Source organism: Saccharopolyspora aridisoli (genome assembly GCF_004348445.1).
Classification (GTDB): domain Bacteria; phylum Actinomycetota; class Actinomycetes; order Mycobacteriales; family Pseudonocardiaceae; genus Saccharopolyspora; species Saccharopolyspora aridisoli.
Genome location: NZ_SMKV01000025.1, coordinates 1 through 82,040, shown reverse-complemented (window position 1 = coordinate 82,040; position 82,040 = coordinate 1). Strand labels below are relative to the sequence as shown.

Annotated in this window: 74 protein-coding genes, 3 tRNA genes and 1 other RNA gene; 57 read left to right on the top strand and 21 right to left on the bottom strand. The window is 69.2% G+C overall.

Annotated features, from left to right (window positions below; genetic code table 11):
* Positions 1–319, top strand: a 319-nt coding sequence (locus E1161_RS19205; protein ID WP_207920300.1) for a hypothetical protein, incomplete at its 5' end; no start/stop codon positions are given.
* Positions 320–381: 62 nt separating this feature from the next.
* Here the strand turns inward: E1161_RS19205 and E1161_RS19200 are convergent.
* Together E1161_RS19200 and E1161_RS19195 are read right to left on the bottom strand one after the other, a co-directional pair.
* Complete coding sequence (locus E1161_RS19200; protein WP_132625209.1) at positions 382–1,584, bottom strand: Rv3212 family protein; 1,203 nt, start codon at positions 1,582–1,584, stop codon at positions 382–384.
* A 121-nt stretch (positions 1,585–1,705) separates the two neighbouring features.
* Positions 1,706–3,430, bottom strand: a complete 1,725-nt coding sequence (locus tag E1161_RS19195) for a DEAD/DEAH box helicase (RefSeq protein WP_408011999.1) — start codon at positions 3,428–3,430, stop codon at positions 1,706–1,708.
* A gap of 357 nt (positions 3,431–3,787) precedes the next feature.
* On the opposite strand from E1161_RS19195, the gene E1161_RS19190 reads away from it, so the two are divergent.
* Positions 3,788–4,474 carry a ferritin-like fold-containing protein gene (locus tag E1161_RS19190; RefSeq protein ID WP_132625207.1) on the top strand — a complete coding sequence of 229 codons (687 nt, stop codon included), beginning with the start codon at positions 3,788–3,790 and terminating at the stop codon, positions 4,472–4,474.
* A 256-nt stretch (positions 4,475–4,730) separates the two neighbouring features.
* A complete protein-coding gene (locus E1161_RS19185) occupies positions 4,731–4,958 on the top strand; it encodes a DUF3107 domain-containing protein (protein WP_132625205.1) in 228 nt (75 codons plus the stop codon).
* A 59-nt stretch (positions 4,959–5,017) separates the two neighbouring features.
* Here the strand turns inward: E1161_RS19185 and E1161_RS19180 are convergent, their stop codons facing one another.
* Positions 5,018–5,761, bottom strand: a complete 744-nt coding sequence (locus E1161_RS19180) for a TetR/AcrR family transcriptional regulator (RefSeq protein WP_132625203.1) — start codon at positions 5,759–5,761, stop codon at positions 5,018–5,020.
* A gap of 54 nt (positions 5,762–5,815) precedes the next feature.
* Between E1161_RS19180 and E1161_RS19175 the strand changes: the two genes are divergently transcribed.
* On the top strand, positions 5,816–6,697 hold the full coding sequence (locus tag E1161_RS19175; RefSeq protein ID WP_235875154.1) for an alpha/beta fold hydrolase: 882 nt from the start codon (positions 5,816–5,818) through the stop codon (positions 6,695–6,697).
* 58 nt (positions 6,698–6,755) lie between these two features.
* Here E1161_RS19175 and E1161_RS19170 read toward each other — a convergent pair whose 3' ends face one another.
* Positions 6,756–7,376, bottom strand: coding sequence for a TetR/AcrR family transcriptional regulator (locus E1161_RS19170; RefSeq protein ID WP_132625199.1), 621 nt, complete (start codon positions 7,374–7,376; stop codon positions 6,756–6,758).
* 117 nt (positions 7,377–7,493) lie between these two features.
* On the opposite strand from E1161_RS19170, the gene E1161_RS19165 reads away from it, so the two are divergent.
* From E1161_RS19165 to E1161_RS19145, 5 genes are all read left to right on the top strand, one after another.
* Entirely contained in the window at positions 7,494–8,522 is a 1,029-nt protein-coding gene (locus E1161_RS19165) for an alpha/beta fold hydrolase (protein ID WP_132625197.1), read from the top strand.
* Between the two features lie 99 nt (positions 8,523–8,621).
* A complete protein-coding gene (locus E1161_RS19160) occupies positions 8,622–9,665 on the top strand; it encodes a DUF3152 domain-containing protein (protein WP_235875153.1) in 1,044 nt (347 codons plus the stop codon).
* A gap of 180 nt (positions 9,666–9,845) precedes the next feature.
* Positions 9,846–11,018, top strand: a complete 1,173-nt coding sequence (gene moeZ / locus E1161_RS19155) for an adenylyltransferase/sulfurtransferase MoeZ (protein WP_132625195.1) — start codon at positions 9,846–9,848, stop codon at positions 11,016–11,018.
* 110 nt (positions 11,019–11,128) lie between these two features.
* On the top strand, positions 11,129–11,926 hold the full coding sequence (locus tag E1161_RS19150; protein ID WP_132625193.1) for a TIGR02569 family protein: 798 nt from the start codon (positions 11,129–11,131) through the stop codon (positions 11,924–11,926).
* A 46-nt stretch (positions 11,927–11,972) separates the two neighbouring features.
* On the top strand, positions 11,973–12,776 hold the full coding sequence (locus E1161_RS19145) for a uroporphyrinogen-III synthase (RefSeq protein ID WP_132625191.1): 804 nt from the start codon (positions 11,973–11,975) through the stop codon (positions 12,774–12,776).
* A 6-nt stretch (positions 12,777–12,782) separates the two neighbouring features.
* Here E1161_RS19145 and E1161_RS19140 read toward each other — a convergent pair whose 3' ends face one another.
* Positions 12,783–13,070 (bottom strand): MGMT family protein, encoded by a 288-nt coding sequence (locus E1161_RS19140; protein ID WP_132625189.1) that lies wholly within the window; start codon positions 13,068–13,070, stop codon positions 12,783–12,785.
* A 162-nt stretch (positions 13,071–13,232) separates the two neighbouring features.
* The gene (locus E1161_RS19135; RefSeq protein WP_132625187.1) at positions 13,233–14,210 is read right to left on the bottom strand and encodes a chitinase; all 978 of its coding nucleotides are present in this window, start codon (positions 14,208–14,210) and stop codon (positions 13,233–13,235) included.
* A gap of 231 nt (positions 14,211–14,441) precedes the next feature.
* Here E1161_RS19135 and E1161_RS19130 point away from each other — a divergent pair, with 231 nt between their 5' ends.
* Genes E1161_RS19130 through E1161_RS19120 form a run of 3 tightly spaced genes read left to right on the top strand, consistent with a single transcriptional unit; the run spans position 14,442 to position 21,544 of the window.
* Positions 14,442–17,630 carry an ATP-dependent helicase gene (locus tag E1161_RS19130; protein WP_235875152.1) on the top strand — a complete coding sequence of 1,063 codons (3,189 nt, stop codon included), beginning with the start codon at positions 14,442–14,444 and terminating at the stop codon, positions 17,628–17,630.
* Positions 17,627–20,902, top strand: a complete 3,276-nt coding sequence (locus tag E1161_RS19125; protein ID WP_132625185.1) for an ATP-dependent helicase — start codon at positions 17,627–17,629, stop codon at positions 20,900–20,902. The genes E1161_RS19130 and E1161_RS19125 overlap by 4 nt, the downstream gene beginning before the upstream one ends.
* Positions 20,903–20,935: 33 nt before the next feature.
* Positions 20,936–21,544: a hypothetical protein gene (locus tag E1161_RS19120; protein WP_235875151.1), complete on the top strand. Its 609-nt coding sequence runs from the start codon at positions 20,936–20,938 to the stop codon at positions 21,542–21,544.
* A gap of 214 nt (positions 21,545–21,758) precedes the next feature.
* Here the strand turns inward: E1161_RS19120 and E1161_RS19115 are convergent, their stop codons facing one another.
* A complete protein-coding gene (locus E1161_RS19115; RefSeq protein ID WP_132625181.1) occupies positions 21,759–22,286 on the bottom strand; it encodes a hypothetical protein in 528 nt (175 codons plus the stop codon).
* Between the two features lie 144 nt (positions 22,287–22,430).
* On the opposite strand from E1161_RS19115, the gene E1161_RS19110 reads away from it, so the two are divergent.
* Positions 22,431–23,516: a potassium channel family protein gene (locus E1161_RS19110; protein ID WP_132625179.1), complete on the top strand. Its 1,086-nt coding sequence runs from the start codon at positions 22,431–22,433 to the stop codon at positions 23,514–23,516.
* 58 nt (positions 23,517–23,574) lie between these two features.
* Positions 23,575–24,003 (top strand): hypothetical protein, encoded by a 429-nt coding sequence (locus E1161_RS19105; RefSeq protein WP_132625177.1) that lies wholly within the window; start codon positions 23,575–23,577, stop codon positions 24,001–24,003.
* Positions 24,004–24,055: 52 nt separating this feature from the next.
* On the opposite strand, the gene E1161_RS19100 is transcribed toward E1161_RS19105, so the two are convergent.
* Positions 24,056–25,048: a neutral zinc metallopeptidase gene (locus E1161_RS19100; RefSeq protein WP_132625175.1), complete on the bottom strand. Its 993-nt coding sequence runs from the start codon at positions 25,046–25,048 to the stop codon at positions 24,056–24,058.
* Positions 25,049–25,498: 450 nt separating this feature from the next.
* Positions 25,499–25,765 (bottom strand): hypothetical protein, encoded by a 267-nt coding sequence (locus E1161_RS19095; RefSeq protein WP_235875150.1) that lies wholly within the window; start codon positions 25,763–25,765, stop codon positions 25,499–25,501.
* An 80-nt stretch (positions 25,766–25,845) separates the two neighbouring features.
* Here E1161_RS19095 and E1161_RS19090 point away from each other — a divergent pair, with 80 nt between their 5' ends.
* From E1161_RS19090 to E1161_RS19025, 14 genes are all read left to right on the top strand, one after another.
* Entirely contained in the window at positions 25,846–26,772 is a 927-nt protein-coding gene (locus E1161_RS19090; protein WP_165939867.1) for a helix-turn-helix domain-containing protein, read from the top strand.
* Positions 26,765–26,959: a DUF397 domain-containing protein gene (locus tag E1161_RS19085; RefSeq protein ID WP_132625171.1), complete on the top strand. Its 195-nt coding sequence runs from the start codon at positions 26,765–26,767 to the stop codon at positions 26,957–26,959. The genes E1161_RS19090 and E1161_RS19085 overlap by 8 nt, the downstream gene beginning before the upstream one ends.
* 140 nt (positions 26,960–27,099) lie before the next feature.
* Entirely contained in the window at positions 27,100–27,510 is a 411-nt protein-coding gene (locus E1161_RS19080; protein ID WP_132625169.1) for a hypothetical protein, read from the top strand.
* Positions 27,507–28,037: a DUF3558 domain-containing protein gene (locus E1161_RS19075; protein WP_132625167.1), complete on the top strand. Its 531-nt coding sequence runs from the start codon at positions 27,507–27,509 to the stop codon at positions 28,035–28,037. Before E1161_RS19080 ends, E1161_RS19075 begins: the two co-directional genes overlap by 4 nt.
* 13 nt (positions 28,038–28,050) lie before the next feature.
* A complete protein-coding gene (locus E1161_RS19070; RefSeq protein WP_132625165.1) occupies positions 28,051–29,418 on the top strand; it encodes a PPE domain-containing protein in 1,368 nt (455 codons plus the stop codon).
* Between the two features lie 101 nt (positions 29,419–29,519).
* The gene (locus tag E1161_RS19065; RefSeq protein WP_132625163.1) at positions 29,520–30,344 is read left to right on the top strand and encodes an ESX secretion-associated protein EspG; all 825 of its coding nucleotides are present in this window, start codon (positions 29,520–29,522) and stop codon (positions 30,342–30,344) included.
* Between the two features lie 160 nt (positions 30,345–30,504).
* Complete coding sequence (locus E1161_RS19060; RefSeq protein ID WP_132625161.1) at positions 30,505–31,827, top strand: M16 family metallopeptidase; 1,323 nt, start codon at positions 30,505–30,507, stop codon at positions 31,825–31,827.
* Positions 31,824–33,191, top strand: a complete 1,368-nt coding sequence (locus tag E1161_RS19055) for a M16 family metallopeptidase (protein ID WP_132625159.1) — start codon at positions 31,824–31,826, stop codon at positions 33,189–33,191. Before E1161_RS19060 ends, E1161_RS19055 begins: the two co-directional genes overlap by 4 nt.
* Before the next feature lie 25 nt (positions 33,192–33,216).
* Positions 33,217–34,143 (top strand): NAD(+) diphosphatase, encoded by a 927-nt coding sequence (nudC, locus tag E1161_RS19050; RefSeq protein ID WP_132625157.1) that lies wholly within the window; start codon positions 33,217–33,219, stop codon positions 34,141–34,143.
* A gap of 165 nt (positions 34,144–34,308) precedes the next feature.
* A complete protein-coding gene (locus tag E1161_RS19045) occupies positions 34,309–36,384 on the top strand; it encodes an ATP-dependent DNA helicase UvrD2 (RefSeq protein ID WP_132625155.1) in 2,076 nt (691 codons plus the stop codon).
* 119 nt (positions 36,385–36,503) lie between these two features.
* Complete coding sequence (locus E1161_RS19040) at positions 36,504–36,704, top strand: hypothetical protein (RefSeq protein ID WP_132625153.1); 201 nt, start codon at positions 36,504–36,506, stop codon at positions 36,702–36,704.
* A gap of 140 nt (positions 36,705–36,844) precedes the next feature.
* Positions 36,845–37,195, top strand: coding sequence for a WhiB family transcriptional regulator (locus E1161_RS19035; protein WP_132625151.1), 351 nt, complete (start codon positions 36,845–36,847; stop codon positions 37,193–37,195).
* Positions 37,192–37,395 carry a hypothetical protein gene (locus tag E1161_RS19030; protein ID WP_132625149.1) on the top strand — a complete coding sequence of 68 codons (204 nt, stop codon included), beginning with the start codon at positions 37,192–37,194 and terminating at the stop codon, positions 37,393–37,395. The genes E1161_RS19035 and E1161_RS19030 overlap by 4 nt, the downstream gene beginning before the upstream one ends.
* A gap of 124 nt (positions 37,396–37,519) precedes the next feature.
* Entirely contained in the window at positions 37,520–38,410 is an 891-nt protein-coding gene (locus E1161_RS19025; protein ID WP_132625147.1) for a class I SAM-dependent methyltransferase, read from the top strand.
* 102 nt (positions 38,411–38,512) lie between these two features.
* Here the strand turns inward: E1161_RS19025 and E1161_RS19020 are convergent, their stop codons facing one another.
* Both E1161_RS19020 and E1161_RS27295 read right to left on the bottom strand, forming a co-directional pair.
* Entirely contained in the window at positions 38,513–39,829 is a 1,317-nt protein-coding gene (locus E1161_RS19020; protein ID WP_132625145.1) for an ABC1 kinase family protein, read from the bottom strand.
* Between the two features lie 267 nt (positions 39,830–40,096).
* On the bottom strand, positions 40,097–40,246 hold the full coding sequence (locus E1161_RS27295; RefSeq protein WP_010693945.1) for a DUF5679 domain-containing protein: 150 nt from the start codon (positions 40,244–40,246) through the stop codon (positions 40,097–40,099).
* A gap of 225 nt (positions 40,247–40,471) precedes the next feature.
* Here E1161_RS27295 and E1161_RS19015 point away from each other — a divergent pair, with 225 nt between their 5' ends.
* A complete protein-coding gene (locus tag E1161_RS19015) occupies positions 40,472–41,029 on the top strand; it encodes a M48 family metallopeptidase (protein WP_132625143.1) in 558 nt (185 codons plus the stop codon).
* A 94-nt stretch (positions 41,030–41,123) separates the two neighbouring features.
* Here the strand turns inward: E1161_RS19015 and E1161_RS19010 are convergent, their stop codons facing one another.
* The gene (locus E1161_RS19010; protein ID WP_132625141.1) at positions 41,124–42,542 is read right to left on the bottom strand and encodes a zinc-dependent metalloprotease; all 1,419 of its coding nucleotides are present in this window, start codon (positions 42,540–42,542) and stop codon (positions 41,124–41,126) included.
* Between the two features lie 106 nt (positions 42,543–42,648).
* Here E1161_RS19010 and E1161_RS19005 point away from each other — a divergent pair, with 106 nt between their 5' ends.
* Positions 42,649–43,683, top strand: a complete 1,035-nt coding sequence (locus tag E1161_RS19005; RefSeq protein ID WP_235875149.1) for a YlbL family protein — start codon at positions 42,649–42,651, stop codon at positions 43,681–43,683.
* A gap of 203 nt (positions 43,684–43,886) precedes the next feature.
* Here E1161_RS19005 and E1161_RS19000 read toward each other — a convergent pair whose 3' ends face one another.
* Complete coding sequence (locus E1161_RS19000) at positions 43,887–44,402, bottom strand: PPA1309 family protein (RefSeq protein WP_132625137.1); 516 nt, start codon at positions 44,400–44,402, stop codon at positions 43,887–43,889.
* Positions 44,403–44,611: 209 nt separating this feature from the next.
* Here E1161_RS19000 and E1161_RS18995 point away from each other — a divergent pair, with 209 nt between their 5' ends.
* From E1161_RS18995 to E1161_RS18985, 3 genes are all read left to right on the top strand, one after another.
* Complete coding sequence (locus E1161_RS18995) at positions 44,612–47,494, top strand: UPF0182 family protein (RefSeq protein ID WP_132625135.1); 2,883 nt, start codon at positions 44,612–44,614, stop codon at positions 47,492–47,494.
* 180 nt (positions 47,495–47,674) lie between these two features.
* Positions 47,675–47,748 (top strand) — tRNA-Met (locus tag E1161_RS18990).
* Positions 47,749–47,988: 240 nt separating this feature from the next.
* Positions 47,989–48,062 (top strand) — tRNA-Met (locus tag E1161_RS18985).
* A 47-nt stretch (positions 48,063–48,109) separates the two neighbouring features.
* Here E1161_RS18985 and E1161_RS18980 read toward each other — a convergent pair.
* A complete protein-coding gene (locus E1161_RS18980; RefSeq protein WP_132625133.1) occupies positions 48,110–48,334 on the bottom strand; it encodes a hypothetical protein in 225 nt (74 codons plus the stop codon).
* A 357-nt stretch (positions 48,335–48,691) separates the two neighbouring features.
* Here E1161_RS18980 and E1161_RS18975 point away from each other — a divergent pair, with 357 nt between their 5' ends.
* The 11 genes from E1161_RS18975 (at position 48,692) to E1161_RS18925 (ending at position 59,425) form a co-directional block, all read left to right on the top strand.
* Complete coding sequence (locus tag E1161_RS18975; RefSeq protein ID WP_132625131.1) at positions 48,692–49,189, top strand: PadR family transcriptional regulator; 498 nt, start codon at positions 48,692–48,694, stop codon at positions 49,187–49,189.
* Between the two features lie 133 nt (positions 49,190–49,322).
* Positions 49,323–50,429, top strand: coding sequence for a peptide chain release factor 2 (gene prfB / locus E1161_RS18970; protein WP_132625129.1), 1,107 nt, complete (start codon positions 49,323–49,325; stop codon positions 50,427–50,429).
* Positions 50,430–50,531: 102 nt separating this feature from the next.
* Entirely contained in the window at positions 50,532–51,221 is a 690-nt protein-coding gene (gene ftsE / locus E1161_RS18965) for a cell division ATP-binding protein FtsE (RefSeq protein ID WP_132625127.1), read from the top strand.
* 75 nt (positions 51,222–51,296) lie between these two features.
* Entirely contained in the window at positions 51,297–52,199 is a 903-nt protein-coding gene (gene ftsX, locus E1161_RS18960) for a permease-like cell division protein FtsX (protein ID WP_132625125.1), read from the top strand.
* Between the two features lie 78 nt (positions 52,200–52,277).
* Positions 52,278–52,754, top strand: coding sequence for an SsrA-binding protein SmpB (gene smpB / locus E1161_RS18955; RefSeq protein WP_132625123.1), 477 nt, complete (start codon positions 52,278–52,280; stop codon positions 52,752–52,754).
* Between the two features lies 1 nt (position 52,755).
* Positions 52,756–53,658, top strand: a complete 903-nt coding sequence (locus tag E1161_RS18950) for an amidohydrolase family protein (protein WP_235875147.1) — start codon at positions 52,756–52,758, stop codon at positions 53,656–53,658.
* 85 nt (positions 53,659–53,743) lie between these two features.
* Positions 53,744–54,113, top strand: a transfer-messenger RNA (tmRNA) gene (gene ssrA, locus E1161_RS18945).
* Between the two features lie 352 nt (positions 54,114–54,465).
* Positions 54,466–54,672 (top strand): hypothetical protein, encoded by a 207-nt coding sequence (locus E1161_RS18940; protein WP_132625119.1) that lies wholly within the window; start codon positions 54,466–54,468, stop codon positions 54,670–54,672.
* 132 nt (positions 54,673–54,804) lie between these two features.
* Complete coding sequence (locus E1161_RS18935; RefSeq protein ID WP_235875146.1) at positions 54,805–55,356, top strand: DUF7144 family membrane protein; 552 nt, start codon at positions 54,805–54,807, stop codon at positions 55,354–55,356.
* 225 nt (positions 55,357–55,581) lie between these two features.
* Positions 55,582–56,094, top strand: a complete 513-nt coding sequence (locus E1161_RS18930; RefSeq protein WP_165939864.1) for a GNAT family N-acetyltransferase — start codon at positions 55,582–55,584, stop codon at positions 56,092–56,094.
* Positions 56,095–56,434: 340 nt separating this feature from the next.
* Entirely contained in the window at positions 56,435–59,425 is a 2,991-nt protein-coding gene (locus E1161_RS18925; protein ID WP_235875145.1) for a glycine--tRNA ligase, read from the top strand.
* 166 nt (positions 59,426–59,591) lie between these two features.
* On the opposite strand, the gene E1161_RS27290 is transcribed toward E1161_RS18925, so the two are convergent.
* The 3 genes from E1161_RS27290 to E1161_RS18915 all read right to left on the bottom strand — a co-directional run bounded on the left by E1161_RS27290 (position 59,592) and on the right by E1161_RS18915 (position 61,550).
* Positions 59,592–59,735 carry a hypothetical protein gene (locus tag E1161_RS27290; RefSeq protein WP_165939863.1) on the bottom strand — a complete coding sequence of 48 codons (144 nt, stop codon included), beginning with the start codon at positions 59,733–59,735 and terminating at the stop codon, positions 59,592–59,594.
* A 115-nt stretch (positions 59,736–59,850) separates the two neighbouring features.
* A complete protein-coding gene (locus tag E1161_RS18920) occupies positions 59,851–60,363 on the bottom strand; it encodes a hypothetical protein (RefSeq protein WP_132625115.1) in 513 nt (170 codons plus the stop codon).
* Between the two features lie 131 nt (positions 60,364–60,494).
* Positions 60,495–61,550, bottom strand: a complete 1,056-nt coding sequence (locus tag E1161_RS18915) for a sodium:calcium antiporter (RefSeq protein ID WP_132625113.1) — start codon at positions 61,548–61,550, stop codon at positions 60,495–60,497.
* Between the two features lie 148 nt (positions 61,551–61,698).
* On the opposite strand from E1161_RS18915, the gene E1161_RS18910 reads away from it, so the two are divergent.
* From E1161_RS18910 to E1161_RS18895, 4 genes are all read left to right on the top strand, one after another.
* Complete coding sequence (locus E1161_RS18910; RefSeq protein WP_207920298.1) at positions 61,699–62,250, top strand: Chromate resistance protein ChrB; 552 nt, start codon at positions 61,699–61,701, stop codon at positions 62,248–62,250.
* Between the two features lie 60 nt (positions 62,251–62,310).
* A complete protein-coding gene (locus E1161_RS18905) occupies positions 62,311–62,727 on the top strand; it encodes a YkvA family protein (protein ID WP_132625111.1) in 417 nt (138 codons plus the stop codon).
* Positions 62,728–62,872: 145 nt separating this feature from the next.
* A complete protein-coding gene (locus E1161_RS18900) occupies positions 62,873–64,972 on the top strand; it encodes an AfsR/SARP family transcriptional regulator (protein ID WP_132625109.1) in 2,100 nt (699 codons plus the stop codon).
* A 98-nt stretch (positions 64,973–65,070) separates the two neighbouring features.
* A complete protein-coding gene (locus E1161_RS18895; RefSeq protein ID WP_132625107.1) occupies positions 65,071–66,630 on the top strand; it encodes a substrate-binding domain-containing protein in 1,560 nt (519 codons plus the stop codon).
* Positions 66,631–66,731: 101 nt separating this feature from the next.
* On the opposite strand, the gene E1161_RS18890 is transcribed toward E1161_RS18895, so the two are convergent.
* Positions 66,732–67,631, bottom strand: a complete 900-nt coding sequence (locus E1161_RS18890) for a LysR family transcriptional regulator (protein WP_132625105.1) — start codon at positions 67,629–67,631, stop codon at positions 66,732–66,734.
* Between the two features lie 91 nt (positions 67,632–67,722).
* On the opposite strand from E1161_RS18890, the gene E1161_RS18885 reads away from it, so the two are divergent.
* On the top strand, positions 67,723–68,079 hold the full coding sequence (locus E1161_RS18885) for a YybH family protein (RefSeq protein ID WP_132625103.1): 357 nt from the start codon (positions 67,723–67,725) through the stop codon (positions 68,077–68,079).
* A 32-nt stretch (positions 68,080–68,111) separates the two neighbouring features.
* Here E1161_RS18885 and E1161_RS18880 read toward each other — a convergent pair whose 3' ends face one another.
* Both E1161_RS18880 and E1161_RS18875 read right to left on the bottom strand, forming a co-directional pair.
* A complete protein-coding gene (locus E1161_RS18880) occupies positions 68,112–70,013 on the bottom strand; it encodes a UvrD-helicase domain-containing protein (protein WP_132625101.1) in 1,902 nt (633 codons plus the stop codon).
* A gap of 105 nt (positions 70,014–70,118) precedes the next feature.
* On the bottom strand, positions 70,119–71,777 hold the full coding sequence (locus E1161_RS18875) for a DUF885 domain-containing protein (RefSeq protein WP_132625099.1): 1,659 nt from the start codon (positions 71,775–71,777) through the stop codon (positions 70,119–70,121).
* A gap of 77 nt (positions 71,778–71,854) precedes the next feature.
* On the opposite strand from E1161_RS18875, the gene E1161_RS18870 reads away from it, so the two are divergent.
* From E1161_RS18870 to E1161_RS18850, 5 genes are all read left to right on the top strand, one after another.
* Entirely contained in the window at positions 71,855–72,676 is an 822-nt protein-coding gene (locus E1161_RS18870) for a GNAT family N-acetyltransferase (RefSeq protein ID WP_132625097.1), read from the top strand.
* Between the two features lie 331 nt (positions 72,677–73,007).
* On the top strand, positions 73,008–74,258 hold the full coding sequence (locus E1161_RS18865; protein ID WP_235875144.1) for an MFS transporter: 1,251 nt from the start codon (positions 73,008–73,010) through the stop codon (positions 74,256–74,258).
* 79 nt (positions 74,259–74,337) lie between these two features.
* On the top strand, positions 74,338–74,574 hold the full coding sequence (locus tag E1161_RS18860; RefSeq protein ID WP_132625095.1) for a DUF6158 family protein: 237 nt from the start codon (positions 74,338–74,340) through the stop codon (positions 74,572–74,574).
* On the top strand, positions 74,567–75,910 hold the full coding sequence (locus E1161_RS18855) for an NAD(P)/FAD-dependent oxidoreductase (RefSeq protein ID WP_132625093.1): 1,344 nt from the start codon (positions 74,567–74,569) through the stop codon (positions 75,908–75,910). The genes E1161_RS18860 and E1161_RS18855 overlap by 8 nt, the downstream gene beginning before the upstream one ends.
* A gap of 207 nt (positions 75,911–76,117) precedes the next feature.
* Positions 76,118–76,190: transfer RNA gene (locus tag E1161_RS18850), tRNA-Ala, on the top strand.
* Between the two features lie 186 nt (positions 76,191–76,376).
* Here the strand turns inward: E1161_RS18850 and E1161_RS18845 are convergent.
* Positions 76,377–77,804: a hypothetical protein gene (locus E1161_RS18845; protein ID WP_132625091.1), complete on the bottom strand. Its 1,428-nt coding sequence runs from the start codon at positions 77,802–77,804 to the stop codon at positions 76,377–76,379.
* A 497-nt stretch (positions 77,805–78,301) separates the two neighbouring features.
* Here E1161_RS18845 and E1161_RS18840 point away from each other — a divergent pair, with 497 nt between their 5' ends.
* The 3 genes from E1161_RS18840 to E1161_RS18830 all read left to right on the top strand — a co-directional run bounded on the left by E1161_RS18840 (position 78,302) and on the right by E1161_RS18830 (position 81,850).
* A complete protein-coding gene (locus tag E1161_RS18840) occupies positions 78,302–78,928 on the top strand; it encodes a maleylpyruvate isomerase family mycothiol-dependent enzyme (protein ID WP_132625089.1) in 627 nt (208 codons plus the stop codon).
* Positions 78,929–80,094: 1,166 nt separating this feature from the next.
* On the top strand, positions 80,095–81,468 hold the full coding sequence (locus tag E1161_RS18835) for an ATP-grasp domain-containing protein (protein WP_132625087.1): 1,374 nt from the start codon (positions 80,095–80,097) through the stop codon (positions 81,466–81,468).
* A 154-nt stretch (positions 81,469–81,622) separates the two neighbouring features.
* The gene (locus tag E1161_RS18830) at positions 81,623–81,850 is read left to right on the top strand and encodes a DUF2795 domain-containing protein (RefSeq protein WP_132625085.1); all 228 of its coding nucleotides are present in this window, start codon (positions 81,623–81,625) and stop codon (positions 81,848–81,850) included.
* Positions 81,851–82,040: the final 190 nt, after the last annotated feature.

The following is an 82,040-nucleotide window of genomic DNA, read 5'->3' as shown; positions in this document are numbered from 1 at the left end:
GCGCACCCGCCCGCGCCGCCACGAATTCGCCCGATCCCGCCAGGTGAGCACCGCGGGCACCACCTTGCGCAGCTTCACCGGTGCGCTGGCGATGGGGTTGTTGATGCTGGCGCTGGTCCTGATCGGCGTCCAGTTCTGGGCCACCTCGCACGGGCAGCAGGGGCCGGGTGTCGCCGCGGTGCTCTCGCAGGTCGTCGCGGGCCTCGTCGCCGTCGCGCTGCAGACCTACGCCGACCGCAACCGCGACCGCAACGGCGGTCTTGCCGTGGTCGGCGTGCTGGTCGTGGTGCTGGGATCGCTCTGGTTCTGGTGGTGGTGACGGTCTGAGGACCGCCCGCGCTTCGAAGAAGGGCCTTCCGCGCGGCGGCCCCACTTCCACGGTCAGCGCAGTGCGACCAGGGTGTCGCCGCGTTGTTCCAGCACGACCGGTCCGACCGAGTTGAGCCGGACCGGGCCGGTGTGGTCGCCGCGGTCGACGGGGATGACGCGTTCCCGGACACCGGTGGCCGGGTCGAGGACGGCCATGCCGCCTTGGACCGGCATCACCAGCCGGTTCGCCAACGAGGTCCCCGCTCCGAGCGTGTCCGGGACGGTCCACAGCGGGTCGAGCGTCTTCGGGTCCAGCGCGATCGTGTCCGCCCCGGTGTGCCAGTAGATGCGGCGACCGATGGCGGTGCTCTCCACCCGCACGTTGTCATCGCTCGCGAGGGGACCGGTGCGGACCGGGTGGGTGGCGACCACGCGGCCGGTGTTGTCGAACAGCACCAGCTGCTGGTCGTGGCGCATGACCACGGCGACGCGCTCGTCGGTCACCGCCACCACCGAGGCGTCCCGGCTGCCGAGGGAGACGCTGAAGACCTCCTCGGGCTTCTCGTCGTCCTCCGGGTGCGTCTTGATCGCGGTGACCCGGCCCGTCTCGCCGGGGCAGTTCTCGATCGCACCCGCTCGCTCGTGCCCGACCGCGATCGAGGTGTAGGTGCAATCCGGGCGCTCGATGTTGTTCTTCGGGTTCTTCAGCTGCGGCGGGATGCCGAACTGCTGGGTGCGCACCAAGTCGGAGCGCCAGGTCTCGAAGGAGCGCCGACCGGTGGCGGTCAGGTAGGTGCCGTCGCCGAGCAACCGGGTGCCGAACTCGGCGTCGGTGTTGCGCTGCGGGCCGCGCTCACCCGTCGCTCCGCGCAGCGAGGTCACCTCGCTGCAGTTCCGCGACTTGGCGAAGACAGCGACGGCCCGGTCCCACTCGGTGCCGATCGTGCACAGCGGGATGTCGCGCGCGTAGCGCCAGGCGACCCGGCCGGTCAGCGGGTCGTGGCCGATGACCTCGTTGCCGTTGCCGGTGACCACGGCCGGCGATGCGATCACCGGCACCGGGGTCGCCGCGCTGGGCGCCCTCCAGATCTCGTGCAGGGCGCCCGGAACCGACGTCGGCACGGGCGGTTTCGGCAACGGCTCGGCCGCGGTCTCCGAGATCGTCGCCCGCGCGTCGCTGTTGAACCACAGCACGCCCGAGCCGATGAGCACGGCCACCACGATCACCGCGACTGCGACCAGGTCACCCCGAGTGCGCCGCTCCGGCCGGACCAAAACAACTCCCCCAAAGACATCGACGGGCTCCCGGCCCGGAGCTTACCCGCGCTCGGAGAAGGGCCTGGCACGAAGAAATCTCGACTCCCTGAGGAGGTCGAGATTTCCGGGTGTTCGCAGGTCAGGCGTTGTCCGTGGACTCCGAGGAGCCCTCGCCGCCACGACGGCGACGACGACGGCGGCGCGGACGGTCGCCCGCGTCGGCCGAACCGGACTCGGCGGTGGCCGGGGCTTCCGACTGGTGCGCGGCGACCTCGGCGTTGACGTCGTCACCGCTGCGGGTGCGACGACGGTTGCGGCGCCGGGTCGGGCGGGTCTCGGCGTCGGAGTCCTGCCGGGCACCGCTGGTCGGCTCGCCACCGCCCTCGGACTTGCCGCCGCGGGTGCGGCGCCGGTTGCGGCGCGGGCGCTTGGCCTCGCCCGACTCGCCCGACTCACCCTCCGGCTCGGCGTCCAGCCCGGCACGCGTGCGCTTGGCCAGCGGCAGCCGCCCGGTGACGTCGGTCGGGATGCTGAGGTCGGTGAACAGGTGCGCCGAGGTGGAGTAGGTCTCCACCGGCTCCGGCTTGCCCAGGCCGAGGGTGTCGCTGATCATCTTCCAGCGCGGCTCATCGTCCCAGTCGACCAGCGTGATCGCCACGCCCTCGCGACCCGCGCGGCCGGTGCGGCCGATGCGGTGCACGTAGGTCTTCTCGTCGTCCGGGCACTGCAGGTTGATCACGTGCGTCACGCCGGCCACGTCGATGCCGCGAGCCGCGACGTCGGTGGCGACGAGGATGTCGACCTTGCCGGAGCGGAACGCGCGCAGCGCCTTCTCCCGGGCTCCCTGGCCCAGGTCGCCGTGCACGGCGCCGGCGGCGAAGCCGCGCTCGGTGAGCTCGTCGGCCAGCTTCTGCGCCTGTCGCTTGGTGCGGCTGAAGACCATCGCGAGACCGCGGTCCTCGGCCTGCAGGGCCTTGGCGATCAGCTCGGACTTGTCCATCGAGTGCGCGCGGTAGATGAACTGCCGGGTGCGCTCGTGCACCGCTCCCTCGTCGGCCTGCTCGGCGCGGATGTGCGTCGGGCGGGTCATGAAGGTGCGGGCCAGGGTCAGGATCGGTCCGGGCATGGTCGCCGAGAACAGCATGGTCTGCCGCTGCTCGGGAACCATCCGCAGGATCCGCTCGATGTCGGGCAGGAAGCCCAGGTCGAGCATCTCGTCGGCCTCGTCGAGCACGAGCGTGGAGACCTTGCCCAGCACCAGGTGGCGCTGCTCGGCCAGGTCCAGCAGGCGGCCCGGGGTGCCGATGACCACGTCGACGCCGTTGCGCAGCGCGGAGATCTGCTCCTCGTACGGGCGGCCGCCGTAGACGGCGAGGGTCCGCACGCCCAGGTGATTGCTCGCGTCGGTGAGGTCGCGGGTGACCTGCAAGCACAGCTCGCGGGTCGGGACCACGATCAGGGCCTGCGGGGTGCCGTCGCCGGCACCGCCCACGCGGTGCAGCAGCGGAACGCCGAAGCCCAGGGTCTTGCCGGTTCCGGTGCGGGCCTGACCGATGAGGTCTTCGCCGCGCATCGCCAGCGGGAGCGTCAGCTCCTGGATCGCGAAGGTCCGCTCGATGCCGCCGTCGTTGAGCGCCTTGACGATGTCCGGGTGGACGTCGAGCTCGGCGAACGTCGGCGGGAGGTGCTCTTCGGTGACCTCGTCCGCGGGACTGTCGGAGATGTCGGGGGCTCCGCCCCCGGTTTGATCTTCGAGGCCGCCAGGGGCCTGGGTGTTCGTGAACGTCAGAATGATCGCCTCTCTCGGTACCTGCGCGCGTTCCTCCCGGTTCGGGCCGATCCCGTGGCGACGTCCTCCCGGCACACGGCGGCCGCCGTTTCGCGGCTGCTCGGAGTGCTCGTGGTCACCGACGTAATGGTGCGCGCCTTCGTTTCGCTACAGCGGTGAGTACCCCGCTGGCTGGTTCGTTGTCTCATCGGCATCGCATGCGCGCCAAGGTCGTCGAGCCGTTCGCTCGAGCCGCGTCGCGCCGACATGTCCAGGGTCGTCTCGCTCGGGCGCCTGTCGCCCGGACCGTGACGTTTCGGGGAGCCGACCCCACGGTGTTCGACCGCGTCGTCTGGACGCCGATTGCTCCTCCGAGGTCGACGATACCTGTTCTTCAGCCAAAACTGACGTGGCGCGTATAACTCGGGCGTGCCGACGGTTACGCTCGCAGCCATGAACGAGGCTGACCAGCGGGCCACCATGCCGGGTGAAAGTGACGAACGTTACCAGGAAGGCGTCGTGGACCTGCTCGCGGCGCTGGCCTACGGCGAGCTCTCGGCGTTCGACCGCCTCGCCGAGGACGCGCGCACCGCGCCGACGCTGACCGGCCGAGCGGCCCTGTCGAGCATGGCGGCTGCCGAGATCGGCCACTACCGGATGCTGGAGCAGGCGCTGGCCGCGCGCGGGGTCGCGGTCGACGAGGCCATGCAGCCCTTCGCACAGCCCTTCGAGGCGTTCAACTCCTCCACGGCACCGCACTCCTGGCTGGAGTCGCTGGTCAAGGCCTACGTCGGTGACGGTCTGGCCGCGGACTTCTACCGCGAGGTCGCCGAGTGGCTGGAGGCCGACACGCGCGAGCTGGTGCTGACGGTGCTGGCCGACACCGGCCACTCCGCGTTCGCCGAGCGCGAGGTCCAGGCGGCCTGCGCCGACGACCGCTCGCTGCGCGACAAGCTGACGCTGTGGGGACGCCGCCTGCTGGGCGAGGCGATCACCCAGGCCCAGTACGTGGTCGCCGAGCGCGACGCGCTGGCCGAGTTGATCATCACGGGCTCGGGGGACCTCACCGGCATAGGGGCGATGTTCCGCCGCCTGCAGAGCAACCACACCAAGCGCATGGGCCAGCTCGGCCTGGGCTGATCATCAGTCGGTTGAGGAGTGCGGCACGGCCGCTGCTCCAGGTGTGGCACTCAGCTGGCACCGCCACGGGTCCCGCTCGACTCGGAACGCACCGCCTTCGAGTCAAGCGCCTCATCGTCGGCCGCGGACGGCGAGCGAGGTGATGGCCGTGGAGATCCGATTCGCTCTGAGCGAATGGGCAGATCCGGTGCCTTGCGGGGTGGCTGGGATAGCCTTGCGCAGTCACATCGTTTCTAGTGCCCTACGGAGGTTCGGCGTGGAGGTCAAGATCGGCGTCGTGGACAGTCCGCGCGAGCTGACGGTCGACAGCGGGCAGTCCCCGCAGGAGATCGAGTCGCTGGTCTCCGAAGCGCTGAAGAACGAGGCGAGCGTGCTGGCGCTGGACGACAGCAAGGGGCGGCGCATCATCATCCCGTCGACCAAGATCGCCTACATCGAGATCGGACCGGCGGACGTGCCGCGCGTGGGCTTCGGGGTCGGCTGACACCCGATTCGAGCTGGCCGAGGGGCATCCCGAGCTTCCGGGGGTGCCCCTCGTCGCTTTCAACCGAGCTCTTCGTCGGGAACGGCTTCCAGGTAGGTCTCGTCGAGGAGGTCGAGGTTCTCGTCCGGGTCCAGGACCAGGCCGGCCGAACGGAGCACGCCGTCGATGCCCGACCAGATGACCTGCGCCAGGTAGGTGGTGAGGTCTTCGCGGCTCATCGTCTGCCGGTCCAGCCACCAGTCACCGCTGGCCTGCACGAGACCGACCAGGCCGTGGCTCCACACCTCGACACCACCGGAATCCAGCCCCAGCGCGCGCAAGTACCGGCCGAGCAGTCTGGCCAGCGAGTTGGCGATGACGGTCTTCTCGTTGGACACCGGGTCGCTGGCGACGGGCCGGTCGGTGAAGTTGCGCTGCACGACGAACCGGTAGAGGTCCGGGTACTCCTCGATGAGACCCAGGTAGGCGTCGAGCAGCCGCCCGATGAGCTCGTTGGCGGAGCCGTTGATCTGGAACAGCGGCCGGAGCCGTTGCATCAGCAGGTCGGTGCCCCATTCGCCGACGGCGACGTAGAGGTCGCTCTTGTCGCTGAAGTGCCGGTAGAGCACGGGCTTGCTGACGCCGGCCTCGGCGGCGATGTCGTCCATGCCGACTTCCGCGCCGTGCTCACCGATCGCGCGAACGGCCGCCTCGACGAGCTCGGCGCGCCGCGCGCGCCGGTGCTCGCGCCACCGCTCCTTGCGGGCGTCGCCCTTGTGCTCGTCGTTTCGGGCAGCCTTGACATGCCGGGCACTGTGACTCACGCTACCTGAGGTTACTGTTACCGCCGGTAACGCGCAATCTTGATGGGAGCGGAATTGCAGACGGTTACTCCCGCCGAGTTCACCACCAGCGACGGCACCCGGCTGCGGCTGATCGATGAGGGCCCCTCGGACGCCCCGGTCACCGTGGTGTTCGTGCACGGCTGGACGCTGAGCAAGCACACCTGGGACCGCGTCGCCGCCGGGCTGCCCGCTGCGGCCGGACGCAACGCGCGCACGCTGCGCTACGACCTGCGCGGCCACGGCGATAGCCGCCCGGCCGAACCCGGTGACGCCACCATCCGCTGTTGCGCGGACGACCTCGCCGAGCTCATCGCCGACCGAGTGCCCGAGGGCGAGCTCGTGCTGGCCGGTCATTCGATGGGCGGCATGACGATCATGGCGCTCGCCGAGCAGCACCCGCAGGTGTTCGACCGCGTGCGCGGGGTCGCGCTCGTGGCGACCTCCTCGGGCGACCTCGCCGAGCCCAGCTTCGGCCTGCCCAAGCCCGGTGCGGACGTCTTCAACGCCGGTGAGCGGGCGCTGCGCCGCTTCCTGGCGGGTGCCAAGGGTGAGCGGGTCAGCGGTGCTTCGGGCTGGCTGCGACCGGGTGTCCGGTGGTTGCTGTTCGGCAAGCGGCCCCAGCCCGACGACGTGGCTGCCACGGCGTCCTGGCTGGCCGGGTGCCACCCGGTGAGCATGGCCGGCTATCGCGAGTCGCTCGCCGCCCACGAGCGGGCCGAGGCCCTGGCGCGGCTCGAGGACATCCCAACCCTGATCTTCGCGGGCCTCTCGGACCGCCTCACCCCGCGCGACCACGCGGAGAAGATCGCCGAGGCCCTGCCGAAGGCCGAGCTCTACCTCTACCCGGGAGCGGGTCACATGCTCCCGCTTGAGCGCACGGAGGAGCTCACCGCGCGCCTGGCCACACTGCTGTGACGTCGGGCCGCGCGAAGTTCGAGTCCGCGCTCAGGACGTCGGGCTTCGCGCGAAGCGGTCAGGACGTCTGGAGGGGGAAGCCCGCCAGGCCCTTCCAGGCGAGGGTGGACATCAGGTTGACGGCCTCGTCGCGGGGGATCTTCTGCTGCTCGTCGAGCCAGTCCCGGGCGGTGACCTGGGCGAGGCCCACGAGACCAACCGCGAGGAGGCGGGCTCGGGCGGCGTCGAGCCCGGCGTCGGCGGTGACGGCCTCGGTGATCGCGTCGATGCAGCCGGAGAGCGAGTTCTCGACGGCCTTCTCCACGGCGGGCTCACCGCGCAGATCAGATTCGAACACGAGCCGGAACGCCTGGTCCTCGCTGGCGACGAACTCGTAGAACGCGCCGATGGCCGCGCGCACCCGGAGCTTGTTGTCGGCAGTCGATCCTATCGCCGTGCGGACGCGGCGGACGAGCTCGTTGCCGTGGGTCTCCAGCAGCGCCAGGTACAGCTCCAGCTTGCCGGGGAAGTGCTGGTAGAGAACCGGTTTGCTGACTCCCGCGCGCTCGGCGATGTCGTCCATCGCCGCAGCGTGGTAACCGTTGTGCACGAACACGTGCTGCGCAGCTTCGAGCAGCTGCGCCCGGCGCGCGTCGCGCGGCAACCGGATGCCCTTGTTCGGCTGCGCGGTCCCGGTCATCCTCGCCTCTTCCTTCCGCCGCGATCGGTGGCCATGCAGCCCCCAAACTTCCCCGACTCTACTCGCCAGTAGAGGCGCTTACCGCAATCCGTCCGGTTCGGACTGCATCCTGTACCGATGACGACGCGTGCGACCGACGTGAACCTGTACCGGCCTGCGAGGCGGAACCGGCTGGATCGCGACGCCCTGACGAGGGTGCCGCTGGTCGACGGCCTCCCCGCGCTTGATCCCCACCTGCGTCCGCCGGAGGGCCGCAGGGTCGACCTGCCCGCGGCCGATGAGTCCGGCTCGGCCTGGTTGCACGTGCGCGAGACGGAGGGGCCGCCCGGCGCGGAGACCGCCGTTCACCTGCACGGACTCGCCGGGTCGTCGACGAACTGGACCGACCTGTCCGCTCAGATGTCAGGCCACCTGCGCAGCGTCGCGGTGGACCTGCCCGGTTTCGGCCGTTCGCAACCGCCGGCGGGCTTCGGCTACACGCGGCAGGAGAACGCCGACCTGATCATCCGGCTGTTGACCGAGCTGGGCGCCGGAGCGGTGCACCTGACCGGGAACTCCTTCGGCGCGGCCGTGGCCATCGAGGTCGCCGTGCGCCGTCCGGACCTGGTCAGCACGCTGACGGTGATCTCCCCGGCGATGCCGGACCTGCGGCCGAGCCCGAGCCGGATCTCCGATCCGCGGCTGGCCCTGGCGCTGCTGCCGGTCGTCGGCCCGCCCACTCGCCGCAGGCTCGCGGAGGTCACACCGAGGGAGCGCGCCGAGCAGCTGGTCCGGGTGTGCTTCGCCGAGCCGGACCGCATCCCGCCGCACCGCCTGGACGAGGCGGCGGAGGAGTTCGCCGAGCGCGCGAGCCTGCCGTGGGCCACCGCCGCGCTGGCCCGCACGACCGTGGAGCTGATGCGCTCCTGGTTCTCGCCGCCCCCGCGCTCGCTGTGGCGGTTGCTGCCCAGGGTCGACGCGCCCGCCCTGGTGATCTGGGGTGACAACGATCGGGTGGTTTCAGTGCGCAAGGCACCACGCACGGCGACGCTGCTCCCGCGTGGACGGCTGCTCGTGCTGCCGCGCACCGGTCACGTCGCCCAGTTGGAGCGCCCTGCGGTGGTGGCGCGCGCGATCTTGGGTCTCGCGCTGTCCGACACCTGGTGAAACGCGCTCTTACGCAACAAGGGTGATCTTTTCGGCGACGCTCACCCCCAGTGGTCGGTGTGACGGAGTTGGCTGGTCGGGCTGTGGCACGCTAATGGGGTGAACCGCCCGCCGCAGCCCTCCAGCGACTCCGTGGAAGACCGCCATCCGGCGGACCGTTCCGCGCGTCAGTCGCGTGGTCTGGCGGACCGGACGCGGCGGCGAGGCGAAGCACCCAGGGACGAGCCGCTGGCCGCTTCCTGGGCGCCCGAGCAGTCAGAGGGCCACTACCGCGCGACGCACCGCAAGAGCGTCCTGGGCCGCTACGGCTGGCGGGTCTACGCGCTGCCGCTGCTGGTGGTCATCACCGCGCTCGCCGTGCTGCAGACTGCGCGCCCCGGCGACGTCGACGCCGCGCTGACCGCTCCGCCGCCGATCGCCGAGCAGGGGCCGGGCGAGCCGATCGTCCGCGAGGCGCCGCCGAGCCAGACCTACCCGGTCAACATGTTCTCCGCCGACCTGCCTCCCGGCGGCCCGATCCCGGAGACCGGTGCCCGCACGTTCCAGGTGCTGCCCGGCACGTCGCCGGTCGTGGGCTCCGGCCAGCTCTACCGCTACAGCGTGGAGCTGGAGGTCGGCGTGCAGCTGCCCGACCCCAACGCCGAGTTCGGCAACCTGGTGCAGACGACCCTGTCGGACCCGCGCAGCTGGACGAACCCGGAGGCGGGTGGCATCTCGCTGCAGAGGGTCGACTCCAGCGGTCCGCGCCCGGACTTCCGGGTGATCCTGGTCAGCCAGCAGACGGCCCGCGAAGCCTGCGACTACACCGACGGCGTGCCCTACGACAGCTCGTGCCGAAAGGGCGACATGGTCTACCTCAACGCGGCCCGGTGGGTGCGCGGCGCGGTGTCCTTCGAAGGTGACATCGGCAACTACCGCCGCTACGCGATCAACCATGAGGTCGGCCACGTCTTCGCCAACAAGCACGTCGGTTGCCCGGGTCAGGGAGCGCTGGCGCCGGTGATGATGCAGCAGACCTTCAGCGTCGCCAACAACGAGCTGCACGACCTCAACCAGGTCGCCGACCAGGGCACGACGATCGACGCGAACGGTTTCGTCTGCCGCCCGAACGCCTGGCCGTTCCCGGTCGCGCCCGGCTTCTAGGTGAGGTTTCCCGCTAACGGGTCGCCGTCCCGGATGCTGGGAGTAGTTTGGGTTGGGGAATCGGATCGTTCAGGCTTGCGTTGCAGATTCCGTGTTGACTTCGAGCCAACACGTGGACGCTTTATGAGGCACCGGCCGCTGTCGCAGCGAGCGGTGCCGCCACCGGAGGAGGAGCTGGGAATGTCCGGCGCAACGTCGCTACCGCCGCTGGTCGAGCCGGCGTCGGAGCTGACCAAGGAAGAGGTCGCGCGCTACAGCCGCCACCTGATCATCCCGGACGTCGGGATGGAGGGGCAGAAGCGGCTGAAGAACGCCAAGGTCCTGGTGGTCGGCGCCGGCGGGCTCGGTAGCCCGGCGCTTCTGTACCTGGCCGCGGCCGGGGTCGGCACGCTCGGCATCGTCGAGTTCGACGAGGTCGACGAGTCGAACCTGCACCGCCAGGTCATCCACGGGCAGTCCGACCTGGGCCGCCCGAAGGCTGAGTCCGCGAAGGACTCCATCGCCGAGGTCAACCCCTACGTCCAGGTCAACCTGCACCAGACGCACCTGACCTCGGACAACGCCCTCGACATCTTCCGCGACTACGACCTGATCCTGGACGGCACGGACAACTTCGCCACCCGGTACCTGGTCAACGACGCCGCCGTGCTGCTGGGCAAGCCGTACGTGTGGGGTTCGATCTTCCGCTTCGAGGGCCAGGCCAGCGTGTTCTGGGCCGAGCACGGGCCGCAGTACCGCGACCTCTACCCCGAGCCGCCGCCGCCCGGCATGGTGCCGTCGTGCGCCGAGGGTGGCGTGCTGGGCGTCCTGTGCGCCTCCATCGGCTCGATCATGGTCAACGAGGCCATCAAGCTGATCACCGGCATCGGTGAGACGCTGCTGGGCCGGCTGATGATCTACGACGCGCTGGAGATGAGCTACCGCACCGTCAAGATCCGCAAGGACCCGAACGCCGACCCGATCAACGAGCTGATCGACTACGAGGCGTTCTGCGGCGTGGTCTCCGACGACGCCCAGCAGGCCGCGGCGAACAGCACCATCACGCCGCAGGAGCTCAAGGACATGTTCGATCGGGGCGAGAAGTTCGAGCTGATCGACGTCCGGGAGCCGCACGAGTACGAGATCGTCAAGATCGACGGCTCGAAGCTGATCCCCAAGGACCGCATCCTGTCCGGCGAGGTGCTGTCCGAGCTGCCGCAGGACCGCAAGATCGTCCTGCACTGCAAGTCCGGTGGCCGTTCCGCCGAGGCGCTGGCGGCGCTGCACAAGGCTGGCTTCGCCGATGCCGTGCACGTCGGCGGCGGTGTGTTGGGCTGGGCCAACCAGGTCGACAAGAGCTTGCCGACCTACTGATCGAAGTAGCGTCAGAGTGGTGCACCGCTTCTTCGGAACTGGTGCACCACTCTTGCGTTCTCCGGAGCGCCTGCTGCCCAACGCACGATCTCCGAGGTAGCGTCTGGCGCGTGAGTGCTACGCCGGAGCCGCCACCGCCGCACGTGTGCGCGGCGTTCGGGGCGCGAGTCGAAGAGCCCGAGGCGCTGGAGGGCGCGGTCGCGTGGCGTTGCGGCGAGATCGTGCTCAAGCCGGCCGCCAACACCGCCGAAGCCGCGTGGGTCGCGCAGACCCTCGACGTGCTGGAACCCGACGACGTCCGGATCTCGCGTCCGGTCCGCTCGACCGACGGCCGCTGGGTGGTGTCGGGCTGGTCCGCCAGCCGCGACGTCGGGGGCCGTCCCGAACCGCGGCACGACGAGGTCGTGGCCATGTCGCTGCGGCTGCACGCGGCGAGCAGGTTCCTGTCCCGGCCGCGGTTCCTGCAGCTGCGCCAGGACATCTACGCGCTGTCCGACCGGATGGCGTGGGGTGAGGTGGACTACGCGCTGCCGCAGGAGAAGGGCGGCAGGCTCTACGACGTGCTGGCCGGTTCGCGGCGCCCGGTGCAGCTGCAGGCGCAGGTCGTGCACGGTGACCTGTTCGGCAACGTGCTCTTCGCCGGCGACGCCTCGCCCGGAGTGATCGACTTCAACGCCTACTGGCGGCCCGCCGAGTGGGCCGCGGCCGTGGTGGTCGTGGACTCGCTGGCCTGGGGCGGAGCCGATCCGGCGATCGTGGAGCGCTGGTCGCACCTGACCGACTGGCCGCAGGCGTTGCTGCGCGGCCTGCTGTTCCGGCTCGCGGTGCACGCGCTGCACCCGCGCTCTTCCGCGAAGACGCTGACGGGCTTGGAGCGCGCGTCGAAGGTCGTGCTCGAAGTCCTGTGACGGGCTTCGCCTCGGTTCGCGCGGGTGGTTGTGTGACGATGGGCGCGTGCAGGACGTTCTGAGCGGTTTCACGGTCGGGATCACGGCGGAGCGCAAGGCCGAGGAGATCGGCAACTTGCTGGCCCGCCGGGGTGCTCGCGTGCTGTTCGGGGCCGCGATGCACACGGTTCCGCTGCCGGAGGACGGGGAGCTCGCCGCCGCCACCGAGCGGGTGCTCTCGGCTCCGGTGGACTTCGCCGTGGCGATCACCGGCATGGGTTTCCGGGGTTGGTCCGAGGCCTCGGGTGATGCACTGCTGGCGCACCTCGGCGATGCCCGGGTGGTGGCGCGGGGCGCGAAGGCCAAGGGCGCGGTGCGCGGGGCCGGACTGCGCGAGGAGTGGACCTCGCCGTCCGAGGAGTCCGCCGAGATCCTCGCCTACCTGCTGGAGCAGGGCGTTGCAGGCAAGCGGGTCGTGCTGCAGGTCCACGGCGACCCGATGCTCGAATTCCGCCGCGCACTCACCGAAGCGGGAGCCGAGGTCGTCCCGGTCGCGGTCTACCGCTGGACCGACCCCGTCGAGTTGGACCCGCTGGACCGCCTCATCGACGCGGTCATCGCGGGCGAGGTGGACGCCCTGCCGTTCACCAGCGCTCCCGCCGCGACCAACTTCCTGGCCCGCGCCGACCGCACCGACCGGGGCGAGGCGCTCCGAAAGGCGCTGCGCGAGAACGTCCTCATCGCCTGCGTCGGCCCGGTCACGGCAGCGCCCATCGCCGAAGCCGGCCTGCCCCATGCGATCCCGGACCGAGCCCGCACCGCGGCCCTGGTCCGCCTCGTCACCGAGGAGCTGCCCACCCGGGGTGCCTGACGTCGGTCAGCTGGTCCAGCGGTGTTGGCGCATGTCGACCCGCCCGTCTCGGGCCAGGACGCCTTCGGCTCGGAGGAGTTCGAGCTGCCGGTGGCGGATGTGGTCGGCGACGGTCCCGTTGGAGCGCAGCACGCGGTGCCAGGGCAGGTCGGCGGTGTCCTCGGACATGATCCGCCCGACGAGCCGCGCGGACCGGAGCCCTGCGAGCTCGGCGACGTCGCCGTAGGAGAGCACTCGCCCAGGGGGGATCGACGCGACCACGGCTCGGACCCGCTCGAACGTCTCCTCGTCCACGCACCGGAAACTACCGCACCGCTGAGCGCTCCCGGTCGCCTCGCGGGCAGTTCTGGTCGGAACCGTCCAGGATCGACGTCGCTCGTGTCGGGTCAGTTCGGACCAGGACGGGAACGGCCCGCCCCGGGTGGAGGGGGCGGGCCGTTGATGAGGGATCGAGCGTCAGCCCTGGAAGCCGGCGACGATCTTGGAGAAGTCCCAGTCCTGCTGGTCGATGCCGCTGCAGGAGTCCACGGCACCGCCGCTGCACGGGCGGTCGCGGTTGACCGACCAGAAGGTGAAGCGGCCGAGGCCCTTCTCCTTGGCGTAGTCCGCCATCTCCTGGAACGCTGCCTGGTCGACGAGCTCGCCCTCGACGTCGGTCTTGCCGTTCATCGACGAGATGCCGGAGTGCGCGTAGGCGTCGGCGTCGTCGTAGCCGAAGCTGGCCTTCAGCGCCTCCTTGAGGCCCTCGGTCGCGGAGATGGTGTCCGCGGCCATGTCGGAGCCGTTGAAGTCGAACGGCATCTGCGTCCACACGTCGATGTTCGCGCCGATCTCGGCGGCCTTGGCGAACATCGCCTTGCCGTTCTCGTTCGGGCCGGTGGTGGTGGTCGGGAAGGTGACCACGGTCAGCAGGCCGGGATTGGCCTCCTTGACGATCTTCAGCGCCTCGACGACCTTGTCCCGGGACGCCTGGCCCTCGAACTCGGTGGCCTCGATGTCGATGTCGATGGCCTTGAGGCCGTAGGCATCGATCAGCTTCTGGTAGGCCGCGGCCAGCTGCTGGGCGTCGGCGCACACCTCGCCGAGCTTGGTGCCGGAGTAGCCGCCGATGGACGGGATCACGTCACCGCCGGCGCCGCGGATCGCGTCGATGGTGGCCTTGTCCTGGCCGTCGAGCGGGCGCTGACCGTCCCAAGCGGGGTTGCACCCGCCGTCAGAGTTGATGAACGCGAGGGTGAAGTCCTTGATGCCGGTCGCGTTCATGACGTCGGCCGGCGCGGGCGGGCTTCCCCAGCCGTTGTACAGGTACGGCGAGGCGGCGACCGGGCTCGTGGCGGCGCTGGGCTCCTCGGCGCCGAGCGCCGGGGCCGCGCCGATGGCCAACGTGCCGAGAACGGCGGCGCCGGCGAGCAGGCTCGTGCGGATCTTGCTCACTCTTCCTCCTTCTTCGGGGTTGCGTCGCGCGGTCGGGGGTGCGCGAATCCGCAGGTCACGGGCGGGGGAGGCCCGCGATGGGAGGAAATTTGCCAGACCGCGAAATTGGTTTGCACCACCAAACGTCGGAGCGCGATCCCAGCATTCACAGTTGGAAATCCCGGAGAACTCGGGCACATTCCGGCGTGCCCGGAGCCGATCTTGTCGCTTCGACGTGGTTCCATTCGGTGCGTGCCTCCCGCGACCTCGCCCGTGCTCGTGCGCCGCGCCAGGACCGCGCGCCGCGCCACGACCTGGGACGAAGCGGGCCGCCGCGCGCTGGAGCACTCCTTCGGATTCCTCCGCGTGCTGGGCGGTCCGGGAACGGGGAAGTCGACGCTGATCGCTGAGGTCGCGGCCGACCGGATCCGAAACCGGGGCGTGTCACCGGAGAACGTCCTCGTGCTCACCTCCAGCCGCCGCGCGGCGTCGTGGATGCGCACCGAGATCACCCGCTTGCTCACCGGATCCGGCGAGGACGTGCGCACCGCCCCGGAGCCGCTGGTGCGCACCGTGCACTCCTACGCCTTCGCCGTCCTGCGGCTGCAGGCGGTGCGCGACGAGCTCCCGCCGCCGCAGCTGCTCAACGGCCCTGACCAGGACGCCCTGGTCCGCGAACTGCTGGAAGGCGACGTCGAGCAGGGCGCCCCCGACTGGCCGGAGCCGCTGCGACCGGCCCTGACCGTCCCCGGTTTCGCTGAAGAGCTGCGGGACCTGCTGCTGCGCGCGGCCGAACGCGGCGTCGACCCGGACCGGCTGATCGCCCTCGGGCGCGAGCACGGACGTCCGGAATGGGTTGCCGCAGGGCGGTTCGGCCGCCAGTACGAGCAGGTCACGCTGCTGCGCGGCGCCGGAGGCTCGCAGGCTCCGGCCCTCGACGCCGCCGAGCTCGTCGGCTCCGCGCGCCTGGCCTTCGCCACCGACTCCGGCCTGCTCATGGCCGAGCAGGACCGGGTCCGGTACGTGCTGGTCGACGACGCGCAGCACCTGGACCCCCAGCAGTACCGGCTGATCCGCACGCTCGGCGACACCGCCACCGAGTTCATCCTCGCCGGTGACCCGGACCAGTCCGTCTACACCTTCCGCGGCGCCGACCCGCGTTGCCTGCTCGACGCCGATCCCGGCGGCACCGACACCACCGTGCTCACGGTCGATCACCGCATGTCGAAGTCGGTGCGAGAAGCCGTGCAGCGCTTGGCTGCCCGGCTGCCCGGCCACGGGCCGCAGCGCCGCCTCGTCGAACCCGAGCCGGAGTCCGAGCAGGACGAGACGGCGAGCGGTGCGGTGCAGGTGCGGCTGCTGGCGACCGAGGCGCAGGAGGCGGCGTGGGTCGCCGACCAGCTCCGCCGCGCGCACCTGCTCGACGAGATCCCCTGGTCGAGGATGGGGGTGGTGGTGCGCTCGACGGGCCGGTCGCTGCCGGTGCTGCGGCGCGCGCTGCTGGCCGCCGGGGTACCGATCGCGCTGACGGTGGACGACGTGCCGCTGCCGCAGCGCGCCGCCGTCCGTCCACTGCTGACACTGCTGCGGTGCGCGGTTCGCCCGCACGAGCTCGACGCCGAGGCGGCGGCGGTGCTGCTGTCCTCGCAGCTCGGCGGCGCCGACCCGCTGGCGCTGCGCCGGTTGCGGCGGGGTCTGCTGCGCTTGGAATCGGCGTCGGGTGGCAGTCGTCCCAGCGGTGAGCTGCTGGTCGAGGTGCTGCGCGACGGCGACCGGCTGGCCGCGCTGGAGGACTCGGCCGCCGAACCCGCCCGCCGCGTCGCGGCCCTGCTGCGCACCGCGCAGGAGTCGGCGGACAAGGGGCAGAGCGTCGAAGAAACCCTGTGGCGGGTGTGGAAGGCCAGCGGCTTGGAGAAGCGCTGGGTCGCCCAGTCGGAGCGCCACGGCGTCACCGGCGCGCAGGCCGACCGCGACCTGGACGCGATCGTGGCGCTGTTCGACGCGGCGGCCCAGTTCGTCGACCGGTCGCCGGGCAACGACGCGGCCGGGTTCGCCGACTACCTCACCGACCAGCAGATCGCCGGGTCCTCGCTGGCGCCGACCGCGCCGCGCGACAACGCGGTCCAGATCCTCACCGCCCACGCCGCGTCCGGCCAGGAGTGGGACGTGGTGGCGGTTCCGGGCGTGCAGGAGGGCAGCTGGCCCGACCTGCGGCTCCGCGGATCGCTGCTGGGCGTGGAGCACCTGGTCGACGTGCTGTCCGGGATGACCGCCGAACGGGTGTCGGCGACGGCGCCGCTGCTGGCCGAGGAACGACGGCTGCTGCTGGTCGCCGCGAGCCGCGCCCGGCGCAGTCTGCTGGTCAGCGCGGTGCGCGGTGAGGACGAGCAGCCCTCCCGGTTCCTCGACGAGCTCGACGGCGTGGAGAGCGATCCGGATTCCGCGGAACGCCCGATCGCCCGTCCGGAGCGCGGTCTCACGCTGCCGGATCTGGTCGGCGAGCTGCGCCGGGTGGTCTGCGACTCCGAGGAGTCCGAGGAGCGCAGGCGCCGCGCGGCGGGGCAGCTCGCCCGACTCGCCGCCGACGGAGTGCCCGGCGCGGACCCCGCCGCCTGGTACGGCCTGCCCGCACCGTCCACCGACGCGCCGCTGGTCACCGGCGACGACCCGGTCAAGGTCTCGCCTTCCACAGTGGACATACTCGCGAAGTGCCCGCTGCGCTGGCTGGTCGAGCGCAACGGTGGTCAGGACACGGCCGAACTCGCCGCCGTCACGGGAACTCTCGTGCACGCGCTGGTGCAGGCCGCCGCCGAGGGCGCCGACACCGACCAGCTGCACCAGGCGCTCGACGAGGCCTGGCAGACCATCGATGCCGGGGCGCCGTGGTTCTCCCGCAAGGAGCGGGAGCGCGTCGAGGGGATGCTCAACGCCTTCGTCGTCTGGCTGGTGCAGTCCCGCGCCGAACTCACCCAGATCGGCGTGGAACGCGATCTCGACGTCACCGTGCAGGGCCGCGAGGGAGGCCCCTGGCTGCGGCTGCGCGGACGGGTCGACCGGCTCGAAGCCGACACCTCGGGACGCCCGGTCGTCGTCGACGTCAAAACGGCGAAAGCGCCGGTCAGCAAAGGGGATGCTGAGGAGCACCCGCAGCTGGCGGTGTACCAGCTGGCCGCCGCGCTCGGTGCCTTCGGCGACGAGCAGGAGCCCGGGGGAGCCCGGCTGCTCTACGTCGCCAAATCCGACCGCAAGGGCTCGGCCACCGAACGCGCGCAGGAACCGCTCGACCAGGAGAAGGTCGAGGTGTGGCTCGACGTCGTGCACAGCGCCGCCGAGTCCAGCCTCGGACCTGCCTACGTGGCCAGCGAGAACACCGACTGCCCGCGCTGCCCGGCGCGCACCAGCTGCCCGGTTCACCCCGCAGGTAGGCAGGTTTCGCAGTGATCAGTCCACAGCGGATCGCCCAGGCGCTGGGCTTGCACCAACCCACGCCCGAACAGGCCGAGGTCATCGCCGCACCACCCGAACCGGCGCTTGTCGTGGCCGGTGCCGGGGCGGGCAAGACCGAGACGATGGCCGCGCGCGTCGTCTGGCTGGTCGCCAACCAGCTGGTCACGCCCGAGCGGGTGCTGGGTCTGACGTTCACCCGCAAGGCCGCCCGCCAGCTCGCCGACCGGGTCCGGGCCCGGCTGCGCAGGCTCGCCGGGTCGGGACTGCTCGACGAGGTCGATCCGAGCGGGAAGCTGCGGTCGGCGGTGCTCACCGAGGAACCGACGGTGCTGACCTACCACGCCTACGCCGGGCGCATCGTCGGCGAGCACGGGCTGCGCGTGCCGGTGGAGCCGGGCGCACGGCTGCTCACCGCGACCGCCTCGTGGCAGCTCGCGCACCGCGTAGTGGCGAGCTGGACCGAAGACCTGGACACCGACAAGGTGCCCACCACGGTCACCAGCTACCTGCTGGCGCTGGCGGGTGAGCTCGCCGAGCACCTGGTGAGCCCGGACGAACTGCGGGTGCACGCGGAGAAGCTCTGCGAGGCGGTGGAGAACGCGCCGCGCGCCAAGGGCCAACGCGCCAACCTGCCGCAGGACCTGGTGAAGGTCGTGGCCGCCCAACGGCTCCGGATCGCGATGCTGCCGCTGGTCGAGGAGTACGCGCAGCGCAAGCGCCGCGAAGGCGCGATGGACTTCGCCGACCAGATGTCGCTGGCGGCCAACCTCGCCGCCGGGCACCCGGAGGTCGTCGAGGGTGAACGCGCCCGCTACGGCGCGGTGCTGCTCGACGAGTACCAGGACACCGGACACGCCCAGCGCGTGCTGCTGCGCTCGCTGTTCGGCGGTGACTCCGCCTCCTTGCCGGTGACCTCGGTGGGCGACCCGGCGCAGGCGATCTACGGCTGGCGCGGTGCGAGCGCGGCGAACCTGCCCCGGTTCACCACCGACTTCCCCCGCACGGAGGCCGACCACCTGGCTCCCGCGCACCGCTACGGACTGCTGACCAGCTTCCGCAATCCCGAAGAGGTGCTGCGGATCGCCAACTCGGTGTCCGAACCGCTGCGCAGGATCGGCCTGGAGGTCGACGAGCTCCGCGCTCGCGAAGGCGCCGAGGACGGCGACATCCGGGTGCTGCTGGCCGAGCACGTCCGCGCCGAGCGCGAGTGGGTGGCCGACCGGATCCACGCCCAGTGGCAGGCCGCGATCGACGAGACCGGCCGACCGCCGACCGCGGCCGTGCTGGTGCGTCGCCGCGCCGACATGGCCGACATCGCGGTCGCGCTGCGGGAACGCGGTCTTCCGGTGGAGGTCGTCGGCCTCGGCGGGCTGTTGGACGAGCCGGAGGTGCGTGACCTGGTCAGCGCGCTCCGGCTGCTCGTGGACCCGCTCGCGGGGACGGCCGCGGCCCGGTTGCTGACCGGTTCGCGCTGGCGGATCGGAGCCGCCGACCTGGCGGCGCTGTGGGAGCGGGCGCGGGAGCTCGGCGCGCAGTTCTTCGGCGAACCCGAGTCGGACGACGCCTCGGCGGTGGTCCAGGCCGCGCTGCCCGGGGAGAACGCCGAGCAGGCGGGCCTGGCAGACGCGCTCGACGACCCCGGCCGGCCGGAGCGCTACTCGGAGCAGGGCTACGACCGCATCCGCAGGCTCGGCGGCGAGCTGGCGGCCCTGCGACGGCGTCTGGACCAGCCGCTGCCGGAGCTGGTCGCCGACGCCGAGCGCACGCTGCTGCTGGACATCGAGAGCTTGGCCCGCCCCGGCGGTGTGGGCCGCATCCACCTCGACGCCTTCGCCGACGTGGTCACCTCGTTCGCCACGGCCAGTCCGTCGGCGACGTTGCCGTCGCTGCTGGACTACTTCGCCGCCGCCGAACGCGCCGAGGACGGTCTGGAGCCCGGTGAGGTCGAGGTCGCCGACGACCGCGTGCAGATCCTCACCGTGCACGCGGCCAAGGGCCTGGAGTGGCAGGTCGTGGCGGTTCCGCACCTGGTCAACGACGTCTTCCCCGGCAAGCGCAAGTCCTCGTCGTGGCTGCGGTCGGTGACCTCGCTGCCCGCCGAGCTGCGTGGCGACGCCCCCGACCTGCCCAAGCTCGACGTGGACCGGCTGGACGGGCTGGACCGCAAGGAGCTCAGCGAGGCGCTGGGCATCCACGACGAGGAGTTCGAGGCCCGGCGGCTGGCCGAGGAGCGCCGCCTGTTCTACGTCGCGGTGACCCGCTCGGAGCGCACGCTGCTCCTGTCCGGGCATTGGTGGGGTGGGAGCGGCGACCGGCCCAAGGGCCCGTCGGACTTCCTCACCGAGACCGCGGAGGTCGTGCACGGTGACCGCGTCGGAGTCATCGACGAGTGGTGCCCGACGCCGGACGAGGACGCCGAGAACCCGCTGGCCGACGAAGTCCGCTCCGCCGAGTGGCCGGTGGACCCGCTCGGGCCGCGTCGCGAAGCCGTCGCCGAAGGCGCGGAGCTGGTCCGCACCGCCCTGTCCGCCGTGAATTCGATCGAGGTGGACGAGGACCCCGACGGTTGGGCGCGCGACGTCGACGTCCTGCTGGCGGAGCGTGCTGCCGCCGCGCAGCGACGCGAGCAGGTGAGGCTGCCCGACCACCTGTCGGTCAGCCAGCTCGTCGAGCTCGCCGGTGACACCGACGCGCTGGCCCGCAGGCTGCGGCGGCCGCTGCCGTTCCCGCCGAACCCGATGACCCGTCGCGGAACCGCGTTCCACGCCTGGCTGGAGCACCGGTTCACCTCCTCGGCGCTGCTGGACGTCGACGAACTGCCCGGTGCTGCCGACGATTCCGCTCCGATGCACGAGGACCTCGCCGAGCTGCGGAAGGCGTTCCTCGAAGGCTCTTGGGCCGACAGGACCCCGCACCGCGTGGAGGTGCCGTTCGAGACGCAGGTGGAGGGCATCGTCCTGCGCGGCCGGATGGACGCGGTCTTCCCCGATCTTGACGGCGGCTGGACGGTCGTGGACTGGAAGACCGGCGGCGTCCCCACCGGCGACCAGGTCCGGTCGCTGTCGGTGCAGCTGGCCGCGTACCGGCTGGCGTGGGCGGAGCTGTCGAAGACCCCGCTGGAGAAGGTCAGGGCCGCCTTCCACTACGTCCGCCACGACTACACGCTGCGACCTGCGGACCTCCGGGATGCCCGAGGTCTTCGCGAGCTCATCACCGCGGTCCCGGAGAACCCGGAGATGAGTACACGTTCGGGTGGTGGAGCTTGAGTTCGGAGTGCGCGGCGGTCGACTATGCCCGCGATGAACACCGACTGGAAGCTCACCACTCCGCCTGAATCCGCAGTGCGCGTGGACGCCGAAGTTCTCGCCATGCGCGCCCCTCTGGTGCGGGTCCACCGCGACGATGAGGGCACCTGGTCCTTCGAGGGCCCGAGCGCCACGGGTCGGGAGTCCAAGCAGACCAAGCTGCAGGCCGTCGTCGGCGCGTGGCCGCACGTGGCGGCGCTGTCCGAACTCGACGCCGGGACCGCCGTCGTCTGGTCCTGGCGGCAGCACGGCTGGGCCGTGGAGTTCGTGTGCGAATGCGGCAACTGCGAGCAGCCGGTGGCCGGCGACATCGACCGCCAGAGCTGGCCATCGGAGCTCCAGCCGCACACGATCATCAGCGTCGAGCAGGTCGCGCTGTCCGGGCAGCACCCGCTCACCGACATCATCAGCACCCCGGGCGGCATCGCGATGCTCGGCCCCGGCGATCACCGCCGCACGGTCGACCTGATGACCCCGGTGGCGCTGGCCAACGTCATCCGCCGCTGGCCGCACACGGTCCAGGCGATGCGAGTTCTCCAAGAGGGCCGCGGAATGCGCTGGAACCCCGACGGCCTCAACTGGCACGAGTACGCCGTCGCCTGACGCTTCAAGCCCGCGACCGCGCTGTTGGAGGTGTGGGACTCAACCCGCACCGCCGCGTCGTCCCTTCGGGTCCGCGGTTCTCGGGGAGGACGCCGCGACGCCGACGTCCACCCCGGGGCAAGCGGAAGGCACCAGCAGAGCCGCCCGGACCCTGAGGACTGCTGCGCTGAGCCACTCGCACCGCCGAGCAAGCCGCGTGGGACGTCCGCTCGGTTCAGGCGTTCTCGGTGAGCTGCGGGTGGTCCAGGAGTCGCGAGTAGAGGACTTCCAGCAGCCAGCGCCCGAACATCGACGAGCCGAATTCGGCGGCGCGGTTCTCCGGCGGGATGACGAGCTTGCCCGAGTCGTCGGGACCGGTGGTGACGACACCGGCGCCGTAGTAGTCCAGCTCCAGCATGGACAGCGCGTCATACCGCTGCTGACCGGGCAGGACCACCGCGCACGGAGCGAGCGAGAGCAGCATCCCGCAGGCGCGCAGCGCGCGGGACGGCTTGGACACCGGCACGAGGATTCCGATCAGGTCGACCGCGGCCACCGGCAGCTGGTCGTGGTGCTCGGGTTCCGACCACGCCTTGAACCACGCCGGGTTGAGCTCGGGCTCCCAGCCGTGGTGCAGGCGCCATTCGTGGACGTCCGGCCGGATGCGGGCGACTGCGGTGAACCGGGTGCCGAGAACGTCCACATCCGGTACTAATCTACCGTCCCAACCGAGAGCGCGGGACGCGTGCTGGAGCTGCTGCACCGTCGCATGGTAAACGCCCGGACCCCGATTTCGGGATGGTGTTTCGCCATTGATTCGACACGATTCCGGGCGGTCATCTTCCGGATGTGCGGAGCGGTTACTGTTCAACGCCGTGAGTGGTCACAACGTCGGGGAGCACGACTCATGAATCGAGGTCCCAGCCAGCTGTTCGGCAAGCACAACGCCGAGGAAGAGCTGAGCGCCAGGCCCGATCACGCACTCGTCGGTGTCATCCGCATGCCGGGCACCGTGACGAGTCCTGTGCGCTCCATCATCCGCCGCATCCTCGGCGCCATGGTGGCGCTGGCCGCCACGGTCGCCATCGTTTACATCGGCCGGGACGGGTACAAGGATTCGGCGGGCGGCGAGCTCAGCGTGCTCGACGTCGTCTACTACGCCACGGTGTCGCTGTCGACGACCGGCTACGGCGACATCACCCCGGTCAGCGACCAGGCGCGGCTGGTGAACGTGCTCATCATCACTCCGCTTCGCGTGCTGTTCCTGATCGTCCTGGTCGGTACGACACTGGAAGTGCTCACCGAGCGCTCGCGGCAAGCTTTCAAGATCCAACGCTGGAGGTCCCAGGTGCGCGACCACGTGGTCGTCATCGGATACGGAACCAAGGGCCGTTCCGCGGTCACCGCACTGCTCGGCGAGGGTGCCGACCCGGGCCGCATCGTGGTGGTCGACACCGACCGCGCGTCGCTGGAGTCGGCGTCCGCGCAGGGCCTGGTGACGGTCAACGGTTCCGGCACCCGCTCGGACGTGCTGCGCGTGGCGGGCCTGACGCGCGCCCGCGCGATCGTGATCGCCCCCGCCCGCGACGACACGGCGGTGCTGGTGACCCTGACCGCCCGCGAGCTGGCCCCGAAGGCGCAGATCGTCGCTGCCGTGCGGGAAGCGGAGAACGTGCACCTGCTGCGCCAGTCGGGCGCGGATTCGGTGGTGGTCTCCAGCGAGACGGCGGGCCGCCTGCTGGGCATGGCGACGTCGACGCCGTCGGTGGTGGAGATGTTCGAGGACCTGCTCAGCCCCGAGGTGGGGCTGGCGATCGCCGAGCGCGAGGTGGAGCGCCAGGAGGTCGGCGGTTCGCCGCGGCACCTGACCGACATCGTGCTGGGCGTGGTCCGCGGCGGTGAGCTCTACCGGGTGGACGCTCCGGAAGCGGACGCGATCGAAGTCGGCGACCGGCTGCTCTACGTGCGGAAAGTGACGCCACCGCAAACGTGACCTTCTCACAACGGGTCTCGGGCACTTCCGGTTCTGGGTCTCTGGGACTATCGGTGTCGTGGGAAGCACGCGAGGTTCGGCCTCGGTGGCGTCGATCTTGCTCGTCCTGGGCGTTCTCGGCGTTGTGGTGGCCGGGGTGACGGTCTGGCCGCTCGTCGCGGCATCCGGGCAGCCGCAGGTCGCCGAGCGCCGGGCGACGGCGGTCGTCGTCGAGCCGCGCCCGTGCGGTCCGCGCGCGGCCGGTGACGTGGTCGAGGTGCAGATCGACGGCAAGACACGCCGCGCCACCTTCGACGGCTGCGGTCACACCCGGGGCCAGCGCCTGGAGGTGATGGTCCCGGCACGCGCATCGGGCGACCTGCGGGTCACTCCGGTGAAAACCCAGCAGTCCGAACTGGAAGCGCTCGCGTGGCGCACCAACATCGTGCTGATCACCCTGGCCGCAGTCGCAGGCGGAGGTTTCGGAATCCTGCTCGGACGCCGCTGAGGAATGCGGCGTAGCCGCTGTTCTCGGCCACCACTGCGCGAAGCTGTTGCTGCTAATCCACGTCGCTCGGCGGCGAGAGCCACGTGTTGCACTGGGTGATCTGGTTCTTGCTAAATCCCTGCTCGACCCAGGTGGCGTTGGTCTGGATGCTGCCGTGGTCGTCGACGTCGCTGTTCTCGTCGCCGCGTGCGGCGGAGTCGCGCAGCGCGGGGAAGATGAGGTCGTCGCTCACGCCGCCGTTCTGCAGCGCGGCGAGGGTCATCCCCTCGAAGCAGGTGGCTTGCAGCTCGGAGCGTCGGGTGAGTTCGAGGCCGGCCTCGGTTTCGGCTCCGGCGTTGGCCGACGCGCTGCCGTAGGCGGCGTTGATGCCGGAAAGCCGTTGCAGCGCATGGCCGAACTCGTGCGCGAACTGACCGAGGAACACGCCGGCCTCGCTCCTGCCCTCGATCTCGGAGTAGTAGCGCGCGGTCATGTAGATGGTGTTGTCCTGCGGGCAGTACAGCGCCGTCTGGTCCCAGGTCCGCAACCCGCAGGGCGTGTCGATGTCGTCTCCGGTGGTGACGACCTGCGGTGTGTCGGTGGGCAGGTCCGCCTCTTCCAACGCCGGTTCCCACGCTTGCACCAGGCAGGGCAGCGCTGCCTGGTAGAAGGCGTCCTGCGAGGCCACGTCGGTGGAGAACTCCGGCAGCGGGCACGGCGTGGTGACGGCCCCGTTCCCGTCGATGTTGATCGGGTTGTCCCCGAGCTTCGGCACGGGCTGCTCGGTCCCGAGGTCCTCTGAGGTCGAGGTCTTCTCGGAAGCGCTCGTCACCGTGGTGGTTTCGCTCGTGGTGGTCGTGGTCGCCGCGATGGGCGCGTCCACCGGCTCCTCGGCCCTGTCGGCGGACACGGAGGCGGCCACGGCCCCCACGGTCCTGATCCCGAACAACGCCACGGCCGCCAGCACGAGCCCGACGACGAGCCCGGTGTTGTTCCGCTGCGGCACCTGCTGCGCGAAGTCAGGAACCCGAGGAATCGGCCCGGTCGGCCGCTCCTCGTAGGGCACCCAAGGCGTTCGCCCGTGCGCGTAGCCGGCCGGGGGCGCTTGCCCAGGCGGGGAATCCGCCCAGGTCGGAAAGGCTGCTGCCACTGCGGAGGCACGGGAGGTGTCATGCCCGGAATCCCACCGACCACCGCCGAGAGCCCTCAGCCACCCCGCCCGACCACGAAGCTTTCATCCCACCGACTTCCACCCCGACCCACAACGGCCTCAAACCCTAACCCCACGAACACCCCACCAACCCAGGAACAACCAAACCCACACCCCGCCACCAGCGCCGAGGCAAGACCACGACGCAGGCGACGGCCACCAAGCGGCCTTTTTGGTCCGAACCGCCCACGAAGAGGTCCCTTTCGCCTGATCAACTCAGACCAAAATCGCCCGATGTCACCCGAGGCTGTTCCCCGGGGCCGGTGTTCGCCCCGGTCCACCGGCCTTGCTGCTTCAAACTCCTTTTCAGTAGTCCCACGTGTGTTCGTGGTGGTCTTGGTGGTGTGCGATGGTTGTGCATTCGGGGCAGCGTTCGGTGATGGTTCTGCTCAGGGGTTCTCGGGGCCACGGGGTGGCCGTGGGAATGAGGATCCACGTTTCGCAGAGAGCGGGAACCCAAGCGCCGGTATATACCGAACCGGGAAGTGTCGTCATCGCGTGACGAATCTTGAAACCTGAGCCGACGATCCAGAACACATCTGCGCGCTCGCGGCGGAACATGTCGAAAACCATCCCTTTGAGTCCTTTGCTTCCCAAGCCGTGGAACCGGAATGGGATGGGAAGTTAAGTTCGTTTCGATAGTTCATCCACCCGTGAAGCGTTTCCCCGAGAACCGAAGCAGTGAAACGGAATGCGAAACAGGGGAGCCGGTCACGAAGTACCCGGAGGTCAGGGTGTCGGCGAGGTCCCGCCTGTTTCGCGTCAACCTGGGCGCGGAGCTTCGAACCCTTCGCGAGCGCACGAAGATGTCCACCCGAACGGTGGCCGCGCGATTGGGCACCAGCCCGGCGTGGGTGAGCAGAACTGAAACCGGCGCCCGCTTCCCGACACCGGACGAGGTCGGCGCGCTGTGCGAGCTCTACGGAGCGACGGGGGAGATGCGCGACCTGCTGGTCGCCAAGGCCGAGTCCAACGACGGCACGACGATCAACCTGCCGTCGGGCGACAAGTACACCGACCAGCTCGCGAACATCATGTTGCTGGAGACCGAGGCGCGGCGGGTGACTGGTTACGAGATAGCCCTCGTCCCAGGGCTTCTGCAGACTCCTGAGTACGCCCGGGAGATGATCTCCGCACTCGACCGGCCGCAAAGTGAGATCGAGCGTCGGGTGGCAACTCGTATCGGCCGTCAGGCCGTCCTTTCGCGTCCGAACGGCCCAGAGCTGAGGTTTCTGCTCGATGAGTTCGTGCTTCGCAGGCTGATCGGTGGATCAGCGGTGATGAGCAGGCAGCTTCGGAAGATCGTCGCGGAAGCTGCCTGGCCCAATGTTCATGTACGCGTGTTGCCGGCTTCGATTGGCGCGCACCAGGGCCTTGACGGGACGTTCGCCATCTACGAGTTCGCGGCGTTGGAGACCTACGTCTACCTGGAGAGCAGGAAGGGCGGAGCTTTCATTAATGACGCCGAGGTGACCCAACAGTATCTTGATACCAGAGATGCGCTTTGGGACGAGGCGCTGAATGAGGAAGAGTCGGTCGCGCTGATCGACACGTTGGCAGAGGGGCTTACCGGTGGCTGATCTGGTCTGGCGGAAGAGCAGCAGAAGCGGCACCTCGACGAACTGCGTCGAGGTTGCGCAAGCCGCTGACGAGGTTGCCGTCCGTGACTCCAAGAACCCGGACGGTGGTCATCTGCTCATCGCCGCAAGCCAGTGGGGGAGCTTCCTCGGTGGCCTCAAGGGCGGCCGTTTTCGCTCGGTTCAGTAGATGATCTTGACGCTGTGACCTGGGTCGGAGCGTTCCTCCGGCCAAGTTTGCCCAGATTCCTCGGAACCGTTACGCGCGCGGGCGCGTCAAGCTAGAGTAACCACGGTTCATGGGGGATCACAGGGTCCGGAGGATCTGGGATGACTAGCGCAGAGGGTGGGTTCGCCGCCGCCAAAGAGGGTCTGAAGGCCGTCAGCGGCCAGACGCAGTGGATCAACTCGCAGGTGGGCGCGGGCAAGCTCGCGCTGAACCCGGAGGCGGCGGAAAACGCCGCTAAGCACTGCGAAGAAGAAGTTCGCGAGCTCGCCAAGCTCCTGAGGAACGCGGCGGCGTTGAGGACCGTCAAGGGCCTGGGTGACTACGAGGATGGTCAGCAGCTCGCCAAGCGCTTTCAGGACAAGGCAACCGACCCCGACTCGGGCATTCTCAAGTTGATCCGTGACATGCAGGACGAGTTGACGAAGCAGGCGGAAGCATTTCGCGCTGCTGCTAAGGACTACCGTGCCGTCGACGAACAGAACGCTGACGACCTTAGGCGAGGGATGAAGTGAGCACGTTTTCCAGGTCCTTGTTCGCGACCGCAGCCGGCTTGGCGCTTTTCGGCCTGAGCGCTTGCGGCGGAACGAGCACTGGTGGTGGCCCCTCGGTGCAGCCACCCGCTCCGGGCGCGGCTCTTCAGAGCTTCGACCCGTGCACGTTCTTCACGCCTGAGGAGTTGACTTCGTTCGGCGTGGGGACCACCTCGCAAGACTTTACTCAGGTCAGCTTCCAACCGGGTTGCGAATGGGAAGGTGAGAAGCTGTCGATCGGACTGCAGAAGAACGCCAAGGACACCGTGCAAAGCCTTGGGCATGGCGGTGGCTTCGACAAGTTCGAGCCGACGAACATCGCAGGTCGTGAAGCCGCGGAGATCATCGTCGGTGGAGCGACTGACCAGGGCGTATGTAACTACGCGGTGTCCGCTGGCGGCGGTTTCGTGATGTACCAGCTTTCCGGATTCATGCGTGATTCCGTTCCGGATCCGTGCGGCGAGCTTGAGAAGGTCGTTAACCAGACTGCTTCGAGATTGCCTCAGTGACACAGGGGGAGTGATGGGGCTTTTCAGCGCACTGGACAATGCCGGTGGGCACGTTTTCGGTTGGGAAACCGAGGCTGACGAGAACCGCATCGAGCAAAGTGCCGAGGCCAAGCGGATTGCTCAGCAGCAGCAGGCGGAGCTCGCGAGGCAGAACTCGGGCTTGAACGTCGGTTCTTTTGATTCGCCTGCCATCACCCAGTGCATCAACTGGGGCGGGCGCAGCCACGCGGACATCTACAAGACCAACCAGGAGTCAATCGATCAGGCGGCTGTCGCCGAGGTGGCGCAAGCCTGGACGAAGCTTGCTGAAGGTCTTCGCGAGCGTGGCGAGCGGTTCGGTCCGGACCTGTCCAACATCGTTCGCGATGGTTGGCAGGGCGAGGCGGCTGACGCTGCGGCTGAAGTCGGAAAACCTGCATCCGAGTGGATGAAAGCCAGCGCCGATGCCGTCGAGATGACAGGCAACAACCTCAACACGGCTGGGGATGCTGCTGGTCAGTCGAGGAAGCTCGTCCCGGAGCCGGAGGGGTTCAGCTGGGGTGAGGCCGCGGCGTCCGCGATTCCATTCGGTCTCAGTGGTGGCGGTGTCAACGCGCTCTCCCAGATGGAGGAGCAGCAAGAGGCCGAGAAGGCTGCTCAGGAGACGATGGGTCGGGTGTACAGCCCGACGCTGACGCAGGTCGACGCGAAGATGCCGCAGTACACCGCGCCTGACGGCTCGACGGCGAACCCGCCGCCGGTTCCGCCGCCCGGCGGCACCGACTGGGGTGGCGGCATGGGCAACGGCGGCAACGTTCCCGGTGGCTCGGGTGCGGGCTCCGGCGCAGGTGGCGGCGGCTACTCCGGTAGCGGCGTGCCCGGCAGCGGGATTCCCGGTGGCGGTTACTCCGGCGGTGCTTACCCGGGTGGGAGCAGTCCTGCCGGAACCGGTGCTGCCTGGGCGAATCCGCCGGGTGGCGGTCTCCCCGGCGGAGGTCTGCCCGGTGGTGGCACGCCTGGTGGCGGAACTCCGGGCGGCGGGGCAGGTCTCGGGCTCGCGGCCGGTCTCGGTGCGGGTGCCGGAGCGGGCGCGGGCGGTCGCGCCGGTGGCGTCGGTGGTGCGGGTGCTGGCGCTCGTGGTGCCGGGGCCGGTATGGGCGCTGGTGGCCGGGCCGGGGCCGGTGGTCTCGGTGCCGGTGCTGGTGCGGGCGCTGGAGCCGCGGGTGCCGGTGGTCGTGGTGCCGCTGGTCGCGGTGGCATGGGTGGCATGGGTGCCGGAGCCGGCCGACGTGGCGAGGGCTCCGAGGAGGACGAGCACGAGCGTCCTTCCTGGCTCGAAGAGCAGGACGACGTGTGGATGAACGACATGCCCAAGACGGCGCCGCCGGTTCTCGGCGAGTGAGCGGGCTTCCAACTACCTGAAGCGGTGACGCATTTCCCGTCGAAATCGCGTCAGCCCTTCACCATTCCTCTTTCTGCTTCCACGAGTGGGAGAAAGCTCAAGTGAGTGTGTTGGGTCGGTGGCAGTTGCCGCCGGTGCACCTGGACATCGTGCTCAAATACCTGCGGATCGACGGTCTCACGCTGCCGATCAGCACCCGGTCCTTCGGCCACACCGCCGATCAGTTCTCGGCCATCGGAAAAGCGGAACTGCCGATCATGGAGGCCAACGGGGTCGTCGCCGACGACGAGGTCGTGCCGCCGCTGGTCGACGCGCTGAGAACGCTCGCCACGCCTTACCTCTGGGTCGACTCGATGTGGTTCCCCGAGCCGGGGAGCGACCACTGCTGGCGTACGGTCGCGGTGTTCACCGAGGGCAACCGGATCGTGCTCGGCGTGCAGGCGCCCAGCGAAGATCCCCAGCGCGGCGGACTGCTGACCGTCGAGGTGCACCAGAACGCGCCGCTGCCCGCCGTCGTGCTCGGTACCCTGCCGCCCGCCAAGCCCGGTGGTCACGGCCCGATCCGCGTCCCGCACAGCTCGATGCAGGGCGATCAGGTCGAGGACTACGACCCGGCGAGCATGATGGAGACCGCCACGCGCAAGCGTGGCAGCAGCGGTGACCAGCAGGTCGAGCTCTACGAGAAGATCGGCAAGGCGCAGCACGTGCGCATCGGTCAGATCGCCGCCAACATGCGCGACCAGCACGGTCGGCGCCGCCGGACCCCGGTGGTGTCGTGGTTCGACAACGCCGAACCCGACGGCCGATACCTCAACCGGGTCGAACGCGCGAGCACCGGCGAGCCGCTCTACGCGCTGCTGCCCGCGGACGCCGGTCTGATCGGGAACGAGATCAACTCGTTGGTCAACCAGGTACGCCAGAGCTGAGGCCGTCCCGGCTGGTCGGTATGTCGCATCGAAGCAGGTCAACGGCCTATTGAGGGTTGCTCCGTTTGCCGTTTCGCGGGGTGGCCGGAGGGTTGCGACACGCCGAAGGCTGTCGAAGGGGGCACACACAGGTTGACAGCCCGCACGTAGGCTGCATGGCATGGTCGAACCCCAGCTGCATCGCGTCACCTTGCCCAACGGGCTGCGCGTGGTGCTGGCACCGGACTCGGCGGCGGGCCAAGCATCATCAGGTCAGGCCCCTGTGGTCGGTGTCAGCGTGCACTACGACGTGGGCTTCCGCTCCGAACCGGAAGGGCGCACCGGCTTCGCGCACCTGTTCGAGCACTTGATGTTCCAGGGCAGCGAGAGCCTCGAGAAACTCGCCCACTTCCGCCACGTGCAGGGCTCCGGCGGCACGTTCAACGGTTCGACGCACCAGGACTACACCGACTACTACCAGGTGCTGCCCTCGGCGGCCCTGGAGCGCGCGCTGTTCCTGGAAGCCGACCGGATGCGCGCCCCGAAGATCACCGAGGAGAACCTGGCCAACCAGGTGGACGTGGTCAAGGAGGAGATCCGGCTCAACGTCCTCAACCGCCCCTACGGCGGCTTCCCCTGGATCCTGCTGCCGCCGGTGCTCTACTCGACCTTCGCCAACGCGCACAACGGCTACGGCGACTTCACCGATCTCGAACGGGCCACCGTCGACGACTGCGCGGCCTTCTTCGACACCTTCTACTCGCCCGGCAACGCCGTGCTCACCGTCGCCGGTGACCTCGACGTCGACCGGACGATCAAGCTGATCGAGAAGCACTTCGGCGACGTCCCCGCCCGCCCAGTCCCGCAGCGGCCCTCGTTCGGCGAGCCGTTCCCGACCAGCGAGGTGCGCGGCAAGCACACCGACCCGCACGCACCGCTGCCCGCCGTCGCGCTCGGCTACCGGCTGCCCGACCCGGTCGGCGAACTCGACGCCTACCTGGCCAACGTCGTGCTCTCGGCGATCCTGTCCGACGGCGACGCCTCCCGGCTCCAGCAGCGCCTGGTGCACTCCGAAGCGCTGGTGGTCGACGTCAGCGCGGGCACCGGCCTGATGGGCGCCCCGCTGGACGCGCGCGATCCGGACACCTTCACCTTCACCGCCATCCACACCCCCGATGTCGGGGTGGAGCGCGTGATCGGGGCGATCGACGAAGAGCTCGACAAGATCGCCTCCGACGGCCCCAGCGACGAGGAGCTGCACCGCGTTGCGGCCCGTTGGGCGGCCAGCCTCTACCGGGAGCACGACCGGGTCATCTCGCGGACGCTCGACCTCGGCAGCACCGAGCTGCTGCACGGCCGCGCCGAGCTGATCTCGGAACTGCCCGACAAGATCGGTCAGGTTCGCGCGCAGGACGTCGCGGCGGCCGCCAAGGCGCTGCGCTCCGACGCCCGCGCCGTGCTGGAGATCGAACCCGCTGGTGACGAGAACGGAGGTGCGGCATGACCCGCGCAACGCACCGCAGCGCCGAGGAGATCGGCCGCACCGAGGCGGGCCCGCGCCCGCTGCCGCCGCTGGGCGAGCCCCGCGTCGGTGTTCAGCCGGCAGGCGTCGACACCGTGCTGCCCAACGGGCTCCGCGTCATCGCCGTCCGCCACGGCCAGGTGCCGATGGTGGAGATGCGCCTGCGCATCCCGTTCGCCGGCGAGGCGAAGGAGCACCCGGCGCAGGCCGAGGTGCTGGCCGAAACGCTGCTGACCGGCACCGCGCGCCGCGACCGCGTCAAGATGGACACCGACCTGGCCGCCGTCGGCGGCGACCTGCACGCGGTGGTCGACCCCGAGCGGCTGAGCATCGCCGGAGACGCGCTGGCCAGCGGCCTGGACACGCTGCTCGACGTGCTCGCCGACGCGCTGACCGGCGCCACCTACGCCGACGACGAGGTCAACGCCGAGCGCGCGCGGCTGGTCGAGCGGATCGGCGTGGCCCGCTCGCAGCCCCGGGTGATCGCTCGCGAAGAGCTCCAGCGCCACCGCTACGGTGACCACCCCTACGTCCGCGAGGTTCCGCGGGCCGAGGAGGTCGCGGAGGTGACCCCCGAGCAGGTCCGCGCACTGCACAGCGCCGCCGTGCTGCCCCGCGGCTCGGTGCTGGTGCTGGTCGGCGACATCGACCCGGACGCCGTGATCGGCGAGGTCGAGCGGGCCTTGGCCGGCTGGGAGTCCGAGGGCTCCGCCCGCGAGATGCCCGCCCTCCCGCTGGTCACCGGCGGCGACGTGCGGCTGGTGCACCGCCCTGGCGCCGTGCAGTCGCAGCTGCGGTTCTCCGCGCAGGCGCTGGCCCGCACCGACGAGCGCTACCCGGCGCTGCAGATCGCGAACCTGGTCTTCGGCGGCTACTTCTCCTCGAGGCTGGTGGAGAACATCCGCGAGGACAAGGGCTACACCTACGGCGCGCACTCGTCCTTCGAGTTCACCAAGGGCAACGGCACGCTGCTCGTCGACGCCGACACCGCCAGCGAGGTCACCGCCGCCGCTCTGCTGGAAACCCGCTACGAGCTGGCCCGGATGGCGCTGGTGCCGCCATCGGAGTCCGAGGTCGAATCCGCGCGGCAGTACGCGATCGGCGGGCTGCTGACCTCGACCGCCTCGCAGTCCGGCCTGGCCTCGACGCTGTCCGCGCTCGCTGCGGCGGGCCTGGACCAGAACTGGCTGACCGCGCACGCCGAGCGGCTGCGCGACGTGACCGTCGAGCAAGTCGCCGAGGCCGCGAAGCTGTTCGCGCCGTTGGAGTTCACCGGCATCGTCGTCGGTGACGCCGACAAGCTGGCGGACGAGCTGCGGCTGCTGGGCGGCGTGGAGCTGCCATGACCCGGTTACCGGATGGAGCGCAAGAATGACCTGCGAAGTGTTCGCCGGTGCGGGCTTCCAGCTCGACTCCCCGCCGCTCCTCTCGCGGTCCACTGTGGACCGCCGGGAGGAGCTGCGGGAATCCCTCGACGGCGGCGCGAAGCTGTGGCACACCGGCAAGGTCGTGCTCGTCGACGCCAAGGGGCGCACCCAGATCGGCGAGGACTCCCGGCTGATCGTGCAACCCGCCATCGACTTCGGTGACCGCCCGTCGCCGAACGCGGTGTTGCTCGGCGTCGAGGACGACGTCAGCTACTGGGCGCTGCGCACCGACCACGACGGCGCGCAGGAGTGCTGGCGGGACCTGCGTTCCGGCGGCGCGTTGCTCAACGACACCGACGCCGGACTGCTCACCACGGCCGTCGGCCTGCTCGGCTGGCACGACAACGCCCGCTACTGCGCGGTTTGCGGCGCGGCGACCACCCGCGTTCGCGTCGGATGGGCGCGGCGCTGCTCCGGCTGCGACCGCGAGGAGTACCCGCGCACCGATCCGGCGGTGATCTGCCTGGTCAGCGACGGCGAGGACCACGTGCTGCTGGCCCGCCAGCCGATCTGGCCGCAGTACCGCTTCTCGGTGCTCGCCGGGTTCGTCGAGGTCGGCGAGTCCCTGGAGGCCTGCGTCGCGCGCGAGATCCAGGAAGAGGTCGGTGTCGAGGTCTCCGGCACCCGCTACCTCGGCAGCCAGCCGTGGCCGTTCCCGCGCTCGCTGATGCTCGGCTTCGCCGCCATCGCCGACCGCAACGCACCGCTGGCGCCCGCCGACGGTGAGATCGAGGAAGCGCGCTGGGTCCACCGGGACACGATCCTCGCGGCCCTCGACGCCGAAGGCGAACCGGTGGACGGCCTCCGACTCCCACCAGGTGTCTCCATCGCCTACCGAATGATCAAGGGCTGGGCCACCTCCAAGCCGTAACGGCGCGGGCGATCGGCTTTCGCGCGAAGTCCGAGGTCGGACTTCGCGCGAAATCCGATCCGTTCGGGTGTGCCTGCGCTGGTCCGGGAAGTGGGTACGCGATCTCGGCGACACACGGTGGTGGGTATCGCCTGATCGGGGTTGGGGGTCTGCGAGGATGCCCGCATGGCCGATCAACCGCGTCTCCTGGAAGGTTTGGACCCGGAGCAGCGGCAGGCCGTGATCGCACCGCGCGGACCCGTGTGCGTGCTGGCCGGTGCGGGAACGGGGAAGACCCGGACCATCACCCACCGCATCGCCTACCTCGTCCAGCGCGGGCTGGTGACGCCCCGGCAGGTCCTGGCCGTGACCTTCACAGCTCGCGCCGCGGGCGAGATGCGCACCAGGTTGCGCGAGCTCGGGGCCGCGGGAGTGCAGGCCCAGACCTTCCACGCGGCGGCCTTCCGACAGCTCCGCTACTTCTGGCCGCGCGTCCACGACGCCCAGATGTGGCAGCTCACCGACAACAAGTTCCGCCTGGTCATGCAGGCCGCGAACCGGCTGGGGCTGTCCACGGAGCGGGAGGACGTGCGCGACCTCGCCAGCGAGATCGAGTGGTCGAAGTCCTCGCTGATCAGCCCCGAGCAGTATCCGGCGGCCGCGCAGCAGGCCGGTCGCGAGACGCCGATCCTGCCGGAGCTGATCGCCAAGGCGTTCGCCGGGTACGAGAAGCTCAAGAGCGGCGCGCAGCTGCTCGACTTCGACGACCTGCTGCTGCACATCGCCGCGATCCTGGAGGACCGCGAGGACATCGCCGAGGAGTTCCGCAGCCAGTACCGATCCTTCGTCGTCGACGAGTACCAGGACGTCAACCCGCTGCAGGCGCGCGTGCTCGACGCTTGGGTCGGCAACCGCGACGACCTGACCGTGGTCGGCGACGCCAACCAGACCATCTACTCCTTCGCGGGCGCCTCCCCGAAGTGGCTGATCAACTTCCCGCGCAAGTACCCCGAGGCGACCGTGGTGCGCCTCGAACGCGACTACCGGTCGACTCCGCAGGTCGTGGGCTTGGCCAACCAGGTCATCGGCGCCGCGCGAGAACGCCCGGCCGGCACCCGCTTGAAGCTGGTCGGCCAGCGCCCGGACGGTCCGCGCCCGGACTTCGCCGAGTACGACGACGAGACCGATGAGGCCGACGCCATCGCGCGCAAGATCGCGCAGCTGGCCAAGCGCGGCGTGCCGCTGTCGGAGATCGCGATCCTGTTCCGCGTCAACGCCCAGTCCGAGGTCTACGAGAAGGCGCTGTCCGACGCCGAGATCCCGTACCAGGTGCGCGGCGGGGAGCGGTTCTTCGCGCGTGCCGAGATCCGCCAGGCCATGGCGACCCTGCGCACCGCGATCGCCCGCGACACCACCGCCGAGGACCTGCCCAGGACCGTGCGCGAACTCCTCGTCGAGGTGGGCCTCACCGACGAACCACCGGCGGGTGGGTCGGCCCGCGATCGGTGGGAATCGCTGATCGCGCTGGTCGAGCTCGCCGAAGGGCTTGTCGCCACGGTCCCCGACGCGGATCTGCGCCGCTACGTCGCCGAGCTCGACGCCCGCGCCGAGGCGCAGCACCCGCCGACCGTCGAGGGCGTCACGCTCGCTTCGCTGCACGCGGCCAAGGGGCTGGAGTGGGACGCGGTTTTCCTCGCGGGCCTGGTCGAGGGAACGCTGCCGATCCAGCACGCCGACACCGACGCGGCGGTCGAGGAGGAGCGCAGGCTGCTCTACGTCGGCGTCACCCGCGCCCGCGAGCACCTGCACCTGTCCTGGGCGCTGGCCCGCGCAGGGGGACGCCGGTACCGGCGTCGCAGCCGGTTCGTCTACAACCTCGTGCCCGACGGCCACCCTGCTGCGCTGCCCGGCAAGGCGAAGCAGCCGCAACCGCCCGCCCGCCAGGCCGCGACGATCACACCCCAGTGCCGGGTGTGCTCCTCGACGCTGGTCAGCACCATGGACATCAAGCTCGGGCGCTGCTCGGGCTGCCCGTCCGACGTCGACGAGAACCTGCTCGAACAGCTCAAGGCGTGGCGCAGCGAGCGCGCGCGGCAGCTGAAGGTGCCCGCCTACGTGGTGTTCACCGACGCGACGCTGACCGCGATCGCCGAGCAGCGGCCGGCTGATGAGTCCGCACTGGTCGGGATTTCCGGGATCGGCGCGACGAAGATCCAGAAATTCGGCGGCGACGTTCTCGCCTTGATCAATCGGGTGAACTAGCAAAACCGCAGGTCAAAAATATGTTGCGGGTTGTCCCCCGCGGCACATAGCCTCATAGACACGCGCGGGCCGAGTTGGCCCGCATCCGCCGACGGTAGACCGAGAAGGAGGTGGGGACAGTGAAGATCTTCGAGACCACGAACGCCCCGCGCTCCTTCGTGGCCGGGGTTGTTTCGCTGCTCTCGGGCACCTTCGTGCTCGTCGCCGCCATTGCCGATGATCTGCGCGCCGAAAAGCCGCGTGGCTACCGCTTTGTTCCGGTGACCCTGCAGCACCCGCGCAGGTCGGTCCGTTGGTCTTTCCTGGATCCGCTGATCTAGGAGAGCCCCAGGCTTCTCAGAAGGCCGCGGACCTGCACCAACGGGTCCGCGGCCTTTTTGTGTTCCTGGTTGATCCACGACCACAACCACATCCATCCGCAACCACGAGTCGCCTGCCATCGACTACTGGAGGAAGTCGTATGTTCACCGCGAGTGTGCCGATACCCGAGTCGGCCGTGGACTCGCAGTCCGAGCCCGAGCAACCTGCGGGCTCATCGCTGCAACGCCGCTTGCCCTGCCGCCGGGACCCGGACCTGTGGTTCGCCGAGAACCCGTCCGACCTGGAGGCGGCCAAGGTCCTGTGCAGCGACTGCCCGATCAAGACCGAGTGCCTGGCCGGCGCGCTGGATCGCTGCGAACCCTGGGGGGTCTGGGGAGGCGAGATCTTCGAACGCGGCGCGGTCGTCGCGCGCAAGCGCAGGCGCGGTCGTCCGCGCAAGCACCCACGTCCGGAAGAAGTCGAATCCCGCAAGCAGGAGCGAGCAGCATGACCAACACCACTGGGCTGATCCACCCGAACAACGCGGAGATGCGCATGTACCCGACCGAGGAGCTGATCCGGATACACAGGGAGGAGAAGATGGCCGAAGCCGAGCGACAACGCATAGCTCGCTCGATGTCGGCTGGTCGCAGATGGCGGGCGATCGCCCGCTACGCGACGAGGAGGGCCGAGTCCGCTGAGCTGCGCTGAACTGCATGATCGCGCGCTCGCGGGTGCCGCGTTGGCCGTCGCAATCCGCGGCGGCCGACGCTTCCTTGCCGAACCGGCAAACCGACGTGCGTGTTTCGCGCTGTCAGGTCTAGGGTTCCGGCTCGTGGGAGCACATTCGCATTCGCACGACAACATCGACTGGGACGCGCACCTGCAGCGCCTGCGCGCGGCCGACGACTTCCTCGAACCGGACATCACCGAGGTCGTCGCCAAGCTGCTGCGACCCGAGGACCGCTCGGCGATCGAGATCGGAGCCGGTGCAGGCGGAACGGCGGCGGTACTCGCGAAGCGACTGGCGCGCAACGGCGGCCAGCCGCAGCTGACCATCGTCGACACCGCCGAACAGCTGCTGGCCGCAGCGGGGGAGCGGGCGTCGGAGGTTGACGGCGTCACCGTGCGCACCGTGCGGGCCGATGCCGCCGCCGACACGCTGGCCGAGGAGATCGCCGGAGCCGGTGCCCCGCCGAACGCCGACCTGGTCCACGCGGCGTTCGTCGTGCACCACCTGCCCGACCAGCTCGCTGGTCTGCGCAGGCTGGCCGGGCTAGTGAAGCCCGGCGGACGGCTGGCGGTCGTCGAGTTCGGTCTGCAGACCAGGGTTCTGCCCGCAGACATCGGGATCGGCGGACCCGGCCTGGAAGCCCGGCTGCTCAGCGCGAGCGAGCAGTGGTTCCAGCAGATGCGGACCGAGATGGACGACTCGGTCCGGCTGCCGAAGGGCTGGCCGAAGGCCATGATCGAGGCCGGGCTCGTGGAGGCCACCTCGTTCAGCTACCTCATCGACCGCCCCGCGCCGTTGGACGAATCCGGGCGGGCCGCTGCGCTGCGCCAGCTGTCGATGCTCCGTCGCGACGCCGACGAACGCCTCGCTGCCGAGGACGTCTCGGCGCTGGACCAGCTGCTCGACCCCGAGAGCGAGCACTACGCGGGAAATCGGGACGACCTCTACTACCTCAGCGCCAACACCGTCCACGTCGGCATCAAACCTGCTTGAGGCCGGTTCCCAGGCTCATCCTGCGCGGCGGTGCGGGTAGCGGCTGAGCCGCTCACCTGGAACAGCGGCTGCCGCCCGCACTTCCGAAGCAGTTCCCGCCGGTCAGGTCTGGTCGGCGAATCCGGGTTGCCACTCGGCGATGATGTCGCGGGTGGCGACTTCGGCGTCGAGCTGGCACAGGATGCCCGTCGCGCCCAGCGTGACGCGGTGGATCAGCAGGTAGTCCGGCGGCAGGTTCAGCGATCTTCCGGTGCGGAAGTCGGGGCTGCTCAGGTCGGAGACCCGTTCGGCCTGCCGCTGCAACCAGCGGCGGGTGAAGTGGAAGGTCTCGGTGCGCGCAGGGTCCACGAACGGCGCCAGGTAGGCGAGCACGTCCTCGGCCCGCAACTCCTGGTCCGGCTGCACGAACCGCTCATCGCGCAGCAGCTCCAGCAGCTCGATCGACTGGTCGTGAAGAGCCAGCCGGATCATCTTGCCCAACGTCGGCGGCAGGCCACCCGGAAGCCTCGAGACCGCGCCGAAGTCGATCACGCACAGCCGCTCGTCCGGCAGCAGCATGAAGTTGCCCGGATGCGGATCGGCGTGCAGTAAACCGACCTTCGACGGGGTCGAGAAGTGGAACTCGGCCAGCAGCCGGCCCGCCAGGTCCCGCTCGGCCTGCGAGCCCTCGGCGATGATCTGCGAGAACGGCGTGCCGGTGACCCACTCCGTGACCACGACCTTCGGCGCGCTCGCGATCACCGCGGGCACCACGACCCGCTCGTCACCGGAGAAGACCTTGGCGAAGGTGCGCTGGTTGTCGGCCTCGATGCGGTAGTCGAGCTCCTCGACCATCCGCTCCTGCAGCTCCTCCAGCAGCGGCTTGACCTCGGCGCCCGGCGCCAGCGACTGGAACAGGCGGGAGAACCGCATCAACTGCCGCAGGTCGGAGCGCAACGCCTCGTCGGCACCCGGGTACTGGACCTTGACCGCCACCTCACGGCCGTCGTGCCACACCGCCCGGTGCACCTGGCCGATGCTGGCCGAGGCCGCGGGCTCGTCGTCGAAGGACTCGAAGCGCTTGCGCCACGAAGCGCCCAGCTGCTCGGTCAGCACCCGGTGCACGCTCGTGATCGGCATAGGCGGCGCCGCTGACTGCAACTTGGTCAGCGCCTCGCGGTAGGGACCGGCCATCGCGTCGGGCACGGCAGCCTCGAACACGCTCAGCGCCTGACCGAATTTCATCGCCCCGCCCTTGAGCTGCCCCAGCACCGCGAACAGCTGCTCAGCGGTCTTCGCGGCCACCTCAGCGTTGATCTCGGCGGCGTTCTGGCCGGTCAGACGACGTCCCCAGCCTGCGGCGACCCGTCCGGCGACGCCCAGTGGCAGGCTGGCGAGCTTGGCGGTGCGGTGTGCAGCTTGGCGGGGAATGTCGGCCACGAATTCTCCTAGGTGCGCGCAGGAAAACCCTCTCGAAGACCGAAAGCCATGCGGTAGCCATTCGGAAAACGAGAAACCCAACAACATGCTAGTCGTCCAAGAGCACATCGTGGGTCGTGATCGACAATTTGGTTGAGCGGGGTTCGTTCCCGTGGCCGAATGGGTTGGGCCGACGGGAGCGGGTGAGCGACTCAGGACGGATTCATCGCTCCGGGAACCCCCGGGAAACCGGAGCGGGGTGGGCCGCTGGCGGCCCACCCGTGCCTGTCACGCCTTGCCGAGGATGCGGGTCATCTTGGTCCCGCACACGGGGCACGTGCCCTTGGCCATCCGGCGTCCGTTGGTCTCCGAGACCTCACCGGAAAAGTCGCGCTTCTCCCGGCACTTCACGCAGTAGCCGTTGTACGTCTCGGCCACGGCTCCCCTCCTTCTGGTAATTGACCCAGCGCCACAGCTGGATCGCCGGCGCCCCCTGCGGGCGGCTGGGGGAACCGTACAGGCGGAGTAATTGAGATGCATGCATTGAGAGCATGGCATGTTCGACTCGATGGAGTAATCATCCGTCCATTGATGCGTACTGACCTTGAGGTGCAGCTCACAGGGGGAACCGTTTGTCTGAGCCAGTCGCTAAGGTCCACCTTCGTGGCTGAACCGCAGGTCGAGGTCCGCCGCAGCAAGCGCCGCCGACAGACGGTGAGCGCCTATCGCGACGGCGACAAGATCGTGGTGCTGCTCCCGGCTCGGATGAGCCGTGCGGAGGAAAAACGCTGGGTGGCGGACATGCTGAGCCGTCTGCAGCGCAGTGAGACGCGACGCCGTTCCCCCGCGCGCAACTCGGACGAGGCGCTGGTGCAGCGCTGCCGTGAGCTGTCCGTGAAGTACCTGGACGGCAGGACCGATCCGAGCAGCGTTCGGTGGGTTCCGCCGATGCGCACCAGATGGGCCTCGTGCACGCCCAGCGAGGGCACCATTCGGGTGAGCGAACGGCTGCGAGATGTACCCGGATGGGTGCTCGATTACGTCCTCGTCCACGAGCTGGCGCACCTGCTGGTCCCCGGCCACGGCGCTGACTTCTGGAAGTGGGTCGAGCGCTACCCCAAGACCCAACGCGCCATCGGCTACCTCGAAGGCGTGGTCGCGGCGTCCCACCTCCAGGTCGGCCTCACCGACGACGAGACCGAGGCCCCCGAAGGCTCCTGACCCGCGCGCGAACGCCCGGTCGGTTCGAATAAGAACTGCCCGACGCAACACCACCCGCCCACCGCGAGGTGCGGTGGGCGGGTGGTGGCGGGAATCAGGACTTGGCGTCGCCGTTGGAGCCGTCGGAGTCCGGATCGTCGTCGGAGGAGTCGTCCTCGGACTTCTCGGCTTCCTCGGCGCGGCGAATGGCCGCGATCGGGTCGTCGAGGTCGGAGCCCGAACCCCAGCGGTCGGCGAAGTCCAGCGGTTCGTCCAGGTCGGAGCTGTCGGGCAACAGGTCCGGGTGATCCCAGACCTGGTCGCGGGCCTCGGGGCCGTGGCGCTCGGCCATCAGCCGCCAGAGGTTCGCCGCGTCGCGCATCCGGCGCGGGCGCAGCTCCAGCCCGATCAGCGTCGCGAAGGTCTGCTCGGCCGGGCCACCGCTGGCGCGACGCCTGCGGACCAGCTCGCCCAGCGCCTCCGCGCCCGGCAGCCGCTCGCCCAGAGCGTCGGCCACGACCACGTCGACCCAGCCCTCGACCAGGGCCAGCAGCGTCTCGAGCCTGGTCAGCGCGGCCTGCTGCTCCGGAGTGGTCTGCGGTTCGAGCATCCCCGAACCCATCATCTCCTGCATCGACGAGGGGTCGGACGGGTCGATCTTGCCCGCCAGGTCTTCCAGCGCGGACGTGTCGATGTGGATGCCCCGCGCGTACTCCTCCACGGTGGCCAGCAGCCGCTGAGTCAACCACGGGACGTGCCCGAACAGCCGGTGGTGCGCCGCCTCGCGCGCGGCCAGGAACAGGGTGGCCTCGCTGATCGGCCGGTCCAGCCCCTCGACGAACTTCTCGATGTTGGCCGGGAGCAGCGCCGCGGTCCCGGACGGCCCCAGCGGCAGCCCGACCTCGGTGGAGGTCAGCACTTCGCCGCCGAGCTGGGCGAGTCCGCTGCCCAGCTGCGAACCGAAGGTCATCCCGCCCATCTGGCCGAGCATGTTGAGCAGCGGGCCGGCGGCCTGCTTGGCCTCTTCCGGCAGCGCCTCCAGCCACGCCGCGGACATGCGTTGCGCGATCGGGTCGCACAGCCGCTGCCACACCGGCAGGGTCTTCTCGACCCAGTCCACGGAGGACCAGGTCTGCACCGCGCGAACCCCGGCGGGCAGCGAGGTGCTGGCGTCGAGCCACAGCTCGGCGAGGCGGACCGCGTCCTCGATCGCCTTTACCTGCTCCTGGCTGGGTCGTTCGGTCCGCTGGTTGTTGTGCAGCTGCTGCACGGCGAGCTGCTTGGCGAGGTCGTAGTTGACCGGCCCGGACTGGCCGCCGCCACCGGAGTGGCTCAGCGCCTGGCCGAGCTGGGTCAGCATCTGGCCGAGCTGCCCGATGTCGAAGTTGCCGCCCGGTCCGGGCATACCGGCGAAACCGAAGGGGTTGTCCCCCGGGTTGCTGCCGGCTCCGCCCTCAGAGCGGCCTTGCGACGAGTCGCCCTTGTCGGGGTCGTCGGGGTCCTGCGAACTGAACCCGAACGGCGTATTGGTCATAGTTCCACCGTACGCGGCCTCGGCCGCCCTTAAGAAGATGTCGTGGCTCTGGTCTGTGCGAACTCCCAGCCACATCGCCAAGAGCGAACACGTACGCTGTCGCCTCGTGAACCGCCGTACCTGGACGCTGCTGACGAGTGTCGTGCTGGTTGTCGCCTTCGGTCTCCTCGGCGCGTTCGCGCCGGTGCCGTTCGTGGCTCTGGGCCCCGGGCCTACGTACGACACGCTCGGCCTGGAAGGCGACCACCCGGTGATCGGCGTCGAGGGGCATGAAACCTACCCGACCGCTGGTCACCTGAACATGACCACCGTATCGGTCACCGACCAGTTGTCGCTGTTCGGTGCGCTGGGCCTGTGGGTCTCCGGTCGCTACGCCCTGGCTCCGCGCGACGTCTACTTCCCGCCGAACAAGAGCGAGCAGCAGATCGAGCAGGAGAACACCGAGGCGTTCAACGACTCGCAGACGACCGCCGAGACCGCGGCGCTGCGCTTCCTCGGCTACCCGCACAAGGTGCTGATCGGCCAGATCATCAAGGGCAGCCCGGCCGACGGCACGCTGGAGCCCGGCGACCGGCTGCTCAACGCCAACGGCAAGCCGGTCACCGACGCCGCGTCGCTGAAGGCCGCGCTGGCCGGGACCAAGCCCGGAGACCGGGTGGAGATCCGCTACCAGCGTGCTGACCAGCCCGAACAGGTCGCCAATGTGCAGCTGGGGCGCAACGACCAGCCGGGCGGCGACCAGTCGCAGGGCTTCCTCGGCGTGGGGGCGACCGAGCGTCCGGACGTGCCGTTCGAGATCAAGATCAGCCTCGCCGAGGTCGGCGGTCCCTCGGCCGGCCTGATGTTCACGCTGGCGATCATCGACAAGCTGACGCCCGGCGCGCTCAACGGCGGCAAGTTCGTCGCCGGCACCGGCGAGATCGACCCGGCGGGCAACGTCGGGCCGATCGGCGGCATCCCGTTCAAGATGATCAAGGCCAAGGAAGCGGGCGCCACGACCTTCCTGGTCCCGGCCGAGAACTGCGCCGAGGCCAAGTCCCAGGCGCCGGACGGCCTCCAGCTCGCCAGGGTCGCCAACCTCGTCGACGCCACCAAGGCGATGGAAGCGCTGCGCGCCAACCAAGCCCCGGCAGCCTGCTGAGGCGCGACCGGTTCCAGTGGTCGTTGTGCTGGTCGGTGCGGGTAGTGGAACCTGACACGCCTTCTGGACTCCGTGCGCCACTCCTGATGTGTGCCAATGCACGGCGTCGCGGCGTACTCGCCAGAAGACGTGTCAGAACCCGCGGCGGTGCAGGTTGCGAGGGTGGTTCTCACGCTCGCGGCTACGCCGCTTGCACGCGTAGCTCAGGCGAAGGTGGCGCTCAGGGCCTTGATCAGGTTGGGGGCCAGTGAGGGGTCGCTGAAGACCTCGTCCTCCTCGCCGCGCAACCGCATGACGCAGGACTGACCGCCGCCGTCGCGCAGGACCGCGGCCACCAGCCGCGCTTCGCGCCGGTCGGGGTGCTCGGCGGCGAGCTTGCGGGCGCCGTCCTCGTCCTCCGGCAGCGCGGCCTCCGCCTCCGGCGGCAGCACGACGATCTCCTGCACCAGCGCGCAGCCGACGACCTGCTCGGGCCACTCGATGCGGGCCAGCGCCTCGCCGAGGTCCTCGGCGGGCAGCGACTCCTGCGCCAGCGGCGTCAGGGGAGAGGCCACCGGGTCGAGCTGGTCGGCCATCTCGGGAGCTGCTGCGATCATCGTCTCCGTCGCCACCAGGGCGAAGATCTGCGTCGGCTGGTCCCAGCCGGCGGAGGCGACGAACTCCTCGACCTCGCGGGTCGCGACGGGAAGGGCGAACCCCAATTCCTCTGCGGAAGGCATGGCGGCAATCGTCGCAGAACCGCCTTCAACGGAAGCAGGCACGCCGAGCCGAGCCGATCGATACCGATTTGTGTCCGAAAAATACCGTTCGCGCGGGGCCTTCAAGGAACTTCACACCCGGGTCGTAGAGTTGAACATCACGAGGAATCGTCTTCTCCGACGCGATTGCCAAGTTCAGCTGACCGTCCCCAGGAGCGTGCGCTGTGGCCATGCGGCCCCCGGTAGGAATGCCGAAACTATCCCGGCGAAGCAGAATCCTGCTGATTCTGGGCGGGGTCGTCCTGCTCGCCCTGATCCTCGGATCGCGGATGCTGGGCGCCTACGTCGACTGGTTGTGGTTCGGCGAGGTCGGATACCGACAGGTCTTCACCACGCAGGTCGCCTCGCGGCTCGGCCTCGGCATCGTGGCCGCCGTCTTCCTCGGCGGGGTGCTGCTGCTCAACCTCTGGATGGCCTACCGCAACCGCCCGGTGTTCGTCCCGGTCAGCGGCCCGGACGACCCGCTGACCCGCTACCGCACGGTCATCACCGAGCACTCCCGGCTGTTCGGCCTGGGCGTGCCGGTCCTGATCGCGGTGATCGGCGGGCTGGCCGCGCAGGCCGACTGGCAGACGCTGCAGCTGTTCCTGCACAGCGTGCCGTTCGGGCAGACCGACCCGGAGTTCGGCAAGGACATCAGCTTCTACGTCTTCCAGCTGCCGTTCTGGCGCATGGTGCTGTCCTGGGCGTTCATCGCGGTGACCGTGTCGTTCCTCGGCGCGCTGGTCACCCACTACATCTTCGGCGGCATCCGGCTCACCGGCCGCAGCGGCCAGCTGTCGATGCCGGCGCGGGTCCAGCTCGGCGTGCTGGCCGGGCTGTTCGTGCTGCTCAAGGCCGTCGACTACTTCTTGGACCGGTACGACCTGCTGCTGTCCCAGCGCAACGCCCTGTTCACCGGTGCCAGCTACACCGACCTCAACGCGGTGATGCCGGCGAAGCTGATCCTGATGTGCATCGCGGTGTTCTGCGCGCTGGCGTTCTTCTCGGTGATCTTCCTGAAGAACCTGCAGATCCCGGCGCTGGCGACGGTCCTGCTGCTGCTGTCGAGCGTCGTGGTCGGCGCGGTGTGGCCGGCGCTGCTGGAGCAGTTCTCGGTGCGGCCGAACGCCAACCAGCGCGAGGCCGTCTCCATCGAGCGCAACCTGGCGGCCACCAAGTCCGCGTTCGGCATCGGCGACGACAAGGTCGAGTTCGTCGACTACCCGGGCAAGACGCAGCTGCAGCCCAGCGAGGTCGCCGACGAGTCCGGCACCATCCCCAACATCCGGTTGCTCGACCCCAACGTGCTGTCGGCGACGTTCACCCAGCTCACGCAGCAGTACAACTTCTACGGCTTCCCCGACAAGCTCGACGTCGACCGCTACCGGGACGCCAACGGGCAGCTGCAGGACTACCTGGTCGCGTTGCGCGAGATCAACACCGACGGCCTGGCGGTCAACCAGCAGAACTGGATCAACCGGCACACCGTCTACACCCACGGCAACGGCTTCATCGCCGCACCGGCCGACCGGGTCGACTCGACCTTCAACGAGGGCGCCACGCAGGGCGGCTACCCGGTCTTCCAGATCAGCGACGTCGCCAACAAGGGCCAGGGCGGCATCCCGGTCAAGCAGCCGCGCGTCTACTACGGCGAGCTCGTCGGCCCCGACGACTACGCCATCGTGGGCGGCAACCCGGGTGAGGCTCCGCGCGAGTACGACACCGACACCCAGCAGTTCACCTACGACGGCCGCGGCGGCGTGCCGATCTCCAACCCGTTCCAGCGGCTGGCCTTCGCCGCTTACTACGGCGAGCGGAACTTCCTGTTCAGCGGTGTGATCGGCGAAGACTCGAAGCTGATCTACGAGCGCAACCCGCGCGACCGCGTCCAGAAGGTCGCGCCGTGGCTCAAGCTCGACGGCGACCCGTACCCGGCAGTGGTGGACGGCCGCATCAAGTGGATCGTCGACGGCTACACCACGCTGAACAACTACCCGTACTCGAAGCTGACCGAGCTGGGCGAGGCCACCAACGACACCCTCACCGGTGTCGAGCGCCAGCCCAACCAGCAGATCAACTACATCCGCAATTCGGTCAAGGCCACGGTCGACGCCTACGACGGCACCGTCGACCTGTACGCCACCGACGAGAACGACCCGGTGCTCAAGACCTGGGAGGGCGTGTTCCCCGGCGTGGTCAAGCCTGCCAGTGCCATCTCGCCGGAGCTGCGGGAGCACTTCCGGTACCCGGAGGACATGTTCAAGGTGCAGCGCAAGCTGCTGACCGAGTACCACGTGGACAACCCAGGCGACTTCTTCTCCACCCAGACCTTCTGGGAGGTGCCCAACGACCCCACGGCACGCGGCACCGTCGGCAGCAGCGAGGGGCAGCAGCCGCCCTACTACGTGCTCGCCCAGGTCGAAGGTCAGCAGCAGCCGAACTTCCAGCTGACCAGCGCCCTGACCGCGCTGCGGCGGCAGAACCTCTCGGCGTGGGTGTCGGTGTCCTCGGACCCGCAGAACTACGGGAAGATGACCGTGCTGCGACTGCCGACGAACACGCTGACCCCGGGTCCGAACCAGGTCCAGAACCAGATGGAGTCGACCCCCGAGGTCACCGAGAACCGGACGCTGTTCAACAACCCCAACGTCACGGCGATCTTCGGCAACCTGCTCACGCTGCCGGTGGCCGGTGGGCTGCTCTACGTCGAGCCCATCTACATCCAGCGCAACGAGCAGGAGTCCTACCCGCAGCTCGCGCGGGTGCTGGTGTCTTTCGGCGGCAAGGTCGGCTTCTCCGAGACCCTGCAGGGGGCGCTCGACCAGGTCTTCGGTTCCGGAGCGGGCCAGGCGACCCAGCCGGGTCCGCCCGATGCGCAGCCTCAGCAGCCGGGTCAGCCGCCATCGCCGGGGACGCCGCAGACGGGCCAGGAGGTCGGCGCGATCCGTGACGCGCTGGAGCGAGTCCGCAAGGCTCAGCAGTCCGGCAACTTCGCCGAGATGGGGCAGGCGTACCAGCAGCTCGACGACGCCATCAAGCGCTTCGAGCAGGGGCAGGGCACCGGCGGCTGAGCCGTCCGTGTGGAAGTCGGCGGGGTGGGGAACCGGCGCGGTTCCCGCCCCGCCGACGCATTTGAAGGCCAGGTCAGGGCGGGTGCGAAACGCTTAACCACCCCCGGATTGAACGGCCGTGACTCGGCCCGTAAGCTGGTGTTACAACAGAACGAAGCGGCTGGAAACTTCAGCCGACGGCGCGGGGTGGAGCAGTTCGGTAGCTCGCTGGGCTCATAACCCAGAGGTCGCAGGTTCAAATCCTGTCCCCGCTACTGGTTAGGAAATCCCCCTTGGCTTCGCCGAGGGGGATTTTTCTCTTCCTCGATGTCTTCACGTGGCCGAGCCCCGTAGGGCCCGCGCTTCGGTGATTGCATCCAGGTCGATCGTGGCCCTTGGTCCCGGTCTCGTGAGCTGGGAAGATCGGTTTCGGGACCCCGTGTGAAGGGTGTTTTCCCGGGGGTGTAGAGTTCCCATTACAACAGAACGAAGCGGCTGGAAACTTCAGCCGACGGCGCGGGGTGGAGCAGTTCGGTAGCTCGCTGGGCTCATAACCCAGAGGTCGCAGGTTCAAATCCTGTCCCCGCTACTAGAGAAGAGTGCCTCCGGTCATCCGGAGGCACTTTTCTTTTTCCTTCAGTCCTTCAGTCCTTCGGCCCACTTGCGAGCGCAGCTGGGGGAGCAGACCCTGCCCTCGCCTCGAACCACGGCCGTTTGGCGCATGGTGCGGCCGCAGACCATGCAGGTGTCCGTCTCGGCGCCGCGCTGCACCGGGACCATGGACTTGGCTCGTTCGGTGACCTTCTGGGCCACCTTCTCCTTGCTCTCGTTGACCTTGGTACGCAACCAACTGCGATGCACGCCCGAACCTCCTGCTTTCCATGCCGTGCGCCCGCCGGCGACCCGGCGGCCAACAGCAGCGTGAGGGTAACCACCTGTAGTTGTGCAGTTTCGGAAAGTGATAGCACCTCATTGCGCGGCCAAGAACCCCCATACAGGCGAATGGACGGGCGCGCGGTTGCAATGCGTACATCTACGAGGGCTGCATTCGGGTGGGATCTGTGATCATCGAGCCCCCGCACGCCGAAAATCCGGTAATTCCGGCCTGGAACCAATGGCGGAATGGTTCGTCCACTCGGACCAGTCAAGTGCAACCACTGTGGACAGAAGCGCCGACCACTGTGGACAGCTCCGTCGCGACGTGGCACCGTTGGTGTCGTGAGCGAGCTGAATGCGACATCCGCTGCCCTGTTGGGACTACTGCACGAAGGGCCGAAGACTGGTGGCCAGCTGGTCGCCGCGGCCACCGAGCGCTTCGCCGGGTTCTTCAGCGTCACCCGCAGCCAGGTGTACCGCGAGCTGCCCGCGCTGACCGAGGACGGTCTGCTGCGCCTCGGCAAGCAGGGGCCGCGCTCCAGCCAGCAGTACGCGATCACGGCGGCCGGGAAGAAGGCCTTCAAGTCATGGCTGAACACTGCGCCCGGGCCTGACAACGTCCGCAGCCCGCTGATCCTCAAGCTGGTCTACTCCGGCACCCTCACCCCGCGTCAGCGCGCCGCGCTCGTCGAGTCCGCCCGCGCGCAGACCGCGGTGAAGATGGACGAGGCCCGCAACGCTGCCAAGACGGCGGGTGACGCCTACGAGAAGGCCGCAGCGGACTTCACCGTCGCCTACAACCGGGCGATCAACAAGCTCCTCGATTCGATCCCCGATTGACGCCCGGATCCGCTCGAGGACAACGGCTGCGCCGCTCGATCGGCGCAGCCGTTGTTCGCGTTCGCCCGCAGGAGAAAGGCGATCAGTGCCGTCCTCGTGGGCGGCCGGTTGTCGGTGAAGTACCCTGAGCACTGTGAATCCCGACGTCGCGGCCTCCCTCAAGGAACTGTCCAACACGCTCGAAGGTATCGAGAGCGTGATGGATCTCGACGCCCTCCGCGCGGAGATCTCCGAGCTGGAGCAGGAGGCGGCCAAGCCCGATCTCTGGGACGACGTCGACAACGCGCAGCGCGTCAGCAGCCGCCTCGTGCACCGGCAGGCCGACCTGCGCCGCATCTCCGAGCTCCGCCAGCGCGTCGAGGACCTCGAAGTCCTCTACGAGCTCAGCGAGGACGAGGGCGACAGCTCCGGTCTGGCCGAGGCCGACGAGGAGCGCGACCGCCTCGCCAAGGACCTCGAAAGCCTGGAGGTCCGGACCCTGCTCTCCGGCGAGTACGACCAGCGCGAAGCAGTGGTCACCATCCGCGCGGAGGCCGGTGGCGTCGACGCCGCCGACTTCGCCGAGATGCTGATGCGCATGTACCTGCGCTGGGCCGAGCGGCACTCCTACCCGGCCGAGGTCTACGACACCTCCTACGCCGAAGAGGCCGGCCTGAAGTCGGCGACGTTCCGGGTCAACGCGCCCTACGCCTACGGCACCCTGTCCATCGAGCAGGGCACGCACCGCCTGGTGCGGATCTCGCCGTTCGACAACCAGGGCCGCCGCCAGACCTCCTTCGCCGGTGTCGAGGTGCTGCCGGTCGTCGAGGAGACCGACCACGTCGAGATCCCGGAGAAGGACATCCGCGTCGACGTCTTCCGCTCCTCCGGTCCCGGTGGGCAGAGCGTGAACACCACCGACTCGGCCGTGCGCATCACGCACATCCCGACCGGCGTGGTGGTGTCCTGCCAGAACGAGAAGTCGCAGCTGCAGAACAAGGCCGCCGCGATGCGCGTGCTCCAGTCCAAGCTGCTGGCCCGGAAGAAGGAGGAGGAGCGCGCCGAGCTCGACGCCCTCAAGGACGGCGGCTCCAGCTGGGGCAACCAGATGCGCTCCTACGTGCTGCACCCGTACCAGATGGTCAAGGACCTGCGGACCGAGCACGAGGTGGGCAATCCCGACGCGGTTCTCGACGGCGACATCGACGGTTTCCTGGAAGCCGGGATCCGCTGGCGTCGCCAGCAGCAGAGCGTGGCCTGATCGACGCCCAGCGCGTCTGTTGAAACCCCTGGTCATAGCTGGTGCGGCCACCTCTGTGGGTGAGTGCGGGTCGCCCTATCGGGCGGGGGTAAACTCCCGGCCGTGATCCGCCTTGAGCACGTGTCCAAGACGTACAAGACGTCGACCCGGCCCGCTCTCGACGATGTCTCTGTGGGCATCGACAAGGGCGAGTTCGTGTTCCTCATCGGGCCATCGGGCTCCGGTAAGTCGACGTTCATGCGCCTCCTGCTGCGCGAGGATGTGCCCAGCCGTGGCCGGGTCTTCGTCGCGGACTGGAACGTCGCGAAGCTGCCCCGCCGCCGGGTGCCCCGGTTGCGTCAGCGCATCGGATGCGTCTTCCAGGACTTCCGGCTGCTGAACAACAAGACCGTGGCCGAGAACGTCGCGTTCGCGTTGGAGGTCATCGGCAAGCCGCGCGCCGACATCCAGCGCGTGGTCCCGCAGGTGCTGCAGCTGGTGGGACTCGACGGCAAGGCCGACCGGATGCCCAACGAGCTCTCCGGTGGTGAGCAGCAGCGCGTCGCCATCGCGCGCGCCTTCGTCAACCGGCCGCTGGTGCTGCTGTGCGATGAGCCGACGGGAAACCTGGACCCCGACACGAGCCAGGACATCATGCTGCTGCTGGAGCGGATCAACCGCACCGGCACCACCGTCGTGATGGCCACGCACGACCACGGCATCGTCGACTCGATGCGCCGTCGCGTCGTGGAGCTCAGCCTCGGCCGGGTCATCCGCGACGACGCCCGTGGCGTGTACGGCGTCGGCCGCTGATCCGGCGCGACCCCGATCGCCCGGCCCGTGCACCCGAGGACACACACCCCCGAACGGCAGGAAAGCTGACCCAAGATGCGTGCGAGCTTCGTATTCAGCGAGGTCGTCAACGGCCTTCGGCGCAACGTGACGATGACCATCGCGATGATCCTGACGACCGCCATCTCGGTGGGTCTGCTCGGTGGCGGTCTGCTGGTGGTCCGGCTCATCGACAAGATGCAGGACACCTACCAGGACCGCGTCGAGGTCGTGGTGTTCATGACCGACGACGTCAGCGCCAATGACACCGACTGCAGCCAGCAGCCCTGCGCCTCGGTCAAGTCGGCGCTCAAGAATGCCGAGGGCGTCCAGTCGGTCAAGTACGAGAACCGGGAGCAGGCGTTCGCCAGCTTCAACAAGGTCTTCGAGTCGCAGCCGGAGCTCAAGGACGTCGCCCGCGCCGAGGCGATGCCGGCCTCGCTGCGCGTGAAGCTCACCGACCCGGAGCGCTTCCCGCAGATCCAGGCCGAGTTCGCCAGCAAGCCGGGCGTGGACAGCGTCGTCGACCAGGCGGAGTACCTGGACCGGTTGTTCGACATCCTCAACGGCGTCCGCAACGCGACGTTCTCGATCGCGCTGGTGCAGGCGTTGGCCGCGTTGCTGCTGATCTCCAACACCATTCAGCTCTCGGCGTTCACCCGCCGCACGGAGACCGGCATCATGCGCCTGGTGGGCGCGACCCGCTGGTACACGCAGCTGCCGTTCCTCCTGGAAGCGATGGTGTCGGGTCTGATCGGTGCGGTGCTGGCGATCGGCGGTCTGCTGATCGCGAAGGCGGCGTTCATCGACCGGGTCATGGGGCCGGTGCTGGGCACCGGCATCATCCCGGCCGTCGAATGGGGCGACATCGCGCTGATCTCGCCGATCCTGCTGCTGGTCTCCGCGGTGATCTCCGCGGTCACCGGTTACGTCACGCTCCGCCTGTACGTGCGGCTGTAACCTGGTGCTCGGCGGTCCCTGCTGGAGGGGCCGCCGAGTTCGGTCTAACCGGGTGACACGAGGACTAGAGTTGTTCGCATGGTGAAGGAACGCGGCCGCAAGGTCATCTCGCAGAACCGCAAGGCGCGGCATGACTGGTCGGTGCTCGACGTCTACGAGGCCGGCATCGCGCTGACCGGTACCGAGGTCAAGAGCCTGCGCCAGGGCAAGGCGCAGCTCGTCGACGGCTTCGCCACTGTGGACGACGGCGAGGTCTGGCTGCGCAACGTCCACATCCCCGAGTACACCGAGGGGACGTGGACCAACCACGAACCGCGGCGCTCCCGCAAGCTCCTGCTGCACCGGCACGAGATCGAGCGGTTGGTCGGCAAGATCAAGGAGAGCGGTCTGAGCCTGGTGCCGATGTCGCTGTACTTCAGCGACGGCAAGGCCAAGGTCGAGCTCGCCCTGGCGCGAGGCAAGAAGGCGCACGACAAGCGTCAGGACATCGCCAAGCGCGATGTGGAACGCGAGATCCAGCGCGCCATCGGGCGCGCGCGAAAGGGCCGGCGCTGACTTGACGGCACCGCACGACGACAACCGAATTCCCGCTTGGCTGGACGAACTCGGCTTGCCGGGTCTGGTCGACCTCCACACCCACTTCCTGCCGCCGAACGTGCTGGACAAGGTGTGGGCGTACTTCGACAACGCCTCCGAGCACTACGGGATGCGGTGGGACATCTTCTACCGGCACGACGAGTCCACCCGGGTGCGGCTGCTGCGCGAGTTCGGACTGCGGGCGTTCGCCCCGCTCGTCTACGCGCACAAGCCCGCGATGGCCGAGTGGCTCAACGACTGGGTTCTCGATTTCGCCCAGCGCACGCCGGACGCGGTTCCGACCGCCACCATCTACCCCGAACCCGGGGTGGGCGACTACCTCGCTCGCGCGCTGGACGCGGGTGCCCGCTGCGTGAAGATGCACGTCCAGGTGGGTTCGTTCGATCCGCGCGACCCGTTGCTGGACCAGGCGTGGGGCCTGCTCGGCGAGACCGGCGTGCCGGTCGTCGTGCACTGCGGGAACGGTCCGATCCCCGGTGCCTACACCGGGCTGGACGTGTTCGAGGGCGTCCTGCGCAGGCACCCGAGGCTGACCGCGGTGCTCGCGCACGCCGGAATGCCCGACTACCTCGCGGCGTTGAACCTGGTGGAGCGCTATCCGCGGGTGCACCTGGACACGACCATGGTCGGCGTGGCGTTCAGCGAGAAGATCGCGCCGCTGCCGAAGGACTGGGCGGCCCGGATCGCCGCGCGCCCCGACCGGATCGTGCTGGGCACCGACTACCCGAACATCCCGTACCAGTACGCCGACCAGCTCGCGGCCATCGCCGATTGGGCAGGTGGTGACCCGCGACTCGGCAAGCCCTTCCTGCGCGCGGTGCTGCACGACACACCGGCGAAGCTGCTGGGGTTGACGGTATGAGGGATGTGGGAATGATCGCCTGGGCCCGAGGCGTTATCCTGTTGGACACCGGTTCGAAAACCGGTGGCAAGTGGAGCATGGACATGGGGGTGAACGGTTTCGACTCCGTACGTTGATCCTTGGGAAGCGTGCCGGTGCAGGCGGGAGACCACCGTGAGCGTCGCCGCAAACAAATAAGCGCCGACAAGAGTCAGCGCGAGTTCGCCCTCGCCGCCTGAGCGAGGAGCGACTCTGTCGGACCGGGAACGCCTCCGTCCCGGAATCCGGCATCAGCTAGGAGGCTCCACCGCTGGGTTCGGTCGCGGGACCCAGCGGGACATCGAACAGCGACTGGGCTCGTCACACCGGCTGGTTCGCGTGACCGGTGGAGCCGAGTAGAGGCATAGCGGACTGCGCACGGAGAAGCCTTGGTGAAGCGACGGAGGACCCGGGTTCGATTCCCGGCACCTCCACGGACCTCAGGGCGAGGTGTGTTCGCGGGACTCGCGAACCACCTCGCCCCGTCGTGTTGGGTGCGGTGGCCGAGCCCGCCGCAGGCCCCACGGTGCGGTGGCCGCTCTTGGCGTCGTTCCCCGCCTTCGTGAAGTTCCCGGCCCGGTCTCCGCACGGGGTCGTCTTCGCGTTGTCGCTACGTGACCGGGCAGCTCGTCGTGTCGTTGTGCGCCGGCGCCGGTCGTTCGTGTTCTTCCTGGTCGTGGTGTGCCTCATCCCCGTTGCTCGCCGTGGCGGTCGCGCTGCTGGACACGATTCCGCAGATCGGCGCGACGCCCGCCTCGCTGGCGGCGCTGAGCCAGGGACTTGCTCTTCGTGATCCCCAGGCGATCGGGACTGCCTGATCGCACCGCGGGTCTACGCCGGACCGTCGAGCTCAGCTCGCTGGGGGTGTTCGTCGCGATCCTCGTCGGAGGTGCGTTGGCCGGTGTGCTCGGCGCGATGCTGGCGCTGCCCGTGGCCGCTGCGTTGGAGGGCCTCTTCCGCCACGCGCAGGTGGAGATCCGGGGGAGTGCGACGTGATCGCCGAGATGGCGCCTCGAACGCTCCCGATGATGTTGTGCACCGGGTCGAAAGTCCTGGTCAGACTGCGGATCCGGGTAAGCGGAGTGATGCTGGCCCTACAACCACCTCGGCAAGGAGGAGGCGTTCGAAATGTCCAGTCCGAACACGGGACAACAGGCCGGCGGTGAACGGCCGACCGAACGGCAGGTATCCGAGCAGCGCCAGGCCCCCGAGCAGCGGCAGGCGTCTGAGCCGCAGCAGACGGGTGAACAGCAGCAGGCGGCCGGGCAGCGGCAGGAATGGGCGATGTCCAGGGCCAGTTCGGATGCTGGTGGAGCGGGGTGGCTTGCCTTCGGTGGCTGGGTGCTGGTGCTGGCCGGTGCTTTCAACATCATCGCCGGGCTGACGGCGCTGTTCCGCCCCGACTACTTCGTGGTCGGCGGTGGCGAGCTGCTGGTGTTCAACTTCGGCGCGTGGGGATACATCTGGCTGGCCTTCGGACTCCTGCAGCTGCTGGCCGGTGCGGGTTGCCTGGCCGGGCAGCGGTGGGCACGCATGACCGGGATCGGCCTGGCCGGGTTGTCGGCGATCGGGCACCTCACCTTCCTGGCGGCCTTCCCGCTCTGGGAACTCGCCTCGATCGCGCTTTCGGTGCTGGTCATGTACGCCCTGGTGGTGCCGGGCAAGAACGCCGTCGCCTGAGCGCGGCGTCGTGGCGGCGGGTGCGCACGCGGTCAGCCGCACCCGCCGCGGGCATCAAAGCGCAGCACATCGTCGGGCCGGGCTGCTCCAGCCCGGCCCGGCCGCTGGCGGGGTGGAGGAATGACGTCGATGTGGTACGAACGCGTTCCGACTCACGACGATGCGGCGCCGACCACTGCGATCTGCGTGTGCCCGCCACCACGACCCGGCGCTGGAGCCGCTGCGATGAACATCCCCGCCGAGATCCCCGCAGGCCCCTACCGGCTCCGCCGCTGGCGACCGTCCGACGCGGAGCAGGTTCTCCGAGCGTGCCAGGACCCCGAGATCCAGCGCTGGACGACGATTCCCGTGCCCTACACCGAGGAGCACGCCGAAGGCTTCCTCGCCGGTGTCGGAGGTTCGCCGCTTTTCGCGGTGACCGCGCACGGTGACGACGTGCTGGGCTCGTTCGGCCTGGTCGCCGTCGAGGCCGACCGCGCCGAGGTCGGCTGCTGGATCGCGCCCTGGGCCCGCAGGCTCGGGGTGGGGGAGGCCGCGGGGCGCGCCCTGACGGGATGGGCGCTCGACGACACCGAGCTGACCAGGCTGGAGTGGATCGCGGACGCCGCCAACGAGGCCTCGCTCCGGCTGGCCGAACGCATCGGCTTCCTGCCCGCCCGGATGTTGCCCGACCACCTGGAGAACCGCGACGGCACCCTCTCGGACGCCGTGCTCGCGGTGATGCGCGAGGACCGCTGATCGGCCACCGAGCTCATCACCGGTTCCGGGCGCCACTCAACCGGTTTCGGCCACACCGAACGGGGTCGGCGGGCGCGGGCGCTCCGGGCACGGCTCGACGGCCGGGTCCGGGTGAAGAGGTGGGTCCGCCCCGCCGCCGAAGCCGACCACGCGCCGCGCGCAGCTCAGCCAGCCCGCTGACGTCGAGCCGGCGACCCCGGAGGGGACCGCCCGGCTGGTCCTCGACACCCTGGGGCGATGATGACGGTGAACAGGCGCTGGAACCGAGCGTGGCAGAATGCGCGTGTTCGAAAACCCCGGAGTATCCACACGACCACGGGCGATGAAGGGTTCGGAACCGGTGACCGAGAGCAGCACACCGACGATGCAGGACGCGCTCCTGGCGCTGCAACGCTACTGGACCGAACGAGGTTGCATGATCATGCAGCCGTTCAACACCGAGGTCGGAGCCGGTACCGCCAACCCCGCCACGATGCTGCGGGTGCTCGGTCCGGAGCCCTGGCACGTCGGGTACGTCGAGCCCAGCGTCCGTCCTGACGACGCCCGCTACGGCGAGAACCCGAACCGCCTGCAGACCCACACCCAGTTCCAGGTGATCCTCAAGCCCGACCCGGGCAACCCGCAGGAGCTCTACCTGGGCAGCCTCGAAGCGCTCGGCGTGGACACCAAGGCGCACGACATCCGCTTCGTGGAGGACAACTGGGCCTCCCCGGCGCTGGGCGCCTGGGGCCTGGGCTGGGAGGTCTGGCTCGACGGGCTGGAGATCTCGCAGTTCACCTACTTCCAGCAGGCTGGTGGCCTGGTGCTCGACCCGGTGTCGGTGGAGATCACCTACGGCATCGAGCGCATCATCATGGCGCTGCAGGGCGTCGACCACTTCAAGGACATCCGCTACTCCGACGGCGTCTCCTACGGCGAGATCTTCGGCCAGTCCGAGTACGAGATGAGCCGCTACTACCTCGACGACGCCGACATCGAGGCCACCCACCGCGTGTTCGACACGAGCGCCGCCGAAGCGGACCGGCTGCTGGACCTGCGGCTCCCCTCGCCGGCGTACGTGCACGTTCTCAAGTGCAGCCACATGTTCAACGTGCTCGACGCGCGCGGTGCCATCAGCACCACCGAGCGCGCCAAGGCGTTCGGGCAGATGCGCAGCCTCACCCGCCGCGTCGCCCAGCTGTGGGCCGAGCGCCGCGAAGAGCTCGGCCACCCGCTCGGCGTGGTCGAGGCGGCACCTGCCGCGACCGACGGTGAGCTGCCGGCGGTGAGCGAGCCGGCGACGCTGCTGTTCGAGATCGGGCTGGAAGAGCTCCCGCACGCGGACGTGTCCACGATGGCCGGTTCGGTGCGGGACTCGCTGGAGTCCAAGCTCGCCTCGACCCGGCTGGCGCACGGAGAGATCAGCGCCTTCGCGACGCCGCGGCGCATCATCGTGCAGGTCGCCGACGTCGCCCCCGCGGAGCCGGACGCCGAGCGCACCGTGCGCGGCCCGAAGACCTCCGCGGCCTTCGGCGAGGACGGCACGCCCACCAAGGCCGCCCAGGGCTTCGCAGGCAAGCACGGCGTCTCTCCCGAGGAGCTCAGCCGGGTCGAGGCCGACGGCGTCGAGCACGTCGCCGTGGTGCGCACCGAGCAAGGTCGCACCGCCCCGGTCGTGCTGGCCGACCTGCTCGCCCAGCTGGTGGGTGAGCTGCGCGCGGACAAGAACATGCGCTGGCGCGACCCGAAGCTGTCCTTCAGCCGCCCGGTCCGCTGGCTGCTCGCGCTGCTCGGCGACACCCCGCTGCCGGTGGCGGTGTCCTCGCTGGCCAGCGGCACCACGACCCGGGTGCACCGCACCGCCGTCGAACCTGAGGTCCCGGTGACCTCCGCCGACGGCTACCTGGAGTTCCTGGCCGGGCACGGCATCGTCGCCGACGCCGCCGAGCGTCGCCGCACGATCGTCGGTGCCGCCACCGAGCTCGCGGCGAGCGTCGGCGGCGCCGTCGACCTCGCGGGTGAGGCCGGACTGGTCGACGAGGTCACCAACCTCGTCGAGCGGCCCAACCCGATCCTGGGCGGCTTCGCCGAGCGCTACCTGGAACTGCCCGAGCAGATCCTCACCACCGTGATGCGCAAGCACCAGCGCTACCTGCCGGTGCGCGGCGAGAACGGCCTGCTGCCGCACTTCGTGGCCGTCGCCAACGGCGACTGCGACGTCGACCTCGTCCGCGAGGGCAACGAGTCGGTGCTGCGCGCCCGCTACGAGGACGCCGCGTTCTTCTGGCGCGCCGACCTCAAGCGCAAGCCCGAGGAGCTGCGCGAGGGTCTGCACAAGCTGACCTTCGAGGAGCGCCTGGGCTCGATGGCCGACCGCGCCGACCGCATCGCCCGGGTCGGTGTCGCCCTCGGCTCCGCGGCCGGGCTGTCCGGGGCGGATCAGGAGACCGTCGCGCGCGCCGGTGCGCTGGCGAAGTTCGACCTCGCCTCGCAGATGGTCGTCGAACTCTCTGGCCTGGCGGGCACCATGGCCCGCGAGTACGCGCTGCGCGCGGGCGAAACCCCGGCCGTGGCAACAGCTCTGGCCGAGATGGAGCAGCCGCGCGGAGCCGGCGACAAGCTCCCGGAGAGCAACCCGGGCGCGGTGCTGGCCCTGGCCGACCGGTTCGACCTGCTCGCGAGCCTGTTCGCGATCGGCGCCAACCCGACCGGCAGCTCCGACCCGTTCGGCCTCCGCCGCGCCGCCGGTGGTGTGGTGACGATCCTGCGCGCCACCCCCGCTGCCAGCGCCATCACCCTGCGGGGGGGCCTGGAGGCCGCTAGCGCCGAGGTCGTCTCGCAGGGCTCCACGCTCAGCGAGGAGGCCCTGGCCGAAGCGCACGAGTTCATCGTCCGCCGCTACGAGCAGCAGCTGCTCGACGCCGACCACGAGCACCGGCTCGTGCAGGCGGTCCTCCCGCTCGCCGACGCCCCTGCGGTCGCCGACACGACGCTGGCCGAGCTGGAGAAGCGGATCAACGACGAGGACTTCGCCGCGCTGGTCGCGGTGATCCAGCGGGCACGCCGCATCGTCCCGGAGGGCACCGAGCCCGCCTACGACGCGGACCGCCTCACCGATCAAGCCGAACGCGATCTGCACGCCGCCGTCGCCGAGGTCGCCGACCGGTTGTCGGACACCACGACCCTCGCCGAGTTCACCACGATCGCCGGCCCGCTGGTGGCCCCGATCAACACGTTCTTCGACGAGGTCATGGTCATGGCGGAGGACGCCGAGCTCCGCACGGCCCGTCTCGGCCTGCTGGCCACCATCACCGGCCTCGCGGACGCGGTCCTCGACTGGCGAGCCCTCTGACACCCACCTTCACCGGGGCCCGGATCAACCAGCGCTGAGGTCGTCGACGCTGGTCCGGGTCCCCGGTGGAGACCGGGCTCGGGGGCGGCGGCTTCCCGGTCCCAGCTCCCCCTGACTGGTGCGCTCGTACTCCTCGTGAGTCCTGTCCCGGGCCGCCGGAAGTGGCTCAGCGCCCCGGGCAGCAGGTGGTCCTCGGCACTTCACCGCTCATCGGGACGCTGGTGATCACCACGCGGTCCGGGAGGTGGCCGGTGCCGTAGGCCAGGCGCACGTCCCGCAGCTGCGGACCGAGCCCGGACGGTCCGGCCATCGGGCGGGTCTCCAGGGGCGTGCGGACGTTGCTCGAACGCTAGCGACGCCCCCGGTAAGACCGAGATTTGCCCGGACGCTGCTGGCCTGCGACGACCTCGCAGGACTCCAGGGGGTCAGCAGGCGTCCATGCCAGCCACGTCCTCCAGGCCGAAGTCGGCTAGGTGCCCGTCGTCCTTGAACGCGAAGATGTAGCGCACGCCCGGGCGTTCCGGAACGTCCGCGCCGTAGGTGAAGTCCATCGGCGGCACGTTGTACAGATCCGGGTAGATCGCCCGGACCTGGTCGAGGGTCTGGCCGAACCCCGCACCCTCGGGCGTCCGCATCCTGTCGGTGCCCTGGATCTCCACCACGCCGCGGGTGGGGTGGACGAACACGCCGTTGCCCGGGTGGCCTTGGCCCTCCTCGGGCCGGAAGTCGAGGACGTTGCAGCCCAGCGGCGGTTCTCCGGGCGTCTCGTCGACGACCAGTCCGGTGGCCAGCGCGTCCTGCTCGGACTGGCCCAGGCACAGCGCCTCGTAGCAGTCCGGCCCGATCGGGACGGGTTCCTCCGCTGCGCTCGCCAGTCCGGTGCCTCCAACGGTCAGCGTCGCGGCCAACGCCCCCACGATCCCCAGTGCTCGTCGCATGGCACTCCCCAGTGAAGTCGGTACGTCCAACACCCAGCAGACGTCCCTGACGCGCGGGAAGTTGCCTCGGGGGTTCCCCGCGATCCAGTTCGAGGACCGATCGTTCCGCTTGGTGGAGGCCGGGTTCCGCGTCAGTCGAGTTCGATGGGGACGGTGCCGAGAACGCCGTAGCTGACGGCCCAGTACAGGACGTAACCGGCGAGCAGCACGAAGCCGTGCCAGCGGCGCAGGCGCCCGCTGGACAGGAAGTAGGCGGCCAGCGCCGTGAGCACCACCAGCGCGGGCAGGTGCCAGCTGAGGACGCTGGAATCCACCACGAGACCTCCTGCGAGCAGGATGATCCCGAGCTTTCCGGTCACCGAGAACACGACGCTGCCGATGACGTTGCCGACGCCGATCTCCGGAGCTCCGCGCCGGGTGGGCTCGACGGTGAGGAAGATGTCCTCGATGGTCAGCACGAGGGTGGCGATGGTGGCGCCGAACAGGGTCCCTTCGAGGCCGAACTCCTCCAGGACCCCCTCGGTGCCCATGCCGGTGGCCCACGCGCCCGCGATGAGCCCGGCCAGCGCGAGGACCGCGAGCGCGGCACCGGCCCAGCCGGGCAGCCTGCGCGCTTCGGCGAAGGGCATCTGGTCGGCGAAGCCGGGCTCCTTCGGCACGTCCGGAGGCAGCTCGGCGACGGCGGTTCCGCCGCCCTCGCGGGTCGTCGCGAACGCCTCGTACAGCTCGGCGTCGCGGAACACCGGTCGCGCGCCACGGGATTCGCGCACCACGACGTAGCCGAGGAACGCCACGAACAGCGACAGCAGCACCAGGCCGACGAAGACGTTCATCGGTGCGAACGCCACGAATCCGATCAGGACGAGCGGAGCGACGGCGAACAGCGCCAGGTAGCCGTGCGGGATGTTCACCTTCGTCGGCGTGAAGATCGCGGCCAGGGCCAGCACGACCCCGGGCAGGGAGAGCGCTGTTCCGAACACGATTCCCAGCGCGACGCCGTCGAGGTCCTCCATGTTGAGCGCCACGCCGAGGAAGATGTCGTCGAATTCGATGCCGGTGAAGACGATGGCGAGCAGGAACAGCGAGATGCGGAGTCCGGCGGCCATTCCGACGAGATATCCGACGAGCTTCTCGGCGCTGTAGATCAGCAGTGCCGCGCCGGCGGCGAAGATCAGTACCGATTCCATTGGCGCCTCGAAACTTCGTGCCGACGGTGCTCGCTGGTCTGAACACCATCGCGTCGCCCTGGGCGGGTGGCAACCCGTTGTTCGACGGGCGGAATCGCATTGGCAACGAACGGGTGGGCGGGCGCAACCGGCGGTCGGGTGTTGCGGCGTGCGGGAGACTGTGGGGGTGACGGCTGGGGCGTGGTTGATGCTGGTGTACCGGGTGCCCGGGGAGCCGACGAGGCTGCGGGCGACTGTGTGGCGCCGGTTGAAGGCCGCCGGGGCGGTGTACCTGGCGAACTCGGTGGCCGTGCTGCCGGAATCGGCCGAGGCCGAGCGGGCGCTGCGCAAGCTGCGGGCCGAGGTCGAGGGCATGGGCGGCACCGGGCAGCTGCTGCGGGCCGAGGCCCTCGCGGGGCAGGACGAGGTCGTCGCCGCGTTCCACGGTGCCCGGGACGCCGAGTACGAGGAGGTCCTGTCGCGGTGCGAGGACTTCCAGGCCGAGATCGACAAGGAGACCAAGGCCGGCAAGTTCACCTACGCGGAGCTGGAGGAGAACGAGGAAGACCTCGCCAAGCTCCGCCGCTGGCTGGACAAGATCCGCGCCCGCGACACCCTCGGAGCCCCGCGCGCGGTGGAGGCCGTCGCGTCGGTGGAAGCCTGCGCTCGGGCCCTGGACGCCTTCGCCGAACGCGTGTACGCGGCTGAGGCGAGCACCTGACCGGATGGTGTCACTCACCAAGCCCTACCTGCGGCGTCTAACCGTCGTTACACTCCTGGCATGACACTGGTGACTGCCCTGCTGAGCCTGGCCGCGGGTCTGCTGCTGGCCTGGCTGGCGCTCGTGGTGGTCCTGCTGGTGATGTGCCCGCGCAAGGGCGCGCTGTCCGAGGCGTTGCAGCTGCTGCCGGACACCCTGCGCCTGCTGCGCAGGCTGGCCGTCGACCCCGAGATGCCGCGCGGTGTGCGAGTGCGGCTCGGTGCTCTGCTGGCCTACCTCGCGCTGCCGTTCGACCTGGTGCCCGACTTCGTCCCGGTGCTGGGCTACGCCGACGACGCGATCGTCGTGGTGGCGGTGCTGCGGTCGGTGGTCCGCCTGGCGGGCCCCGACGCCGTGCACCGGCACTGGCCGGGTTCGGACGAGGGATTCGCGGCGTTGTCGCGGCTGGCGGGTCTGCCGCAACGCACACTCGACTAGCGTGAATTTCACGCTTTTGGAATAATCCACCGGGATTATCGGGTCGATTCTGCCGAAATGCCGCCCGACTTTCTTGCGTGGAAACCCCGGACCCGAGGAAACTCGTTCTATCCATTCGACCTTGTTTCTTCGGGGGTGAAATTCGGTGCGGTTCGACGTGCTGGGGCCGGTTCGTGTGCGGCACGGCACCGCGGAGGTACCGGTTCCAGGGCTGTTGCGGCAACGTCTGCTCGCCCTGCTCCTCGCCCACGCCAACACGCCGGTCTCGGCCGAGTGGCTTTCGGCCGCGCTGTGGGGCGGCGAGCCGGAGCGGCGCGGCGGCAGCAAGCTGCACCTGCTGGTGCACCGGTTGCGCAGGACCCTCGGCGAACCTGAACGCCTGGTCTCCGACGCGGGCGGCTACTGGATGCACGTCGAACCCGACGAGCTCGACGTGGAGCGCTTCGAGACGCTGCTGGACCTCGCCGAACGCAACTTCGACCCGCAGCGCCGGGCCGACATGCTGCGCCAAGCCCTGCGCTTGTGGCGTGGAACCCCGTACCAGGACCTCGACCTGACCGAGCTGACCGGCGAGGCGCAACGCATCGACGAACGCCGCCTGGTCGCGCTGGAACAGCTGCACGCGGCCGAACTCGATTGCGGCAGGCACGCCTTCATCATCGCCGAGCTCGCCGAGCTGGTGCGCGAGAACCCGCTGCGGGAACGCCTGCACGCGCTGCTGATGACGGCGCTGTACCGCTCGGGAAGGCAGGCCGACGCGCTGGCGGCCTACCGCCGCGCGCGCCGCACCGTCGTCGACGAGCTGGGGCTGGAACCGGGCCACGCGCTGCGGGAGCTGGAACAGCGCATCCTCGCCGGAGAGCACATCGAGTTCGAGCCGCCCACCGCGCGCCCGGTGACGCGACCGGCGCAACTCCCGCACGACGTACCGGGTTTCGTCGGCCGTGACGCCGCGCTGGCCGAGCTCGACCGGCTCAGCGAGAAGCCCGAGGTGCCGATCGCCGTGGTCGCGGGCACCGCAGGCGTCGGCAAGTCCGCGTTGGTGACCCACTGGGCGCACGCCGCTCGGGACCGCTTCCCCGACGGGCAGCTCCACGTCGACCTGCGCGGCTACGGCCCGGACCAGCCGCTGACCACCACCGAGGTGCTGGCCGGATTCCTGCGCGCCCTGGGAATTCCCGGTGATGCGATCCCCGCCGACGCCACCGAGCGCGCCGCCCGCTTCCGCACCGTGGTCGACCAGCGGCGGATGCTCATCGTGCTGGACAACGCCGCCGCGCCGGGCCAGGTCCGCCCGCTTCTCCCCGGAACCCCCACGAGCTTCGTGGTCGTCACCAGCCGCGATTCGCTGTCCGGGCTCAGCGCCCGCGACGGCGCGTACCGGCTGGTGCTCGACCGCATGGAGGCCGACGAGGCGCACGCGCTGCTCACCGACCGGCTCGGCGAGCAGCTGATGAGCGCCGAAACCGCCCAGCCGCTGATCGAGCGGTGCGCCCGGCTACCGCTGGCGCTGCGGGTCGCCGCCGAACGCATCCACCAGAGCACCGGACGCGACGTGGGCGAGCTGCTGGAGGACCTCACCGACGAGCAGCGCGGACTGGACGCGCTGGACACCGGCGATGAGCACACCTCGGTGCGCGCGGTGTTCTCCTGGTCCTACCGGAACCTGCCCGACGACGCGGCCCGCCTCTTCCGGCTCTACGGCTTCACCTGCAGGCACGCCGGTCACCGCGTCGGCGTCTTCGCGCTCACCGCCCTGCTCGGCGCTGACGACGTGCAGACCACGCGGCGTCTGTTGGACGTGCTCGTCCGCGCGCACCTGCTCACCGAGGTCACCTACGGCCGCTACGAGATGCACGCGCTGCTGGGCGAATACGCGGCCGAACTCGCCGAGCTGGAGCAGGACCGTCCGGCGATCGTGGCCAGGCTGCTCGGTTTCTACCTGCACACCGCCGACCAGGCGCTGCGCATCCTGCAGCCGAGCCGGGACTCGGACGCGGGCGGCTTGCCGCGACCGGTGGCGATGCCGACCCTGTCGAACCAGGAATCGGCGGTGCTCTGGCTGGAAACCGAGCGCCCCAACCTCATGTGCGCGGCGGAGAGCGCGGCCAAGGCGGGCATGGACGACCTGGTCGATCTCCTGTTCCGGATGCTCCACGGCTACCTGTCGGGCGAAGCCCGCTACTTCGACGACGCGGAACGCCTCCGAGTCCTGGCAGCGGGCGCCCCCGCCGAAGACTGCTGAACGCGCGGTGAACAGAGCGGGAATTGGTGGCTGACCGCGGTCGATCGAGGATTGGGGGTTAATACCGTTACGACCCAATTCGTTTCGCGGAGGCGGTCGTGACTGGGTTCCCGTGGCAGGAGATCCTCGCAGTTCTCGGTGTGCTGATCCCGGTGATCGCGTTCGTGTGGGAGTTCGCGATCGTCGGGCGCAAGCGGCTCGGCTACCGGATACAGATGGACACCACGCCTTCGGGGCTCAACACCGAGCACGCGCGGGCCTGGCAGCGGTTGGAGCGCAGGTCCGGTGAGCGCCTGAAACACCCGTCGTTCGTGCTGATCCGCATCGAGAACATCGGCAGCGCGCCCATCAACACCGGCGACTACGCCACGCCCGACACCGACAACCTCGGCCTGTCCGTCAGGTTCCCGGGGCGCACCGTCGCCGGCGTGCTGGTCACCGAGCTCAGCGATGACAACCTGGAGGGCTTCTTCCACAAGGACAAGTGGCGGGACAGCAGCGACGAAGAGGAGGAGGACGGCCACAAGGTCGGCATCGTCAAGCTGCCGAAGGTCAAGCTCAACCCCGACGACCACTACAAGGTCCTGGTGGTGCTGGAACGAGCGGGCAAGCACGGAGGCACGCTGCCCGAGCCCGAGGTGGTCGGCACCATCACCAAGGCCGGAGACGGCCGGATCTCCAAAACACGCGGTCAGACCGGAACTCCGCGCTGGGTCGTCGCGCTGATCTGCTTCCTGCTCATGGTCGGCCTGACCGAGCCGTTCATCTTCGGCCAGACGATGGGAACGGCCGCCCCGCTGGAATGCGCAGGGGGAACGCTGGCGGTCACCGGCTCAACCGCCTTCAAACCCGTGGTGGAGAAGGCGGCCCGGAGCTACCAGGACTACTGCTCCGACGCGCGCATCGACACCAGCGGAATGCGCGGCAGCGTCGACGGCCTGCAACGGCTGGAAGGCGAGGCCGATCCGAAGCTCCGGGCGAGCACGGTGGTCTTCTCCGACGGGAGCGCGGCCGCCGACTCTCCGGCCCTGGTCCCCCGGCCGAAGGCGTTCATGCTGTTCAGCATCATCGTCAACCCCGGGACCGAGGTCCACAACCTGTCCCAGGAGGAACTCCGCCGCGTGTTGCGCGGCGAGGTGCGCAACTGGTCGGAGCTCGGTGGCAAGGACATGCCGGTGGTCGTGGTCGACCGCGAATCCGAGTCGGGCACCCGGATGACCTTGGAGGAGAGGTTCTTCGGCTCCTCCGCACAACCCGGTGAGAACTCGACCAACTGCGAGCAGGTGCGCGGCGACGCCACCGGGCAGGTGCTGCGGTGCCGCCGCACCAGCACCCCCGCGATGCTGGAGACGGTGGCGAACACCCCCGGTGCCATCGGCTACAGCGAGTCCTTCGCGGCGAACAGCGACCCCGGTGTCACCGAGGTCCGCATCGACGGGCAGGCCGCGGACTTCGACGCCGCGGAGGCCGGCGCCTACCCGTACTGGCAGACCGAGTACGCCTACACCTACGGCGAACCGGCGCCGGAGTCCCTGCCGGCGAAGTTCCTGCGCTTCCTCACCTACCAGGAGGGCGTCGACATCCTCCGGCACTATGGCCACCGGCCCTGCGCCGAACTCCGCAACGCCGTCCGCTGCGAACCCTCCGGACTGCAGTGACCCACCGGGGTGACGGATTCGAATTCCGCGCGAGATCGAGACCGAACCTCGGCGTTCGAATATCGCGCGGAATTCGAAACCGCTGGTGCCGTGGTGATCCGTTAGGGGAGGGTGTCAGGGGTGGTGCCGGAGTCGATCCGAAAAGCCCTGCGGCAGTGGCGGATCATCTCGCGGGCGGCGACGTTCGCCTCCGGTCGCCAGGTGATCGCGAGCAGTGCGGGATCGGTGGCGTCGGTGATCGGCAGCGCGGTGAGACCGGGGTGCTCGGCGGCCATCGACTCGCTGAGGATCGCCACGCCGAGCCCGCGCAGCGCCAGGTCGGCGATCGCGCCCGCCGCGCTGGCCTGCAACGCGATCACCGGCTCCACGCCGCGCGCCGCGCAGGCCCGGTCGAACACCGCCCGCAGCCCCGTTCCGGGCGGCATGCAGACCACCGGGTGCGCTGCGAGTTCGCGGAGCGCGATCGCGCGCCCGGCCAGCTCGTGACCTCCGGGAACGGCCGCGATCAGCGGCTCGCTGAGGATCGTGAGCGTTTCCAGCCCTTCGGGCGCGGATTCGGCGCCGATCAGGGCCAGGTCCAGCGTCCCGGTGCGCACCTCGTCGACGAGCCGATCGGAGTTGTCCTCCCGCAACGACAGCTCCACGCCCAGATGCGCGCGGTGGAATCCGGCGAGCGCGTCGAACAGCGGCGTGACCGTGCAGCCGATGACCATCCCGATGTTGAGGTTCCCGCGCAGCAGTCCGGTGATCTCACCGACCGCCTGCCCGACGGCGCCTGCTGCGGCCAGCGCGTTGCGCGCGTGCTCCAGCGCCGCCTTGCCCGCCGCGGTCAGCTCCGCCGCACGCGCGGACCGGTCGAAGAGCTCCGCCCCGAGCTCCTTCTCCAGCCGCCTGATCTGCGCGCTCACCCCGGACTGGCTGATGTGCACGCGCTGCGCGGCCCGGGTGAAGTTCTGCTCCTCGGCCACCGCGACGAAGTACTCCAGCTGCCGCAAATCCACAACCGCTGATTCTAGCTCCCATCAGAACCATTCGTTGGACTTCTGGTGCGGCCCGACGCAGGCTGGAACCACGACCGGGAGGAGAACCGACATGCGCGAGAAGGCCCGCGAACCCGAAGACCTGACCAGGCTCTTCGTCGAACGCAGCAACGCAGGGGACGCCGAGGGAGTGGCCGAGCTCTACGAACCCGGCGCGGTCATGGCCTACCCGCCCGGCGAGACGACGGTGGGCCGCGAAGCCATCCAGGCCCTGTGGGGGGAGGTCCTGGCCAACCGCCCCCACTTCGAACCGGAGCCCCCGCTGCCCACCCTGATCAGCGGCGACATCGCCCTCACCGCAACCCCGCCCAACGACGGTGCGGGCGCCCGAGCGCAGGTCGCGCGTCGCCAGCCCGACGGCAGCTGGCTCCGCCTCCTCGACCAACCGGAGTTCCGCCCACCCCGGTGACGAGACCCGAGCACCGGGGGTTCGGCGAGCGGTCAGTGGGGGTGCGACAGCCAGAGGTGGTCCTGGGCTCTGGTCATCGCCACCAGGCGGCGGCGCTCGTGGGTCTCGCGGTCCTCGCGGAAGTCGGCCGGGGGACGTTCGGCGGGGAGGAAGACCGTGCGGAACTCCGCTCCCTTCGCTTCCAGGACCGTTCCGACGAGGGTGTCCGAGGTGTCGCGGCCGTCCCAGGTCGCCAGCGGCAGGGTCGTGACACCGGCATCGCGCAGCACGCGCAGCCAGTGCTCGGTCGCCGACTCGGTCTCGGTGATGATCGCCGCCGACGAACCGTCGTCTAGTGCGAGCAGCGCGCCCAGCAGGGCGCGCTCCTGGTCCTTGCCGTGCCACTCGACGACGCGCCCGCCACTGCGCACCGGCAGCGCGGCGCTCAACGGCAACGACGGCCCGTCGTCGTAGCGGTTGATCGCCTCCACCTGCCCGGCGCGTTCCAGCACCGCGCCTCGGTTGCGGTAGTCGTTGCGCAGCACCTCACCGCGCCCGTGCAGCGAGATGCCGGCATCGGACAACCGCCAGCCACCCGCCAGGGCTTGCTGCTGACCGTCCCCGACCAGCAGCAACTGGTCCGGTTCGTCGCCGCTGATCGCGTGCGCCAGCTTCAGGCCGATCAACGTCAGCTCCTGCGCCTCGTCGACCACCACCCCGGTGTACTGCCGGGGCAGCGGCCGCCGCTCCAGTTCGGCGAGCGCGCGCTTGAGCACGTCGTTGTGGTCGAAGACGCCGCGCTCGGACAGCTCACGCTCGTAGTCGCAGTAGAAGCGCCAGGCGTGGGAGCGGAAACCGGCGGGCAGCCGACCGCCCCGGCCCTTCCGCGAGACCGTCCGGTAGGAGTCGAACGACGAGATCCCGCGGCCCTTGATCACCCGGTCGATCTCGTCCTTCCAGTACTCCCGTGAGTTGCGGACACCGCGCAACACCTCGTCCCGCGACCACACCGCCTCGAAGGCCCGCCGCACCTCCTGCTCGTCGACGTCGGCCGCACGTCCGCGCCCGGCGAGGAAGTCCCGCGCCCACCCGTGCAGCGAGGCGAACTCGATTTGCCCGGCCAGCTCAGGGGCCATCTGCCCGAACCGGCCCGCGGCCCGTTCCGGAACCCGGTCCAGCGGCGCGGTGTAGAGCAGCTTGCCGTCACCGCGACGGGCCAGGTAGGCCAACCGGTGCAGCGCGAGGGTGGTCTTGCCGGTCCCGGCCGGGCCGCTGATCTGCGCCGGACCGGAGTAGCTGCGCCGCACCGCGCCCACCTGCGCGTCATCGAGGAAGTATCGCCAGTCCCGGAAAGGTCGCCGGGACGACGGGGTGACCGGCTCCTGCAACACCTCGGGAACGCTGCCGCGCTGCCTCGGGATGCGCTGCGAGTTCCACATGATCGGCGTCAGGTCGAAGGTGCGGCTGTCGAGGTGCTTGGCCAGCGCCAGCGCCTCGTCGGAGGTCAGGATCCACTCGCCGCGCTTGAGCAACCGGTCCAGCTCGTCCTCGGTGATCGCCAGGTGATCGGCGCTGCGGCCCTTGCGCCCGGTGTGCTCGATCGGGTGCACCACGACGGTGCGCAGCACCGACTCGCTGACCATCCCGGACCCGATCGCGGCCCCGGCGAGCAGCTCGGCGGTCCACACGAACGCCGCTCGCGAGTCCTCCCAGTCCGGCTCGGCTTCCCGGAGCAGCATCACCAGAACGCCCATCCGGCCGACGAGCACCAGGTCCGGCCGTTGCCGCGGAGTGTGCGGCGCGAACTGGTTGAGCAACGGGTACCAGCCGTTGTCGCGCTCGGCCGCGAAGCGGTGCAGGACGCGCTTCTGCCACGTCGGCAGAGGCCGGGCCCGCAGCTGGGCCTCCGCTTCGCGCCGGAGTAATTCCTGGCGGTGGTGGAAAGTCCCGGTCACGGCGCCTCCTGTCCAGCTCCCCCGAGTTGATCGCGCGCAGCAGTGAACACGCTCGGTATCGACATTAATGCGTTGAGTTGCGATTTCGAGCGAGTTGGGACGGCGTCACCTGGATGTAGCAGGGGGCTGATCGTTGACCAGGAACTCCAATGTGGAGATCGGCAGCGCACCGTGCCCGAGGACGGTGTCGTGGAACCGGCTGATGTCGAAGTCGGCGCCCAGCCGCTGCCGCGCGGCGTCCCGGATCCGCTCGATCTCCAACCGCCCCACCAGGTACGACAGCGCCTGGCCGGGGTAGGCGATGTAGCGGTCGACCTCGGAGGCGGCCTCCAGGTCCGACAGGGTGGTGCTGGAGATCATCGTCTCCAGCGCGCGCTGCCTGCTCCAGCCGAACTCGTGCAGCCCGGTGTCGACGACCAGCCGCGCCGCGCGCAGCAGGTCCTGCACGACCATGCCCAGGCGCATCAGATCCCCGGAGTACAGCCCCATCTCGTCGGCCAGCCGCTCGGTGTAGAGCCCCCAGCCCTCGGTGTAGGCGTTGAACCCGGTGAGCCTGCGCAGCAGCGGCAGCTCGGTGAGCTCCTGGGCCAGGCTGATCTGCAGGTGGTGGCCGGGGACGACCTCGTGGAAGGCGATGACCTCGGCGGCGAACCGGGGTCGCTGCTCGGCGTGCAGCGTGTTCGCGAAGTACACGCCAGGCCGCGACCCGTCCAGCGCGGGCGACATGTAGAAGCCGATCGGCGTGCTCTCCGACGGGGTGCCCGGCACGGGCCGCACCTCGCACGGTTGCTGCGGCAGCCGCCCGAACCAGCGGGGCGCTTCTGCGTTCGCCTTGTCGATGGCCTCGCGCGCGGCCGCCAGCATCTCGTCGGGGTCGTCCCAGCACAGCGACCGGTCGGTCCGCATCCGCCGCAGCACCGCCGCCGGATCGGGTTCGCCCCAGAGCCGTTCGCCGAGGCTGGAGATCTCGGCGCGCAGCGACGCAAGCTGTGATCGCCCGATCTCGTGCAGCTCGCCGGGGGTGCGCTCGGTGGTCGTGTGGGCGTGGATCAGCCGCTGGTAGATCGCGTGCCCCTCGGGCAGCCAGCACAGCCCGGGGTGTTCGGCGTCCCGCGCGTGCGGGGCGATCTCGCGCGCCAGGACCTCCCGGTACTCGGCCAGCGCAGGGTTGACCACGTCGCGGATCAGACGTTCGCGCTGCTCGGAGAGGTCGTCGGGGAGCTGCTGGGTCAACAGCGCGTCCTGGCCGGGATGGGCCAGGCGGGAATCCAGGTCCGCGATCGCGTCGTCCAGCAGCGGCCGCACCGGAACTCGCCCGGCCCGCACGCCTTCGCGGTGGCGTTGCGCGGCGGCGGCGGTGAAGTCGGGGATGCGGGCGATCCGCCGCAGGTAGTCCTCGGACTGCTGCCTGCCGTTCACCGGTACCTGCCCGAGGTGGAACAGCAGGCCCGCGACCGGCGCGAACAGGTTGCCGATCACGGTGTACTCGGGGGCGCGGGCGTCGAGCCGGTCGACCGTGGACTGGGCGTGCTGCACGACGACGGCGACGGTCAGCCGCTCCTCCGAGCTGGAGTGGGTGGTGTCGACGGCCATCGCCCGCACCCGTATGTCCTCGGCGTGGTCGCGCTGGGTGAGCTCCGCGGCGGCCGAGATGTCCGGCAGCAGGTGATCGCGGCCCGGCAGCCCGTAGAGCGAGGCACCGATCGGGTCGGAGTCGAGTTCGAGGTCGAGCAGTTCTTCGGCGAGCTGGTCCGGCGTCGTCACGCGAACAATCCTGCCCCTCCGCACCGACATCCGGCAGGGCGACGCGGAACGGGATTGGTTGAGGGGACAATGAACCCGTGGACCCGCTGCACGATCCGGACGACGAGACCCTCCTCGACCCCAGGCAAGCCCGTGAGCTGGCCGGGCTGGTCGAGACCGCCCGCCTCGCCTCGGCCGTGGTCCGCTACGGCATGCGCACGCAGGTGGGTGTGGCGACGGTCGTGCTCAACCAGGACAACCCGTTGCCGGTCGCCAACCACGCGTGCGCGCTGTGGGGCACCGGCGCGCAGGTGGCGGGCACGCTGATGGAGCTGGAGCAGGTGTTCGCCGAGGCGGGGCGTTCCGAAGCCGTCGTCTACGCCTCGCCGACGACGGTCGGGGAGGTCGAGGGCATCGCCGACGACGCCGCCTGGCGCGCGGTCGAGGAGCAGGTGGTGCTGCTGCACCGCACCCGGGGCTTCAGCCGCGGCGTCACGCGCCCGGCCGAGGACCGGGACCTGGAGGACATCGTCGAGCTCTACGCCGACGAGACCGGTCTGTCCGAGGAGGGCGAGCAACGCCTGGCACGCCACCTGGCACATAGGCTCGACGAGAACCGCAGCGTGCTGCTCGTCGTCGACGACCCGGGCGTCGACCGGATCGCCGGCTTCGTCCAGGCCTTCGTCGAACGCGGCGTCGGACTCGTCGAGCAGGTCGTGGTCCGTCCGGGCCGCCGTCGGCGCGGCATCGGCCACGACCTGGTCACCGAAGCCTCCGAAGAGCTCCGCCGCATGGGCGCGCTGCTGGTCGCGGCCCACACCGAGGAAGGTGGCACGGCTCAGCGCTTCGCCGAAGCCATCGGCTTCGACGTCGCCTACGGCGTCACGGCCTACGCCCGCAGGATCGACGACTTGCTCTAGGGAGTGGCGGGACTCGCGTGGCGGTGCGGGTGGCGGAACCTGAGCGGCTCCGTGGCCTCCGTGCGCCACTCGTGATGTACGTCCGATGCACTGCGTCGCGGCGTACTCGCCACGAAGCCGCGGGCGGTGCGAGTTGAGTCCCACACACCTGAAGCGGCGGCTCCCCGAATTCGTGAACACCTCGCGAGGCCTTCCGCTCGCCGGTCCGCGGTGCGCGCTTCGGCCGCGTGGGTGAGGTGCGCGCCACGAAAGCTCTCCGGCGGAATTTCCTCGCCCACGGGCGGCGTTGGTTGCTGTTGGCTCCAACTGTCCGAAACCCGGGAGGAAGCCTGTGTCCAGCGGCTCAGCGTCAGAGAAGACCACCACGAGCCAGGGCATCTCCTCCCTGCCCCGGGAGATCTGGGTCCTCGTCGCGGGGAGTTTCATCGTCGCCGTCGGCATGGGCATCGTCGCGCCCGCGCTACCCGCGTTCGCCACGAGCTTCGACGTGGGCGTCACCGCCGCCGGATTCATCGTCAGCGCCTTCGCGATGATGCGCCTGCTGTTCGCCCCGCTGAGCGGACGTCTGGTCTCGGCGGCGGGCGAGCGCACGATCTACGTCATCGGCATCACGATCGTCGGCATCAGCAGCACGGCCTGCGCGTTCGCCGACTCCTACTGGCAGCTGCTGGTCTTCCGCGCGCTCGGCGGCATCGGTTCGACGATGTTCACCGTCTCCGGCGTGGGCCTGCTGATCCGGTTGTCGCCGCCGCACCTGCGCGGACGCGCCTCGGGCGTGTGGGCGACGAGCTTCCTGCTGGGCAACGTCTCCGGTCCGATCGTCGGCGGTGTGATGGTCGGCTACTCGCTTCGGCTGCCGTTCGTCACCTACGGTGTCGCGCTGTTCGCTGCCGCGTTCCTCGGCTGGTTCATGCTGCGCAAGTCGACGCTGGCCGCCCCGCTGGGTGATGACGCGACCCCGTCGATGCCGCTGGGCGAGGCCATGCGCATGCGCTCCTACGTGGCGTCGCTGCTGTCGAACTTCGGCAACGGCTGGGCGGTCTTCGGCGTCCGCATCGCCCTGGTCCCGCTGTTCGTGGTCGAGGCGCTCAAGGCGCCGCAGTCGATGTCCGGCATCGCCCTGTCGGTGTTCGCCGTCGGCAACGCCGGTGTGCTGCTGCTGTCGGGGCGCATGACCGACAGGCACGGCCGCAAGCCGATGGTGCTCATCGGCCTGGTGGTTTCGGGCGTGGCGACGGCGTCGCTGGGCTTCACCACGTCGGTTCCGGTGTTCCTGGTGGCGTCGCTGGTCGCGGGCATGGGCGCGGGCGTGCTCAACCCGGCGCAGAACGCGGCGGTCGCCGACATCATCGGCGGCAACAGGCGCGGCGGAACGGTGCTGGCGACCTTCCAGCAGGCCGCTGACCTCGGCGCCATCCTCGGACCGCTGATCGCCGGAGTCCTGGCTGACACGGTCTCCTACCAGGCGGCGTTCCTGGTCACGGGCGCCACGGCGGCCCTCGGCCTGCTGGCCTGGGTGAGGGCTCCGGAGACCCGTCCGCACCCGGAATCAGGCACCGAACACGTGCGTGCCGCGGCCTGAGGTGTTGATCGCCCCCGCTCCGGGTACTCAGGTGTGACGCCGCTGGCGTTGCGGTTGCCGCTGCCCGATGGAGGACGACATGAACACCACCGGTATTCCGGGGCACGAGCTGACCGAGGACCTGTTGCTGCGGGAACTCCGGCACCTGCACCAGACGCGCAACGAGACGTTCCTGCACGGCTCGCCGGACGCGCTGCGCGAGCACACCGCCCGCACGTTCGAGCTGGAACAGGAGTACCTGCGCCGCTACCCGGAGCGCGACGTCGACCCGCGTCGAACGCGCGATGGGTCACGAGGGGAGCCGCAGCATGCCTAGTCCACGCGTGGTGATCATCGGTGGCGGACACGTGGGCCTCACCTTGGCCCTCCGCCTGCAGAAGAAGCTGGACGCGAATGAAGCGAGGGTGACGGTCATCGACACCCAGCCGCACATGACCTACCAGCCTTTCCTGCCGGAGGCCGCCGCCGGTTCGCTGGAACCGCGTCACGTGGTGGTTCCGCTGCGCGAGGCGCTGCGCCGCTGCGAGGTGCTGACCGCACAGGTCAACAACATCGACCACGCCAACCGGTGCCTGACGGCGACGTTGGGCGACGGCAAGGTCGAGAAGCTCGACTACGACATCCTGGTCCCGGTTCCGGGCTCGATCTCGCGCGCGCTGCCGATCCCGGGTTTGGGAGAGCAGGGCGTCGGGTTCAAGACCATCGGCGAGGCCATCTACCTGCGCAACCACGTTCTGTCCAGATTGGACATAGCCGCCAGCACCGAGGACGAGCGGTTGCGCCGAAGGCTGCTGACGTTCCTGTTCATCGGCGGTGGCTACGCGGGCATCGAGGCCCTGGCGGAGCTGCAGAGCATGGCCCGCTACGCGATCCGCAGCTACCCGCAGCTGTCCGAGCACGACATGCGCTGGGTGCTGGTGGAGGCGATGACCCGCATCATGCCCGAGGTCAGCCCGCACATGGGCGAGTACACCAAGCAGCAGCTGGAGGTCCTGGGCATCGAGGTCAAGCTCAACACCACCGCGAGCTCCCTGGTGGACGGACACGCGATCCTGTCCGACGGAGACGACTTCCACGCGGACACGATCGTCTGGACCGCTGGCGTTAAACCGCACCCGATGCTCGAGGAGAGCGACCTGCCCCGAGATTCCAAGGGGCGCTTGGAATGCACGACGAGGCTGCAGGTCAAGGGTACTGACAACGTGTTCTCGGCAGGGGACTGCGCCGCCGTCCAGGACCTCACCAGCAGCGACCCGGAGGCGCTGACGAGCCCCTCGGCCCAGCACGCGGTCCGCCAGGCGAAGCTGCTGGCGGACAACATCGTCGCCCAGCTGCGCGGCGAGGAGCTGCAGGAGTACCGGCACAAGCACGCGGGCTCGGTCGCGGGCCTGGGCCTGTTCCGGGGCGCGGCGGAGGTCTACGGCATCAAGCTCAAGGGGCTCCCGGCGTGGCTGCTGCACCGCGCGTACCACCTGTTGAAGATGCCGACGACATCCCGCAAGGCCCGCATCCTCGGCGACTGGCTCCTGGAGCTCCCCTTCCGCCGCCAGGTCGTCGCCCTGGGCGAACTCCACGACCCGAGAGCGGAGTTCGTCAAAGCCGCCAACACCAGAGGTCTGCCGAAACCCCACGGAACAACAGCAGCCGGGTGATCGAAGTGACCGTCCTCACGGAGTCGCCACGACTCCGTGAGGACGGGCGTCGTCATTCAAGGCGATCAACCACATTTCCGCAGCTCAGGGCGGATGTGGTGTCTCATGGGGACCCCCTGGAGAGGGCCCCGAACGGCTGTTGTACTGTATTGGCACACGAGATGAGCGGGGCGGGAACAAACCGAACACCTCGGGAAAGCAGAACACGGGGCTGTGGCGCAGCTGGTAGCGCACTTGACTGGCAGTCAAGGGGTCAGGGGTTCGAATCCCCTCAGCTCCACCCAGATGACCAGGGCCGATGCTTCCGAGCATCGGCCCTGGTCTTTTGCTGCCTGTCTAACTGCCTGTCTATCTCTGTCAGTGCACGTGCGCCGCGTGTCCGTACGCAGCTGTTGGCCGCCTGGTGCGGAGACGGCTGCCTCACTCGTAAGCCACGAGACCGGCCTCAACCGCTCATCCGCATGACCTACCGAGATCGTCGTCCTGCCCGCCCGCTGATTCTAAGTGTCACTACTGTCCCGTCCCGTCCTACCGCGATCGGATCGCCGTCGCGCGTTGTAGTTGAACCGTTCTGGTTCCACTCGCTCCAGAGTCTCTGAGCTCTGCGAAAGTAGGATGCGACCCTTTCGTTTCCGAGTTCCTCGTAGGCTCCTTTTTCGATCCCTCGAAAGACATCTAACCGCCTTCCGTCAGGTAGTGGCATGGAGTACTGTGCTCCCTGAGCTGATCGGTTTCCAGGAAGCGAAAAGCTCGTGCTAGCGTTGATTTCTATGTCGTTTTCGAGTGGTATGCCATACTGGCCATTTCCATCTTCGTATCGCCGCGGCACGTGGTATTTTGCAGCAGTCTCGCTGTCTCCAGCAAAAGCCAATACGGAAGCTGCAAGAGTACGCACAAGAACCCGAGAAAACCACCGCCTGCTCGCTTCCGGTATGGAAACTATTTGAGTTACTTCGGCTTCGTCTTCTGCGTCCTCATGCTCCCCGGTCGTATTAACATTTAGTTGTTCTTCTAGGTCTTCGCCGTAAGCCTCCGCTGTCGCGTGTTCGGCAGTAGGTTTCCGGATTATGAAGGGCTCAGGGGCACTTTCTAGGTCTTGAGAGAGTATTTCGTCCAGATTGTCTTCGGGGTCTGGCCAGAGCTCGATTTCGCCGGGTGGGTCTATGATGTGGGAAGTGACTCCTGACGGGTGGAAGCGGGAGGCTACCATCAACGATTGCAGGGTTCGGCCTTCAATCTCAACGGATCGGACCTGGTTGCACGCCTTCGATAGTTGGTCAAGCAGTGCCCCTTTTCTCGGATTGTGGGTACCCTTGCACTCCAGGACAACGACCTTAAGTCCGCCACCGCCGTTAATCCGCCTACCTAGAAGGAAGTAGTCAGGCCTGCTCTTCATGCCGGCCGCTTGCGTTACGGTGCCTACGTCGGGAATCCCGCGAGCAAGTGCGTAGTCTGCATCCACAGGACTGAATTCCCACCCGGGGTGTTGAAGGCGCAATGCTTCCTGGGCGACCACTAAGGCGAATCCGATCCCTAAGTACTCTGATTGGGCAACTTTGTGATGATGCACGACTTCGTTTCCCAGGGGCGATAGCGAGATGTTCCCGTGCCTATTCTTTGTCAGTGTTGCGCAATATCTCAGTTGGGCCCAATGGCGTGCCACTGTTGCAAATGGAGAACTCCCGTAAAACGTCGTCGCCACTCCGACTTGCCGCAATACCTCAACCGGAGTGGTGTAGAAGGGGCTGGGGAGGTCTACAGGGATGACTCTCGGGTTCTTGGTTAATTTGTACTTGCGCGCCGCGGTTGCTACCTCGTCGACGAGAGACTGTGAGGAATTAATCCTCACAATTCCTGGTTCTGCCAGTTGCCTCAGCGTTTGATCAAAAGCCACTTCGTCGCCCCTCAGTAGTTGATCACACAAGTGGAGACGTTACGTAGATTGATGTCGGGCAACAACACGACTCAAAGATGATCACTGTTCTGGCTGCGGGCCAAATGGCGTAGTGCTGGTGGCGTGGTTAGAGGTGTCCGGGTCGGGAATGGCATCCATATGCGAGTTCGGGTGACGCAGGTCGGGCGATCTGCGTCACCGAACGCGCAACTTGGTACTTAGCCTTTCGGGCGCGACCGCAAGAACACGGTAGAAACCGTCTTGGCCCATCCGCCGCAGTTCGGCCCGTGCTTCGGCGGGAGCTAGGGCTTTTTGCCGCGCAGCTTGCCCATCCTTCGATGGTGCACGGCTTCCGGGGGCCATGGCGCTTCGGACTGCACCGCTCGAACTTGGCGGCTGGCACGCACCAGAAGCCGAGGGAGCAGCTCGTGCGATGAGTTTCCGCGTTACCGCGAGTCAGAGTCTGGCGGAGACGCCTGCAACCGAAGGAGGAGATCGTGGGCGATGATGTCTGGTCGATCGTGCACGCGGAGCGTGCGGCGCTGATCGACGACCTCGAGAACCTCAACGACGAACGGTGGGACGAGGCGTCGCTGTGCGGGGACTGGAGCGTGCACGACGTGGCCGCCCACCTGGTCAGCTCAGCCCGGACGACGCGGCTCGGTTTCGTGGTCAACCTCGCTCGGGCGCGGTTCGACTTCCACCGGCAGAACGCCCGCGGTGTCGAACGTGAGCGCGGTGCCTCACCGCAGGAGACGCTGGAGCGGCTTCGTCAGGTGGCATCGCGGAGGTCGACCCCACCCGGGCCCGTCGACAGCCGGCTTGTCGAACAGGTCGTGCACGGCGAGGACATTCGCCGACCTCTGGGGCTCACCCGCACCTACCCGAAGGAGGCCGTCGTCAGATCGCTGCGCCTGCAGGCTCGCACCCCAGCCTTCTTCGGCGGCGCCAAGGAACTGGTGGCCCGCGCGCGGCTGACAGCAACGGACGCCGACGTGTCATGCGGCGATGGTCCGGAGGTGAGAGGGCCCGCGCTGCCACTGCTCCTGGCCATTTCCGGGCGGCGGGTGGCATTGGACCACCTCGACGGACCGGGAGTCGCCGAGCTAGCCGCCGCGATCTGACCACCTGCCTTCGAGCGATGCTTCTGCATGGATCGGATGCAGGTTCACTCGTCGGCGGCTTACGGCACTGGTGGGCCGATCGTTCGCAGCATCTCGCGGGGTGCCTTGCGGGACACCCCCTCTTGCCGCCGGTTCAGCTCGCTTGGGCGGTTGTGCCGCAGCAGCCAGGCAGTGGCCCGCTCGAACAGCTTTCGCGGACCTCCGTGCGCAACGAACTCGCGGAACTCCTGCTGCGCCTCATAGGCCGGCGTAGCAGGAGTCGGCGGCGTCGATCGGCGTGGTGGGCAGGTACGCAGCGAAGGCGAGCACAGCCTCGCCCACGGTCACTTGCGGAGAGCGGGCACATCTTCGTCACCGTGCCCATCCGGGACCTCTGATGGCGGATTGTCTCGAGTGTGCGAGCACGGGGCTGCCAGGTGGACCGCGGGCCTCGTCCCGCGCCCGGGATTGCCGCAGCGGCCGAGCAGCAGCCCTTGTGCAACTGACCGTTCCGCACGCGCACTACGCGTTTCCGCTCGCAGCTGTGGGGCCGGGCGCGGAGACGTCTGTTCCACTCGCAAGCCACGAATCTGGCCTCAACAGGTCCATCCGCATGGACCTGCGGAGATCGTCGGCCTGGTCGCCCGCTGATCTTGAGCGTTACTGCTGTCCTGTCCCGCGCGACCGCGATCGTCGCCGTCGCGCGTTGTAGTTGGAGCGTTCTGCTTCCGCTCGTCCCGATGCCTCTGAGCTCTGCGAGGAGAGATTCAACCCTTTCGTTTCCGAGTTCCTCGAATGTTCTTCCCTCAATAGCGCGGTATTGTTCGGCGCCTCATTCTCGGCGCGATCACACCACTGACTTCTTGTTGATCAACTGCTGCCCGAAGCGCCAGGGCGGTCAGCGTCGATCGATGAGCTGCTTCGCCCATGCGTAGGGATGGTGCTCGTCGGGCGAGGAACGCGGGCATCGGTGAAGGTGAATGCTCTCATCACCGTCAACCTCCTCGACCGCAACCGATCCCGAGGTGCCTCCGGTTACCGCGCCGCTGCCGCGACGAAGTTCGGTGATCGCCAAGGCGATGCCGGGCCGCGCAGGAGTTCTACGGGTGGCGCCTTTCCAAGATCCAGGAGTGAACCACGACCTACCCGGGTATGTCCCAATTACCTCACAAAGGTAGGGGGCACCGATGTCGGCCGATGTAGTGAACATCTTCGTTCTCGGTCTCAACGAGTTGAACTCCGAAACGCTGTCCCACCTGCCGGATGCAGCTCACCACCGATTCCATCCTCTGCTGTCGGCCGATGAGCTGACCCAGGCGGAGCCGATCGACGTTGCTGGCCTGTTGGACAAGGCGCAAGCAGAACTGGAGACCTTCGGTGGGTCGATCGATGCCATCGTCGGCTACTGGGACTTCCCGACCACGTCCATGGGACCGATCTTGTGCCGACGCGTAGGGCTTCCTTCACCGCCATTGGAAGCGCTGGTCAAGTGCGAGCACAAGTACTGGAGTCGCTTGGAACAACAGAAGGTCACCGACGCCTTCCCCCGTTTCGGCCTAGTCGATCTCCACGGGTCACCGCACCCGCCGGAGGGCATGGGCTTCCCGATGTGGCTGAAGCCCGTGAAGTCGGCCTCCTCGATGCTGGCGTTCAAGGTCACCGACCTCAGCGAGTTCGAGCGCGCCGTCACGAAGATCCGTCACGGCATCGGCAGGCTTGGCAAGCCCTTCGACTACGTGCTTTCCATGGTCGACCTCCCTGCCGAGATCGCCGACGTCGGTGGGCAGGCCTGTCTGGCCGAAGAGGCGGCCAGCGGTTTCCAAGCCACGGTCGAGGGCTACGTGCACCAGGGACACGTGCACGTCTACGGGGTGGTCGATTCGATCCACTACGACGGCAACTCCAGCTTCTTGCGCTACCAGTACCCGTCCCGACTTCCAGCCGAGGTCATCGACGAGCTCGCCGAGATCTCCAAGCGCGTGGTCTTCCAAATCGGTCTGGACAGGAGCCCCTTCAACATCGAGTACTTCTGGGACCCCGACACCGGAGCGATCAGGCTGCTGGAAATCAACCCGAGGGTCTCCCAGTCCCATGCCCGGCTCTTCGAGGCTGTTGACGGCGTGTCGAACCACCACTGCATGGTCGCGCTCGCGCTCGGCGCCGACCCGCACATGCCCCATCGGCAGGGCGACCACAACATCGCAGCCAAGTGGTTCCTGCGCCGCTTCTCCGACGGCGTCGTCCGCCGCCTCCCCCCACCCGACGTGATCGCCCAACTCGAACGACAGCTGCCCGGAGTCGCCATCGCCCTCGTCCCGCGTCCGGGCGATCGCCTCTCCCACCTTGCTTGCCAAGACAGCTACAGCTACGAGCTCGCCAACATCTTCATCACCGCACGCACCCAACAAGACATGCTCGAGACCTACGAGCGCTGCGTGCAGGCCCTGCACTTCGAGATCGACACCGATGACGCGGGAAGCAGGGACCCACCTTCCCGCAGCGCCGCCGAGGAGATCATTCCCAGGCGCGGGCTCCACCCCCACCCCGTCGACCTGGCTTGAGCCCGGCAGGTCGTGTCAAAGGGCAACATCCCGTGCTCCGCCGACCGCACGGCGAACTCCGCCGCTCGCCCGGTGCGGAGGGGGCGGGTGAGACGAGCGGGTCGAGTGGGTAGTCCTCAACCGGACTGATGGCATGCCGCGGGAAGGACAGGACATGACCAAGCGCGACGAGATGCGCGTCGACAAGGCGCTGCAAGGACTCGAGTTCCCCGCTGACCGTGAACAGCTCGTTGACTTCGCCACCGATCGCGAGGCCGACGCCGAGACCCTCACCGCACTCCGGTCGATACCCGCGCGCCAGTACGCCAACAAGGACGAGGTCATCGAGGCCGTCCCGCAGGAGCCCGAGGGGGACGCCCCTGGCGGGACGAATCGCGGCTGATCAGGAGTTCCGTCCGGCGGGCGACTCCGATCGGCGATAACTACCGTGACCGGCATGACTCGGGGGCTCATGTCGGCGATGGCGTTCGTGCTGGTGACGGCGGCGTGCGGAACGGCCGCGCCGCCGCCCTCAGCACCACCGGTGCCCGCGTCCGGGCGATCGCCTCTCCCACCTTGCTTGCCAAGACAGC

What these genes read in the sequence shown, in the direction of transcription:
- E1161_RS19190 (WP_132625207.1), top strand. Translation starts at nt 3,788, where the DNA reads ATGAACGAGGCTGACCAGCGGGCCACCATGCCGGGTGAAAGTGACGAA.
- E1161_RS19170 (WP_132625199.1), bottom strand. Translation starts at nt 7,376, where the DNA reads ATGACCGGGACCGCGCAGCCGAACAAGGGCATCCGGTTGCCGCGCGAC.
- E1161_RS19165 (WP_132625197.1), top strand. Translation starts at nt 7,494, where the DNA reads ATGACGACGCGTGCGACCGACGTGAACCTGTACCGGCCTGCGAGGCGG.
- moeZ (WP_132625195.1), top strand. Translation starts at nt 9,846, where the DNA reads ATGTCCGGCGCAACGTCGCTACCGCCGCTGGTCGAGCCGGCGTCGGAG.
- E1161_RS19120 (WP_235875151.1), top strand. Translation starts at nt 20,936, where the DNA reads ATGAACACCGACTGGAAGCTCACCACTCCGCCTGAATCCGCAGTGCGC.
- E1161_RS19110 (WP_132625179.1), top strand. Translation starts at nt 22,431, where the DNA reads ATGAATCGAGGTCCCAGCCAGCTGTTCGGCAAGCACAACGCCGAGGAA.
- E1161_RS19095 (WP_235875150.1), bottom strand. Translation starts at nt 25,765, where the DNA reads ATGGTTTTCGACATGTTCCGCCGCGAGCGCGCAGATGTGTTCTGGATC.
- E1161_RS19080 (WP_132625169.1), top strand. Translation starts at nt 27,100, where the DNA reads ATGACTAGCGCAGAGGGTGGGTTCGCCGCCGCCAAAGAGGGTCTGAAG.
- E1161_RS19070 (WP_132625165.1), top strand. Translation starts at nt 28,051, where the DNA reads ATGGGGCTTTTCAGCGCACTGGACAATGCCGGTGGGCACGTTTTCGGT.
- E1161_RS19060 (WP_132625161.1), top strand. Translation starts at nt 30,505, where the DNA reads ATGGTCGAACCCCAGCTGCATCGCGTCACCTTGCCCAACGGGCTGCGC.
- E1161_RS19055 (WP_132625159.1), top strand. Translation starts at nt 31,824, where the DNA reads ATGACCCGCGCAACGCACCGCAGCGCCGAGGAGATCGGCCGCACCGAG.
- nudC (WP_132625157.1), top strand. Translation starts at nt 33,217, where the DNA reads ATGACCTGCGAAGTGTTCGCCGGTGCGGGCTTCCAGCTCGACTCCCCG.
- E1161_RS19045 (WP_132625155.1), top strand. Translation starts at nt 34,309, where the DNA reads ATGGCCGATCAACCGCGTCTCCTGGAAGGTTTGGACCCGGAGCAGCGG.
- E1161_RS19035 (WP_132625151.1), top strand. Translation starts at nt 36,845, where the DNA reads ATGTTCACCGCGAGTGTGCCGATACCCGAGTCGGCCGTGGACTCGCAG.
- E1161_RS19030 (WP_132625149.1), top strand. Translation starts at nt 37,192, where the DNA reads ATGACCAACACCACTGGGCTGATCCACCCGAACAACGCGGAGATGCGC.
- E1161_RS19010 (WP_132625141.1), bottom strand. Translation starts at nt 42,542, where the DNA reads ATGACCAATACGCCGTTCGGGTTCAGTTCGCAGGACCCCGACGACCCC.
- E1161_RS19000 (WP_132625137.1), bottom strand. Translation starts at nt 44,402, where the DNA reads ATGCCTTCCGCAGAGGAATTGGGGTTCGCCCTTCCCGTCGCGACCCGC.
- E1161_RS18995 (WP_132625135.1), top strand. Translation starts at nt 44,612, where the DNA reads ATGCGGCCCCCGGTAGGAATGCCGAAACTATCCCGGCGAAGCAGAATC.
- ftsX (WP_132625125.1), top strand. Translation starts at nt 51,297, where the DNA reads ATGCGTGCGAGCTTCGTATTCAGCGAGGTCGTCAACGGCCTTCGGCGC.
- smpB (WP_132625123.1), top strand. Translation starts at nt 52,278, where the DNA reads ATGGTGAAGGAACGCGGCCGCAAGGTCATCTCGCAGAACCGCAAGGCG.
- E1161_RS18935 (WP_235875146.1), top strand. Translation starts at nt 54,805, where the DNA reads ATGTCCAGTCCGAACACGGGACAACAGGCCGGCGGTGAACGGCCGACC.
- E1161_RS18930 (WP_165939864.1), top strand. Translation starts at nt 55,582, where the DNA reads ATGAACATCCCCGCCGAGATCCCCGCAGGCCCCTACCGGCTCCGCCGC.
- E1161_RS27290 (WP_165939863.1), bottom strand. Translation starts at nt 59,735, where the DNA reads ATGGCCGGACCGTCCGGGCTCGGTCCGCAGCTGCGGGACGTGCGCCTG.
- E1161_RS18920 (WP_132625115.1), bottom strand. Translation starts at nt 60,363, where the DNA reads ATGCGACGAGCACTGGGGATCGTGGGGGCGTTGGCCGCGACGCTGACC.
- E1161_RS18915 (WP_132625113.1), bottom strand. Translation starts at nt 61,550, where the DNA reads ATGGAATCGGTACTGATCTTCGCCGCCGGCGCGGCACTGCTGATCTAC.
- E1161_RS18905 (WP_132625111.1), top strand. Translation starts at nt 62,311, where the DNA reads ATGACACTGGTGACTGCCCTGCTGAGCCTGGCCGCGGGTCTGCTGCTG.
- E1161_RS18885 (WP_132625103.1), top strand. Translation starts at nt 67,723, where the DNA reads ATGCGCGAGAAGGCCCGCGAACCCGAAGACCTGACCAGGCTCTTCGTC.
- E1161_RS18860 (WP_132625095.1), top strand. Translation starts at nt 74,338, where the DNA reads ATGAACACCACCGGTATTCCGGGGCACGAGCTGACCGAGGACCTGTTG.
- E1161_RS18855 (WP_132625093.1), top strand. Translation starts at nt 74,567, where the DNA reads ATGCCTAGTCCACGCGTGGTGATCATCGGTGGCGGACACGTGGGCCTC.
- E1161_RS18835 (WP_132625087.1), top strand. Translation starts at nt 80,095, where the DNA reads ATGTCGGCCGATGTAGTGAACATCTTCGTTCTCGGTCTCAACGAGTTG.
- E1161_RS18830 (WP_132625085.1), top strand. Translation starts at nt 81,623, where the DNA reads ATGACCAAGCGCGACGAGATGCGCGTCGACAAGGCGCTGCAAGGACTC.